Raw genomic sequence first — 113181 nt, forward strand, 5'->3', positions numbered from 1 at the left:
TGGTGGCCCTGGCCGAAGCAGCCCAGGAACGGTACGGCTTCAGCGACTTCAAGCTCAAGGGCGGCGTGCTCTCCGGCGACGCCGAGGTGGATGTGGTGACCGCCCTGGCCAAGCGCTTCCCGGAGGCCCGGATCACCCTTGATCCCAACGGCGCCTGGCTCCTTGACGAAGCCATCCGCCTGGGCAAACGCATGCAGGGCGTGGTGGCGTACGCCGAAGACCCCTGCGGCGCGGAAGGCCGCTTCTCCGGACGCGAGGTCATGGCTGAATTCCGCCGTGCCACCGGGCTGAAGACCGCCACGAACATGATCGCCACGGACTGGCGCGAAATGTCCCACGCCATCCGCAGCAACGCCGTCGACATTCCGTTGGCGGACCCGCATTTCTGGACCATGCACGGCTCCGTCCGGGTGGCGCAGATGTGCGCCGAATTCGGCCTGACCTGGGGATCGCACTCGAACAACCACTTCGACATCTCGCTCGCAATGTTCACCCACACCGGGGCAGCCGCCCCAGGCGAGATCACGGCGCTGGACACCCACTGGATCTGGCAGGACGGCCAGGGGCTCACCAAGGACCCGCTGCAGATCAAGGACGGTGCGATCAAGGTTCCTGACGCTCCCGGCCTCGGCATCGAGCTGGACCGCGACGCCCTGGACAAGGCACACCAGCTGTATCTGGAACACGGCCTCGACGCCCGCGACGACAGCATCGGCATGCAGTACTACATTGACGGCTGGTCCTTTGACCCCAAGCGGCCCTGCCTCGTTCGATAGGGATTGTTCGCTAGGGATAACCCCACCTCCGGCTCCCTTGGCGGCAGGCACATGACACGAAGGACCACACTTGGGCGGCGTTCTCACCGGCATACTGATTGTCGCCTCCGTCATCGCCGTCGGATATCTCGCGGCCCGGCTGCGGATCCTCGGACCGGAAGTCCAGGGCGCCCTGACCCGCACCGCCTACTACGTCACCAACCCGGCGCTGTTGTTCACGGTGGTGGCCGGAAGCGATATCCGCGCCGCGCTCGGAACTGATGCCCCGCTGGCGCTGCTCTCCGCGGCGGCAGTGGGGCTGCTCTATTCGCTGCTGAGTTTCCTGTTCTTCCGCCGGCCGGTGGCGGAGACAGCCGTCGGCGCGATGGCCAGCAGCTACGCGAACGCCAACAACATCGGGATTCCCGTCTCCCTCTACGCTGTGGGAACGGCCCAGCACGTGGCTCCCGTCCTGTTGGCGCAGATCCTCGTCCTCGCACCGGTCTATTTGACCGTACTGGGCCTCGCCTCGGGGTCGAAGATCTCCTGGCAGAGACTGCTGCTCCAGCCGTTCGCCAACCCCATGATCATCGCCTCCGGCCTGGGCGCAGTCATCGCAGTGACCGGCTGGACAGTTCCAGAACTGCTGCTGAAACCCGTCGACATGCTCGCCGGCGGCGCCGTCCCCATGGTGCTGCTGGCCTTCGGACTATCCCTGGCAGGCAGGGCCCCGCTGCAAAAGGGCGACGGGCGCACCGAATCGCTCGTCGCCACCTCCCTGAAGATCGCCGGCATGCCCGTGATCGTCTGGGCCCTGGGCCGCTTCGTCTTCGGCCTCGAGGGGCAGCATCTGCTGGCCATCGTGATCATGGGGGCGCTGCCCACAGCCCAGAATGTCTTCCTCTTCGCATCCCCGTACCGCCGCGGCGTGATCGTGGCCCGGGACGTCATCCTGTGCACGACTCTGCTCTGCGCAGGCTCCTTGCTGGTCATCGCCTGGCTGCTTGGCTGATTGCGGCGAACCACGGAAACCGACACTTGTTATACAAGTAAGTTACTTGTAACCTAAGTTGAGCGGGGCGGAGTTGCCTCGCAGGAACTTCAGGGAGAACCATGACCAGCGTTGATCTCATCCGCCACGTAAAGCTGTCCACGGCGAGGCTTCCGCTCGCCGTTCCGATCAGCGACGCGAAAGTGTTCACCGGACGCCAGAAGCCCATGACCGAGGTCGTGTTCCTATTCGCCGAAATCACCACTGAACAGGGACACAGCGGAATCGGCTTCAGCTACTCCAAGCGCGCAGGCGGCCCGGCCCAGTACGCGCACGCCAAGGAAGTCGCCGAAGGCATCATCGGTGAAGACCCCAACGACATCGGCAAGCTCTACACCAAGCTGCTGTGGGCCGGGGCCTCCGTCGGCCGCTCCGGCGTGGCCACCCAGGCGTTGGCCGCAATCGACATCGCGCTTTACGATCTCAAGGCCAAGCGCGCCGGCCTGCCGCTGGCCAAGTTCCTGGGCTCCTACCGGGACTCAGTCCAGACCTACAACACCTCGGGCGGCTTCCTGAACGCCACCCTGGACGAGGTCAAGGCCCGCGCCACCGTCCTCCTGGACGAAGGCATCGGCGGCATCAAGATCAAGGTCGGCCTGCCGGACACCGCCGAGGACCTGCGCCGCGTCGCCGGCATCCGCGAGCACATCGGCTGGGACGTTCCCCTTATGGTCGACGCCAACCAGCAGTGGGACCGCGCAACCGCCCTGCGGATGGGCCGCCGGCTGGAGGAATTCAACCTCGTCTGGATCGAGGAACCGCTCGACGCCTACGACTTCGAAGGCCACGCGGACCTCGCCCGCGCCCTGGACACCCCTATCGCCACGGGCGAAATGCTGGCCTCGGTCGCGGAGCACAAGGGACTGATCAACGCCAACGGCTGCGACATCATCCAGCCCGATGCGCCGCGCGTCGGAGGCATCACCCAGTTCCTGCGCCTCGCCGCCCTGGCCGACGAGCGCGGGCTCGGCCTCGCCCCGCACTTCGCCATGGAAATCCACCTCCACCTCGCCGCCGCCTACCCGCGCGAACCGTGGGTAGAGCACTTCGACTGGCTCGATCCGCTCTTCAACGAGCGCCTCGAAACCAAGAACGGCCGCATGCTGGTCCCGGACCGCCCCGGGCTCGGCATCTCCCTCAGCGAGCAGGCCCGCGCCTGGACCACAGAGTCAGTGGAATTCGGCAAGTAACCTTGAAGCCATGACCCGAAACCTGACCGCGGACCTCGCAAGCGATCTTCGCCGCCGCATCGTCGACGGCGATATTCAGCCGGGCGCGAAGCTGCCCAGCGAAAACACCCTGATCAGCGAATTCGGCGTCAGCCGGACCGTCGTCCGCTCTGCCCTGACCCGGCTGCAGGCTGAGGGACTAGTGGAAACCGAACGAGGGCGGGGCAGCTTCGCGCTGACCCCGCCACCGGACGGACAGCAGCAATCCGCCGGGAGCCGCCCCGTGGCCAGCCTGGAAGACCGCCTGTGGCAGATAGAGTTCCGCATCGCAGTGGAGTCCGAGGCCGCCGCCCTCGCCGCCCGAAACCACACAGACCGGCAGTTGAAGGCTGTGCAGAAGGCCTTTGCCGAGTTCACGGACAGCGCCGCGCACCCCGCACACGCCATGAAAGCTGACTACGAGTTCCACCGGGCCATTGCCGCAGCCTCAGGAAATCCCTTCTACTCCGACTGCCTCGCATCCCTGGGGCAGACCATGATCGCGATGCCCCGCGCCCGCCTAGTGGGCGGGGGCGAGCACGATGCGCGCGAGCACTTCGATCAGGTGGTGCAGGAGCACCAATCAATCGTCGCCGCCATCGCGGAGGGCGACGGCCCGTCGTCGTCGGCGGCAATGCGCAGCCATTTGGCAAACTCCCGACGCCGGCTGCGTGCAGCCGCTCCCGGCAGCGGCTGACCCTGGCCTCTGGCCCCAGCGGAGACATCCAGTCCCTCAAGGTATCCAGCGATGCAAATTATGTGTTGGACGGGCATTACCGCCGCCGAATAAGGTGAAGAATCGCTGTGGTGAGGGCCACATCAACTGCCCGCCCCGGCCGACCAGCTTCGCCAATTCAAAGGAAATCTCCATGCAGTCTGTAGACAACGCTGTCACGGACGTGGTCTTTGCCACGAAAAAGTTCTTCAAGCGGGTGCTGCCCATCATGCTCGTCATGTTGGTCTGCAACCAGCTCAACCGGTCCAACATCGGCTACGCCCAGGAGCACCTGCAGGCCGACGTCGGCATCGGCGCTGCCGCCTACGGTTTCGGGGCCGGGCTGTTCTTCATCGCGTACGCAATCTTCGAACTGCCCAGCAATGTGATGATGGAGAAGTACGGTGCCAAGGTCTGGCTGGCCCGGATCATGGTCAGCTGGGGCATCGTCTCCTTCCTGATGGTATTTGTGCAGAACGAGACCATGTTCTACGCCTTGCGGTTCCTGCTGGGCGCCGCGGAAGCCGGGTTCTTCCCCGCCGTCATCTTCTACTTCGCCCGCTGGGTGCCCGCCGGGCAGCGGGGCAAGGCAACGGCGATCTTCATCGCCGGCTCCTCGGTTGCCGCCGCGCTCTCCGGCCCGATCGCCGGAATGCTGCTCAGCCTCCACGACGTCCTGGGGCTCCGCGGCTGGCAGTGGCTCTTCGGCTTCGAAGGATTGATGTCCGTGGTTGTCGGCATCGCCGTGTTCTTCGTCCTTGACGCCAAAATCGAGGACGCCAAATGGCTGACGGCGGGCGAAAAGTTTGCTCTCACCGCGGCCATTTCGGAGGAGGACGCCCAGCACGCCACCGCCACGACCGGGAATATCAACCGCTGGAAGATGCTCTTGAACCCGCAGATTCTCCTTCTCTGCGGCATCTACTTCGCCGTGCAGCTCTCCATCTACGCCAACACGTTCTGGCTGCCCAGCATCGTCAAGCAGATCCCCGGGACCACGGACCTGAGCGTTGGATTCCTCTCCGCCATCCCCTGGGTCTGCGCCGTGATCGCCATGTATTTCGCCGCCAAGTGGCAGGACAAAGCCAAATCCAAGCGGCCCCTGCTCGTGGCTGCGCTCCTGGTCGCCGCCGTCGGCACCCTCGCGGCCGCCGTCGCCACCCCCGTACTGGCTCTGGTGTTCCTGGCCATCGCTGCCATGGGATTCAAGAGCGCGTCACCGCTGTTCTGGACCATCCCCCAGTCAGGCCTGCACCCCGTCATCCTGGCGCCGGCCATCGCCATCATCAACTCCCTGGGCAACCTCGGCGGCTTCGTGGCCCCGTTCGGATTCGGCATCATCAAGGAACAGACCGGCAGCGTCATCCCGGGGCTCTTCGCCCTCGCCGCGGCATCAACAATCGCCGCCGCGCTGGTCTACTTCCTCAAGGAGCGCAAGACCGAAACCGCAGCGGCGCCCGTGGCTGCGCCTGAGGAGGCGTCGCCGTACGTCGTGACCGCCAAATAGTTCCGGACGCTAAAAAGCAAGGCAGGCACCCTAAGGGGCGCCTGCCTTTCCGTCGCCCCATCCCGCCCTCAGTCTCTCTTGCGTGCTTCCTGCAGGTGCCGGTCGAGCTTTTCTTCCGCTTCGCGGCGGCGCTGACCGACAATGCGAAGCTGCTGAGTGATCGGATTTCCGTAGCCATCAACGTCGCGGTGGTGCGTGCCCTTCACACGCTCGGGGCCGGAGGGCAAGGTCACCCGCGATTCAGTATTTTCGCCCATACCGGGATGATCCCACAGTGCCCGCCGGCTGAAAAGGACTGGGGTTCCCCCGAGAAATATTCCGTGCAGACGACTTCGGAAACTGACACAGAAGGGAGTGTTCCCGTGCGCTGCAATCGGGCAGACAATACCCATAGGAGGAAGAATGCCAGGCAATATCGGAGACGACCAACGGGCCGCGGACCTCGTCATTGTCCCCGACGTTGTGGGGGCACCCTTCCTCCACGCGCGGGAAATAGCGCAAGCCGCCGGCTTGACTCTGGCGAATCCTGACCCGGATGGGCCACCCATCGGCGCGATCGCATGGCCCAAGAACCCAACCGTTCAGAGACAGTCTCCCCCGCCAGGTAGCGTCTTGTACCAGTTCGACTCCCTCCGAATATGGCTGCGCTCGGATCTCGAGCCGGACATGGCTCGGAAACTCGAGAATCCGCCACCTTCGATTGACTGGGATCACGCCACCCCGGAACGCCCGGCCCAATCCGTCGAGCTCAGCAGCGACAGCCCGCCGGAAGAAACGTCCCCTTGAAAGTTGGCGCTCAACTCACAGCCCGGTCAGTCTCCGTGTGGCCTTTACTCCAGGGTCGTGTCCCGATGAACGTCCGCGTCGAGAGCGTGGGCGCGGGCCAACGTGGCCAGCAGGCTCCCCAACTGCGCAGCCTGTTCACCGGTGAGCGGGGCCAGGAGCTCGGCTTCATGCCGTTCGGCTATCCCACGCAGTTGTCCCAGCACCTTCATGCCCTCGGCCGTCAGCCGAAGCTCGTAGTTCCGCCGGTCGGTAAGGCTGCGCACGCGAGCGACCAGGCCGCGCGCTTCCAGCGAGTCGATGAGTGGAACAACCCGGCTCGGCACCGCGCCCAGGCGGTCGGCCAGGGACCGCTGGCTCAGCCCGGGGGTGCGGCCCAGCAGGCGGAGGACGCCCGCATCGCTCGGTGTCAGCCCGAGCTCGCGGGTGCGCTCGGCGAAGCGTGCCGATGCCAGCGCTCCGAGCTGGGAGAGCAGGAAAGCTGTTCGCTTAGACCGCGACGGATCCGGTGAGTCCATGCCCCAATATTACGCTATTGACAGAATCATTCAATGCGTGAATCATTTTAGTTGTGACGTAATTATCGGAAAGAAGCGATCATGACTGACCTATCCCCCCACCACACCTTTCCAACGACACGTTCCGGCGGCCCCAACCCGGGCATCCTGGCGGCCGTGAGCCTGGGACTCACGGTCGGCGGCCTGCTCAGCAGCGCTGTCCTCACCGGCGGCCAGACCTTCGTCTCGCCGTTTGCTCCTGCCGGCCAGGTCGCCGCCTATTTCCACGGAAACCCCGATGCCGTCCGGCTCGCCAGCTTGTTCCAATTCGCTTCAGCGGTCCCGCTGGGCATCTTCGCGGCCACGGTTTACGCCCGGCAGCTCCGACTCGGCGTGCGCGTCCCCGGGCCCGCCATCGGTTTCTTTGGCGGCATCACCGCCTCGGTGGTCCTCATGCTCTCGGCCTCCGTAGGGTGGGTCCTGAGCCGCCCGGAAATCACCACCGACGTGACGCTGACCCACGCGCTGTCGTTTCTCGCGTTCATCACCGGCGGCGTCGCCTACGTGGTCGGCCTGGGGCTCCTCGTAGCCGGAATCGCCGTCCCGGCCCTCATCCTGCGCTTCGTGCCGCGCTGGCTGGCGTGGGCCGGCCTCGTCATCGCTGCCTTGGCCGAGCTGAGCTTCTTCTCCATGGTGATCGAACCGCTCCAGTTCCTGCTGCCCATCGGGCGGTTCGGCGGACTCCTCTGGCTTGTCGCGGTCGGATTCCTGTTGCCGCGCAGCCGTGCCGCAGCGAATCGACAGGAACCCTGAGCGTCCGCCTGATCCTCAGAAAAGCTTTATGCCCGTAAGTTCGGCGAGTTTCTCGGTGAGCCTGTCCTGAAAGTTCGTATCGGTGACCTCCGGTGCCGGCGTCCGCATCCTTCGGTGGTACCAGTAGTTGCCGGAGACCAGGGCGGTTGGATTATTGCTGACGGCGAGCCAGCTCTGGGTGTCATGGCCCATGGCCAGGTCGTCAGGGGCCCCGGCGCCGCCCATCTTGGTGGGTACCCATCCGGGATCAACGGCGTTGCTGAGCACGTGTGGCCAGTGACGGGCGATGGAGGCGGAGAGCGCGGTCACGTGGAGCTTGCTCTCGGAGTAGGCCTCGCTGGCATTCCAGCGCCGTTCGGTCCAATCGATGTCCTGGAGGTTGCCGCTGGCCCCGCGGTGCATGCCGCTGCTGACGTAGATCAGGCGGCCGGGCCGTTCGATCAGCGAGGTGAGCAGGTAGGGTGCGAGAACATTGACGGCCAGGGTGCGGGAGTGCCCCTCCGGAGTCGCGACGCGCCCCGGAGCGAGGTAGACGCCGGCGTTATGGATGATGGCGTCCATCCGCCCGTGCGCGTTGACCTGTTCGGCGAGGTCCCGGGTCTCGGAAGCGCTGCTGAGGTCACCAACGACGACGCCGGCCGCTTGCGGAGCGAAGTCATCCAGGGCCGCCGCGCGTGCCCTGGTGCGGGCGTGCAGCAGAACCTCGTGGCCCTCGTTCAACAGCGTCCGGGCGGTGGCCAGGCCAAGTCCGTCGGTCGAGCCAGTGATGAAAATGCGGGCCATGGTGATGGTCCCCTTCGTGGTTTTGGGCGCCTCCCGGCTACCTCACACCACGTGCCCAAATCGACACGCGGATTCCTGAAAGGTTTCGCTAATTTCCCTCCCCGGCGATGCCGCCGGGCCGTGCCTGATCCGCGCGGCCATAGTGCACTCTCTCAGTGGGGCGATGATGCAGGAGGGGTTGGCGGGCACCTGGGCGGCCCGCGGGAGCGCGCCCAGCACCTGGCTTCGAAGGCTGCGTGGGCGCTTCGACTCCCGCCGCTTCCTCTTGGACGAGTATCAGATCGGGTCGGCGGCCCCGGGCAGCTTCCTCCCGGAGAGCGATCAGGAGTTCCGCCAGCGCAACTTCCGGCCGGCCCGGGTTGGCCTGCAGCAAGCGACACAGCCGATCCCGGGCGCCGGCCTGTCCCGGCGAAGAATCGGACATTACGGCGGCGATGATCTCGGCGGCCTGCAGGCGTATCCCCCGTACCTTGCTGTCCTCCGGCGTGCCTCCGCACGGGTCCGCGGGCGGATCCTCCTGTGAGTGTTTCAGACGGGACGACAACTCAATAAACATTGGCCATTCCTTTGTTCCCGTTCCGGCAGGGCCCGGAACCGGCCACGATCCCTAAGCCCTGCATACAAATCCTGGAACAAATGGGGCGAAAGACCGTCCAGCCACTTTACGACGGGCAAGACCGGCCTGTCTCGGATCGAGCGCGAATCCTTCCCAAATCTTGCCCTTCCTAGTCGCGGCTCCTGATGACTTCCTTCAGCCATGTAATTGCGGCGGTCCTGGAGGTAAAGAACTCGTGCGGGTATTTGGTCTCCCGGCTCGTGGCGGAAGCAATGACCCTGTCGACCGTGCTGGACCCGAGGACCGCGATGGCCACCACGCCGGCACTTTGTGCGAACTGGTATCGGGCCGCCGCGCTGAACACGACGTCGGTCATTTCAGATAGCATCGGCATCGGCGACCCGCCGCTGATACGTTCCACAGCAAGCATGGCGTCCCGGGCGTCGTCGGCGTCCACAAATGAACCGGGCCGCCAGACGCTCTCCAGTATCCCGGCGTTGACGCTGAGAGCGTTCTTCCCGTCAGCGGCGTCGATTCGTCCCGGCATCATGCCGTTGATCCTAGGCCTGAACTGCGGTGGCGCCCTGCACCGCGCCCACGGCGTGACCCACCAACCCGCGCCGGCGTTCATCCAGCCCACGGCTGCGGAACAACCGCGGGGTGCTATACGTTGCACTGAGCCTAGTCAACCCTCGAGAAATGAGAACAAGCCACGTGGCAACCGACTACGACGAAGTCCGTTCCGACGTCAAGGAAACCCAGGACAAATCCCTGGAGGCGCTGCAGTCCGCGAACGCACCGGACGCCCGCAGCGTTGTCCAGGAACTCGACGAGGCCGACGGGCTGGACGGGGCCGGTGTCCCGGGCGGCGAGTTCATCGCCGAAGAGCTGACCGTTCAGGTCATCCCGCAGGCCGGTGACGAGTTCACCTGCTTCTCATGCTTCCTGGTCCGGCACCGCTCCCAGATCGCCCGGCAGAGTGGCGGCCATGCCTACTGCACGGACTGCGAAGGCTAAACCCGGAGGTTAAAAGCAGACGGACAGCAGAAGCACTCGCCAGTATCTTCCGCGCCCTGCGCAAGATCGACAACCTGACTTCCGCCACCTGAATCGCCTTCTGGTCTCGTCGACCTGAAAGCTTCTGAACGACTCGAGAAGCCGGCGGCGGACAAGAACCAGTTTGGGTGCCAAGGTTTTCCAAAGTTGCTGTGGGGATTATGGGCAGCATTCCACAACTGTGTTGGGGGCGTGGTCATGATTTCCCAGACCGAGGTCGTTTTTGTTCGGGCATCGAGTCGACGCCATTTCAGGCGAGCGAGACGGTCACCGCCCCATGGGCTCCGATCGCCGCGCCGGTCCCATGGGTGCGAACTCCACGGACCACCTTCCTATCAGCTGCCTGCTCCGACATGATTTCGGATATGGCGGTGGAGTACTCGTGTGAGCCGACGGGCCGGATTTCCCGGCCTGCCCTGTCACCCCCTTTCGGCCCGGGAGCATCGGCCATGGGCCTCTTGGGGGTTGACGCTCATGACCATGAAAGGCCCCATGATGATCGGATACCAAAATCTCGGCCAACGAAACGAGGATCGGCTTCGAACGGACGGCGGGAGGAAGCCAACGATTGGGCAGCAGTTTCACTGGGCACTGCGTCGTACAACGATTGCCGTCGTGCTGGTGCTGGTCGCCAGTGTCGGCGCAATCAGCGGGACGGCGCAGGCCGCCCCCGCCAACGACGGGCCCCGCTACTCAGCGGGCGCTCCCGGCAGCGGCGACGAGTACTTCCCGTTCGCCGGCAACGGCGGGTATGACGTACTGCACTACGACCTCGCCCTCCGCTACACGCCGCCGACCAATCCCGCGGTGCTCGCAGGCCGCCTCAGCGGCGTCGCGACCATCACCGTCCGTGCAAAGCAGAACCTGCAGTCGCTCAACTTCGACCTGCGCGGCCTCGGCGTCACGTCGGTCCAAGTAGACGGCAAGGACGCCAAATGGTCCCAGGTGCAAGACGACGCGAACCGCATCTGGGAACTCACGATCGGACTGCGGCCAAAGCTCAAGACGGGGCAGACGACGACGATCGTCGTCGAGTACGGCGGGATCACCGGCCAGCCGCTCGACACCACCGGGGCCCTCTACGGGTGGGTCACCACCGCTGACGGCGCGATGGTGGTCAACGAGCCCGAGGGTGCTGCGACCTGGTACCCGGTGAACGACGACCCCGAAGACAAGGCAACCTACACGTTCCGCATCACGGTGCCGGCCGGCAAGACGGCGGTGGCGAACGGGCTGCCCGTCGGCCGCCCGGCGACCAAGGCCGGGTGGACGACATGGAAGTGGAAGGCCTCTGACCCGATGGCCAGCTACCTGTCGACGGCGACCGTCGGCGACTTTGCCTTGTCCCACGACGTGGGTCCGCACGGGCTGCCGATCATCAACGCGATCGATTCGGGCGTGACGGGCGCGGCCCTGGCGCAGACGAAGGCATCACTAGCGCTGCAGCCGGAGATGATCACGTTCTTGGAGGGCCTGTTTCGGCGGTACCCCTTCGAGGCGTTCGGCGCGATTGTCGACGACGACTCGGTCGACTACGCACTGGAGACGCAGACGCGGCCGGTCTACTCGCAGGTCGCGGACGAATACACGGTGGTGCACGAACTCGGGCACCAGTGGTTCGGCGACGCGGTGAGCCCGTCCGATTGGAAGGACGTCTGGCTGAACGAGGGCTGGGCGACGTACATCGAGTGGCTGTGGGCTGAGCACCAAGGCGTGGCGACGATGCCGCAGCAATTCGCAGATGCCGTGGCGTACCTCGATGCGAACAACCGCTGGGCGCTCAACATCGCTGACCCGGGCCGCGACAACCTGTTCGTGGGCCAGGTCTATGTCCGTGGTGCGGCTGCACTCCACGCGCTGCGCGCAAAGATTGGCGACGCGGCGTTCTTCGCGGGCTCCCGGTTGTGGCTGACCCGATACAACGACTCGACGGCGACGACGGAAGACTTCGAGGCCGTCATGGAAAGAGCCTCGGGTCAGCAGCTCGACGCCTTCTTCGACGACTGGCTGCGCGAGGGCGACCGCCCGGCGATGCCGGAGCTCTCAGCAGCGAAAGATTCCGTGACTCAGGGAACGGCCCGGCCTTCGGTTTCCCAGGAGGCGGCGGGGAGGAGATAGCTCCGCGCCCTACCGCGGCGACGGCTTGAGGGCCATCGCGGATCCGCCGCCGCGTCTCACGGGCTCGGCGGCGGCGACCATGCCGCCGTCGGGCAGGAATTCGATGGCGGTCGCGGCGCCGATCTCCGCTGCCGAGGTGAAGGCATCCCCCGACGGCGTGAACTGATGGCCAAAGGGTGTCAACTGGCTGCCGTACGCGGCGATGAACTCCGGCTCGGCCGTGACCTTGGCCGTGTTGCGTTGCGAGGCACGCGGTGCAGCGATCGCCTCGGAGATGGTCATGCCCAGATCCACCCGGTTCAGGATCGTCTGCAGGACGGTGGTGATGATGGTCGATCCGCCGGGCGAGCCGAGAGCGAGGAACGGCTCGCCGTCCTTGAGGATGATGGTCGGCGACATGGACGAGCGCGGGCGCTTCCCCGGCTCGATCCTGTTCGGGTCGGTCTCGTTATATACGGTCGAGAAGTCGGTCAACTCGTTGTTCAGCAGGAACCCGCGGCCGGGGACCACCATGCCGGATCCGCCGGTCTGTTCGATCGTGAGCGTGTAGTCGACCACGTTTCCCCACTTGTCCGCGACCGTCAGGTTGGTCGTCGAGATGTTCTCGGTGTCCTTCTCGTCGGCGGGCGCCACTGCGGCAGCCGGGCACGCGCCGTCGTACGAGGACACGTTCCCCGGCGCAACGGGCTTCGCTGCCGCGTGCAGCGGGTCGATCTGGCAGGCGCGCTCCTTACCGAACAGCGGGTCAGTGAGCGCGGCGGTGGGGACGCCGACAAAAGCGGGGTCGCCCACGTACTTGCCACGGTCCGCGAAAGCCAGCGCGCTCGCCTCTAGGTAGTGATGCAGGGCGCCGGGTTTGGACATCCCGGACAGGTTGGACGGCTCCAGGATGTTCAGCGCCTCGCCGACCGTGGTGCCGCCGCTGCTGGACGGCGCCATGCCGTAGACGTCCAGGTCGCGGTAGTCCACGTGTGTGGGCGCCTGATCCAGGGCGCGGTAGGCGGCGAGATCCGCCGTCGTCAGGTGGCCTGCCGGAACAGGCAGCTTTGTGCGGGCAGTTTTGGGCGGAGCCTGCACGGTGGCCGCGATCTCGGCCGCGAGCGGACCGCTGTAGAAGCCGCCCGTGCCCTCCTTGGCGAGGAGCCGGTAAGTCTCGGCGAGGTCGTGGTTTTGGAAGACACTGCCGACGGCGGGGGCGTCACCGCCCGGGAGATAAAGGTTGCTCGTTGAGGTGAACGCCTCGAACCGGAGCTTGTTGTCCAGGGTCTGCTGGCGGAACGTCTTATCGACCACGAACCCACGGGTCGCCACGTTAATGGCGGGCTTGAGGGCATCGCCGAGGCTCAACGTGCCCCACCGGTCAAGGGCACGCTCCCAGGTGGCCGGGGTGCCGGGAACGCCGACGGAGACGCCGCTCGTGACGAGTTCGGGCGTGAAATTGTAGGGCTTGCCGGTCACCGGGTCGATGAACGCGTCGTGCGGCATCGCTGCCGGTGCCGTCTCGCGGCCATCGATCGTGCCCACCTTGCCGGTCTTGGCATCGTAGAACACGAAGTATCCCCCACCGCCAATCCCGGCGCTGTAGGGCTCGGTCACCCCGAGGGTTGCGGCTGCGGCGACGGCTGCGTCCGCTGCGTTGCCGCCCTTGCGGAGTACCTCGATCGCCGCAGCCGACGCTTCGGGATCCACGGTGCTCACCGCGCCGCCGTACCCGGTGGCGGTCGAGGTCTTTCCCGTCTCCCGCGGATCGGCGAACGCTGGGCCGGCGACGGCGCCACCCGTCACGTTCAATGCCAGAGCCGCAGTGACGGCCACCAGCCCACGTGTCATATATGCCATGATCGCTCCCGAGTCCGTGTGATGCGTGTTGACAGTGATTGTCACGCTACTACGCCGGCCTGTGACACTCAACACCTGCGCCAACGGTCGTGGATGCCATTTCGGCACCCCTCAGTAGAGGTTCTGCCAGGTGCTCGTGGACGTCGTCCAGATCGAAAGCCTTTGAGTCCAGCGCGTCGCCCGGCAGCATTCCCAGCCACTCCCGGTACTCCTTGTGGTCCTGTGGTTGGGGTCGTTGACGGCCTGAACGATGTTTGCCCAGCCCCACGTGCCGCCGCCCTCCTCCGCCGGTGCCGCCCCGCGCGGCCCGCGCTGCCGCGCGGGAGCTGCGCGCCGTCGTCGTCCGCCAGAATTTTCTCCACCCTGATGCCGTGGACCCAGTTGTCGTCGAAATCGTAGGTGTAGGCCATGGTGCTGCCCACGGCCGGGAGCAGTTCGCCGACCGTCGCAGTCGCTTCGTCGCGGGATGCATCGCCGTAGATTTCGTCTTCGCCGGCAGGGTTCATCGGCGTGTACGCTGGGCCACGGAATCCCCCCGGTCTGGAACTCGTGCAGATGGTAGTCCAGCCAGCCGAACAGCGCCTGGATCACCTTGTGAAACTGTGGGAGCGGCAAGACGGCAGGCACGAGAACCCGCCGCCAGATGGGCGGCTTTGAGCCGTTGAGCATGATTTTCAGCTGCAGGATCGGCGAATCAGCCAGCGGCGCCGTCAGCGCGGTCCCTGTAGCTGCCGATGTCGCGCCAGTGCCCGAAGGACAGAATCCCGATCCGCTTCATAAGAACTCGCACCTTCTCATGAGCAGTCTGGCTTGGCGCCAGCCGGGCCGCCCGGGCGTTAGTTGTAGACGCGGATCCAGTCGACCTGCATCTGGCTTGGCAGGGTCGCGGTTCCGTCCGGGAACCAGTCCAGCTGGATTGTTTGGTGCATCCCGACCGTGGGCTGGTGCGCCGGATCTGTGTCGGTGAACCACTGCACGCCGTCGATGTATCCGGTGATCCCAGACGGGGTCCACTGAACCGCGTAGTTGTGCCACTGGGTCGTATCGATCGGCTGTGCCGTCTGTGTCTGGAAGTTCGAGCCGCTGCACGCGTAGTGCAGGAAGAACTTGATCCTGGACGTATCGGAAGTGCCTTCGGCGTAGTCAATCTCCGCACAGTTGGGAGACGTGTTGTTGTTCGGCCAGAGAATCAGGACTGGGTGGTATTTCGGATCCCGGGCACTGGTTCTCATCCGGACTTCCCAGCGTCCGTATTTCTGCTGGGCAAACTTGGCTGACATGCCGCCGGTGGTGCCGGCCGAGTCACCGCTGACGGTCACAACGCTGCCGTCCACAGACCAGGCGTTCGGACTCCGGATCCCGTTGCCCGCATGCCCGGGACTGTTGTAGACGCCCCACTTCAACGGATTCGGCGCGCCCGTGTAGGAAAACTCGTCCCCGGTAACTATCGGACCCCAGCCGAAAACGACGGCGGCCTGGGTACCGTCAGGCGACTGGGCGGAGTTCACCGTGATCGTGATCGAGGGCGTGACCGCGTCGGGGCTGACCCCGTTGGTCGCGGCGACCGTGAAGGTCGCCGTCCCCACCGTCGTCGGGGCGCCGGAGAGGACGCCGGTGGTGGTGTTCAGGCTCAGCCCGGCAGGCAGGGCACCGGAAGACACCCCGAAGGTCGGCGCCGGATTGCCCGTCGCGGCAAAGGTGTAGCTGTAAGCGGTGCCGACCGTGGCCGTCGTCGGAGGCGAGGACGCCGTGAACGCCGGTGCTGCCTGGGCCGCCTGGGCGGGCCGAATCTCGATCAGAGACAAATTCCACTTGTCTGTAGTGGGAGCGGTGTCATAGATTCTCACGGAAGATGGCGCTGTCGCTGTGCCGGGCACAGTTTGGCGTTGCGTCCAGAACGTATCACCGCTGCTGGCAAGGTACTCATCCACCTTGGTTTGTCCGATTCCGACGGTGCGGGGGGTGGCCCTACTCCAGTCATTTCCCACACCCCAGACCCAGGAGCCTGTGCGGGTTGTTGTGAGCGAAGCGGTGGGCGCTCCCGTGGGCCCGTTGGCTCCCCCGACCGCTCCGTCGCTGGCCGTGTCCGCGCCCGTGAAGGTGGCGACCGTGATGGAAGCCCGGTATGAACCTTTGTGTGTCGCCGTCACCCTTGCGTTCGTGAGGATGCCGCTGGACACGGCCTGCCAGACTTCGGCCGTCCCGAACTGAACGTTGGTCCGCTTACGCAGGCGCCAGGTGAGCCCGCCACCGGTGACTGATGTGAATTGCTGGGACCCGGTGGCTGCCGGACCATCAGCGGTCACAAATGCTACTAACAGTTCGTTGGGTTGGCTGGTTGTGAAGGCTGGCGAAACGACAATCCGAGAAGACGAGGACTGGTGCGTACTAACCACCTTGTCTGTCGCCAATCCGCCAGCAGCTTTGGCGGGAAGGGGGACCAAACTGAGACCGACAACTGTGGCGATAAGGACTAAGCGTGGAAATATCGGTCGCCGCATGGATTCCTCGCAAAGTCTTCATTGAAGTGAAATATGCCGTGACGGCCAAAAGTGACTGACTCGCAATGACCCAGAGGAGATGACCGCGCGGAGTTGTCGGCTAAGGCTGTCACAACCATGGTCGGCAAGTATGGCCCAGATTCTCGTACCAGTTCTTGCGATTTGGTGTGTGCCAGACAGAATCGGTGAATGCCGTTTTCGGTGACGGCGCCTTGAACTGGACTCAGTTAGCGCTGGTAGCGCACTGCTGGAATCTGAGGGCGGCCATTCGTCTGAAGCATTCGGGACAAAAGCCCTGACTGCGGCGTGATTGAGTTGTGCCGCCAAATTCATCCGGCCGGAATCACCGGCCCGGGATGCCCCATCGTAACGAGTCCGAAGCCGCAACAACCTGAGTGGCGGCTACCTGTTAAAGTCCGGTTCATACTCGTTAGAGCCCTCGCCTTACTCGCCGCGCATGTACTGAGCCATTTATTGAGGTCAACCTGTGTCCGAGCCAAGCGAAAGCTTTCACACTGCCACTACTTTCCCATCAGTCCGTGCCAGGGCCTCTCCGCAAGACAGACAACTTCATCAAATACTGTCGGTGCCTCCTGCGATGATTTGGGCATGGACAGCAGAGCAGCGTGGAGCGGGGACAGGGGTGCGGACAGCCGGGAGGCCGTGGAGGCCGTCGCCGCGTCCGTTGCTGTGCTTGCTGCCCTCACCGGCACCGGCGCGGATTCTGCTGCTCCGCCTTCCGCCGATCCTTTGCCTGACGCTGATCCGCTGCGGCGACAGGCGGACGATGCCCTGGACGGCCTCGCCGAGGTGGCCCGGCTGGAGGCCCGGACCGCCGCGCTGAAGGTGAAGCTCGCCGCCGACTACATGCACGCAACCAGCGCCCTGGCCGCGCCGGCCGCGTCCCCGCGGGACCGCGCCGCCCAGGCGACGGCTTTGGTCGCCGAGGTCGCCTGCGTCCTGACCGTCAGCGAACGCACCGCCGGGGCCCTGCTGTCCGAATCCCTGGCCCTGACCACGGCGCTGCCGCTGACCCTGGCCGCCCTGCAGGAGGCCTGCCGCAGATCCGGGACACCATCCGGACCCGGCGCTCACGGGGCACCCCGGCCAGGACCCCGGACCCGAACTGCCCCCGGACCCCTTCCCGGACTGGCACCAATTCACGGCCGCAGACTCGGACGATCCCGGCTGGCTAGAGCCCCTCGACGCCCCTTGCCCGGAATGCCTCCTGCTCCAATGTGCCTGATCGACTCGTTGCGGATGGACCTGCCCCTCCCGGACCTGATCACCTGCGCGCCGCGATCTCCACTCAGACTTTGCCACGAGTGAAAACCGGTGTCGTCATCATGCTGGCTGTTGCATGGCACCGATGGCGGCTCCCCTGGCCCAGTGTGTGTCGTCGACCTGGATTACCTCCAGAGGAGCCGCGCCCACATGCTTTTCCCTGTCATGCCTGCGACCTGCCTCGACAGCTTCCCGGGCTACTTCCACCAGCCCTACACCTTCACCGCTGAGGATGATTTTCTCCGGCATGGCCAAGGCGGAGGCTATGGTCAATAGCCTCCCCAATGCGAACCCGGCTTCGTCAACCAAGGTCTTGGCCGTGCCACCCATGGACGCGAGTTCTAGAAGTTGTGAATAGGTCACATGTTGATCCAGCGAGACAAATGCTCGCTTCTCCAAGCTGTGGTTGCTCAGCATGACATTGGCGCAACCACGGTGACCGATGTCGCACAGAGGTCCGAAGGGGTCCAGTGGAATGTGGCCCACAGGACCGAGCCCCGCGTTGGCGTCACTGATGAGCTGGTGGTTGACGACCAACCCGTAGCCGACGCCGACCCCGATCGTGAGGATGATCAGATTCGCTATTCCTTGGCCTGCTCCGAGCCAGTGCTCCACCAAGGTAAGGGCGTTGAGGTCGTTGCTGACGGTGACCGGCAGATTGGTGCGTTCGGCGAGCAGATCGCCGAATGGCACGTTTTCCCACTCCAGGAACGGGGCCCAGCCGACGACGCCGCCAGCCAACGCCTGGCCACCCAAACACACTCCAACGGCTGCAACTGGCTTCGGGGCGGAGGCCTCCAGCTTGCGTACTAGCTCGGCCACGAGATCGGCGACAGCATGGGGCTCCCGGACGTCGATCGATGTCTCGACCGCTGCAATGATGTCGGCTCGAAGGTTGACCAGCACAGCGTATGCGTTAGTGCCGGTGAGCTTGACTCCCACGAAGAAATGCCGGTCTGGAACGATTTCCAGCGGTTGAGTGGGGCGTCCGGTTGGTCCCATATGCCGCCCGGGACTTTCGATCAGTTCGCCGCCAACGAGCATCGGCTTGGTAACTCGGGTCAGGCTACCCGCCGAGAGTCCGAGCTTTTCGGCAAGAGCACTCCTGGAAAGAGGTCCGTCAACTAGCAACTGGTAGAGCACATCCCTGGCCGAACCGGGTTCTCCCAGCCAACTGGGGTGTACGGGGGTGGGCTGCACGCGATCGTCACCTCCTCGGGTCGTCTAGGTGCCTACTCAAGAATCTTTGCACGTTTTAGAGATTCTACCCCGGAAGTCTGAAAGGCCAAGGCGTTGTCACAATCGTTACTTGGGCCACATTAGAGCGGGGTATTGACAACTCGAACTTCTGTGACGAAACTTTCAGTGTCTTTCGCGCCAGCGCCGGCCAGCTTCACAGAGCACCGGGGACTCGCGCCTCCGACTTCGTTTTCGCCCAGCGCCGAGTGACAGCGCGAGACCTTGAGGATTCCCTGCATGACCGTCGAACACATAGAGCTCGCTCCCGCAATCACTGTTCCGAAGGATTGGTTTGCGTCTCAAGTGGTTTACCAGGTGTATCCGCGAAGTTTCGCCGACTCCAACGGGGACGGTGTCGGGGACCTCCGCGGCATCCTCAGCAAGCTGGACTACCTCCAGCGGCTGGGGGTCGACGTCGTCTGGCTCTCCCCGATCTACACCTCACCGCAGGACGACAACGGCTATGACATCAGCGACTACCGCAACGTGGACCCGATCTTCGGCACGCTGGCGGACCTTCAGGAGCTCACGGACGGGCTGCACGCCCGCGGCATGAAACTCGTCATGGACCTCGTGGTCAACCACACTTCCGACGAACACCCCTGGTTCATCGAGTCCCGGTCCTCCAAGGACAACCCGAAGCGCGACTGGTACTGGTGGCGGCAGCCGCGGCGCGGCGCCGAGCCGAACAACTGGGGCTCGGCGTTCTCCGGGCCCGCGTGGGAGTTCGACCAGGCCACCGGCGAGTACTACCTCCACCTCTTCTCCAAGAAGCAGCCGGACCTGAACTGGGAAAACCCTGAGGTCCGCGCGGCGGTCTACGAGATGATGAACTGGTGGCTGGACCGGGGCGTGGACGGCTTCCGGATGGATGTCATCAACTTCATCTCCAAGGACACGTCCCTCCCGGACGGGCCGGTCGCGGACGGCAAGCTCTTTGGCGACGGCGGCCCGCACTTCCTGTCCGGGCCCAGGATCCACGAGTTCCTGCACGAAATGAATCTGGAGGTTTTCGCCGGCCGGGACAATCCGCTGCTGACCGTCGGTGAGATGCCCGGCGTGACGGTGGAGGACGCCGTGCTGTTCACCGACCCCGCCCGGGCCGAGGTGGACATGGTGTTCCAGTTCGAGCACGTGGCGCTGGACCAGGAGGACGGCGACAAATGGCGGCCCAAAAAGCTGCAGCTTACCGATCTGAAGAAGTCCCTGGGACGCTGGCAGGAAGGGCTGGCCGAGACCGGCTGGAACAGCCTGTACTGGGGCAACCACGACCAGGCCCGCGCCGTGTCCCGCTTCGGTGACGACAGCCCGCAGTACCGCGAGCTCTCCGCCAAGATGCTCGCCGGGGTCCTGCACCTGCACCGGGGCACGCCCTACGTCTACCAGGGTGAGGAACTGGGCATGACCAACATGAGCTTCGGGGCCATCAGCGATTACCGCGACATCGAGGTCCTCAACCACCACCGCGAAGCCACCACGCACCTCGGCCACACCGACGCAGAGGTCCTCGCCGCCCTCGCGCCGCTGAACCGGGACAACGCACGCACCCCCGTGCAGTGGGAGGCCAGTCTTCATGGAGGCTTCACCACCGGCTCCCCGTGGATCGCCGTCAACCCCAACAGCAGCCACATCAACGCCGCTGCCCAGATCGACGATCCGGACTCGGTGTTCAGCTTCTACCGCAAGGTGATCGCGCTGCGGCATGCGGAACCGGTGGTCTCGCACGGGAACTTCACCATGCTGCTGCCCGACGACGCGAACGTCTACGCCTTCACAAGGTCAATCCCCGGCTCAACTCTGCTCGTGCTCGGCAACTTTTCCGGCGCTCAGCAGCACGTGACGCTCGACGAAGACTGGACGGGGGCCGAGCTGATCTTGGGCAACTATCCAAGCGACCCTTCACTCCGGCTCCGGCCCTGGGAACTCAAAGTCTTCCGCGCCGTCGATTAGCCCCAAACCGCCCACAGTCCAGCAATACCGTCATCGGATCACTCGCTTAACCGGGCACTGCCGCCCGAACCATGAAAGGTAAACACCATGAAACGAACCTTTGCGCTGCCGGTCGTCGCCCTTGCCGCGATCACCGGCCTGGCCGCCTGCGATACCGGCGGCGGCGGGGCGCAGTCCGCCCCGGTCCAGAAACTTTCCACCGGTGCGGCGGTGTCGGGAGAGATTACGTTCTGGCACGCCTACAGCGCCGCGGGCAGCGAGATCAAGGCCTTGGAAAAGACAATCATCCCCAACTTTGAGAAGCTCCACCCGGGCGTCAAGATCAAGCCCGTTCAGGTCCCCGACGCCGATATGCACCAGAAGCTCGTGACGGCCTCCGCGGCCGGCAGCCTGCCGGACGTGATCCGCGTCGACATCGTGACCGTTCCGGAGCTGGCCAAGATCGGCGTCCTGACGCCGCTCGACGAGGCGATGCCGGACTTCCAGGACTGGGCAAAGAAGATGTACCCCGGGCCCCTGGCGACCAACAAGTACAAGGACAAGTACTGGGGGTTGCCCTTGGACACCAACACAAAGGTTGTCCTGTACAACCAGGATGCGCTGAAGTCGGCGGGAATCTCCTCTGTCCCGAAGACGCTCGAGGAGCTCAAGGCTAATGCGGGCAAGGCTGGCGGCGGCAAGTTCATCCTGGCCGAAGGCGGCTCCGCAGCCTGGCAGATGCTTCCGTACATCTGGTCCAACGGCGGCGACATGACTGACCCCGGCGTGACGAAAGCCTCCGGCTACCTCAACGGCCCCAAGTCCGTGGCGGCCCTGCAAATGCTGGTTGACATGTATGGCCAAAAGACCATCCCGGGTAACGTCCTCGGCGGCAGCGGTGGTACTCCGACAGCCGACGGACTGGCGAAGGGAACCTACGCGAGCATCGTCGATGGTCCTTGGACCTTCCCCAACCTGGCCACCTCGTACCCGAAGTTCCAGGCCCAGACCTCACCGATGTACTCCGGTGAGGGTGGCAGCGTCAGCGTGGTCGGAGGCGAGGACATCGTGATGACCCAGCAGTCCAAGAACAAGGAACTGGCCGCCGAATTCATCCGCTACATGCTCTCCCCGGACGCACAAAAGGCCATGGGGCACGCGGGCCAGCTTTCGGCCGAGGCCGACATGGCTTCGGAGATGTCCGCCGTCGAGCCCTACTACGCCGCGTACCTTGAGCAATTGAAGACCGCCAAGCCGCGCCCGGCGACGCCGCAGTGGGCGAAGATCGACGACATCTTCACCAAGCAGGCCCAGCTGGCGTTCCAGGGCAAGCAGACCGTGCAGCAGGCCATGGACGCGGCGGCCGCCCAGATCGACCCGCTGCTGGCTCAGGGCTAACACGTGGCCATAGATTCCGTATCCGCAACGCCGGCGGTTGCGGCGCCCGCCCCGTCCCGGCCCTGCAAGCCGGGACGGGGCGGTGCGAGCCGCCGCCCCTCGCATTGGTGGGTGCCGTGGGCCTTCGCCGCCCCGGGCCTTATCCTCTTCGCAATGACCACCGGCTACCCGCTGATCAGGTCCCTGCAGATCAGTTTCTATAAATGGAGCGTCCTGCCCACGCAGGCCAGTACTTTCATCGGCGCGGACAACTATTTGCGGGCACTCGGCGATGCCCAATTCTGGACCAGTCTCGCCAACGCCGGGGTCTACCTGCTCATGACGGTGCCCGCCACGGTGGCGATCGGCTTGTTCTTCGCAATCCTGCTGCATGCGAAAATACCCGGACGCACAACGTTCCGCGTCTTGTTCTACATTCCCGTCGTGACCAGCTGGGTGGTGGTCTCGCTCCTCTTCAAGTTCCTGTTCACCACCGACGACGGGGCGATCAACTGGTTCCTCACGGACTTCCTCCATGTCACGCAGCAGGGGGTTCCCTGGCTTGAGCAGCGTTGGACGGCGCTGATCGCTGTGTCAGTGCTGGGCGTCTGGAAGAACCTCGGCTGGTGCCTGGTGGTTTTCCTCGCCGCGCTCGGGGGCGTCGGGGAGGAGCTGTACGAGGCGGCGTCGCTGGACGGAGCCAACGCCTGGCACAAGTTCGTCAACGTGACCCTGCCGGGCATCCGGGGCACATTGCTGTTCGTCACTGTCCTGCAAGTGATCGGGGCATTCAACGTTTTCCCATCGGTCCTCCTGATGACAAACGGCGGCCCAGCGGGAAGCACGGAAGTACCGCTGACCTATATGTACAAGCAGGCGTTCTCGTTCCTGGACTTCGGCTACGGCTCGGCGATGTCCTTCATCCTGGCGATCTTCATCTTTGTCGTCTCGTACCTCCAGTTCAAATTCCTCGGTGAGAAAAAGGAGATGGTGAAATGACCCGCACTGAGCTCATGACCCGCCGGGCCGACGCGAGCCAGCTTCAGCCGAGGGACGCGCCGGCGAGGCGACTGAATGTCTGGGCAATCCTCCGACTGGCCGCCGTCGTGGGCGGCGCGTTGATGATGATTGCGCCGTTCCTGATTATGGTTTCCACGTCCTTGGAACCAAACACGGCCACGCTTCCCAATCCGCCACATTTCCTGCCGCAAGGCGTGACCACGTCAAACTACGAGGAAGCCTGGAACGGGAACGATTTCGCCGGCTACTTCTTCAACTCCACCTACGTGTCGGTGCTAACCACGGTGGCCGTGGTCGTAATCTCTTCGCTGACCGCCTTTGCGTTCGCCCGCTTCGACTTTCCCGGTAAGAACTTCGTTTTCGCCGTGCTGCTCGCCGGCCTGATGATCCCGGGGATTGTGGTGATCGTTCCCCAGTTCGTGCTGGCCAAGAGCCTGGGCATGTTGGATTCCCTGGACGGGCTTGTGTTTTTCTACACGGCGGGCCAGATCGCCTTCACTACGTTCCTCCTGCGGGCATTCTTTGAACGCGTGCCCCGCGAGTTGGACGAAGCGATGACGGTCGACGGCGCGGGCATCATGCGGAAGTTCCTGGTTCTCTACGTGCCCCTCGCCCGCCCGGCGCTGGCAACTGCCGCAGTCTTTTCCTTTCTGGGGTCGTGGGACGAATACGTGTGGGCCCTGACCGTCATCAGCGACGCCAGCAAGCGCACGCTGCCGCTCGGCATTGCCGCCTTCCAGGGCGAACACGGAACGGCGTGGGGCCTGGTGTTCGCAGCCTCCACCATGGCCGTCCTGCCAGTCATCGCAGTCTACGTCGCGGGCCAGAAGCACCTCATCTCTGGCATCACGGCGGGCGCGGTGAAGTAGACCGTGAGCCAACCGCCATCTCCCCTGCGCATCCTCCACACGGGACTCGGAGGATGGGGCCGCTCCTGGGCGGCCGAGCTAAAGAAGCGCCCGGATCTCCTGACCACAGTCGGGTACGTGGATGTGGTGCCCGACATGCTCGAGTTGCTGCGCGCCGACCTCGGAGTCCACCCTTCCCTCTGCTTCGCCTCGCTCGCCGAAGCCATAGCGGCCACCGATGCCGATGCCGTCCTAGTAACGACGGCGTTGCCCGGCCACGCGGCAGTCGCCATCGAGGCATTGAACGCGGGAAAGCACGTCCTGGTCGAGAAGCCCATCGCTGCCACTCTTAGCGACGCCCGGCAGATGGTGAAGGCCGCCGGGGACGCAGGGCGCGTGCTGATGGTCAGCCAGAACTATCGCTTCTATCCGGCGGCCCAAACTGTCTCCCGGATCATCGCCGGGAAGGCCCTCGGGGAAGTTGGGGCAGTGACCGTGAAGTTCCGGAAGTATGCCAACGAAGCTGCGGCCGGAACAAACCGTCACTACCTCCTCCCCGACCCGCTACTCCTGGACATGTCCATCCATCACTTCGACCTCATGCGGTACGTTCTCGGCCAGGAACCGCTGGAAGTGAATTGCCGCGCGTGGAATCCGGCCTGGAGCAAGTTCATGGACCCGGCAGCCGCCATCGCGACTGTGCTCTTCGACGGAGGAGCAGTCGTCAACTACCAGGGAAGCTGGGTCAGCACCCAGGAAGAGACGCTGTGGGCCGGAGAGTGGCTGATCGAATGCGCCCGAGGATCCATCGAATGGACCGGACGGGCGGATCAGCACACGGCCGCTGATTCCGTGACGATCCGTCCTCTTAGCGGTGTCGCTCAAGTCATCAACCTTCCACGAGATGACACCTACGACCGTGTCGGATCCTTTGCCGAGTTCCGCTCGGCAATCCACGAACGGCGAGCGCCGCTGACGAGCGGACAAGCCAACCTAGCCACACTCGCGCTCACCTTGGGCGCCATCGAATCGTCCAAAACTAATACGCCGCAAGACGTCCCGGCACTTCTGAGAATGAGCGGCTCCTTGGCCATGAAAGGTGGAAACTGATGCCACGCGTGACTGTATGGAATGAATACCGCCATGAGAAAACCGATCCCGCAGTAGCGGCGATCTACCCGGACGGCATCCACACCACCATCGCCTCAGCCTTGGGTGAGCATGGAATCGAGGCATCCACCGCCACCATGGATGAGCCGGAACACGGCCTAAGCCCAGATGTACTGGGCTCTACTGACGTTTTGATCTGGTGGGGCCACCTTGCCCACGACGAAGTCGGCGACGCCGTCGTCGACCGCGTCCAGCAGCGGGTCTTGGACGGCATGGGACTCATCGTGCTGCATTCGGGCCACGGATCGAAGATTTTTCGTCGCCTCATGGGCACCAGCTGCAACCTCAAATGGAGGGAAAGCACCGACAGTGAGGTGCTCTGGAACGTCGCCCCGGGCCACCCGATCACCGAAGGCGTGGAGGAGAACCTCATCCTGGACCAGGAAGAGATGTACGGCGAGTTCTTCGACATACCGACACCCGAGACCCTGGTGTTCATCAGCTGGTTCACCGGCGGTGAAGTCTTCCGCAGCGGAGCCGTTTATCAGCGCGGCGCAGGAAGGATCTTCTACTTCCGCCCCGGCCATGAGACGTACCCGACGTACCACAACAAGGAAATCCAGCGCGTCATTGCCAACGCCGCCCGCTGGGCATCGCGCAACCACGACGTGACCCAAAAATTCGGAAACCCGGCGCCGCTGATGCCACCTGGGTCCTGAGCACGCCCGCCAATAACAATGCCGCTCACGGAACAACAGAAGCGACACCCGAATCAAGCAGACAACGGCTCATTACACAGGAGTAACCATGGTCTTGTTAGCCGGCAGCAGACGCCGCCTGCAAAACTCCACACCCACACTGGTGATCGCGGCGGTCGCCGCGGCTGCCATGCTCGCCCCCGCGGTCCCGGCCATCGCTGGACCCCGGGCCGCTACCGACACACCGGGCTCCCCCGGCGGTGCCGCAACTTGGACCTCGGGTGACAAAGACGGGGTCGGCACGTCAGCCACTACAGCGTCCAAGGTTTGGTTCACGCTGACCGGCGGCACAATGAGCGAGGTGTATTACCCCAGCGGGGACACCCCCAACGTGCGCGAATTGCAGTTCGCCGTGACGGACGGAAGCAGCTTCACCCAACTCGAAACTGACTCCACAACCACCAGAACAGTGCAGATGAGCGATCCGACGTCGCTGACCTACACACAGACCACAGCGGACAAGGCCGACCGGTGGAAGCTAACCAAGACCTATGTCACCGACCCCGCCCGTTCCAGCGTGCTCGTCGACGCCACGTTCGAGTCCCTCAAGGGCGGTCCCTACCAGCTTTACACGCTCTACGACCCGTCCCTGGCAGGCGACTCAGGCAATGATTCCGGGCAATCCTCCGGCTCGTCCCTAGTAGCGAGCGATACACACAACACTTCCAGGCCCGTCTCCAGCGCACTCGTTGCATCCCCGGGATTCGCCAACACGTCAACCGGCTACGTGGGAAGCGCCAGCGATGGCAAAGCCGACCTGATTGCGCACCACAAGCTCACCTCCTCCTACCCGAACGCGGGAGCGGGCAACATCGCGCAGGTCGGTCAAATCCCCCTCAAGGACCAGAAGACAAAGTTCACCCTCGCGCTTGGGTTTGCCGCAAACACCGGCGATGCTCTGAGCACGGCGCACGACAGTCTCCGTGCGGATTTCGCCGCCACGAAAAACGAGTACCAACACGGCTGGCAGAATTACCTCAACGGTCTCAAGCCGGTCCCGGCAGGGCTGAGCGACCAGCTCGCAACCCAGTACAGGGCGTCGGTGATGACCGTCAAAGCGCATGAGGACAAGACCTACCCAGGTGCGTTCATCGCATCACTGACAATCCCCTGGGGCACAGCGGTCGACGCGAACGGTTCGACCGATGGCGGAAAGGGTTACCACTTCGTCTGGGCACGGGATGAATACCAGCAGGTCAGCTCTTTGTTGGCGGCAGGAGACACGCAGGCCGCGAAGGACGCCGTCAGCTGGCTCTTCACCCGCCAGCAACTGCCCGACGGCCACTTTCCCCAAACCTCGAATGTCGACGGCACACAGCAGCAGACCAACGTCCAACTCGACGAAACCGCGTTCCCGATCGTGCTCGCCTGGCAGACTGGACAGTTCGACAAGGCCTTTTACCAGCAGCACATCACCAAGGCCGCCGACTACTTGGTGGCCAACGGGCCGAAGACACAACAGGAACGGTGGGAGGAGACCGGTGGCTACTCCGTCTCCACCATCCCCGACCAAATCGCGGCCCTCACGGGAGCTGCGGATATCGCCAGAAGGACGGGCGACACCGCCGGCGCCGCCGTCTACCAATCCACCGCCGATGACTGGCAGCGCAACATTGAACGGTGGCTCTACACCACCACAGGAAGCCTTTCCGACGGCAAGTACTACGAGCGGATCAACAGCAGCGGAAACCCCGACGACGGCTCCAGCCGTGACTCCGCCAACGGTTCCGGCGTGCACAAAGAAAACAGCGTCGTCGACGCAGGGTTCCTCGAACTGACCCGCCTCGGGGTCAAGGCGCCCAACGATCCCTATGTGGCCCACTCCCTGCTGGCCGTCGACCAGTCCATAAAGGTCACCACACCCGCCGGGGACATGTGGAAGCGCTACACCTACGACGGCTACGGCGAGAAGGCCGACGGGTCCCCCTGGGACGGGACGGGGATTGGCCGTCCGTGGCCGCTGCTCTCCGGAGAACGCGGGGAATACGTCCTGGCCAACGGTGGGAACGCGCTGCCTTATCTGCAGACTATGGCCAACGCCGCCAACGACGGGCACATGATTCCCGAACAGGTGTGGGACCAGACCGACCCCACCAGTTACGGCCACGTTTTCGGCAAGGGAACCGGGTCCGCCGCACCGCTGGCCTGGGCAACCGCGCAATACGTGCGTCTGGCCCAAGGCATCGGTGCCGGGAAACCGGTTGAAACCCCCGCCGTCGTCGCGGACCGCTACGCAACAGGGAAGACTCTGACGGTACCGGACCTCAATGTGACCAGTCCAACCAACGCATCCACCTCGGAAAGCCGCGAGGTCCACGTCAGTGGCACCACCAACGCAGCAAGCCTCTACGTGTCCGTGGACGGTGCCAAACGGCAGGTCCCCCTCAACGGCGGCGCGTTCGACGTCGTAGTCACCCTGCCGTCGCTCAACAACCAGATCGTCGTGGCCGCAGTGGCGGCGGATGGCGGAACTCGACAGGTGGTACGCAACGTACAGGCCTTTGGCGACCGTCTCGGCGGGATCAGCGATCCGTCCGGGGACGACAACGGCCCGGGCAGCTATGTCTACCCCACCGACGGTGCTTTCAACCCCGGCTCGTTCGATCTCACCGGCTTCGGCGTCTACCGTGACGGCGACAATCTGAACCTCGTGACCGACGTCGCCGGGGCCATCAACAATCCCTGGGGTGGCAACGGGATGAGCACCCAGCGCGTTAACGTCTACGTTCACGACCCGGCGCAGACTTCGACGGCACCGACTCCACTGCTGCCTGGAACCAACACCAATGCCGCCGGTCCGTGGATGCGGGCCATCGTGGCGGACGGACGGTACCAGTCGAGTCGGTTCGGCGGAGGCGTCTACGGTCCAGACCTGGCCAGGGCCGGGGACGCCCGGTTGCAGGTCATTCCCGCGACCAGCCAGATTGTGGTCACGGTTCCGGCGTCGACCTTCGGCGCCGTCGACCCTGCAAAGGCGGGCTACCAAGTGTCCATGTACAGCGACGCCGAGGACGGCGAAGGTATCGGCAATGTACGGCCGGTGTATAGCAAAACCTGCTGGGACGGCGGGGACGGCTGCCCCTGGTTCGTCAAGCCGTACCGCTTCGGCGGCGGCGCCGGGACGTGGGACGGCGGTCTGGCGGCTCACGATACTGATGTCTCTGATTCCAACGCCATCGACATCATCAGTGGTAGCGCCGCGCAATCAACAGTTATGGATTGGACCAAGGGCTCGCCGGTAACAGTGCCCTACGTCCGGCTCACTCAATAGCGGAGCCAACCACCGGCCTGGTCCCAGCCAGGGCCGGTGGCGCCAAGGCCCAGTCCGGCCAACCGGGGCCAGCCAGCCCCCTGTCCGTCGCATCGCCGCAGGACTACGATTTTGCCTGTTGACCAGCACAGGCGGGGGCAGATGCAGAGTGAGGAAAACGTTGTGACCGGAGGAATCAGGCTGAGTGGCCCGCACTGGCGGCGAGTGATGGCAGCCCTCGCCAGCAACGACGCGCGGACCGCGTACGCGCAAATAGTGCTCGGCGCCAAGCTCCCTGACGTGGTTGCTGATCTGAATGACCAACGGCGAAACCGGGCCATCGCCGCGCTGCTTGAGTCAGGGCTCGTCGAACGGAATGCTGCCAAGGAACTGGAGGCGTATGAGGCGATCTTCCGCGACCTGCTCACGCAGCAGCCCCGGCGCCAGGCGCAGACCGGATTGGCTCGGTTCATGCGCCTGGGCAGGATCGAGAGGTATCCAGCCAACATGGCGGAACGGCGGGAGCTCCTGGCCTGGATTGTCAGCGAAGCCATCGAGCCGGGCGAACTCCTAACGGAAAGGCAGGTAAATGAACGGCTCCTCAGTTATACCGATGACGTCGTGATGCTGCGCCGCTACATGATCGACTTCGAACTATTGGAACGGACGCCCTCCGGCTCCTCCTACTCGCGGCCGGACGAAACATAGGCCTGGAACGTGGCGCCTGAGCTCCAACTCAGCGCTGGACGGAACGCAGTCATTTCTAGTGCCAGTGTGCGAGATAAAAGCAGGCGCACCACACTTGAAATCCCGATCCTAAGCATGCTTAGGATGGAGTTATGGCCGTAGCGAACGGCTGCCAACCAGAGGAGGAAACACCATGGGACTAGGCGACAAGATCGAGAACGCTGCCGAGAAGGCTGGCGGTAAGGGTAAGGAAGCGGCCGGGAAGGCCACGGGCGACAAAAGCCTGCAGGCTGAAGGCCAGGCTGACCAGACCAAAAGCGATTTGAAGCAGGCCGGCGAGAAGGTCAAGGACGCCTTCAAAAAGGATTGACCTGGATGCACGCGACGGGCGCAACTCAGACACAGGGGTGCGCCCGTCACCGTGTCCGGAGGATCACGTCCCCGCAACCTGTAGTTAACACAATTCCCCGGCTAGAAGACGGATGATGGTCTCCACGCCGGCGCTCTTGCTCTCCTCGGCCGCTGCGCGTATGAGAGAGGCATGGGTTCGCAACGAGACGTCCTCCGCGGACGCGTGGCGGTGGTGACTGGCTCGACACGCGGGCTGGGGTTCGCCATGGCCCGGCTGCTGGGGCATCAGGGCGCGACGGTGGTGCTGGCGGCCAGGTCGGACGGCGACGTTGCGGCCGCCGTCGAGCGGCTGCATGCGGAAGGGGTCGCGGCGGCCGGGCATCGCTGCGATACCGGTGAGCTGGCCGACGTCGAGGCCCTGCGCGACGAGGCCCTAAGCCGCGGGACGCTCGACATCTGGGTCAACAACGCCGGAGCCTCCGGTGTCTTCGGACCGACGGCGTCAATCCCGGTGGACGACTTCACGCGAGTGGTGCGCACGAACATCCTCGGCACCTTCCACGGGTCGAGGACTGCGTTGCCGGTGTTCCTCGGCCAAGGCCACGGCGACCTCGTCAACGTTTACGGTCACGGCGATCAGGGGCCGGTGGCGCTGCAGAACGCGTATGCGTCGAGCAAGCGCTGGGTCCGCCAGTTCACGGAGACGTTGCGGCTGGAGACCAAGGGCACCGGCGTGCGGGTGCACGGCATGAATCCGGGCCTGGTGATCACCGACATGCTGGGGCACGTCACGTCCCAGCCCGGGTACGAGCATCGACTGGGCGGCCTGCAGGTCGTAGTCGGACTGTGGGGTCAGACCCCTGACGCCGCCGCGCGTCCGCTCCTGGACCTTGTCACGTCGGACGCGGCCGAGTTCCGTGATCTGACCAAGACAACCATGGTGACCCGCGGGGCGCGCAACGCCCTGGCCGGACGCCTCCGTCGCGCCAATCGCATGCCCCTGGACGTCACCGTGCTGGACACGACCCGCAAGGGCTAACAAGGGCGGTACACGGCCCGCCGCCGCATGACCCCTCTGGGCTCATGCGCCCCTACACGTCCGCCTGAAGTTGCTGCTCGCTCACCCGGCGGGGACCACCGGATTCTCAGCGGTCAGCCGCGCCCTGGCCCTCGCGGGCCACCTCTTCCAGAACCCTGGCTGTCGGCGCTGCCGTCATCAGCTGCCCTATCACCTCGGGTTTGTCTGACATTGGTCAGCACAGTCGTAGGCTACTTTGGAGACCGGACACTAGTGGCCTGGCGTCAGGCCCGGAAGAAGGACTGAGTGGACAGTAATGCTGGTACGTGGTTTCTGAGTCGCGCTGAGCGGGGGAACCTGGCCACGGACGTGCACGCGGGCGGTGCCGGATCGCCGTCGTGGTCGGAGGGCAATCTGGTGCGGCCCCTGATTCATGGAGCGACCTACTTCGCCCGGCTGCATGAGGAGTTGACGGCTCTGAAGGCCGGAGACCGCGTGTGGTTCACCGACTGGCGTGGCGACGCCGACGAGCGGCTGCTGGCGGACGGACCGTCGATCGGCGACGTGCTCTCGGGGTTGGCCCGCGCGGGAGTGGAGGTGCGGGGCCTTGTCTGGAGATCCCACGGCGAACGCGTAGCGTCCCCCATCAGCGGCCGATCCAACGAGCTGCTAAGTCGTCAGGTCAACGACGCCGGCGGCGAAGTGCTGCTGGATCAGCGTGTACGCCTCTTCGGCTCCCATCACCAAAAACTCTTCGTCATCCGCCATCGCGACGACCCGTCGCGGGATGTCGCGTTCGTTGGCGGGATCGACCTTTCCCACAGCCGTCGAGACGATGCCGACCATGCCGGAGACCCGCAAGCGGTGGACATGGATTCCCGGTACGGGAAACGTCCCCCGTGGCACGATGCGAGCCTCGAACTGCGTGGGCCCGTGGTGGCAGATGTCCTGGCAGTGTTTGCTGAACGGTGGAACGACCCCCATCCCCTGGACCGGCGCACCCCCTATCGGATGTTGCTGCAACGCCTGGCCCGAATGCCCCGGCACCCCGAACCGCTCCCGGAGACTGCGCCGCCGCCACCACCGGCTGGCCCTCATGCCGTGCAACTGCTGCGCACCTACGGGTTGAGGCGTCCTCCGTTCCCTTTCGCACCCGAGGGGGAACGCAGCATTGCCCGCGGCTATGCGAAGGCCTTCGCCCGCGCCCGCTCGCTGATCTACATCGAGGACCAGTACCTGTGGTCGACAGAGGTCGCAACCGGAATTGCGGAGGCCCTGGAACGGAACCCCGAATTGAAAGTGATCGCCGTCGTGCCCCGCTACCCCGACTCCGACGGTCCTATCGCGGGGCCGGCTATCCGGATCGGGCAACTGCGTGCCATCCGGATGCTGCGCCGGGTCGCGCCGGACAGGGTCGGCGTGTTCGACCTGGAGAACAGCGCCGGAACTCCGATCTACGTCCACGCCAAGATCTGCATCATCGATGACACCTGGATGACCTGCGGTTCAGACAATTTCAACCGCCGATCGTGGTCCAACGACAGCGAGCTCACCTGCGCCGTACTCGACGCCGCTGCTGACAACAGGGAAACTCCCGGCACAGACTCGGGCCACGACGCTTCCCGGCCGTTGGCCCACGGGCTCCGGCTGCAACTCTGGGCGGAACACCTGGGTCTGGACCAGGACGATCCCCGGCTCCTGGACCCGGCGGCCGGGCTCAAGTTTTGGAACACCACCGCAGACGCTCTCGACCAATGGCACGAGACCGGGCACCGCTCGCCCCGCCCCACCGGCCACGTGCGCCACCACACCCCAGAGCCCGTGTCGTCCCTCCAACGTCTCTGGGCGGTTCCGATGAGCCGCCTCGTCGTGGACCCGGACGGCCGCCCCCGCCGGCTGCGTGGCACTACAGAGTTCTAGGCAAGCGTTCTTCCGCAAGGCTAGGACAGCCGGCTGGAGAATTCCTCGGCAGTCATCGGGGTGGAGAACATCGGGTAGTCGTACGCGATCGCGTTCTCGTGTTCCTCAACCGATGTTGCGGCGACACAGTCGCTCAGCGTCACCACCTCGTACCCGTTCTCGTAGCCACTGCGCATGGTTGATTCGACGCAACAGTTGGTCAGAAACCCTCCCAGGACGATGGTGGTGATGCCTTTGCTCCGAAGGATGAAATCAAGGTTTGTGCTGGCGAAGGTGTCCAGACCCCTCTTGCCTTCAATGACGATGTCGCCATCGACCGGCGCCAGTTCGTCGATGATGGCCGCACCCCAGGTGCCCTTCACGAACACGCCACTGTCCACGACCCCCTTGAGGATCCCGTACGGATGCCTGCCGAGCTCGTTGTAGCCCTCGGCAAACGTGATGGGCGCGTGCATTACCGTGACGCCGGCCGCGCGGGCTGCCTCTACAACGCGAGCCGTATTGGCGAGCATGTCTGTTTTTTCCATGACCGGTCGGACAGCGTCATGCAGCCCGCCGCCCTCGGACGTGAAGTCGTTCTGGTATTCGATGAGTACAACGGCGGTGGTGTTCGGATCAAACTTCAAGGCATCCTCCTGATTGGCGGTGAAGCGCCCGCGGCTATGCCGACGGTCGGGGTCAGACTAGCCGCGGCCCCCACACAGGACAAGGGGCCCGCGTTGACTCATGGAAAAGGTCCGTGTGGCCGGACACGTTGCCTCATTGCAAAAGGTCAGGGAGGGAGCGGCCGGACCTCCTTGAGGGACGGGACTGACGATGACCCAGCGCAAGGCGGTCACGGTGATCAGGGGCATTGCTGCGACCTCGGCCTCGATTTGCCCGCCAGCCGGCTGAGTTCATGACCCGAAGCGCCTCATGGGGCTTCTTTTTCGAAGAACAGCGCCATAACGTCGGCCGGCCAGTCCGTCGCGCGACTCGTTTCCTTGTCGATGTGGGCAACAGTCATGACGCAGCGCGACACGTTCGTTCCGCCGGAATCGACCATGGCGCACTCGATAAGCGCATCGGGCCCCCGGAACTCTCGCACGAACGACGTGATGGTGACCTCCTGATCGCCCCGAGCAGGCCGCAGAAAGTCGATCTCCATCCTCCGGACCCAGACCATGAACGGCAATGTGCCCAGCGTTTCCAGATCCCAACCGACATAGTCCCGCAGGCCCTCCATCCGGTGATCTGCGTAATAGGTCGCGTATTCCCCCGTGCTCACGTGGTTGTAGGGGTCGAGCTCGGAAAACTTGACCCGGTGCGTGCTCTTGTAAACAATCGGTACCTTCGCCATTCAGCGCCCCTTCGCTTGCCACAATACTGCTCGGCGAACCCGCAAGCAGCCGGTCCCCCCGCGGTTCAGGAGCCCGTATTCCCGTCTGAGGAGCCGCCCCTTCGGCCCCACGAGCCGAAAAGTGCGGGGCGGGCGGGACCGGCAGGCGACCGCACCCGACGGACGGCCACCACGGCACACGCCCCAATCAGCACGCCGATGAACACGAGGGAAAGACCGACGGTGAACCAACCGCCATGCCCAAAAACCATCATCACAACGCCCGCCAGGGACAGGCCCTTCGCCGCGACGTCCAGATACAATGGGCCCCTCAGGTTCTCCATGCAACTAGGGTAAACCCATCACACTCCACCAGCGCCGCCCGGCTATCGAGGCTCCGCGACGCCGCCAATTAGGCCCTCCTCGAACCGGACGGGAATGACCGTCAGTAACGGACGGCGGAATAGGACCGGCGCGCCACTGACCTGAGCGGTGAGCGCTTGCAGGATGAGCTTTGCCCATGAAGCGGCAATGTTGGGGTCGCGTCCCGCAAAAACGGCCCCGCATGCGTATGCGTGCGGGGCCGTTCCGGGTCATTCGACTCACCAGACGAGGACGAACGACTGTGAGACCCAAGGTCACCTGGCGAAAAGCGCCAGATGCGGACCACCGTGATTCTGCGGTTTTTTGGTGGACTACTGCCCAGGTCGGCTGACTGACCTAGTTGGCGAAATCCATGGGCAATGTGGAGTATCACCCTGTTAGTAGTTGCAAGGTACACATCTTTGTGGCCACCTCGAGGGCTTCGATGATGTGCGCGATGGCGTGGAAGATCGGCCGATCATGGACCGCTTCATCTGCTCGATCTGGGCCGGGGCAGGGTGCCCAAGCCGGAACTCCTCGACAGTGAAATGCTGGTGCTGACCGTAAGCGGGCAAATCACGGGTGGCGCGAGGCAGTCCCTTTCGTCCCTAAACGGACGGCCTCCATAAGACGCAAGCAAGGTCATGACCGCTTGTGTGCGGCTCGGGATGCCCGATCCCATGCAAGTTCGGGACGGGCGTTGCGGTCGAAGTCCTCATGAGGTCGGGGCTGGCCCCCCAACTCTGGCAGAGTGCTTGACACTGCCATGGACCAATGACTCACTGATACCATCACGAGCGCCTATAGCGAGCTCAGCGGCAATTACTCAACTCAACCCACGACAAGCAGAACGACACGCCAACAGATCGGAGTCTGGGAGACTCAGCCGTCCTTGGAGACCCGAAAACATCCCCATCGAAAAAAGCCACCAGCGGAGTCCTTGGGTCAGACCTCGTAGCCCCACCCTGCATGAGCCTAGTCAGGATCACACCATGAGTCCGCGCATCCATATCGCCGTATCTGCTGCAGTCCAAGAAGCCCTGGCAACGATCATCAGGAGGGATGAGCGGACAGTCGAAAGCTATTGGAGCCACCCGGACTGTCCCGTGTTGGTCTTCGCCGATCACAAACTTCCCGGCGCCTCCGTCAGTTTCCATGGAGGGCCCATCGGGACCGGGTTGCCCATCCAGCTCATCTATTGGGGCGGGTGGTGGAAGAGCGCTGCCGGCGCAGCCCGACGGGCGATGATTAACGACCGAACCCAGCGTCTGATCAACTCCGAGTATTTCAGTGAGCTCACCCAGTACGGCATCGACCGCCCCACGTGGCGAGATCCGGCCCTCATCTGTACCAAGCCCTACCCGCCGTCCAGTTTCACCAACAAAGAGGAGCCGCACGTCGTACGCGACCTCATCGACCATCTGATCGACGACGACGTCTTTCCCGACCCCGACGATGGACGGATCGCGTTCGTGGTGCTGATGCCCGAGGGGTTCAAGGAGACAATCGGCGATAACGGACAGCACACCTCTGATTTCGACCAGGACTTCCTAGATCGCGACTACTACTGGGTTGCGTGGATCCGGTACTTCGCTGACCCGCCCACAGACGATCCTGAGAACACGATCCGCACCCTGAGCCACGAACTCGTTGAGATGTTCACTGACCCCGAGGCCGACGCCTGGTACGTCGGTAGCCCCGAGGGCGGAGAGATCGGCGACGCGGCCCAGTCCCCCGGCGACTATCAAACTGCCTTGGTCAATGGCGCACGCGCCTCGGCGTACTGGTCGAATCGCCACGCAGCCACCGTGATCCCCATCGACCGGGACTACAAGGCACGAATTCGGGGAGCCATCAGCGTCACAGCACGTCGGACAGTGTCTCGAGTTTTCCGACCTGACCCCGCCGAGAACCGGCTGTGCAGCATCGTGCCCGAATGCTGCTTCGAAGACCGTGACTACGCCTACACGCTCGTGTCGCGTGACGAAAGCGTTTCTCTGCGTATGGAGACGCTGCGATACTACTCACCCGTCGCTGCCTGGACGATCAATGGGCGAGCAGTGTCCGGCAAGGGGTCCATCACTGTCCGGGTGATTGCGGAGACCTTTACGGGACGAGCCACCAGCTACACCCAGCGTGACGTCAGCCTCGGCTACGATGCGACCGACTCCACGATCACCCTGGCTGCCGTGAAGTTGGATGCAAACTTTGATGTCGAGGTAGGCTGCAGCGTCAACACAGCCCTGCTCCGCAACGGCTTCGGCACCCTCTCCCCAGTAGAGGCAACCATCGTCATCGCCGAACTCTTCACCATCGGATTCCTCATCCTCCGCCTCGCCGTCCACCTCTTCCGCTACGGGTCCATCCAATACTCAAGCAAACTCTCCATCGCCGGCACCTTCCGCAAACGCAGCACACCCGCCGGTAAATAGTTGGCGCTGGCCCCGCCTCACGACTTCAGCGGGAATCCGAATCACCGCGTGTTTCAGGAAGGGCGGTTTCCAACCATCGTCGTAACAGGTTTGATTTTGACGGTAACAGGATGCCTATTTAGCAATCGACGGGCGTTGCCGCGTTCCCCGAACGAACGAGCGGTTTGGCTCGAATTCTTCCGGAGTAAGGGCGCAGAGAACGAGTGTGGTGCTTAGGCAACGGTGGCGGCAGTACGGCGCGCCAGCGCCGCGTCTGCGGCTTCGATGTAGGTGGCGATCGAGTCCCGGTTGCGGGTGAGGAAGTCGATGCGTTGGGTCATCTTGTCGCGTTCGTCGCGGAGGATGGTGAGCAGTTCGGGTTGGATGTCGTCGGGAACGATGCCGCGCGGTTTGTCCAGGCACGGGAGGATCAGGGCGATGATCTTGGTCGGGACCCCGCTGTCGATGAGTCCGCGGATCTGGATCGCGCGGTCGATCAGGTACGGGTCGTATTCCCGGTATCCGTTCTCGAGGCGCCGTGGGACGATCAGTCCTTGCTCCTCGTAGTACCGCAGTGATCTGGTGGGGGTGTTTGAGAGTTTCGCGAGCTCGCCGATTCGCATGTCGTGGCCACCTTCGGACGGAGTCAGTCGGCATCCGGCTTGACCTTCACACTAGTGTCAACCATTTACCGTAAGGTTTATGACACTAGTACAACACGCCCCTGAAGAGACGCGCAGCCCCCGGCTCCTCCCACTTTGGAGCCTGCTCGCGCTAACCGCGAGCGGCTTCCTGACCATCATGCTGGAGACGATGCCTGCCGGCATCCTGCCCGAGATGAGCCAGGGGCTAGGGGTGAGCGAGTCCGCTGCCGGCCAGTTCGTGTCGGTGTATGCCATCGGTTCCATCGTGGGGGCGATCCCGATCATCAGCGCCACAATGGGGTGGTCCCGGCGCCGTCTTCTCGTCGCTGCGCTCACGGGATACGTCGTGACGAGCCTGGTAGTGGCCGTATCGCCGAGCTTCGCGCTCACCCTGGGTGCCCGTTTCGTCGCCGGAATCTTCGCGGGTGTTCTGTGGGGCATCATCGCCGGGATCGCGGGTCGTCTCGTGAGCGCAGACCAGCGGGGCCGCGGCTTGACGATTGCACTTGCGGGCACCCCGATCGCACTGGCAATTGGTACACCGGCCGGCACGTTGCTGGCGGGCCTGATCGGGTGGCGGTTCACTTTTGTCGCGATGGCCGTGTTCGCAGCGGCGCTCATCGGCTGGGTGCTGGTGGTCCTGCCCGCCTTGCCCGGTCAGGAGAAAAGTGAACGGACCCCGGTCCGCCGCGTGTTCGCCCTTCCCGGCATGGTCTCTGTGCTTCTCACCGCGGTTCTCTACGTCACTGCGCATAACCTGCTCTACACGTACATCGCGCCCTTCCTGGCACCGGTGGGCATGAGCGGTGCTGTCAGCGCGGTCCTGATGGTTTTCGGTGTCGCATCACTGGTCAGCCTGGCGGTCACCGGTGCTTTGATCGACCGGCACCTGCGGACCCTCATGATCATCAGCAGCGGCTTGTTCGCCATTGCGATGCTCGCCCTGGGATTCCTCGCCACATCCCCTATCGCCGTCTACGCCAGCGCTGCCGCGTGGGGTCTGGCGTTCGGTGGCGCTGCGAGCCTGCTACAGACGGCCATGATGAGCGTCGCCGGCGACGCTGTTGACGCTGCCCAAGGCGTTATGGTCACGGGCTGGAACATCGGCATCGCCGCGGGCGGCATCCTTGGAGGCACACTCCTCGGCTCGCTGGGTTCACCATCCCTGGGCTGGGCGACTCTGGCTCTACTCGTCATTGCCCTCATCCTTGTCAGCACTGGGCGCCGGTACGCGTTTCCGCCCTCTCGTGGCTGACCCGGAAACATCGACCGTCTGGGGAAAGAAATGGAAGGGAAGCTCCGGGGCCCGGCTGTCTAGGCGTGGTGGGCCGGTGAGTCCGACGTGTTGAGCCGTGTTTCTCTGCGGACGGTGGCGGCCCAGGTGGCGAGCAGGTTGAGTGCGTCGTGGCCCGGGGTGCCTGGTTCGGCGCTGTAGGCGATCAGGGTCAGGCCTTCATCGCCCGGGAGTTGCATGGCTTGGAAGGTGAGTTCGAAGTCGCCGACGACGGGGTGGTGGAAGGGTTTCGTCCCGGTGTGGTGGAGGCGGACGTTCTGGGCGACCCACATGGTCCGGAAGTCCTCGCTCTTGGTGGCGAGCTCTCCGATGAGGTCTGAGAGGTCGCGGTTATGGGGGTCGCGGGCGGCTTCCTGCCGGAGGATCGCCACGGCATCCTGGGCCATTGACTCCCACTCGGGCAACTGATCCCGGGAACCGGTATCAAGGAAGACGAAACGTGCGAAATTCTGCGGCCGCTCCGGCTCGTCGCCGTCCGGGTGGTAGAGCGCACGGGCGAGGTCGTTCATGCCGAGGACATCGAGCCGCCCGTCTTGAACAAAGGCCGGAATGCCGGTCATGCCGTCGAGAAGATGCTGGATGCTCGGGTTAAGTTTCTGCGGCACGCGCCGGCGTGTCGGGGCCGTTTGAGGTTTGGTTCGTGGTGGTTGAGGGGACTCCTCCGGGGCCCAATGGTGATGGACACCTAGGTGGTAATGGACCCACTCCCAGCCGGTGGCTCTGGGAGGCTCAAATCGTTGTTACGGCCGCCCGGTAGCGCTCGAGAACGTGCGGTGTGGGGCCCGCCTTTTTCAACCCTGTTGATCCGGTGTTCCACGTGGGGAATGCGCCGAGGAGCGCCCCGGCTGCCTGCCGCGCGGCGCCGTCCGCCACGTACTCTCCGGGTTCCGGCACGCGCACCGGGAGTCCGAAGACCGCTGCGATGATTTGTTGCACAGCCGCGGAGCGTGCGCCGCCGCCCACCAGAATGACGCTTCGAGCAGAGACGCCAATATCGGTGAGGGCCTTGAGCCCGTCGGCGAGTGAGCAGGCCAGCCCCTCCACGGCGGCTCGGGCGAGGTTCGCGGGCGTGAAGTTTGCCAGCGTCATGCCGTGCAGTGATCCGCTCGCATCCGGAAGGTTGGGGGTGCGTTCGCCCTCGAAGTAGGGAACCAGGACCAGCCCGGAGGCTCCGGCGGGCGCCGATAGGGCCAGACTGGAGAGCTCTGAATGATTTATTCCGAGGAGACGTGCGGTCGCGTCGAGAACGCGGGAGGCGTTCAGTGTGCAGACCAGCGGCAGGAAGTGACCCGTCGCGTCGGCGAAGCCGCTGACGAGCCCGGACGGGTCGGCGACGGGCTGGTCGGCCGCAGCGAACACGGTGCCGGACGTGCCGATGGAAACGACGACGTCGCCCAGGCCGGCGTTCACGCCGAGGGCGGCGGCGGCATTGTCGCCGGCACCTGCGCCGATCAGGGCGCCAGAGGGTGTTCTGTGTTTCGCGTCCAGCGGTCCCAGGACCGCAGGCAGCACCGGGATGTGTCCCAGTGTCCTTTCGAGAACGTCGGGCAGGTATTCGCCGGTTGCGGGTGACCAGTATCCGGTGCCGGAGGCGTCGGAACGGTCGGTACAGAGGGCTTCGATCCCCGGCGCGCCGCTGCCCGGACCGTATCCGGCCAGCCGCCAGCTGAGCCAGTCGTGGGGAAGGCAGACCGCGGCCGTTCGGCTGGCATTGTCCGGTTCATTTTCGGCCAGCCAGCGCAGCTTGGTCGCTGTGAGCGAGGCGACCGGGACGGTGCCCGTCGTGTCCGCCCAATGGCGTTCACCGTCTGGACCGGCGTCGCGGATCATGGCCTGCGCCGTGGCGGCGGACCGGGTGTCGTTCCACAGCAGCGCTGGCCGGACCACTCCCCCGGCCGCATCCAGGCAGACCATGCCGTGTTGTTGCGCTCCGACGGAAATCGCTGCCACGTCATCGATCCCGCCCGCCCGTTCGATAGCTTCCTGGAGGGCGGACCACCATGCCTCCGGATCCACCTCGGTTCCTTCCTGGTGGGGTGCCGACCCACGGCGGAGCAGGGCGCCGGTTTCGGCGTCGCGGATGACGATCTTGCAGGACTGGGTGGAGCTGTCCACGCCGGCTACCAGGGGCATCGTTGCCTTCTTTCAGGTCAAGGGGTTCGCGCTGCCTATGAACCGGATTTCAGGGATTCCAGGGCGGCCCGGGCTCCGCGGCTATGAAGGTCGTTCAGTATCTGGGTGTAGGCCGTAACGAAGGATTGATTGTCTATCAGGTCACCGAAGATCTCCCGGTTGGCGATAAACGCGAGCGGTTCCCCGCGCTGCCGGGCCGCGGCGGCCATCAGGGGCTCTTTCAGCCGGTCAACCACCTCGATGGGGTTCCCCTGTTCGTCAACGCCCTCGTCATAGCGGGCCCAGCTCGCCACGATGGCCGCGGAGCGGTGGATCTCCCCGCCCTGTTTCAGGTTGATGCGGATGACCGGCAGCAGCCACTTGGGGATCCGGTCGGAGCTTTCGGCGCACAGCCGGGCCAGGGTGTCCCGGATGTGTTCGTTGGAGAACCGTTCGATAAGGGTGTGCTTGTATTCGTGAAGGTCGATGCCGGGGACAGGCTGGAGGGTGGGTGTGGCTTCCTTGTCCATGTAGTCGAGCAGGAACTGGGTGAAGAGGGGGTCCTGGCAGACTTCGTTGGCGTATCGGTAGCCGGCGAGATAGCCGAAGTAGCACATGCCCTGGTGGCTGGCGTTCAGCAAACGCAGCTTCATCAGTTCGTAGGGTTCGACGTCGTCCACGAGCTGGACTCCGGCGTCTTCGAAGGGAGGGCGCCCGAGACTGAAATGGTCTTCAAGGACCCACTGCTCAAACGGTTCACACACCACCGGCCACGCGTCCTCGACCCCGAATTCCGCGGCGACGGCCTCACGGTCCGCGTCCGTGGTGACCGGGGTGATCCGGTCCACCATGCTGTTGGGGAACGGAACATGGTCCGCGACCCAGGCGCCCAGCTCCGTGTCCTTGAGCGTTGCGAAGGCGGTGAACATTTTGCGGGCGACGTCTCCGTTGCCTTGGATGTTGTCGCACGACATCACCGTGAACGGCTGCTGCCCGCGTTCCCGCCGCCGGGAGAGCGCTTCGGTGACGAGTCCGAAGGTGGTCCGCGGAGCCGCTCCCGGCTGCAGGTCGTGGAGCACGTCGGGATTCTCGGCGTTGAAGTCGCCTGTGACGTGGTGGAAGTTGTAGCCGCCCTCGGTGACGGTGAGCGAGACGATCCGAATGGCCTCGGATGCCATTTTCTCGATGACGGCCTCCGGATCGTCGGGTGCGAAAAGATACTCGATGATCGAGCCGATGACCCGTCCCTCGCGGGTTCCGTCGGGGTTTTTCACGACCAGGGTGTAGAGGCAGTCCTGGCGGTCCATCACCTCCTTCATGCGGGCGTCCCCGGGGAGGACCCCGACGCCGCAAATAGCCCAGTCGTGGGCTTGGCCGGTGTCCATCAGCCGGTCCAGGTACATGGCCTGGTGGGCGCGGTGGAAGCCGCCGACGCCGAAGTGGACGATGCCGGCGGTCAGCGCCGAGCGGTCGTAGCCCGGTGCGGCCAGGGATGCGGGAGTGGTGGCAACGCTGGTGTTGTTGAGGGTTTGCCTCATGTCATCGCTCCTGGGCCGGTGAGGGAACGGGCAGCGGACCGAGTTCCGCTGCCCGTGGTGGATTTGCGCCCTTCCGGGAACAGGTGATCGCTGCTGCGCGGTTGGCGTAGGCGCCGAGGGCGTGCAGCTGATCCAGGGTCAGGGCCTTCAGCCGGTGTCTTCCGTCCGCCCCCAGCGCCTCAAGCTGGGCAAGTCCGGAGAGAAGCCCGGCCATGAAGGCGTCCCCGGCGCCCACAGTGTCTGCCACGAGGATGGGTTCGGCCGCCATCTCCACGCGCCCCGCGGCGGACAGGATGACCGGGCCAGAGGCGCCGCGTGTCAGGGCCACGACCTCCGGCCCCAGTTCCAGCCAGGCCTGCAGGGTTTCCTCCGGTGTCCGGTCCGGGTAGAGCCAGCTCAGGTCTTCGTCGCTGGCTTTGACGATGTCGCTGGCCGCCACGAACACTTCCGCCTGCTGCCGCGCTGCGGCGGCATCGGGGCTGATTGCGGGCCGGCAGTTGGGGTCGTAGCTGATGGTGGCGTGCTCACGGGCCGCCTCCACGAGGGCAAGAGTGGCCAGGTTCCCGGGCGGGAGCACGGTCGCGATGGATCCGGTGTGGACATGGGTGGAAACGTCGACGGCGGCCAAGGCAGGCAAGGATGCGCCGTTGATTTCCCAGGTGATGGAGAAGGTGTATTCGGCGACGCCGCCGGGACCAAGTGTGGCGAAGGCAGTCGACGTCGGGGTGGCTCCGCCGTTGACGACGTGGACGGCGTTCGACTGAAGATGTTCTTCGATCACGAGTCCGTACCGGTCGGCGGCGTAGTGGGTCACCAGGTTGGTCTGAAGGCCAAGACGGGCAGCTCCCACGGCCACGTTGAGGGGGCTTCCGCCCGGGTGGGCCTGGCTAGCCGGGTGGTGAGGGTCGGTGATGATGTCGACGAGGGACTCGCCGACCACTGTCAGGACGGTGCCCGCGGCTGCGGGGCGGGGTTCGGACGCGGGGTAGTTTGCTGACATGGCTGCTTCCTTGCAGTAGTCGGTGATCGGTGGCGTGGGTCAGCGGCCCGGGTAGACGACAGCTTTGAGCTGTCCGGCCTGCTTGCCCGCTTTGAGTGCTTCTTCGGAGTCTGCCAGCGCGAACCTACCGGTGACGAGTATGTCCAGGTCCACCTTGCCGTCGGCGATGAGCTGGATGGCGAGCGGCCAGGTGTTGGTGTAGCGGAAGACGCCGGAGAGCCAGATTTCGCGGTTCTGGATGTAGGAGACGGGGAGTTCGACGTCCTCGGCCCCGAGCCCCACCAGGATGACCCGGCCGGCAGGTCCCACGGCTTTGATTCCGGAGCGGACGGCCTGCGGGGCGCCGGAGGCGTCGATGAACGCATCGACGTCGAGCCCTTCGACACTGTCCGTGCGGGCGTTCAGGGCGTGGGTGGCGCCGTGTTCGAGCGCGAACGCCAACCGGTCTTCGGCGATGTCGCTGATGTAGATTTCGGTCGCGCCGTAGGCGCGGGCGGCCTGGGCGGCGATGATGCCGATCGGGCCGGCTCCGGCGATCAGGACCCGGCTGCCGGGCTTGATCTGGGCGCGTTCGCAGGCCCAGAGGCCAACGGAGAGCGGTTCGATGAGGGCTGCCGCCTCGTCGCTGACGCTGTCCGGGATGTCGTACGCGAAGTCGCTCTGGATGGTGACGTATTCGGCGAAGGCCCCGTCGATCGGCGGGGTGGCGTAGAACTCGATGTCGGGGCAGAGGTTGTACCGGCCGGCCTTGCACTGCTTGCATTTGCGGCAGGGCCGCTGGGGTTCGACGGCGACCCGCTGGCCGATGCGGGCGGGGTCCACGGCGCTTCCGACGGCGGCGATCCGGCCGGAGAGCTCGTGGCCCAGGATCAGTGGGTGGTCCACCACGTAGTCGCCGATCCTGCCGTGTTCGTAGTAGTGGACATCGCTGCCGCAGACGCCGACGGCGGCAACCTGCACCAGGACCTGGTCCGGGTCCAACTGCGGGACCGGCAGGGTTTCCATGGCCATGTCGCCCTGGCGTTTGAGGACGGCGGCGCGCATAGTGGCCGGTACTTCGGGTTGTCCGGAGGTGCGGGACTGTGCGGTTGATGTTGTCATCGAAGGATTCCTTTTTTCCTAAACAGATCGAAGGGGGCCGGCTACTTTACGGCACCCAGGGAGAGGCCCTGGACGAGTTTGTCCTGGGCGGCGAAGCCGGCGAACAGTACCGGCAGGGAGACCACGACGGCGGCTGCGCAGACTTTGGCGATGAACAATCCCTGGCTGGAGACGAGGCCGGTGAGGAAGACCGGGGCGGTGCCGGCGACCACGCCGGTGAGCACCCGGGCCAGGAGGAGCTCGTTCCAGCTGAAGATGAAGCAGATCAGGGCGGTGGCGGCGATGCCCGGCATCGCGACGGGGGCGACGACTTTGCGGAGCGTCAGCAGCAGGCCTGCGCCGTCGATCTGGGAGGCCTCGAGCATTTCGACCGGCACTTCGTCGAGGAAGGAGCGCATCATCCATACGGCAATGGGCAGGTTCATCGAGGTGTACATCAGACCCAGGAACCAGATGTTATCCAGGGCCCCGGCGGTTTTGGCGAAGAGGTAGAGCGGCAGGACGGCCGCGACCACGGGCATCATCTTGGTGGAGAGGAAGAAGAACAGGACATCGGTCCACTTTTTCACGGGCCGGATGGACAGGGCGTAGGCCGCCGGGATGGCCAGCAGCAGAACCAGCACGGTGGAGAAGATCGAGGCGGTGGCGGAGTTGATCAGCGACGGCCACGGGCTGACACCGGACGTTGCCCCGAAGAACTCCTTGTAGGCGTCGAGGTTAAGGTCTGCGGCGATGGAGGGCGGGTTGGTTGCGGCATCCACTTCCGAGTGGAACGAAGTCAGGATCATCCACAGGACCGGTACCGCGAAGAGCAGGGCCAGCAGCCAGGCAGCGATCCCGGCGGCCGTGTTGTTGCGCGTGGGGTCCATGCGCGACTTGCCGCGGCGCCGTGAACCGTTGGTGCGGGCGTGCGGGGCGGGGACTGAAGACCTGGGTTCGGCCGGGGTGAGCGTGCTCATCGTGCTGCCTCCTTCTTGAAGAGCGAGAAAACGGTGCGGAGTGCGAAGGTCGCCACGATGATGGTGCCGATGACCACCACGACGCCGGCGGCGGAGGCCAGGCCGTATTCGTTGGCATAGTAGAACGTCTCGTAGATGGCGTAGGGCAGGTTGGCCGTGCCCAGGCCGCCGGAGGTGATGACGAAGGTAGCGTCGAAATTCTGCACGATGTAGATGGCGCCGAGCAGTCCGCCCAGTTCCAGGTACTGGCGCAGATGGGGCAGCGTGAGGTGCCGGAAAATAGCCCAGGGCGTGGCGCCGTCCATCTGGGCGGCTTCCACCGTGTCCATCGGACGGGACTGCAGACCGGCGAGCAGGATGAGCATCATGAACGGGGTCCACTGCCAGATAAGCGAGACAATGATGGCCATCAGGGGCGCCGAGGACAGCAGGTCCGGCTGGGGCGGGGTGTCGGAGCCGAAGAGCGCCCAGACCCAGGTGAGGGTGCCGTTGATCAGGCCGTAGACCGGGTTGAGAATGGCATGCTTCCAGATGAGCGCGGCAGCTACCGGAACGATGAGGAACGGTGCGATCAGCATGGTTCGGGCCAGTCCGCGGCCGATGAACTTCTTGTCCAGCAGCAGGGCCAGGCCAAGGCCGAGGACCAGGCTGACCAGGACGACGGAGACCGTCTCGACGATGGTGGTGACGATCGCCTGCAAGAAGTAGGGGTCGGTGAGGATCTGGACGTAGTTATCGAACCCGGCGAATCCGGTCTTGTCCGGGCTCAGGCTGTTCCAGTTCATGAACGAAATGATCAGGGTCACCACGAACGGGAGCTGGGTGACGATGATGAGGAAGATCAGTGCCGGCAGCAGCGGTGCACGCCGTGCCCAGGCCACGGCGCGTTCGCGCGCCCTGGCGTTCTTGGAAGGTTTGGCTGTGCTGCTCCCGTGCCGGGAGACGCGCGCCGTTGCGGTAGTCATGATGTTCTCCTGCGGTTGGGTGGTGATTACTTGTACTTGTCGCCGACTTTTTTGGCGGCTTCCTGGCCCTTGGCTACGGCGTCGGCCACGGAGCCCTGGCCGGCGATGGCTGAGCTCACACCCTGGGAAACCCTGGTGCCGAGGGCCGCGAATTCGGGAATACCGACAAACTGGATGCCGACAGCGGGCCGGGGCTGGACTCCGGGGTTTTTTGGATCGGCGTTCTCAATGGCAAAGCGTTCGGCCTTGAAGAATGGCGCGGCCTTCTGGAAGTCGGCGTTCTCGTAGGTGGAAATCCGCTTGCCGGACGGGACTTTGGACCAGCCGAGCTTGGATGCAACCAGTTCCTCATACTTCTTCGAGCTCGCCCAGGCGATGAACTTATCGGCAGCGTCCTGCTTTTTGGAGGCCGCCTGCACAGCCCAGGACCAGGTCCACAGCCAGCCCGAGGACGTGGTCTCCTTCACCGGGGCCTGGGCGTAGCCGATCTTGCCCTTCACCGGGGAGTCCTCGGCTTCCAGGGCGCCGGCGGCGGAAGTGGCGTCGTACCACATGGCGACCTTGCCCTGGCTCATGTTGGTCAGGCACTCGGTGAACCCGGCTTGGGCGGCCCCCGCTTCACCGTGGTCGCGCACCAGCTTGGTGTAGAAATCAACAGCGGCGGTGAATTCCGGAGCGTTGACCTTCGCGTTCCAGTCCTTGTCGAACCAGGTCCCGCCAAAAGTGTTCACCACGGTCGTCAGGGGGGCGAAGACCTGCCCCCAACCGGGTTGGCCGCGCAGGCAAATGCCCTTCATTCCGGGAGCTGCACCGTCAACCTTGGCAGCAAGATCGGCGACCTGGTCCCAGGTGGGCTTCTCCGGCATGGTCAGGCCCTTGGCGTCGAAGATGTCTTTCCGGTACATCAGGAAGGAGGATTCCCCGTAGAACGGTTCGCCGTAAAGCTTGCCGTCCTTGCCCGTCAGCGAGGCGGTGTAGGCCGGCAGGATGTCCGCCTGGTTGAACTCGGCATCCTTGGCCACCGCATCCAGCGGCGCCAGCCAGCCGTTGGCGGAATAGAACGGGATCTCGTAATTGGACAGTGACGCAACGTCGTACTGTCCGGCCTGGCTGGAGAACTCCTGGCTGATCTTGGCGCGGACATCGTTTTCCGGCAGGACCGTGTAGTTGACCCTGATGCCGGTTTCCTTGGTGAAGTTGTCCGCGGTAAGCCGCTGCAGGTCCTCCATCTGGGGGTTGTTGACCATCAGGACATTGATACTGTTCGGGTCGCCCGCGGAATTGCCGCCGCCGGCGCCTGCGCAGGCCGTGGCGCCGAGCGCCACGCACAGGGCGCCTGCGGCCAGTGCGGCGACGCGTATTTTTGCGCGCATTAAGGACTCCTTTGTTCTTCGGGGGTGCGATGCCGGCCCAATCCGACTGCTGCGTCGGAGTGCGGGGACCGAAAACGGGGTGAATGGCTCGAGGCCAGTTACCTTGCTGCTGTTCCTCAAGATTAGGCCTGTGGGATGGGACACAACTAGCGCCGTGGTTGCCAATTTCTGATACTAATTTTCCCCAGTCTCCCCCGGCCCAGCGCTACCCTAGGAGAAGGCAACCACCTGGCTGTCCACATTTCATGACCTGAACGCATGGAGAACCACAATGAGCATGGCGGGCCCCAGCGACAGCGCTGACCTCATTGACAGCCCTGATCCGATTGACAGCGCGGCGGCCAGGCTTGCCGAAAGGCTTCTGGGCATGCGGGCCAACCGCGAGGTCATCCCGGAAGACCCGAACCATTCAGTCCGGTGGCACGAGCACGATTACCCCAGCCCGGTGGCCCGCTGGAATTACCATCCCGAATACGAGCTGCACCTGATCCGGAAGGGCACGGGCAAGTTCATCGTTGGAGACCACATCGGCACGTTCGAGGCCGGGCACCTGGCTCTGGTGGGTTCAGGGCTGCCGCACGACTGGGTCAGCGACCTTGAGCCCGGGGAAGTCCTCCAGGGCAGGGACGCCCTCATCCAGTTCGACGGAAAATGGGTTGACCAGGCCGCTTCAATCGTGCCGGAAATGGCCGACGTCAAACCCCTGCTTGAACAGTCCTCGCGCGGGATCGAGTTCCTCGGACGGACAGCCCAGGCCGCCGCCGATTCCCTCGAGGCAATGGGGACGGCCACCGGATTGCAGCGGCTTCATCATCTCATTGAGGTCTTTGCGATCCTGACGCGAGCACCACAGGAGGAACGGCGCTATCTCGCCGACGAATGGTTCAGGCCACAACTGGACAGCCAGGCCGCTGCGGTAGTGGACATCGTCCTGGAGTACGTCTTCAGCAACCATGCCGGCAGCGTCAAGATGTCCGACGCTGCTGCCCTGGTCGGCATGTCAGAGCCGACGTTCTCGAAGTACTTCAAGCGCGCCACCGGCCAGAACTTCAGCGACCTGGTCCGCAAACTCCGCCTGGCCCACGCCCGGCGGCTGCTGGAGCACAGCGACAAAGCCATCTCCGACATCTGCTACGAAGTGGGATTCACCAACCTGTCCAACTTCAACCGGCACTTCCTCAAAGATATAGGCGCCACTCCTCGGGCCTATCGGACTGCTCGCCGCCATGAGCGGGGTAAAACCGCTGCGCGGCCGTAAGCGCCCATGGATTCTTAGCTGGCCAGATCCGGCAGCGGCGCTGGCTTGAGCAGTCGTCGGTCTGCTGAGCCCTACACGAACGGGCGAGGCTTTCGAGGGAAAGGTTCCCAGATGCCCTCAGGTGCAGGCGGCGGCCATCGGCGAGGTGGGACGGCTCGGGCTGGATCGAACACTGCGATCGTTCTTCGTGCCGCAGATGAGATGCCTATGGTCTGGTTACGGCGGTGGGGCCGAAGCACGTCATCGACGAGGGCGACGTAGAAGTTGAGCATGGCGGAAAATTCGGGCTGAAATTTGCCCGTCTTGGGCTCGATGACGACATAGCCTGTTGACCACCCCAACGGCCCAGTTCGCCGTTGATGCCCGGCACCGCTCCGCGTCAGGAACGGGGCGATTTGTGCGGACAGTGTCTGCCCGAATCAATGAGCTCAGCCGTTCCCCCGGACTTGCCGCTGCTGTGCCGGCGAGTAGTGCATCCGTAGACCCTGATTAGGAGATCTGAATTCGCGGTTTATCACGTGCGATGGGCAGCGAGGCTATGAGCGCCCCCTGCGGGATAGACATGCGGCGAATCGCCGGGCTGAAGGTTTTAGTGCGCGAAACCGCCTGCCGCCACAGTCCGCCAGTTCGCATTAGCTCCCGGGCCAGCCGGTTTAGGCCTCGGCGAGGTAGGCCATGCCGTGCCAGCTACGTCTGGGGGTGATACATATGGCTGAACGCAACAGTTATCACGTGGTACCAGGTGACGACGGATGGAAGGCAGAGCGGGAGGGTTCCTCTCGGGCTTCCTCTGTTCATGACACACCCAAGCTGCGGCAATTGATGCAGCCCGGGGTTACCTCGCCCGGTATGGCGGAGGGGAGTTGAATATCCATGGCAAGGACAACAAGGTCCAGGCTAAGGACACCATCGATCCGGGTAACGATCCTAGGAACATTCGGGGTTAGTCCTTGATGAGGCATGGGTGATCCCGCCGGTTCTCGCGGCACAGGAGGAGCGCCGGCGGGGTCTTTCAAGCCCTGCACTACCTTTGGTTTCCAACGGCGGCGATGTAAATGGTCGTGGGGACCATTCCCGGCGTGCCCCCGAATCGATCCCCGCCTTACTGCAGGTAACGGAACACCGACCACGTCACTGTCACAGCTGCGCAATCCTTTTGATGTTTAGCGGCAAAGGTAGGGGGCCTGTTGCCGGACGGCGACCGGAAGAACGCTGGACCGCCGCAGCCCAGACAGACCAAGCCGATCCTCCTTGCCTGGCGCAGCGCGGCATCAAGCCTGCTGAACTCGGATGCCTTCCAGTCGCGTCCGTCTACTTTGCTCCTTGCCCATTTCATGTCTTCCTCAGCTTCACTAGGCCCACGGTCACCTGGATAACTCGATGGGCCGCCAAATTTTCTAGCTGCCGGCTTGGCAGGGACGGTCTTTGAGCCGCATTGAGGGAAAGTCCTCAGTCTTCGGCGGGAAACTGGTGCCACCAGCCTTCCCAGGCCGACGAGGTGATTTGGCCTTGGGGAAAGTCTTCGGCGTTCGGTGGGCTGCCGCTTGCGTGCGTGCTGCCATTTGCATAGTTGGAGTTACCCAGCTTGGGTTCGCTGGGGACAGTGATCACGTTCTCTCCTTTAGATAACTGAGCTGGCGACCTGCACTGCGTTTCTCTTTGCGTTGCTGGCGGCGGCCCTTCCAACAGCCGGTCGCCTTTTCAGCGGCTTGGCTGGTGGACTCTCCGGAGCTGGAGTTGTTCGGCTGTGATCCAGAGGACGTAACCTGCGGATTTTTCGATCATGATCCGGCGGTCGAGCCCGTCCGCCGCTATCCATGCCGTGTCGCCGGACGGTGTGGCGTCCTCCACGAAGCCTGTCCTGACGAACACGCCTTCGCGCCTGACATCGACGACGGCGCCGACCAGCATGCTCCATTCCATGAAGGGATACGGGCGGTGGATTTCGGCTGCTTCCGGTTCGGGTTCGTTCACGGGCACGCGGGGATTCCCTTGCATCGGATCCGGCCCTTTCCGTCGGCTGGTGGCGACCTTGAGCTCGTCTTGTCCATTTCGTCGTTTTCCGGCTGTGGGCGGACGTTTGGCTGCCATGCCAGACGCCCGCCCCGATGGCCGGATCAGGCGCCGGCGGTGCTCGGCTCCGGGGTGAGTTGGGTTTCCTGCAGCTCTCCGTTTTGGCGTGCTGCTTCCTTTCGACCCCAGCCTCCGGGCAGGAGCGCTACGGAGATGACGGAGATGGCCGAGACGATCAGGAGGTAGATGACAATGGAGTCGCTGCTCTTGGTTGCGGCGAACAGCGCGGTGGCGATCGTGGGGGCGAACGCGGATCCGCAGATCTGGGAGATGGTGTATCCGACTGATGCTCCGGTGTAACGGACTTCGCGGGAGAAGACCATGGAGAACAGCGAGCCGGTGACGCCGGCGGCCGGTGCCATGGCCACGCCGAAGACCAGCACCACTGCCAAGATGAAGTTCGCTGCCACGCCGGTGTTGATCAGCATGAACGCCGGTCCGATGACCACTCCCATGGCCACGGCCCCGATGAGGTACATGGTTTTGCGGCCGTATTTGTCGGAGAGGGAGCCGAAGACCGGGTAGAGGACGACGGCGACGAGTCCGGCGAGGAAGACGCCGAGCAGGACGCTGGTGCGGTCGATCCCGGCCACGCTGGTGGAATAGTTCACCAGGTAGGACATGGTGATGTAGGCGAAGACGCCCTGGCTGAGGTAGGTGCCGGCGACGAGGAAGATTTCCTTGGGGTGGCGGCGGAAGGCTTCCTTGATGGGGAGCTTGACCAGCTCCTGCTTGTCGCGGGCTGCGGCGAAGGAGGGGCTTTCGGCGATGGTGAGGCGGATGACGAGGCCGACTATGACCAGGACGGCACTGACGAGGAAGGGCAGGCGCCAGCCCCAAGCGGTGAACTGGTCCGCGGGGAGCTGGGTGGCTCCGAGGAACGCGACGGTGGCGAGGCTGGTGCCGGCCGGGGCGCCCATCTGGGGGAACGCTCCGTAGAAGCCCTTCTTGCCCTTGGGTGCGTGTTCGACGGCCATGAGGGTGGCGCCGCCCCATTCGCCGCCGACACAGAAGCCCTGGAAAATGCGCAGCACGGTCAGCAGGATGGGGGCGGCGATGCCGATCTGGGCGTAGCCGGGCAGCAGGCCCATCATGAAGGTTGCGGCGCCCATGCCGACGAGAGAGATGATGAGCATTTGCTTGCGGCCGACCCGGTCGCCGAAGTGTCCGAAGACGATGCCTCCCAGGGGCCGGGCGAGGAAGCCGACACCGAAGGTGGCGAAAGAGAGCAGGGTGCCCATGAGGGGGCTGGCCTCGGGGAAGAACAGCTTCGGGAAGATCAGGGCGGCTGCTGTTCCGTAGATGAAGAAGTCGTAGTACTCGACGCTGGTGCCGATGAAGCTTGCCATCGCAACCTTCATCGGACTCGTGGGGCCTGCGGCGGCCGGGGATGTCTTCGTTGACATGTGGGTTCCTTGGAAGAGGTGGAGCTAGCGGACGGGGACGGGTTGGGGGTGCTTGTTCGCGGCGCGCTGCAGGTCCAGGGCGACGTCAGTGATCATGTCTTCCTGCCCGCCCACGAGCTGGCGGCGGCCGACCTCGACGAGGATGTCGCGGGTGTCCAGTCCGTAACGGGCTGAGGCGCGTTCTGCGTGGCGGAGGAAGCTGGAGTACACGCCGGCGTAGCCGAGGGTGAGGGTTTCCCGGTCCACCTGCACGGGACGGTCGTGCAGGGGACGGACGAGGTCTTCGGCTGCGTCCTGGAGGGCGAAGAGGTCGGCGTGGTGTTCCCACCCGTGCAGGGTTGCGACGGCGACGAAGGGTTCGACGGGTGTGTTTCCGGCTCCGGCGCCGTGTCCGGCGAGGGAGGCGTCCACCCGGTATGCGCCTTCTTCGACGGCGACGACGGAGTTGGCGACGGCAAGTGAGAGGTTTTGGTGGGCGTGGATCCCGATTTCGGTTTCCGGGTTTAGGACCTCGCGGTAGGCACGGACCCGCTGGCGTACCCCGTCCATGGTCAGTCCGCCGCCGGAGTCGGTGACGTAGACGCAGTTGGCGCCGTAGGATTCCATGAGTTTGGCCTGGGCGGCGAGCTTTTGGGGTTCGGACATGTGGGACATCATGAGGAATCCGGAGACGTCCATGCCCAGTTCGCGGGCGTAGGCGATGTGCTGGGCGGAGACGTCGGCTTCGGTGCAGTGGGTGGCGACCCGGACGGAGCGGACTCCCAGGGCGTAGGCCTGGCGGAGTTCCTTCAGGGTGCCGATGCCGGGCAGCAGCAGCGTGGTGAGCCGGGCGTTCCTGACGACCGAGGCGGCGGCTTCGATCCATTCCCAGTCGGTGTTGCTTCCGGGGCCGTAGGTGAGGCTGCTGCCGGCGAGGCCGTCGCCGTGGGCGACTTCGATGGCGTCGACGCCGGCGGCGTCCAGTGCTGCGGCGATGCTGGCGACGTTCTCGGGGCTGATGCGGTGGCGGACGGCGTGCATGCCGTCGCGCAGGGTGACGTCCTGGATGAAGACGCGGGTTGGTGTCTGGCTCATGATGCTACTTCCTGCTTGGTGGTGACCAGCCGTTCGGCGACGCGGAGCGCGGCGGAGGTCATGATGTCCAGGTTTCCGGCGTATTCCGGGAGGTAGTGGGCGGCGCCTTCGACTTCGAGGAATACGCTGACCCTCGTGTACTCCCCTGTTCCCCGGCCCTCAGGGATGAGTCCGCTGACCTCGGCTCCTTCGTCCTGGAACTGCACGGCCTGCTTGAGCCGGTAGCCAGGGACGTAGCTGGCGACTTCGGTGACGCGGTCCCGGATGGCGGCGGCGACCCGGTCCTGTTCGGCGTCGGTGAGCCGGTCCACCAGACACAGGACGGTGTCGCGCATGATCATCGGCGGTTCTGCCGGGTTCAGGACGATGATGGCCTTGCCTCTGGCGGCCCCGCCGACGGCGACGATTGCGTCAGAGGTGGTTTCGGTGAATTCGTCGATGTTGGCGCGTGTGCCGGGTCCGGCGGACTTGGAGGAGATGGAGGCGACGATTTCTCCGTAGTGGACCGGTGTCTGGCTGTTGATGGCGGCGATGATTGGGATGGTGGCCTGCCCGCCGCAGGTGACCATGTTGACGTTGCCCGCGTCCAGGTGCTGCTCGAGGTTGACTGAGGGCACGACGTAGGGCCCGATGGCGGCCGGGGTGAGGTCGACCAGCTTCTTCCCGTAGGGTGCCAGGGCGGCGGCGTTGTGCCGGTGGGCGCCGGCGGAGGTGGCGTCAAAGATGACCTCGATGTCCTCGAATTCGGGCATTCCGATGAGGCCTTCGACTCCTTCGGCGGTGGTGGCGATGCCGAGACGGGCGGCTCGGGCGAGGCCGTCGGAGGCGGGGTCGATGCCGACCATGACGCCCATGTCCAGTTTGTCGGTCAGGCGCATGATCTTGAACATGAGGTCGGTGCCGATGTTTCCTGAGCCGATGATGGCTGCTTTTGCGCTCATGAGTGTTCCTTAGTGACTGTTGCTGTGACGGTGCCCAGTCCGCCGATGCGGGCTTCGATGATGTCCCCGGCGTTGAGCGGGGCCATGGGGCCGAGGGCGCCGGAGAGGACGATCTCTCCGGCCCGGAGGGGCCGGCCGAGGGCCGTGGCTGTTTCGGCGATCCAGAGCAGGGCGTTGATGGGATCGCCGAGGCAGTCCGCCCCGGTCCCCATCGAGGCCTGGACTCCGTTGATGGTCATGACCATTTCGGCTCCCGCCGGGACGTAGCCGTTGAGCGTCGCCTTGCCTTGGCCGAGGATGAAGTAGGCGCTGGAGGCGTTGTCGGCGACTGTGTCGACGATGCCGATGTCCCATTCGGCGATGCGGCTGTCGACGATTTCCAGGGCGGGTGCGACGTAGTCCACGGCGGCCAGGACCGAGTCCCGGTCGGTGGCGTCGACGTCGCGGCCGAGAATAAACGCGATTTCCGCTTCGATGCGCGGGGCGATGAGCGCCTCGTGCGGGATTTGTTCGTCTTCGCCCAGCTGCATGTCGGAGAGCAGGACGCCGAAGTCGGGCTGGTCGACGCCGAGCTGGCGCTGGACGGCCGGGGCGGTCAGGCCGACCTTGCGTCCAATGCGACGGTTTCGAAGGCTGGTCCTGCTCTGGATGATCAGTTCCTGGACCTCGTAGGCCGAGTCCAGGTCCTCTTGCAGGACTTCACGCACGGGTCCGCAGGGGCGTGCTGTCTTCAGTGCGCCGAGAAGCGTGTTGGCGACGCTCCTGAGGTTCGTCGGCGACGTGCCCGTCGTGACCGCTCCGCCGTCGTTGGCGGTAGTGGGTTGGTGTGTCATGGGGGTGCTCTCTGTCGTGCAGTCCGAAGGCTGCGGCGAGAAGATGGATAACGTCGCAGGATGTAGCATGCTAGACGGCTAGATCCTGAGGGGGGCGGGTTTAGATGTCGAGGGTTGCCGTGGTTACGCCGAAGCCGGCGATGTATTCGCGGATCGGGCGGTAGTAGCTGTACTGGACGGTGTAGGGCCCGATGGCGCCGAGTGCTGCGTAGGCGGCGATCCAGGAGCGGACTTCGTGGGAGGAGTTCCCCGCAATCTCGGTCATTTCCTGGGGCGTCCAGGCGTCGATGGGTGACAGGTCGCCGGAGGCGAGTATCTTCATCAGTTGCTGGTCCCATTCCGGGGCGAGGTCTTGGATGTCCGCTTCGCCGCGGGCGAAGGCGTCGGCGGTGTCGTAGACGCGCTGTTGCCGGGCGGCACGCGCTTCGGCCGTTTGGTGGCCATCTGCGCCGATCAGCATCCTGCGTTGCGCTTCGGTGGCGGTTGCCAGCCGGGGTACCGGCGGGTCGTGGGAGAGGCCTCCGGAGGCGATCAGCAGGACTTTCGCGTCCAGTGTCTTCAGGTATTCGCCGATGGCTTCACCGAGGAGGCGGACGCGTTTGAGCGGGGTGAAGGGCGGTGCGACGGAGTTGATGAAGACCGGCACGATGGGCTTGGCGGTGATGTCCCCGTACATGAGTTCCATGGGCTGGACGGCGCCGTGGTCGACCTCCATTTTCAGGGAGATGGCGATGTCGATGCCGCGGTCGATCACAAACTGGGCGAGGCCTTCCGCGATGTCTTTCGGGACGTTCAGCGGTCCTGCCTGGCTTCCGTAGTCGCCGATGCTGACGGCGTCGTAGCCGATGCAGAATGGCGGCATGAGTTGGTAGAAGAAGCCGTTGTAGTGGTCGGGTCCGAGGTTGATGACCACGTCCGGGTCGTAGTCGTGGACGAAGCTGCGGGCGGCTTCGAAGGCGGCCTCGACTTCGGCTTTGATTTCGGGTCCGGGATCCCCGTGTTCCAGCAGCGGGCTGTGGGACATGGCTAGCAGTGCAACAGTCATGGCGGTCTCCTAGCCGTTCGCGTGTTCGGGGGTCAGTTCCGTGCCGGCGCCGGCGTCGAGGCCGAGCAGGAAGTCCAGGTGGATTTTGTTGAAGATTTCGGGTTGTTCGTACTGGGGCCAGTGGCCGGCGTTTTCGATGACGGCGAGGCGGCCGTTGGGGATGAGGCCCGCGATGCGGCGGCCTTCATCGACCGGGCCTGAGGGGTCCTTGGTGGTCCAGACGACGAGGGCGGGCGCCTGGATAGAGCGCAGGTCATCATCGGTGAGCATGTTCCTGCGGCGGGTTTCCGGGTCCTGCAGTGCCATGTTGGCTTCGCACGCGCGCAGCCAGTCGTGCTGCTGGAAGATGGCCTGGCGGGTGCGGATGAGGTCATCGGTCACCATGGCGGGGTCGGCCATGAGCCATTCGAGCCTCGTTTTCACGCGCTCCCAGGACGGGTCCTTCGCAGCTTCCATGGAGAGTGTGTAGAGCCGTTCCATCACAACGGGGTTGGCCATAGTGCCGCCCATGGTGTTCAGGACGATGCGTTCGACCCTTTCGGGGTGCTCGATGGCGAAGCGTGCCGTGACCCAACCGCCCAGCGATTCGCCGGTGAAGTAGGCCTTTTCGACGCCGATGGCGTCCAGGAAGTGGTTGACCTGGTCGATGTAGTGCCGGATTTCCAGCGGGTGCTCGGGTTTGCTGCTGTAGCCGTGGCCGATGAAGTCGATGGCGTAGACGTTGAAGTGCTCGGCGTGGGCTTTGAGGTTGCGGACGTAGGCTTCGGCGTGGCCGGTGATGCCGTGGAGCATCAGCAGGGTGGGCTTGGAGCTGTCGCCGGCGTGCAGGTAGCGGGTGCGGTAGGGGCCGGCCTGGAGGAAGCCCTGGCTGAATTCGACCTGGTTGAGGTCGGACCAGACGCTAGTGTACGGGCGTGAATTCACGGGATTCTCCTACGTTTTTGGGGGTGGTCTGTTGGGTGTGGCCGAGGATGGCGTCCAGTGCGGTCCGGAGTTCGGTGTGGGCTGTTTCGACGTCCCACACGGGGGCGCTTTGGCGCCAGGCGATGTAGCCGTCGGGGCGGACGAGCAGGGCGCCGGCCTCATGGATGTCGCGGACTTTGTGCCAGGCGCCGTAGGGGTCTTCTGCACCCTTTTCGCCGATGACGACTGTGCGCAGGAAGGGTTCGTTCAGCTCCGCGGCGGCGACTTGCCAGGCCCTGCCGGCGAGTCCGGTGACGAGGCTGAATTTGCCGCGGCCGGTGACGTCAAGGGTGGAGGTGCGGCTGCCGTTGCGGTCCACAAGCCAGGCGTGCGGGATTTTCGCTCCCGGCCGGGTGGTCGGCTGGACGTATAGCTGCGGGTCTTTGGCCCACTGTTCCTCCCCCGCTGTCGGGTCGGGGATGACGGCGGCGGATACGTAGCGCTGGTTGAGTTCCACACCGTGGGCGTTGAATTCGTAGTTCTTCAGTTCCAGGGCTTCCTGCAGTTTCTGGCGCAGTTCCACGCCTTCCGGGGTCGGAGCGTGCAACCGTGCCAGCCCGGCCTCGATGCTGTGTTCCTGGCCCGGGACGCGGAAGGTCTCGTTCAGGGGGCCGTAGTCCTTCCGGGACTGGTTGGCGCGGGCGACGATCTGCCGGCCGACGGGCGCGCGTTCCAGGGAGTACGAGTCCAGCAGGCTCTCCCCGGCGTAGCCCTTGATGACGTAGGCAAGTTTCCAGGCGAGGTTGAAAGCGTCCTGCATGCAGGTGTTGGAGCCCAGGCCACTGCTTGGCGGATGGCGGTGCACGGCGTCTCCTCCGCAGAAGACCCGCCCGACGGAGAAGTGGTTCGCGTGCTGCTGGTTCACGAACCAGGTGGACTTTGTCTGGACATCAACTTCAAGGTCAGGGTCGCCCACGAGGGTGCGGATTTTCGCCAGCACGGTCTCCTGGGAGAGGTCGGGCTCGCCGTCGGCCATGTTGAATCCCCAGCCGGCGATCCATTCGTCCCACGGGCGCACGGCCCGGAGCAGACCCATGCCGATTTCGCCGAAGCCAGCGACCGGGTTCATGATCCAGTGCAGGATGCTGGGGCGGTGGGCGACATACTTGCTCAGGTCCGCCTTAAAAAGGACATACGCGGTGCCGGCGCGGGCCAGCTGACCTTCGAAGGGCAGGCCGATGTCTTCGGCGATCTGGGAGCGGGCACCGTCGGCGCCGATCAGGTACCGGGCCCGCAGTGTGTAGTCCCTGCCGGTCACGTGGTTCCGGAACGTCACGGTCACGCCGTCGCTGTCCTGGACGTGGGAGAGGTACTCGGTGTTGAAGGTGACCTGCGCCCCGCGTTCGCCGGCGTTCTTGAGCAGGATCGGTTCCATCAGCGGCTGTGGAACGTCGAGCATCGTGCACGGGCTGGCCTTCAGGTAATCCCCGTACCGCTCGTCCCCTGTCCCCCAAGTGCGGAGCCGGGCGATTTCCTGGCCCGCAAGGCTGGTGGTGAACAAGGTATCGCCCATGTCACCCCAGGGAACGGCGTACTTGGCGGCTTCTTCTTCCACACCCAGGTCCCGCAGTACCTCCGCGGCCCGCTGGTTCGTGATGTGTGCGCGGGGAGTATTGGCGAGCCAGTTCCACCGCGAAAGCATGTGGACGCGCACCCCTTGGGTGGCCAGTGCCAGAGCCGCCGTGGCTCCGGTCGGGCCGGTGCCGACAATGAGCACATCCGTGTCGAATTCCAACTGAGTTTTCATCACACCTTCTAAGTCCAGGTTCCGGGACGGCATCATCCCGTCCGTGCACGGGCGGAGGTCATTCTCCGGCCGGGCCGAGTGCGTCGCCTCTACGCTTCCGCGGTGAAACGTGAGGCCGATCACTTGGAGCAAGCGTACTAGCATGCTAGTTGCCTTGTAAAGGGTCGACGATGATTTAAAAAGTTGACTGGCATGCTTGCAGGCTTGCAGTCTTGAATGTAATGTGGCTCACGTACTTGTGACGCAGATCATGCAGTGGTTGAGACCGATGAGGGCCATCCAGACGCATCCTGACGGCGCTTTCTCCGATTCCCGAATGCAAGGAGCACAACGATGAGCTTGATGCAGGCCGCTCGGCTTCATGAAGTAGGCAAGCCTTTCCAGATCGACCGGGTTGAAGTACCCGAACCCGGGCCGCGGGATGTGATTGTGGAGGTCAAGGCGTGCAACGTCATACCCAACCTTCGGAACGTCATCACGTCCTACCCCGAGTGGTTCCCATACCTCCCCCTGCCTGCGCTGCCCGCGATCTACGGGTTGGATGCGGCCGGTATTGTGAGCAAGGTCGGATCCCAGGTCCGCAACGTCAAGCCCGGAGACCGCGTCTACGTCAACCCGGGCCGCGATTCCGGCGACTCACACGCCTCGCTGCGCGGGGAACGGATCAATGACCCGGCCTACACCTTCCAGGGCTACTTCGGCTTCGGTGCCGGGTCACAGGAAATCTTCGAGGACTACCCCCACGGCGGCTTCTGTGAATACATGAAAGCGCCCGCCGACGGGCTCGTTGTCCTGCCCGAATCGATCTCCTTCGAAGCGGCCTGCCGTTTCGGTTACCTCGGGACCTCCTACTCCGGCCTCCGCAAGGCTGGCGCCGGCGCGGGAACCTCCGTGCTGGTCAACGGCGGCACGGGAACCCTTGGGCTCGGCGCGGTACTGAACGCCCTGGCCATGGGTGCGACCAAGGTTTTCGCCATGGCCCGGGACCGTGAGCTTCTTGAACGGGTCCGCCTCCTCGATCCCAAGCGGGTCCACGTCCTCTCCCACGGCGACCAGCCGGTGGGCGAATGGGTCAGGGAAAACACAGGCGGCCTTGGAGTCGACATCTTCATCGACGCCGTGGGCCCTGGCGCTCCGCACGAAATCACCATCGCCGGCATCGAAGCCCTGCGCCGCGGCGGCCGCATGGTCGACATCGGGGGCATGTCAGAACCGCTCCCGCTGGAAATGTTCAAACTCATGTGCTTCCAGATCAGCGTCATCGGATCCCTCTGGTTCAGCGTCGCCGAAGGCCAGGACATGGCCGAAATGGCGGACGCCGGAACCTTGGACCTCTCCGTCTTTGAACACGAGGTCTACCCGCTCTCCGAAGTCAATGAAGCCCTCGACGCAGTGGACAAACGACGCGGCGGATTCACCAACGTCGTAGTCGTCCCCGGCTCCTAGAACAAGCCGCCCGTGGCCGCGGACCATACCGTCCGCGGCCACACGCCTCCCCACCAGACAGAAACGGAAGACCTGAAAATGGAACTCAACCCAGAACGCACGGCCGTCATAGCCGTCCACTGCCAGGGAGACATCGTCTCGGGCGACGGAGCCTTCGCCCCGTTCTTCCACGACCAGGTCGTGAGCAGGAACGTCATCAGCAAGATCGGCAGCCTGCTTGGCTCCGCCCGGGAATCCGGGATGACCGTGATCTATACCCGCGTCGCATTCAAGCCCGACTTCAGCGACCTCAACGCGAACTCGCCGCTGCTGAAGGTCGTCGAACAGGCAGGTTGCCTGAAGGATGGCACCGCCCTGGCCGACATCGTCCCGGAACTGGCCCCGACCGCCACAGATACCGTTATCACTCACCAGCGCGTCGGCGGCTTCGTACCAGAACTCACCGCTGTCCTGGAGGACCGGGGCATCGACACACTCGTGTTCGCAGGCGTCGCAACCAACGCCTCGGTGGAAAGCACAGCCCGCGTCGCCACAGACGCCGGCTACCGTGTCATCATCGCCGAGGACGCCTGCTCCGCCGCCACACCGGAAGCCCACCAGGCCAGCATCGAATCCCTCGGCCTGCTCGCGGAGATTTCCAGCACCGCCGACCTCACGGGCGCTTCAGCTCCCCAGACCGTGTGAAAGACAGCGCCCGGCAGCAGGTGGCAGCGATGCCTGCTGCCGGGCGCTGGTGAGGAACGAAAGACTAAATGCTAGCGTGCCAGATCCGCGGGAAAGGAATACTATGCGCGATACTAATTACATGGCACCTGTATCCGCTCCCCCGAATCAACGCTCAACAGGCACCGGCGGGCGCCTGCTCGGACGCATCTACGAAGCCATCCAGAACCGACTTCTCGAAGGCGAATACCCTGCCGGGACCAAGCTGTCCGTGGAAGCGATCCGGGCGGAATTCGGTGTGAGCAAACAACCCGTCATGGAGGCCCTCCGCTTACTCTCCGCCGACGGGCTCGTCGAAATCTTCCCCCAAATAGGCTGCGTCGTAACCACCTACGCCCTCGAAGAGGTGGAGGACTTCTTCCGGATGTTCGCAGGATTCGAATCGGTGATCGCCGCCGCGGCCGCCCAACGGCGCACAGATGAACAGCTGGACGAGCTCTACCTCGCAGCCCGCAGAATGGACAGGCTGATCAGCGAACCCGACGCCGCAGTCCGTGCCAGCCAATACCGCATTCAGAACCGGAACTTCCACGAGGTCATCCACCGGATGGCGTCCTCACGCGTCATGACCAACATGAGCCGCCGCATGTGGGACCTCAGCGACTTCCTGATCAACACCACAGGGGCTCCCCAGCCGTTCGGATCAGCCGTTGCCGAGCGCAACGAAGACCACGCCCGCATCATCAGCGCGCTCGACGCCGGCGACGCAGAGACGGCCAAGGCCGAGATGGAAAAACACATCCTCGCCACCGCGACAATCATCCAACAAGCCAGAACGGCAGCGGTCTCCTAGGTCCCAGGACCACTGAGTCAATCTCCGCACGGGACGCCTGCTCGGCTCACCTGCGACAGCCGAGGTCTGACCAACTATAAAGTTTCAAGTCTTCGCGTGCCGTTCACTTTCCGGACTGATTCTGTCTCGTTGCGTCTCCCAACATCCCGCCGGGTGTTTTTCATATCTCTCGCTGACGGCCCTAAATGTAGGCGTCCGGGCCGGCCCGGGCCACCTCGATGGTCTCGGGCACCGGGGCGTTAAGTGGTCACTGTCCGGCTCGTGCCGCTTCCAGGCCGTTCAGGATCAAGTCGAGTCCGTACTCGAATTCCTCTCGGTAGTCGTAGCCGGGCTTCATGACGTGGTCCGCGACGAACTCTGCCAGGTTCGGGTAGTCGTTCACGGGAAACGGCTCGAACATGTCCTGGGCCATCGCGGTCATTTCCTCGGTGGTGTCGAAGGGGAGGGTCATCCGCGTCAGGGCGAAGCCGTAGATGTACCCATCAAGCACTGAGTAGGCATGGGCTACCGCCTCCAGGTCGAAACCGGCCGAGCGCAGCTTGCCGATAACCGCGTCATGATGGCGCAGGTTGGCCGGCCCTGGACGTCTGCGGGACTCCATCAGGCCGATAGCCCATTGGTGGCGCGCGAGGACATCGCGAAGCGACAGTGCCCGGTCCCGCATGGCTGTCCTCCAGTGCGCACTGCCCAGGGGAAGAGCGATCTCGCTGAACAGAACGTCGATCATTGCGTCAACAAGGTCGTCCCTGTTTGAGACGTGGCGGTACAGGGACATGGGTGAGACCTGCAGAATCCCGGCCAGGTTCCGCATGGTGAGCCCGTCCAGCCCTGCCGAATCTGCATGCTGAATCGCCGCACGTACTACGCGCTGCCGGCTAAGGGCCGGACGCGGATCCTCATCCTTCGTTGCCGTTGTGGACATCGGCAAACCCCCATTCTCGTGAGAAGTCAAAAATATCGTTGACCTGTCCGTGTACTGCGTACGCATATAAGGATACGCTGTACGCAATGCGGGACAACCAGGTCCACGCTCGATACTCGAAAAGGAAAACAATGAAATCTACAAACGGCGTGTTTTCTGAGCGGGCCCTAGAGGTTGCTCCGGCCTCGCCTAAGCGCCTGGCAAGGATCGCGGGCATCTTCTACCTCGTCGTGGGTATAGCAGGAGGATTTTCCGAGGGCTTTGTCGATCCCTTCCTCTATGTCGCCGGCGACGCCGCCGCCACGTCAACAAACGCATCGGCCCACGAGTTGCTCATGCGCGTGGGCGTCATCACCCACCTCACGGATGCTGTGTTTTTCCCGCTCACCGCCGTGACGCTCTACCTGCTACTCAAGCATGTTGGCAAGCACGCGGCCCGCCTCATGGTGGTGCCTGTTGTCATCGCCGCCGGCATCGTCTCCATCAGCGCCGTCTTCACGTTCGCGGCGATGCTGGTCGCGACGGACAGCTCCTACGAGACAGCGTTCGGGCCCGGGGGGTCCAGCGCGCTCGTGCTGCTCCTGCTTGAAATCCAGCACTTCACCGTCCTTGCCGCCCAGGTCTTCTTCGGCCTCTGGCTTGCCCCGCTGGGGTATCTCGCCTACAAGTCGGGCCTGTTCCCTAAGGCCTTGGGCGCCATGCTGATTCTGGCCGCAGCCAGCTACCTGGCCGACGTCGTAGTGGCGTTCCTGCTCCCCGGGCTCGCCGCCCAGATCCACGGCTATTTGGGTATTGTGCCGGCCATCGCGGAGATCTGGATGGTGCTGTACCTGCTCACGGTAGGCGTACGATCTGCACGCCCCGCACACCAGACGCCTGCCGTGGAATCAGCGCCGTCCCCGTCTCAAGGCGCCATGACCGGGCCGAAATAGACAAGTTCCGCCACCCTTCAGGTGAGCAGGAACTCGCACCAGAGCGGATAGTGGTCCGAGATCCGCCACGACACCTCGCTGCGGGTCAGTCCCGGGAAGACGTGCGGAATGAAGTCAAAGGTTCCGGCCCGCTGCCCGTAGGCCAGGCCCTTCAGCAGGGAGGTGCCGTCCGGTTTGGAGAACCAGGCCAGCTGGTCGTAGAAGTGCTTGGTCTTGTCGTCGTCGAAGATGGTCCGCGGGACAGCGTTGAGCTCGGTCGGCGGCCAGAGGCCCGTGGACACGAACGCCTCGTAGAGCGGGTCGCCAATCCGGTCCAGGTTGAAGTCTCCCAAGACCATGAGGTTGGAGTTCCAGTCGTTGGGCCGGACCACCCAGTCGTGCATCCATTCGGCGAACGCGGTGATCTCGGGCAGCCGCTCCGCCGGGTTTTTGCCCCAGAGGATATGTACCGAGGCGAGGGTGAACTCCACCCTGCTCTGGTGAAGCTGGCGGTGTACGGGGTGCGGGCGAACACCCGCTGCGGGCCGGCGCCAATTGGCGGCAACACGATCTCCCCGACCAGGCCGGCGGGCTGGACCGGGCGCCGTCGTACAGGAAGGCGAGGCGTTCGCCGTCGCCGGCGCCGCACTCGGTGACGTCGGAGATGATGACCCGCCAGTGCTCCCCCAGGGGCACGCAATTGGTTACGCAGGTATCTACCTGCATAATGGTTCCATGACTGAGGTGTTCCGGGCTCTGGGTGATCCGACCCGCCGCGCGCTGCTTGACCGCCTCCACGAGCGAAACGGACAGACCCTGTCCGAGCTGTGCCGCGGGCTGGGCATGGCGCGGCAGTCCGTCACCCAGCACCTGGGGATTCTCGAGGCCGCGAACCTTGTCGCCGTCGTGCACCGCGGCCGGGAACGGCTTCACTATCTCAACCCGGTGCCGCTCCAGGAGATCCAGGAACGCTGGATCAGCAAGTTCGACCGGCCGCGGCTCGACGCGGTCAGCACCATCAAGAAACGAGCAGAGGAAAACGCCATGACAAAACGCCCTGATTACGTCTACGTCACCTACATCCGCGCATCGGCCGAGACCGTCTGGGACGCCCTGACTAGCGCGGAACTGACGGCACAGTTTTGGGGCCACAGCAACGTCTCCACCTGGGAGCCGGGTCAGCCCTGGAAGCACGTCCGCACCGACGGCTCCGGCATCGCCGACGTCACCGGCCGCGTCGTGGAAAGCGAACGCCCCACCCGCCTCGCGATCACCTTCGAGGACCCGGCCGGCGGGACCGAACCTCCTTCGCTGGTCACCTTCACCATCGAGGAATACAAGGAGATCGTGAAGCTCTCAATCGTGCACGAAAACATTCCCACACCCGAAGACGCAGAAGCCGCAGCGCTCGGCTGGGCCGCTGTCGGCTCCAACCTCAAATCGCTGCTCGAGACCGGCGCAGTTCTGCCACAGGCGCCTTGGGACATGCACGCCGAAATTCGTGATGCCCAGATGCGCGCCAGGGACTGATCTCTGACGACGCGCACCACGCGACATTCCGTAACGGTCTTTTTTGACCGTTGCCCTGTCTACGGCACCACTGTCCGTCCCCACGGTTACGGTGTTCCTGAACAACAACCGAAGGGCCATGATGCACCCCGATGCCGAGCACCAGCCACCCACTCAACTTGACGGCCAGACGTCCGTGAATGACTACCTCGCCGCAACCACGGCAATAATTCCGGTCGAACTCCGAGAACCAACTGACGCTGAGCTGGCGATCTTCTTGGAAGCAGAAACCGGATAGCGCCCTCCTCGTACACCAGCTGCGGCGGTGAAGGCTAAGGCGCTAGGTAGGGTGAGCGCATGAAGGCGAATATACTCATCGGCGGTGTCATGTCTGCCGGCAGATTGGCGTGGAACCGTACAGCCGGAACACATAGCTTTCCCTGCGAAAGCCTAGCCGGTACGGAAAATGTCGTGTCGAGTGTTGGCCCACTGGACGTCGTCCAAGACGCCTCGGCCAGCCTAAATTAGCAATTGTTAAGGTATTAAAAATCTACAAACGGAATTGTTAATTTAGGGACGTGCTGGACAGTCCGACAGTGGTGATGAAGTAGACCAGCGGGACCATCAGCCACAAGGACAGAAAGGTGAATTCCACCACCGCACTCCCCTGCTCGGAGCCGTCGTCAGGGCCGGATGGCGGCATGCCCCTTCACCTCCAGGCTCTCGCGCTGCCCGATCAGCCCGATCGCCGGCGACGGCGCGGGCACTGTCACCTCCCGCGTGGCGACGCTCTGATATAGGTCTCCGTCGTGCTCACCTCGCTGGCGAAGCCGGGGCTAAGCGCCACACTGAGTAGCTGGGCCGTCCGGGCGCGCGCATCAGCGGCGCTGCGGTCCGCGAGTGTGACCAACCGACTAGGACTTCTTGCCGCATGCGTCTGGCCCACGACCAGAAGGCTCAGACCCCGTTCGGTGTCCAAGGACCACGATTCTTCCGTCAAGCACTCTGAATTTGGCAGGAACAGTGCGTCCCTAAAATCAGCGGAGCTGCCTACAAAGGCGGTAAGGGCAGGTGCCGTCGAGGCCAGAATCGTGGCGGAGACTTTTTGAATTTTCTCCTGGCCATTCGCTAGATGATCACAACAGGCTCACGCGACCGAGCCACGCAGATCCCGTTCTTAATCACGTAGCATTCGACGTAGTGGCTACCGGCATAGAGGGTGCTCTCCTTTTTCCGCCGCTGACCCGCGTCCCGTGTAATCTCGCCGCGCAAAGATTGCTGCTTTTCAGCCTCAAAGCCCGAGTTGCGAACCTTCCAATACACGTCAAAGCGCCCTTCCACAGTCGTTTCTTCTACCGCGAAATGAAGATCACGTTGTTTGGGGACAATTCCCGCTCCTGCGCGTAGTGCACGACGTTGAACGCGATTGAGTTCGCGAGGCGGGGATACATCACACCTGACGCTGACCGAGTCAGTTAGTTGGACAGGGAACATTTCCTCAATGAACCGTTCTTTAGGCGCACGGCGGCCAGTTGAGCTCGTGACCGCCGCGCTGGCCGAGACAGGGACTGCGGTCACGACTGATTCAGGAAACGCTGGTCCGAACACCCTCCGCCAGGCGGCAATACTATCGCCGAGTGTTGAGGCCTCGAACGCTTCGCGGATCTTCGGGGCCAACTTATGAATGCTGTCGCGGAAAGCAGCGAATTGGCTGTCAGTCCAGCGGTGATTAAAGGACGTCGCCGGGCAGCTCGGGTCGGCGAGATGTGGTTTTGTCCACTGTGCCTGTAACCACAGGTCCAAGTCTTCAACCAGATGAAGGAGGGTGGTAGGCACATCTTTGTAGTAGTCGCCGTCAAGGTCGCGCCAGCTGTCCACGATGTTTCCAACCATGGTTGTCAGTAGGACTGACTTCAGCTTGAACGCATCCTGATGATCTCTGAGGTACTTAAGGAGACGGATGGCCTTGCGAAGGTTCCGGTTGGTCAGCCGGTCTTTTTCCTGAATCCATTCGGAGAAGCCGACAGGATTCGTATCCTCAAACTGGTTAGTATTCCGATTGACGATGACCTGCCGGCCATTCGCCATCACAACGTAGGTGATGATGTCGATGTGGCAGTCGTTGGCGTATGTCACCCGGACGCAGCGGTCCTTCTTGGAACTCATGCCTCCATAGATCGTGTGATCAGACAGCGCGGTGTAGACAGCATTTGCGTAGCTGCGCGGGTTCTCATTCCAGGCTTCATCCTCGCTGAGTTGAACGAGGAAGTCTGCATCGAATTCAAAGCCAGCAGCTGGACGGATGATCGTTTCGTGGGCCCACGAGCCCTGCGGGACCGTGTCGAGGACGCGACCGTCCAAGGAACCCGCCGCCTTCAACGCCTCTGTGACGCGGACGACCCTTGTGTCGAGGTCGCCCAGCCGGCTTGCGTTCAGGTTCACCGTATCGATCAACATCTTGCCGAAATACTGGGTCAGTTTCATTATTTCCCAACTTGCATGGCGGGGACGTAGTCGCCGCTCGGCGTGCGGTCATAGAGCTGAATTGATGGATATACATCACGTGACAGAACCCGCCCGAACTCCACAGCGGAGGACAAAGGCACAGCCGCAAACACATGTAGGAGACGGACGTGCTTATGACCCCGACCCTCCATCTCGGCGAGCATCCGTCTGCAAGCGTCACTGAAGGCGTCTAGTGACCCCGGTCCCCCCAGAACGTCTGGGTGGGCAAGCTTACCGACGGCGAGCTCAATCACTGGAAGGTCGCGAACGCCGGGCGGCAACTCATCCTGACGAATAGTGCCGCTGACATTGATCACGAGAGTTGCCTCGCAACTGGCAGGCTCCGGGTCTGGCACGCTGAAGGCAAACGTGGCTGTCGCATCGGGTTCAGGCCATTTCCAGTCGCCGGTGCTCCGGTGCTTCTGATAGACATCGACCGGGGCCTGGTCGCCCAATTGAGCCCCAAGATAGACCAGGAGCGGCAGGCGAGCGAAAGCGAAGACACTCAAATGGATGATGTCGTCGCTGGCGACTGCTTCCGCGACCTTGGTCTTGACAGCCCTGTCGATCAGCTGGCACGCCGCGGCATAATACTCCGGCGACGGCCCATCTTCGCCGGGTAAACCGCGCAGGTCTATCTCCAGCATGTTCCGCGTGGACAAGTCGAAACGGGGCATTCGTCCCGCGCTGGCCATTACCGCAGTCGCCACCGCATCACGGCCAACCTCGGCTGGGCTTCCACGAAGCCAACCCACCATCCGAATCGGAGTTGTCCGGTTGTACTCACCGAAGCTCGTCGCTAAGAAAACCCTGTCCTCATGCTTACGTTTCAATTCACGAAGGAATGGAACCGTAAAGGCATCCCTTGAACCCCACTTGTCGATCTCACTGTGCTCATCATCACAAATAAGCATCAGATTATCGGCATCGTCGCGCTCTTCATCGGTTAACAATTCGTCCAGGCCCCTCGGCGACTTCGCAGTCGCCTTCTGACCAACTATGTGGGCTGCTTGACCGAACGTCAGCTCCCTGTAGCCCAACTGGCCCTCAAGCAAACTGCGGCGGCAGATCTGGCAGCGGCCGCCAGACCTAACCCATAGCTTCAGCCGCTCTGCGTCAGGAATCTTGCGCTCCGCCATCAACTTCCTTCCGATTCTTGTGACGACTCGACTGGACCCAAGTTGGGCCCTCAAAACACCAAGATTGTCCGACCGACGTCCACCGTTGCAGACAGGAGCCTGACCAAACACGCCCAGGCTTGACCGGACGCTTCTAAAGCTGCTGCAGCACAGACTCCCCAAGCCTCGGGCTTCGAAGTTGCTCAGGATAAAACCTCCCAGGCTGGGCTCTCCTGGGTCAGTAGGAATGGGACAGGTTCAAGCAGCCCGGCCGGGATCTGGCCAACTTGAAGGAAACAAAGGTCAACTAGCCTCGAATCTGGACCGAAAGCGTTCAACTAGCTCCGAATCTCGGACCTAGTTGGAAGTCTTCCAACTAGGCGATGCGTTTCTTCCAAATAGCATGCGATTCTTCCAATTAGGTCGACATCTCACAGCGGCGCCGAAGTCGGAGTTGTCGTCGTTGGTTGTGGCAGCGTCGACCATCGCGTAGCTCATTCCCGAGCCTGAGAAGAAGTCGCGATTTGCTCGCCGACTGATCGCCCCCGATCTGGATGCCACCGGTGGGCTCTGTGACAGCTAAAGGACCAAAGGACCAAATTTGCTGTCACAGGACCATCTAGTTTGGCAAAAGGACCAAGTTGCTTGGCAATCTACAGAGACCTAGAAGTCCCAGTCGTCATCCTCAGTATTGACAGCCTTGCCAATGACGTAAGACGAACCCGACCCCGAGAAGAAGTCGTGGTTCTCATCAGCATTAGGCGACAGGGCCGACAGGATCGCCGGGTTCACGTCGGTGACGGAAGCCGGGAACATGGCCTCGTAGCCCAGGTTCATCAGCGCCTTGTTGGCGTTGTAGTGCAGGAACTTCTTGACGTCCTCGGCCAGGCCGACGGAGTCGTAGAGGTCGTGCGTGTACTGCACTTCGTTTTCGTACAGCTCGAAGAGCAGCTCGAACGTGTAGTCCTTGATCTCCTGCTTGCGCTCCTCGGACAGGCCCTCCAGGCCCTTCTGGAACTTGTAGCCGATGTAGTAACCGTGCACGGCCTCATCGCGGATGATCAGGCGGATCAGGTCGGCCGTGTTCGTCAGCTTGGCCCGCGAGGACCAGTACATCGGCAGGTAGAAGCCCGAGTAGAACAGGAAGCTCTCCAGCAGCGTGGAGGCCACCTTGCGCTTCAGGGGGTCGTCGCCCTGGTAGTAGTCCATGACGATCTGGGCCTTCTTCTGCAGGTTCACGTTCTCGGTGGACCAGCGGAACGCCTCGTCGATCTCCTTGGTGGAGGCCAGCGTGGAGAAGATCGAGGAGTAGCTCTTGGCGTGCACGGACTCCATGAAGGCGATGTTCGTGTAGACGGCCTCTTCGTGCGGGGTGATCGCGTCCGGAATCAGCGAGACGGCCCCGACGGTGCCCTGAATGGTGTCCAGCAGGGTCAGGCCCGTGAACACGCGCATGGTGAGCTGCTGCTCGTCCGGGGTCAGCGTCGCCCACGACTGCACGTCGTTGGACAGCGGGATCTTCTCCGGCAGCCAGAAGTTGTTGACCAGGCGGTTCCAGACATCCACGTCCTTGTCGTCCTGGATACGGTTCCAGTTGATCGCCTCGACGTGGCTAAGCAGCTTGACCTTCTCGGTCATGTCATCCCCTAAAAGTTGGGTTCTTCGTTAAGTTAAGCGTACGACGGCGGGCGGGCGCCCGCCGTCGTACTCAAGCGATGCTGGCTACAGCATGCAGCTGACGCAGCCATCCACCTCGGTCCCTTCCAGCGCGAGCTGGCGGAGACGGATGTAGTAGATGGTCTTGATGCCCTTCTTCCAGGCGTAGATCTGGGCCTTGTTGATGTCGCGCGTGGTGGCGGTGTCCTTGAAGAACAGCGTCAGGGACAGGCCCTGGTCCACGTGCTGCGTGGCAGCGGCGTAGGTGTCGATGACCTTCTCGTAGCCGATCTCGTACGCGTCCTGGTAGTACTCCAGGTTGTCGTTCGTCAGGTACGGCGCCGGGTAGTACACGCGGCCCAGCTTGCCTTCCTTGCGGATCTCGATCTTGGACGCCACCGGGTGGATCGAGGAGGTGGAGTTGTTGATGTAGGAGATCGAGCCCGTGGGCGGGACAGCCTGCAGGTTCTGGTTGTAGATGCCGTGCTCCATGACGGACGCCTTCAGCTCGCGCCAGTCATCCTGCGTGGGGATGTGGATGTTCTTGAACAGCTCGGCGACCTTCTCGGTCTGCGGGACCCATTCCTGCTCGGTGTACTTGTCGAAGAACTCGCCGGAGGCATACTTGGACTTCTCGAAGCCGCCGAACGTCTGGCCGGTCTGGATGGCCAGCCGGTTGGAGGCGCGGACCGCGTGGAACACCACCGAGTAGAAGTAGATGTTGGTGAAGTCCAGGCCCTCTTCGGAGCCGTAGTGGACCCGCTCGCGGGCCAGGTAGCCGTGCAGGTTCATCTGGCCGAGGCCGATCGCGTGGCTCTGGTCGTTGCCGCGGGCGATCGAGGGCACCGAGGTGATGTTGGACATGTCCGAGACGGCCGAGAGGGACCGGATGGCCGTCTCGATGGTCAGGCCGAAGTCCGGCGAGTCCATGGTCTTGGCAATGTTCAGCGAACCCAGGTTGCAGGAGATGTCCTTGCCGGTCTGGTCGTAGGACAGGTCATCGTGGTACGTCGTGGGCTGGGAGACCTGGAGGATCTCGGAGCACAGGTTGGACATGATGATCTTGCCGTCGATCGGGTTTTCCCGGTTCACGGTGTCCTCGAACATGATGTACGGGTAGCCGGATTCGAACTGGATCTCGGCGAGGGTCTGGAAGAACTCGCGCGCCTTGATCTTGGTCTTCTTGATCCGGGAATCGTCCACCATCTCGTAGTACTTCTCGGTGACCGAGACGTCGGAGAACGGCATGCCGTAGACCTTTTCGACGTCGTACGGGGAGAACAGGTACATGTCCTCGTCCCGCTTGGCCAGCTCGAAGGTGATGTCCGGGATGACGACGCCGAGCGAGAGGGTCTTGATGCGGATCTTCTCGTCCGCGTTCTCGCGCTTGGTGTCCAGGAAGCGGTAGATGTCCGGGTGGTGCGCGTGCAGGTACACCGCACCGGCACCCTGGCGGGCACCGAGCTGGTTGGCGTAGGAGAAGCTGTCCTCGAGGAGCTTCATCACGGGGATGACGCCGGAGGACTGGTTCTCGATCTGCTTGATCGGCGCGCCGACCTCGCGGATGTTGGTCAGCGCGAAGGCCACGCCGCCGCCGCGCTTGGAGAGCTGCAGCGCGGAGTTGATGGACCGGCCGATCGACTCCATGTTGTCTTCGATGCGGAGCAGGAAGCAGGAGACCAGCTCGCCGCGCTGCTTCTTGCCGGCGTTCAGGAACGTCGGGGTGGCCGGCTGGAAGCGGCCCTCGATGATCTCGTCCACCATCTGGGTGGCGAGCTTCTCGTCGCCGCGGGCCAGGTGCAGGGCCACCATGCAGACGCGGTCCTCGTAGCGCTCCAGGAAGCGCTTTCCGTCGAACGTCTTCAGCGTGTAGGAGGTGTAGAACTTGAACGCGCCGAGGAAGGTCTCGAAGCGGAACTTCTTCTTGTACGCGCGGTTGTAGAGCTCGCGGATGAAGTTCATCGTGTACTGGTCGAGGGTCTCGCGCTCGTAGTACTCGTTCTTGACGAGGTAGTCGAGCTTTTCCTCGAGGTCGTGGAAGAACACGGTGTTGTTGTTCACGTGCTGCAGGAAGTACTGGTGCGCGGCCTCGCGGTCGGCCTCGAACTGGATCTCTCCGTTGGGGCCGTAGAGGTTCAGCATGGCGTTGAGCTCGTGGTAGCCCAGGCCCTGGTAGGCGGCCGGCATGGCCGGCTTCTCGCCGGGGACGGTGTGCTTCTCGACGGCGGTGGCCGCGTGCGTGCCTGCGCCCTCAGTTACTGCTGTGTCTGCGACAGTCGTGTCCAAAACTCTTCCAATCCTTGTTGTACGCGGTCGACGTCTTCCGGCGTCCCCATGAGTTCGAAGCGATATAGGTGCGGGACCTTGCACTTGGCGGCGATGATGTCGCCGGCCATGCAGTAGTTGTCCCCGAAGTTGGTGTTCCCTGCGCCGATCACTCCGCGGATCAGCTTCCGGTTGCCCGGGTCGTTCAAAAACCTGATGACCTGCTTTGGAACAGATCCCTCTCCCCCGGTGCCGCCGTAGGTCGGCACCACCAGCACGTAGGGCTCCCGGGCCACCAGCGGAGCGTCCCTCGGATAGAGGGGGATCCTGGCGGCGTCGACGCCCAGCTTCGCAACGAAGCGTGCGGTGTTTTCGGAGGTGGAGGAAAAGTAGATGAGGCGGCAGTGCGTTAGTTCGGGAGCTGCTGTGCTGACCGCTTCCCCGCTGTCAGCCGTGGCAGCCACCCGATAATCAGTTGTTACAACCACGGTGGTCACCTCATCTACCGTGAATTCTTGCCTGGTAGCGGCGTCCCGGAGCGTTTCTGGCTACTGGGCGTTTCAGGCTACAGCGACGGCGGCGGCCTGCGCCAGTTCTTCGATCTTGTCCGGGCGGAAACCGGACCAGTGATCCTGGTCCGTGACGACAACGGGGGCCTGCATGTAGCCCAGGGACTTCAGGCGCTCAAGGGCCTCCGCATCCTGGGAGATGTCGACGCTCTGGTAAGCGATGCCCTTCTTGTCCAGCGCGCGGTAGGTCGCGTTGCACTGCACGCAGGCCGGCTTCGTGTAAACCGTAACGGTCATGGTCCTGTCCCCTTTGTTGAAGTCTTCTGTGGAGCACTATCCAGGCTCCGGCTGTCCCGCGCTGATGCTCTGCTGGAACTGTATGTCGATACTACATGTAGTGCAAGAGCCTCACGCGGACCCCAAGATGATGTATTACAAGTATGTCATTTAACCCACCGTTAATCCACAGGAGGGGGCCCTCCAAATGTCCGGATTTCCGCCATTTTGGTGGACGTAATCCACACCCTGTGGAGTAGTTAGCCACATTAATCACCCCCGCGTGTCGTAGCGCAGACGGCGTGTCGCGCCCCTCCGCGGGGACGCGGCACGGTGGCGCCGGCCACTACATCTGGTGTCCGGTCACACGAATGAGGCGGGCACCGTGGTGCCCGCCTCATCGGATCGTGATTGTTCTAACACCCCGCGTTCAAATAGCGCCCTTGGTGGCGGCACTGTTCGTATAAGCGGAGTCGAGCACGATCTGCTGCACGTCGAGGTAGCCCGTTTCAAACCCGGCCCGGGAGTAGCACAGGTAGAACAGCCACATCCGCTGGAAGACGGCGTCGAAGCCCATGGCCCGCACCTCGTCTTCGCGGGCCATGAACCGCTCCTCCCAGAGCCGCAGGGTCTGGGCATAGTGCTCGCCCATGGCGAGGCGTTCGCGCACGCGCAGACCCGTCTGCTTCGAAGTGATGTCCTCGATGGCGCGGACGGACGGAATGACCCCGCCGGGGAAGATGTACTTGTGCACCCAGGTGTAGCTGGTGCGGGTGGCCATGAGCCGGTCGTGGGCGATCGTGATGGCCTGGATGGCCACCTTGCCGCCGGGGGCCAGGACCCGTTCGATGGTCTGGAAGTACGTGGCCCAGTATTCGAAGCCGACGGCCTCGATCATTTCGACCGAGACGACGGCGTCGTACTCGCCCTCGACGGCGCGGTAGTCCTTGAGTTCGATCGTGACGGCGTCGGCGTAGCCGGCCTCGGCCACGCGCTGGCGGGCCAGTTCCTGCTGTTCGCTGGAGAGGGTGACGGAGTAGACGGTGGCGCCGCGGGCGGCGGCGCGCAGGGCGAGCTCGCCCCAGCCGGTGCCGATTTCCAGGACGCGGGTGCCTTCCTTCACGCCGGCCTTGTCCAGAAGGCGGTCAATCTTGGCCTGCTGGGCGGCGGCCAGCCCGTCCCACGGCACGCTCCGCAGAGCGTCGCCGCTTTCCGGGAAAAGGGCGCTGGAGTACGTCATGGTGCTGTCCAGGAACGAGGCGAAGAGCTCGTTGGAGAGGTCGTAGTGCCGCGAGATGTTGGAGCGGGTGTTCTTCTCGGTGTTCCGTTCCCTGCGCGGCTGGCGCGGGAGGTAGAGGCCTCGCAGCTTCTGCAGCGGCTCGGGCACGAGCGTGCCGACGCGGGAGGCAAACACCTCCATGACGGCGGTGAGGTCATCGGCGTCCCAGTCGCCGGCCATGAAGGACTCGCCCAGGCCGATCAGGCCGCCGTCGCCGAGCCGGGTGGCGAAGGCTTCCGGCCGGTTGATGGTCATGACGGGGTACGCGGTCCCGGCGGACGCCGGGTCCGAGGGTGCCTCCCCCAACGCTGCTTTGCCCAACACCGTGCCGTCCGGGTACCGGACTTCCAGCGGCAGCCTGCGCACGGCCGCCTTGAAGATGGCGTCCGCAGCGCGTCCGGCCACACGGGCCTTGAGGCTCGAGGGCACGGCCGCGATGCTGGGCCAGATGGCTGCGTCGATGGTGACGGGCGGCTGGGGAACGGTGTAGGGCACCCTGCTCTTTAAGGCGCTGCTGTTTACGGCGCTGCTGCGCGTGGTGCCCTGGGCCCGTCCAGTGCCGGATCCGGTCGCTTCGGTCATTGTCACTGAACTGCCTCCTGTGAAGGGTGGTGTGGTTTCTTGATGATGGGAAGGCGGCGCGCCCACAGCCTGATGCCCTGCCAGCGGATCTGTGCCGCGACACGCAGCGGGGCCGCGGGTACCGCGAGCGCCGCGGACACGATGTTTCGCAGAGTCGCTTCGCGGCGGACGCCGTCCATTGTGGCGATGAAGGGCTGCTGGCCCTCCCGTTCCAGGACGATCGATACGGCGAGCCGTTCGCCGGGTTCGGGGAGCTTCATGCGGTACTCGCCGTCGACGTCGTTGAACGGCGAGACGTAAAACGCTTTCGGAACGCTCGCCCGGCCGGTGGAGTCGGTTTCGAGGAGGTAGCAGTGCCGCTCCCCGTACGTGTTGTGGACCTCGGCGACGACGCAGCGCAGCTCACCGGAGGCGTCGTGGCACCAGTACACGCTCAGCGGGTTGAACACGTGCCCGAACACCCGGGCGCTGGCGAGCATGGTGATGCGTCCGCCGTCGAGCGTGATCCCCTGGGTAGCGAGGTAGCGCTCCATGTTGCCCCGCAGGGTGCCGTCCGGGTCCCCGAGGTGGTCCTCCACCCGGAAGCCGGCTAGCGGCCGGAGCAGGCGCGGCAGCTGCGGGAGGTGGTCGACGTCGACATACCAGCTGTAGCTGCGGTAGGTGAAGGCGTTGCGCAGCGGGGTGCGCCGCACGTGGGAGATGCTGGTGCGGTAGATGGCGGCCTGGTCAATGGCAGCACGGTGGATGACTGCTTGGTCAACGGCAGTGCGCTGGCTGGAGTTCTGGGCGCTCATGGCACCTCCGCAGCGGCCGGCTGGAGGTCCGGGTCCCCGCTCACAGTGCCGATATTGGCCGGGAGCTGGTCCCAGTCGCGGCCCAGCCAGGCGGCGGCTTTGAGGCCGGACAAGGCGCCGTCCTCGTGGAATCCCCAGCCGTGGTAGGCGCCAGCGAAGGCCAGGCGCTCGTCGCCGAGCCCGAGGATCCGCTGCTGCGCCTTCAGCGACTCCGGGGTGTACTGCGGGTGCTCATAGACCATCCGGTCCAGGACCGCGGCGTCATCAATCAGCTCGGACTCGCCCAGGCTGACGATGTACCGGCCGCCGTCCACGGGCTCCAGCCGCTGCAGCCGGGTCATGTCGTAGCTGACCAGGACCTTGTCCGGCCGGGCGTCGCAGGACGGCAGCCGGTAGTTCCAGGAGGCCTGGGCGTTGGGGCTGGCCGGCAGCACGGCTTCGTCGCGGTGGAAGAGCGTCTGGTTCACCGAGTACGGCATGCCGCCTAGGGCGTCCCGCTCGGCGGCCGAGGCATCGGTGAGCATGCGCAGGGCCTGTGCCGGGTGGGTGGCGATCACGACGGCGTCAAAGGTCTCGCGCACCGTCCCGGCACCCAGCGCGGAGGTGACATCCACGCCGTCGGCGTGCCGGTGCACCGTGGTGACGGGGCTGGCGAGCCGGATGTCCGGCAGGGTCTCGGCCACCTTGTCGACGTAGCTGCGCGAGCCGCCGGTGACCGTCCGCCATTGCGGCGAGCCCTTGACGCCGAGCAGGCCGTGGTGGCCCAGGAAGGTGAACAGGTAGCGGGCCGGGTAGGCCAGCGCGGTGGTGGGGTCGCAGGACCAGACGGCGCTGACCACCGGGGTCATGAAGTGCGAGATGAAGTACCGGCTGAACTTCTCCCGTGCCAGGAACTCGCCCAACGTAAGTTCTTCTCCGGCGCCTGTCCCGGGTCCTGTGTCTGTGTTTGGGGAGGGTTCGGCCAGCAGGGCCCGGGCCCGGCGGTGGAACCGGGTGACTTCCAGCAGCATCCGCAGGTAGCGGCCGCGCAGCAGGGTGGACGGCCGGGGAATGATGCCGCTCCCGTTGGGCCGTGCGCCCGCGTATTCCAGGCCGCAGCCGTCGCACCGGACGGACATGCTCATTTCGGAGTCCTGGGTTTCGACCCCGAGCTCGGCGAACAGGCGCAGGAGTGTGGGGTAGGTCCGCTCGTTGTGGACGATGAAGCCGGTGTCAACGCCCAGGGTGGGCCCGTTCCGCTGCGGCACATCGTGGGTGTGGGCGTGGCCGCCGAGCCGCGAGTCAGCCTCGAAGAGGGTTACCCGGTCCTGCCCGTTCAGCACGTACGCGGCGGTCAGCCCCGCCACTCCGCTGCCGATGACCGCGATCCGCCGGCCTGCCGGAATCCCTGCTGCTTGCGACACTGGTCTGCTCCTGTTCTCTAGCCCGAAGTCTCTTGTGGGCAATTCGTTGCCCTCGGGTGTCCGGATGAGTATGAATTCCGCCTTTTTCAGTTCGGCTCTCAGTTCGACGCCAGTGACGCCGCATGCGTCGCCCGGGTGGGGGCGTCCGGGGAAGGCCGGATATGCCACAATGAAGCGGGAATTCCGGTCCCGTCTCCGTGGACCCGCTACCAGGCGAAGGGCAGCCCTTGATCAACCCCGTCCATCTGCGGACCCTAGTGGAAGTGATCCGGCTCGGATCGTTTGCGGCCGCCGCTGCCCGTCTCGGCTACACGGCCTCGGCCGTCTCCCAGCAAATGTCGGCACTGGAACGCGACACCGGCGTCACGCTGTTCCAGCGGGCGGCCCGCAGCATCCAGCCGACGGAAGCCGCCGTCGTCATGACCCGGCACGCTGCCAAGGTGCTCACGGACATCGAGACGCTCATGGCCGCCGCGTCCCGGGCGCAAGAGAGCCCCAGCCAGGAGCTGCGGCTGGGCATCTTCCCGAGCCTCGCCACCTATGTGCTGCCGCCGATCCTGCAGAACCCGGCTTGGAAGAAGCTCGGCATCGACCTGCGGGTCTCGGTCGCGGAACCGGCCCAGACCATCCAGGGGTTGCGGACCGGCGGCGAACTCGACGTTGCCCTGGTGTATCAGGTGGGACAGTCCGGCCTCGCCTGGCCGCACACCGTGGACCGGCAGTGGATCGGCGACGACGACTTCCGGGTGGTGCTGCCGGCGGCCTGGGGCATCGGCACGGATTCCAAGGTGGCCGCACCGCATCTCTCGGACATGCCCTGGATCATGCACCACCCCGGCACGTCCGACGCCACGGTGATCGAGCGTCTCTTCGCGAGCTGCAACCTGCACCCCCGCGTCGTGGCCTTCAGCGATGACTTCCACGCCAGCCTGGAGATGGCGGCCGCCGGGCTCGGCGCCGCACTGGTCCCCGAGCTCGCCCTGCGGCACCGGCCGGCCGGCGTGGTGGTCCTCGATGTTCCGGAGATCCGGCTGGCCCGGAATGTTTTCGCATTGCTGATCAACGAGAAGCGGACCGCCCAGGTCCAGCTGTTCGTGGAGCTGCTGGCCGAGACGATGCACAGGCTCGGGACCGCACGAAACGACTGAGCTGAAGGTCCTGGGCTGAAAGGCCTGGGCTGAAGGGCTGGTTGAGGGGTTTCCCTGCGGAGCCCGATCGAGAAGGATGGGGTCCATGAACAAAAGCTATTCAGCCGCCCGTCCCGTCTCCTCCGACAAGCCCGAAGTAATCGCCGCGGCCGTCCGGGCCGCTACCGAGGAACTCCGGGACACCCTGCAGCGCCATGGCATCGAGGCGAGCTTCGACGACATCGCCCTGCTGGGCCATTCGGAGTCCTGGGACGACGAGGGGCAGCGCTGGGTCCAGGTTGAATGGGACGGCGTGGAAGCCGGTTAGGACCTGACCCGCTTTCCGACCGGCGCCACCAGCGCGTCGATGAGCCGGTGCTTGGTCCGGGTGTACGGCGGGTAGATGAGTTCCAGCGTGTCCGGCCACAGCGGCTTGTCCAGGGTGGAGCGCTCATGCGAGAACGTCCGCACCGAATGTTCCCCGTGGTAGGCCCCCATGCCGCTGCCGCCGACCCCGCCGAAGGGAAGCCCGGGGACGGACAGGTGGGCCGCCGGAATGTCGAAGCACAGCGCCCCGGATGAGGTCCGCTCGGAGAAGGCACGGCGCGTCCCCGGATCCTTGCTGAAGACATAGAGAGCCAGCGGTTTGGCCCGGCCGTTGATCTCCTCGATGGCCGCGTCGAGTCCGCGCACTGGCACCAGCGGCAGCAGCGGCCCGAAGATTTCTTCGGCCATGACGGTGTCGCCGGGCGCCGGGCGCAGCAGGGTCGGTGCAAAGTAGCGGCTGGCGGCGTCGCGCTGTCCGCCGTGGACTACCGTGCTGGCGTCGGCCAGGGCGGCGAGCCGCGCGAAGTGGCGGTCATCGACAATCCGGCCGTACGACGGGCTCGCCGCGGGGTCCGTTCCGAAGAGCGTCGCGACGGCCCTGATCAGCTCGGCTTGCAGCGGCTCCAGGACCTCCTCGCGGGCCAGGACGTAGTCCGGGGCGACGCACGTCTGTCCGGCGTTCATGAACCGGCCCCAGGCGATCCGTTTGGCCGCCGTGGCAAGGTCCGTGGACGCATCGACATAGGCCGGGGATTTGCCGCCAAGCTCCAGCGTCACGGGGGTCAGGTGCTCGGCCGCCGCCCGCATCACCACCTTGGCCGCGGTCTCTCCCCCGGTGAAGAAGATGTGGTCGAAGCGTTCGGCCAGGAGCGCTGTGGTTTCCGGGATGCCTCCCTCAACCACCTCGACGGCGCCGGCCAGGTACACGGGAATCCACCGGGCCAGCACGGCCGAGGTGGCCGGGGCGTGTTCGCTCGGCTTGAGCACCACGGTGTTCCCCGCGGCCAAGGCTCCGGCCAGCGGGGCGAGCAGCAGTTGCAGTGGGTAATTCCACGGCCCGATCACCAGCACCACGCCCACCGGGGTGAGTTCGGTCCAGGCGCGGGCCGGCTGCACTGTGAGCGGCACCGGCACGCGGCGGGGTCGCAGCCAGCCTTCGAGGTGCCGCTCCAGGTGTGCCGCCTCGGCGTCGACGAACCCGATCTCCGCCAGCTGGGCCTCAGTGTGGTGCTTGCCCACATCGTTGGCGAGGGCCCGTGCGAAGTCCGCCTGCCGTTCGGCCAGCATGCGCCGCAGCCCGCGCAGTTGATCCAGCCGCCAGGTGAGCGGACGGGTGGTTCCGGCGTCGAACACGGCGCGGGCGCGGAGGACGGGCGAGGTTACATGCTGCATCCGATCAATGTACAGTCACGCTGCTGTCCGCCGGTCCGGTAGCGGATAAAACCCTGCCAACGCTGGAATGGTCCGGTTATCAGGACTATGTTGAAGATATGAACAAGGTAGCGAGCAAGCACTTCGGCGAGGTCGAGCTCAACCACGGAAGGGACCATAATCTCACCGCCACGCATGAACTGGCGGGCCAGACCGTGGAGCTTGACCTGAATGTCAATGCGCATGACCATTTCGATGAAGCGGCCATGCATAAAGTTGACTACCGCTTGCGCTTCCTACCCGAACTCGTGGATCAGGTCCGGGAAATGATCGCCGAGGAACTGGACCAGGAAGGCACCAGCCCGCAGGAGTACCGCCACTTCCATTGCAACGCGATCAAGGACGAACACCTCAAACAAGTCTTCGGGGTCAACGACAAGAGCCAGCTGACCGACGAGGTTTTCCTCAAGGCGCTCAAGCTCGGCCATGTGGGCATCTACCCCGGCCAGCCAGAACGCTACTTCGTCCTCGACTTCACGCTGGGCCAGCACTTCACCGACGAGGTCCTCGTCGCCTCCGCGGATGAGGACGGCGTCGTCGACGACGAAATTCTCTGGGAATCCTGAATCGGTTGCTCCGCAGGTGCCCTTATGAGCCCTCAAAAGGGCACCTACGGAGCAATCGATGACTAGGAACGTACGACGCCGGCCGGCCACCTTGCAAGGTGACCGGCCGGCGTCGTTTTGGGAGCGGGTTATTTAGCGGCTTCTTACTTGGCTGCTTCCAGCAGTTCGGCGCGGACCGTCTTGGTGGCCGTGACCAGGTTGCGCAGGGACTCTTCGGTCTCGGCGTAGCCGCGGGTCTTCAGGCCGCAGTCCGGGTTGACCCAGAGCTGGCGGGACGGGACGTGCTTGACCGCGGTGCTCAGCAGCTCGGTGACTTCCTGCTCGCCCGGGACGCGGGGCGAGTGGATGTCGTAGACGCCCGGGCCCACGCCGCGGCCGAAGCCGTGGGCCTCGAGGTCGTGCACAACCTCCATGCGGGAGCGGGCCGCCTCGATCGAAGTGACGTCGGCGTCGAGGCCGTCGATCGCGTCGATGATGGCGCCGAACTCGGAGTAGCACAGGTGGGTGTGGACCTGGGTGGCGTCTGCGGCGCCGGCGGTGGAGAGGCGGAAGGACTTCACCGACCAGTCCAGGTACGCGGCCTGATCGGCCTTGCGCAGGGGCAGGAGTTCGCGCAGGGCGGGCTCGTCGACCTGGATGACCTTGATGCCGGCCGCCTCGAGGTCGGCGATCTCGTCGCGGAGCGCCAGGGCGACCTGGTTGGCGGTCTCGCCGAGCGGCTGGTCGTCGCGGACGAAGGACCAGGCGAGGATGGTGACCGGGCCGGTGAGCATGCCCTTCATCGGCTTGTTGGTCAGGGACTGCGCGTACCTGGCCCATTCCACCGTGATCGGGGCGCTGCGGGTGACATCGCCCCACAGGATGGACGGGCGGGTGCAGCGCGAGCCGTAGGACTGGACCCAGCCGTGCACGGTGACGTCGAAGCCTTCGAGGTTTTCGGCGAAGTACTGGACCATGTCGTTGCGCTCGGGCTCGCCGTGGACCAGGACGTCGAAGCCGAGCTCTTCCTGCAGCTCCACGACGCGCTTGATCTCTTCCTTCATGAGCTGTTCGTACTGCTCCGTGGTGAGGTCGCCGCGGTTGGCGCGGGCCCGGGCGGTGCGGATTTCCGAGGTCTGCGGGAAGGAACCGATGGTGGTGGTGGGCAGCGGCGGCAGGTGCAGCGCCTTCTCCTGGGCTGCTTCGCGGACGGCGTAGGCGGAGCGGTTGAAGTCGGCGTCGGTCAGGGCGGCGGTGCGGGCCCGGACGTCGCCGCGGCGGACGCCTTCGGCCTCGGCGCGGGAGGCGATGACGCGGGTGGCCTCGTCGATGGCGGGCTGGACAGCTGCCTCGTCGGTCAGCAGACCGGCGAGGGTGACGACTTCGACGGCCTTCTGGTCGGCGAAGGCCAGCCAGCTGCGCAGCTGCTCGGACAGCTGCACTTCCTCGTCGACGTCGTGCGGGACGTGCTGGGTGGATGTGGACGTACTGATGGCCAGCTTGGCCACCGACTTCTTCAGTTCGGCGATCTTCTTTGCGGAGGCGGCGAGATCGTTGCGCCAGATGTTGTGGCCGTCCACGACCCCGGCGACGAGGGTCTTGTTGCCCAGCGCGGCGAGGGCCGCTGCGGACGGGACCTCGCCCTTGAAGACGTCCAGGTGCAGGGCGTCGATGCCGGTGGCGGCGAGCGTGCCGAGCTGGCCGTTGAGCGCGCCGTACGGGGTGGAGACGAACAGCTGCGGGCGCTGGGCCGTGGCGGCGAGGGCCTCGTAGGAGCGGGCGACGGCCGCCTGGATTTCCACGGCCGGGGTGTCCTGGTCCACCACGAGGGCGGGCTCGTCGAGCTGGACCCAGCTGGCGCCGGCGGCGGCGAGCTTCTGAAGCAGTGCGGTGTAGACGGGCAGGATGTCCTCGAGGCGGGACAGCGGGCTGAAGCCGGCCGGGGCTTCGTCGGAGGCCTTGCTCAGCAGGAGGAACGTGACCGGGCCGACGATGTACGGGCGGGTTTCCACGCCGTTGGCGAGGGCGTACTCGAATTCCTCGACGATCCGGCTGGAGGTCAGCGCGAAGTTGGTCTCCGGACCGATTTCCGGCACGAGGTAGTGGTAGTTGGTGTCGAACCACTTGGTCATTTCCAGCGGCTGCTGTTCCTTGTTGCCGCGGGCCAGGGTGAAGTAGCCGTCTATGTCGAGCTGCCCCTCCGCGTTGAGGAGGTTCCCGAAGCGGGCCGGCACGGCGCCGAGGTGGGCGGCGGCGTCGAGCACCTGGTCGTAGTAGGAGAAGGTGCCGGGGACGGCGGCGGCTTCGGTCAGGCCCAGGCCCTGGAGGCGCTTGGCGGTGCCGAGCTGGATTTCCTTGGCGGCGGCGTCCAGGGCTGCGGCGTCGATCTTGCCGGCCCAGTAGGCCTCGACGGCTTTCTTGAGTTCGCGGCGGCGACCGATGCGCGGGTAGCCGAGGATCGAGGCGGACGGGAAGGCGCTGCTGCTGGGGGAAATGCGCTGTTCAGTCATGGGAAGTCCTTGGAGTTGTCGTTGACAGATGACGAAGGTGGGGTGCTCAGCTGGCGAGCTGGCCGCTGGCGGCACGCCGGGAGGCGTCGATGCGGCCGACGCCGTGCCGGTTCCCGCGGTGCGGGCGGGGCAGGGCGAGTTTGTCCAGAACGTCCAGGGCGGCGGCGTGCTCATTGAACGTGTAGAGGTGGATGCCGGGGGCCCCGGCGTCCAGGGCTGCGTTGGCGAGATCAACCGTGGCACTGACGCCGACCCGGATCCGTTCGGCATCGGTACCGGCGGCCGAGAGGCGTTCGATCAGTTCCGGGGCCGGTTCCACGCCGGTCAGTTCGCCGAGGCGGGCGAGCCGCCGGAGGCTGGTCAGCGGCATGACCCCGGGAATGATCGGGATGGTCACCCCGGCCCGGCGCGCCCGGGTCAGAAGATCGGCGTACTGCTCGGTGTGGAAGAAGACCTGGGTGATGGCGAAATCGGCGCCGGAGCGCTGCTTTGCCAGCAGGACCTCGACGTCGTGCGCCTCACTCGGGGATTCCGGATGCCGGGTCGGGTAGGCGGCGACGCCGACCGCCACCTTGCCGGCGCACAGCAGCGCCGAGCGGCGCTGCTCCACCCGGCGGATGAGTTCGATCAGGTCCTGGGCGTACCGGAGCGATCCCGGCGGCGGGGTGGCGCCGTCCTTGGGCTGGTCTCCGCGCAGGGCGAGGATACCGCGGACGCCGACGTCGAGCAGGTCGCCGATGATCTCCGCCAGCTCCTGCGGGGAGTTACCGACGCAGGTCAGGTGCGCCAGGGGCCGAAGCGTCGTTTCCTGCACCAGCCGATTGATCAGGTCAACGGCGGTGCTGCGGTTGGAGCCGTTGGACCCGTAGGTCACGGACACATAGTCCGGGTCCGTGGCTTCCAGTTCGCCTATGGTGGTCCAGAGGGATTCAGCGGCCGCGGGCGACCGCGGCGGGAACAGCTCGTAAGACAGCGCAACAGGGGCCGCGCCGGCAAGATTGGGATGGGTATCGATAAGACTTGGTGGTGACATTTGCGTCCTTGGCTGTGAACACTGCCGTCAGGAGACCGGAAACCCGGATGACCGGAAACGGAAACACTGCTGTCAGTGAATTGAGTTTGGGGAACACGGAGGGAACTTCAGCAGGGCGCAGCCGCGACTGTTACGCCTGATACGAAGTTGTCCGTGAGCAAATGTCAGGCCCACATGGGGGCACCCACACCCTCCTGGGCGGCCTTGGGGGCAGCCTTCAACGGAGGATCGCTGACACGTTACTGAGGTAACTTGTATAGAACTCTAGGCCCCGGCCACGGGCCCTTCAAGTCGGTTCCCGAATTAAGACGCACCTTTACGACCGTTTGCGGTGCCCGGCAGAATAATGTTCGCCCGGCGAGGCCATTTTCGACCGGTACCAGCCGCTCTCCCCATCGCACCCGGTCAGGACTATCCTGTTGCCATGATTCAGCTTCCAGCCAGCTACCAGGAATACCTCGCCGGCAAGAGCGAGAGCTTCGTCAACACCGTCCGGCCCGTCCTCATGCAGTCGGCCGCAGAAAAGTCGCACGGGGTGCGGATTCTCGTGCTTCCGCATGGCCACCAGGCGCATTTGGACGCGACCATCCCGTATGGGACGGTCGTGGAGGACATCGACTGACGCCCGGCTAGCCCTCCAGCCTGTCTAACCTTCCAGGAGGAGCCGCTGGGAGCGCGGGGCCAGCATGTGTTCCAGCACCAGGCAGGCCGCACCGACGGCGCCGACGTCCTCGCCCACTCCTGTGCCCACCACTTCGATGCCGTGGATCTTCCGGGTGGCGTTGTTCGCGTCCACCAGGCCAGGGATCAGCTCGAGGTAAGCCGCTGACAGGCACGTCCAGAACGGGCCCCCGAACACCACGCGGTCCACGTCCAGGGCATTGGTGATGACCGAGACCGCGCGGGCCACGAGCACAGCGGATCGTCGAATGATTTCCTTGGCCTCTTCGTTGCCGGCGTCGGCGATCGCGCACAACTCCGCAAAACGCTCCTGGACCGCCTGCGCGCTCCTGTCCTGCAGCGAACCATCCAGCACCCCGGCCGCCTCGGCCTGCGCCACGAGGACCTGCGGAATGGCGGAGGACTTCACGCAGCCGTGCTGTCCGCAGTCGCACAGGGCCCCGCCCGGGTCCACGATGATGTGTCCGATTTCCCCGGCGTTGCCCGAGGTCCCGCGGACCACTTCGTCGTTGAGGACGATCCCGCAGCCGATCCCGGTCCCCATGTACATGAAGACAAAGCTGCCCTCACCGCTGGGGCCGCCGGCCCAGGTTTCGGCCACGGCTGCGGCGGTTACGTCCTTGTCCATGAGCGTGGACAGGCCTGTAGCTTCGGCCAGGGCATCCCGTAGCCCAACGTGGTCCCAGCCCGGCAGCAGCGGCGGGTCCACGACGGCGCCATCGTTGAGGTCGATGGGGCCCGGAGAGGCAACACCGAGCCCGGCGATCCGTTTCGGGTCCACTCCGGAGTCCATGATGAGCCGCTTGATTTCGTCCGAGATGGTGTCAATGACGGCGCGGGGGTCGGTGCCGGGCGGGGTGGTGATCCGTGAGTGCCTGACGACGGCGCCGAGCAGGTCCAGCACGACGAACGTGAGTACGGCCGGGTCCAAGTGAACGCCCACCGCATACATTCCTGCGGGATTCAGCCGGAGCATGGTCCTTGGCTTGCCCGGTCCGGTGCCTTCCTTGCCTGCCTCCACGATTAGGCGCTGGTCCAGCAGGCGGCGGGAAATATTGGAGATGGTCTGCGGCGACAGTCCGACGATCTGGGCAAGCTCCACCCGGCTCAAGCCGCCCGGCGCGCGGCGGATGGCGTCCAGGATGACCGTGAGGTTGAAGTCACCCATCTTCGGTAGGTTGGTCCCTCGCCTCGGAGAGGGTTGCCGGAACTCGGTCACTGATACCTCTAAACGTCTTTGGCCACGCACAGCAGTTGTCAGAATCGTACGTTACGTGCAGGCGTGCGCCCACACTTGCACTTTTCAGACACGGTGTTTCTCCCGCTGCGGCCGCCGGGTGCTGGCCGTCACGGTGAACTTCGGATTCCGGCCGACCTCGCGAGTGGGCCCGATAAGGCGTTCGAGTGCCGGCCGGTAGTGCAGGTGGCTGTTGAACACGGTCCAGAGTTCCCCGCCCGGGGCGAGCACCCTGCCGGCCGCTTCGATCAGCTTGATCCCTGCGCCGGAGTGGACGGCCGCTTCCAGATGGAAGGGCGGGTTGAGCAGGACCAGGTCCGCGCTGGCGTCCGGCAGGGAGCTCATGGCGTCGTCCTGAAGCACGTCGAGCCGGCCGGCCAGGCCGTTCGCGCGGGAGGTGGCGAGGGCTGAGTCGACGGCGGCCGCGGACCGGTCGGTGGCGGTGACGCGGACGCCGGGGTTGGCGCGGGCGTACATCGCGGCGAGGATTCCGGTGCCGCAGCCCAGGTCGACGGCATGGGTGGCGTGCGGCATCCGGGGCAGGAAGTCCAGCAGGAACCTGGTCCCGATATCCAGGCCGGTGCCGGCAAAGACGGCGCCGCGTGCACAGACCGTGAGGCCCAGTTCGTCGTTGACCTCAGTGACCGGGAAGGGCAGCGCGGCCGGGACCGGCTTGGGACGCCGGGCGAGCAGGAGCCGTGATTTCTGCCGGGCAAGTTGGGGCTGGACGTCGTCGAAGTAGCGCGCCAGCACGGCGTTCATGCCCAGGCTCATGTGTTTGACGCGGCCGCCGGCCAGCAGCACGACGTCGGGCGCCGCGTAGCGGGCCACGGCGTCGGCGATTTCCTCAAGTTCCGCCAGGGACCGGGGCAATTGGAGCAATACGAGGGAGGCACCCTCCAGCAAGCCGGCGCCCAACGGGAGGTGTTCGAAGCCGGCGTCGATCGCCAGGGCCTCGGCGTTCGCCTGCAGCGCCCGTTCACCGGTAATGAGGTCCTGGTGGACCCGGACGCCGTGCGCCCCGAGCGTCAGGGCCCCGAGCGTCAGAGCCCCGTACCGGTCCCCCACCACCGCGAGCCGCCCGCCGGGCTGCAGCAGGCCGGCCGCGTGCATCTCAAGGGCAGAGTCCAGCAGGAGTCTGTCAGTGGCGTCCCAGGCCTGCAGGTTGGCGGCCTCGACGTCCGGGAATCTTCTCAGCCGGGGAAAGAGGGATTCGATGCTGTTGTCCGCCACGCGCGTTATGCCGCCGTTTCTTCTCGGGCTTGGGTAATTTGGCTGGTGTTGGGTCAGAGTGTCTGCAGTCCCCTGGTCCTGTAGTACAGGGATTTACTTCTTACGTTTTACGTTATACCGGTCCGGGCCAGCAGCGTGACGATTCCCGCGACGGCGGCCCGGCCGGCACGGTTGGCGCCGATGGTGGACGAGGACGGCCCGTAGCCGACGAGGTGGACCCGTGGCTCGGCCGCGACCTGGGTGCCGTCCATCGCGATGCCGCCGCCGGGTCCGCGCAGGTGCAGCGGGGCGAGGTGTTCCAGCTCGGCCCGGAATCCCGTGGCCCACAGGATTACCCCGGCGGCCAGGAAGCTGCCGTCAGCCATCCGGACGCCGTCGGGCTCGATCGCGGTGAACATCGGGTGCCGGTCAAGGACGCCGCGCGCCGCGGCGGCGCGCAGGGCCGGGGTCCAGATCAAGCCGGTCACCGAGACGACGCTCTGCGGCGGAAGGCCCTGGCGCACCCGCTCCTCAACGAGGGCGACGGCGTCGTGGCCCGCCTGCCGGTCGAAGGCCGCCTCGCGCCAGACCGGTACCCGGCGCGTGAACCAGGTGGTGCTGGTGACCTTGGAGATTTCATCCAGCAGGCCGACGGCCGAGATCCCGCCGCCGACCACAATGACGTGCTGGCCGCGGAATTCGTTGGCGGAAACGTAGTCGGCGACGTGCAATTGCCGGCCGCGGAAGCTGGCTTTGCCCGGATAAATGGGCCAGAACGGACGTGTCCAGGTGCCGGTCGCGTTGATGACAGCGCGGGCGGAGAACCTGCCGCGGGAGGTGGTGATGGTCAACCGTCCGGCGGGATCATCGTCCTCCCGGGTCACCGACTGCACTTTGACGGGCCGCTCGATCGCGAGGCCGAGGTCGTGTTCGTACCCGCCGAAATAGCGGCTGAGGAAGCTGGAGCTGGCCTCGGCGGGATCCACGTCCGGCTGCGGGATTCCCGGGAGATCGCTGATGCCGTTCACCGTGGCCATGAGCAGGCTCTTCCAGCGGTGCCGCCACGCCCCGCCTGGCCCATCCTCGGCGTCGAGCACGATGTACGTCCCCGCAGGCGGGACCTCCGCTGCCGGTCCTTCCGCTGCGGACTGTCCGGTGCCGGCCGCGGCAGAGCCGGCCCGCACGAAGCCGCGGCGCTGAAGGTGGTAGGCCGCCGACAGCCCCGCCTGCCCGGCGCCGACCACGACGACGTCGGCCCGGCGCGCCGCATCCGCGGTCATGGTCCGGCGACCGGTCAGATCTTTTTGACGACGCTGGACTTGAGCTGCATCGGGCCCACGCCGTCCACCTTGCAGTCGATGTCGTGGTCGCCCACACCGTTGACCAGGCGGATGCCGCGGACCTTGGTGCCGACCTTGATAACCGTGGAGCTGCCCTTGATTTTCAGGTCCTTGACCACCGTGACCGTGTCACCGTCGGCGAGGACGTTGCCCACGGCATCCTTGATGGCGGCTGTGGGAGCGTCGGCATCTGTGTCACTCTCCGCGGACGCGGCCCATTCGTGCGCGCACTCCGGGCAGACCAGAAGCGCCCCCATTTCATAGGTGTATTCGCTGGAGCATTCGGGGCACGGGGGCAGGGAGTCGTTCACGCGTCCAAGTTTAGTCGCGCTTTTTGTGGCCCGTATTCCTTGCCCGGGGCGGACTGCCTTAGAACGGGTTCAGCAGGCGGTCCACGAACTGCCTTGTGCGTTCCTCCCGCGGGTCCCGCAGCACGGTGTCGGGGTGGCCACGTTCGACCACCACGCCGCCGTCCATGAAGATGACTTCGTCGGCCACCTGACGGGCGAACGCGAGCTCGTGGGTGACCACCACCATGGTCCAGCCTTCGTCCGCGAGCTCCTTGATGACGGCCAGGACCTCGCCCACGAGTTCGGGGTCCAGCGCGGAGGTCGGCTCGTCGAAGAGCAGCAGTTGGGGGCGCAGGGCAAGGGCGCGCACAATGCCGACACGCTGCTGCTGGCCACCGGAGAGCTCGAAGGGATAGCTGTTTTCCTTGCCAGCCAGGCCGACGCGGGCCAGCAGTTCCCGGGCCTCCTGGGTCGCCTCGGCCTTGGGCCGCTTCTGCACTTGAACGGGGCCCTCGATCACGTTCTCCAGGACAGTCTTGTGCGGGAAGAGATTGTAGTGCTGAAACACCATGGCGCTGCGGTCCCGCAAGGCGAGCACCTGCTTCTTCGCCACCGGCGTGGAAAAGTCGACGGTCAGTTGCCCCGCGAATTCAGCGACGCCGGCGTCGGGCACTTCGAGGCCGTTCAGGCACCGCAGGACCGTCGTCTTGCCCGATCCGGACGGCCCGATCAAGGTGACAACTTCGCCGCGGCGGACCTCAAGGTCGATGGATTTCAGCACTTCATGCTGGCCGAACGCCTTGCGCAGGCCCCGAACGGTCAGCAGGGCGTCCTCCGGGACCGGAACTTCAGGCGACGCAGGTTCAGTGGGTGGGAGTTCAGTGGGCGACATAGCGGTCCAATCTCTTCTCCAAGGCGGACTGTCCGCTGGCGAGGACGAGGCAGATGATCCAGTAGATCACGGCCGCCTCCAGATACAGCAGCATGAATTCCTGGCTGAAGGCGGCCACCTGCTGCGCCACGCGGAACAGTTCGGTGACAAGGATCAGCGACGCCAGCGAGGTGTCTTTGACCAGGCTGATGAAGGTGTTGGACAGCGGCGGAACCGAGACCCGCGCGGCCTGCGGCAGGATGATTCGCACCAAGGTCTGATGGCGTGACATTCCGATGGTGTGGCCGGCCTCCCACTGGCCCTTGGGAACGGACAAGATGGCCGCGCGGATAACCTCCGCGGCATAGCCGCCGACGTTCAGGGAGAACGCGATGATAGCGCTGGGCCAGGGGCTGATGGTGATTCCGATGGACGGCAGTCCGTAGAAGATGACGAACAGCTGGACCAGGAGCGGGGTTCCGCGGATGACGGAGATGTAGATCCGCGCCACCGCGGAAACCACGCGATTGCGGCTCAGCCGCATGAGGGCAACTACCAAGGCCAGCAGCAGACCCAGGCTGAACGAGGCCAGCGCCAAGGGAATGGTGCCGGTGATCGCTCCCGTCAGCAGGGGGCCCAGGGATGACCACACGAGTTCCCAGTTGATGTTCATGCCCGGACGCGGCGTTTCTCGGCGGCTGTCACAGGGCTACTTCGAAACGTCGGCGTCGAAGTACTTCTTGGAGATCTTCGTCAGGGTGCCGTCGGCCGCCAGCTCGCCGAGGGCCTTGTTGATGGCGTCGGTCAGGCTGGTCGATCCCTTGCGCAGGGCAAAGGCGCTCAGTGACTTGTCAGTGGTCTCGGCGGCAATCTTGATGCCGGCGTCGTGGTCGGTCTTCTGGGAGTCCAGGTAGGTCAGCTTGTCATTGATGGTTGCATCGACACGGCCCTGCTTGAGCAGCGTGATCGCCTGCGCCCACCCCTCCACAGCCTCGACGTTCGCGCCGCTCTGCTGCGCCAGTTTGTACCAGTTGCTCGTCAGGGACTGCGCGGTGGTCTTGCCCTTCAGGTCCTCGAAGGAATTGATGCTGTTGTTGTCCGACTTGGTGACGATCACGCCGGTGCTCACCGTGTAGGGGGTGGAAAAATCGTACTTCGCCTTGCGTTCGTCCGTGATGGACACCTGGTTGGCGACGACATCGAACCGTTTGGCGTCGAGGCCGGCGAAGATGGCGTCGAACTGCGTCTCCTGGAAGGCCGGCTTGACGCCCAGCTTCGCGGCGACGGCGTTGAGGATCTCCACGTCGTAGCCCGTCAATTCACCGCTGCCGTTGGCGTGGAACGTGAACGGCTTGTAGGTGCCTTCAGTGCCGACCTTGAGCACACCCGCGCTCTTGACGTCGCTCAGGGACGTGTCCGCACCGGCTGCCGGCGCCGAGCTGGCCGGAGCGGTGGACGCGGAGCCGCAGCCTGCCAGGGCGAGTCCGGCTGCTGCAATGAGGCCGATAACGGAAAGTCGTGTGCGCTTCATGATGGTCCTTAGTCGTCGAGCCGGAAATGGCCTTCCAGCTGAGCCGCATCGCGGCCTTTCTCCTAGCGACGATAGCAAGGTCCTGCTCACGGCGAAGACCCTAAATGACAGATTGTTACGTCCGACCATGAGACAGTCTTGACGGATGCGTCTTCGGCCGTGCTGCATGCCTGCGGTGGGTACGAAAAAGGGAACCACCGCCTGACGGTGATTCCCTTTCTGGTGGAGCTGAGGGGACTCGAACCCCTGACCCCCTGCATGCCATGCAGGTGCGCTACCAGCTGCGCCACAGCCCCGAATTTCCTGGGAACGAATCAACGTCCCGCAAGCAACCTGATTAGCTTAAACCACAAATCACGTTCGCGCTAATCGGCACGCCGACCGGTGAATTTGCTCGCCCCACACGCCCCTGGACAGTCCCGCACAGTGGATCCGGGCAGAAAAAAATCCGCCGGAATCTTTCGATTCCGGCGGATTATCCGGTGGAGCTGAGGGGACTCGAACCCCTGACCCCCTGCATGCCATGCAGGTGCGCTACCAGCTGCGCCACAGCCCCGAATTTTCGCTGCTCCGAGCATGTCGACTGACGCGCTAAGTTCCGGTTCTTTGTCCGGATCTCTCCGAAGCAACTCAAATATCTTAGACCAGCCCTTCGGAAAATTCCAAATCGGGCATATTCGCCTCTGTTTAGCGCCGCCGGCGCCTGGCAGGTGCGCGGGTTGCTACTCCGTGTCGGTGCTGGCGGCGGCCTTCGCGGAGGCGTCGTCGCCGAGCTGCAGGTCGACGACGGGGCAGTCCTTCCACAGGCGCTCGAGGGCGTAGAAGATGCGGTCTTCCTCGTGCTGGACGTGGATGACGACATTGGAGTAGTCCAGCAGGACCCAGCGACCGCCGGAGCGGCCCTCGCGGCGGACGGGCTTCTGGTCAAACTTGGCGAGCTCGTCCTCGATGCCGTCCACGATTGCATTGACCTGGCGTTCGCTCGGAGCCGAGGCGATGAGGAAGACGTCAGCCAGGGCCAGCCGTTCGCTGACGTCCAGGGCCACGATGTCCTCGGCAAGCTTCTCCGAGGCAGCGCGGGCTGCGTGGCGGGCGGTAGTGATGGATGAATCGGTTGCAGTCACGGGACTCCTTGTAGTGATGAAAATCTGTGGTGATGAAAATGTGGGCGCCGGTGGCGGCCTAGGCCTAGCGGGCCAGCCCGGTGACGATCAGGGCGATGCCGGCGACGAGGGCGACGATCCCCAGGGCCAGGACGCCGAGCTGGAGCAAGCGCAGGCGCCGTGCCCGGCCCAGCCCGGCGGTAGCGGCATCCAGGGGCTCCAGTCCGTAGGCCGAATTCGCGGCCACGGGTTCCCCGCCCACCAAATGCTCGTCGGTCTCCCCCGCGGAAATCGCCGCGGCCGGCCGAGCCGTTCCGGCCTTGGCGGCTACTTCTGCCCGGGCCAGGACGCCTGCCCTGCCAGCGGCAGAACCCGTAGCCGGACCTGCGGCCCGCTGGCGGGACAATCCTGGACGCCGCAGGCCGGGTTTCCGTGGCGCGTCCACCCGGGGACCCGGGTTGGTGGCCACCGGAACGTACGACGTGGCAGGGCGCTTCATGACGGGCCGCTCCACGCCGGGAACCTTCTCAAATTCCAAGGGGGTGACCATGGCCAGGTTGTTGGCCGTGGTCGGATCGTTGCGGGGCACTGCCGGCTGGCTGTTTTGTTCTGCGAGCTTCTGTTTGGCGGCGGCGCGGCGGTTCAGCACCGCAGCGCGCTCAGCCAGGGCGATCTGCTCGGCCAGGACGGCCGGATCGACGGCGTCGGGATCCGTGGCGGCGATGTGCTCCATCTTGGCCACTTGGTTCTTTGCCTGCTCCGCGAGGAGCTCGCGCGCGGCCAGCGCCTGCTCCACGGTCATGCCCTCGGGCGTCTTCCCGCCGGGTCCGGCGCCGTCCGCCACGGGGGCCTTGGGCGCCGGCGCGGCTGACTGAGCCGGCGCAGCATCCGTTGGGGCAGTGTCCTTCTGAGCAGTATCCTTCTGGGCAGCGTCCGTCCCGGCCGGGGAAACCACGGGGGTGGCCCGGGTCCGCGGCGACACCGGGACAATGGTGTTGGCCTGGGTGGCGGGCGCGGTTTCGGTCGCCAGCTCCAGAAGCCGCAGCTGCCGGCGGGTGGGCGGCCCGCCCTGCGCCAGCTGGCCTTCCTTCTCGGCCAGCTCCTTGATGGTGCGCAGCGCGGCACGATCCCGTGCCCGGACCTGGGAGGAGCGCTCCGTGCCGGCGGGCACAGAATCAGCACGCACAGAGTCCACGGGGGCGTCGGCGACGCGACGGCGGCCGGTGATTTCGGCCTCGGTCGGCTCGCCCGGTCCCGGAGTGTCCAGACGTTCATCTCTGGCCTGTCGCATTTCGCGGCGGCTGCGGATGGGAGGCTGTTCCTGACTCATGGCAAACTCATTCAGTGCTGGCTGGTTGGGTTATCTCGAAGGTGGGATCGTGCTGTGCGGGGTCAGCCCCTGCCGCGCCGTTTCCGGTGGTGGCCTCAGCGTGGTCGGTATCGAGCCTAACCGAGTCGGTGCTGGCTTGGTACAGGCCATACTTGGCGATGTACTGGACCACCCCGTCCGGAACGAGATACCAGACCGGGTTGCCTTCGGCCACCCTCGTGCGGCAGTCCGTGGAGGAGATGGCCATGGCCGGGACCTCCAGGAGGCTGACGTCTTTGCGGCCCATGCCGTCCAGCACGTGCCCTGGCCGGGTTACGCCCACAAAGTGCGCCAGGGACCAGAGTTCATCAATGTCTTTCCAGGACAAAATCTGGGCCAGGGCGTCCGCGCCGGTGATGAAGAACAGATCGGCGTCCGGTCGCTGGGTGTGCAGGTCACGCAGGGTGTCGATCGTGTACGTCGGTCCCGGACGGTCTACGTCCACCCTGCTCACAGTGAAGCGGGGGTTCGAGGCCGTGGCGATGACGGTCATGAGATACCGGTGCTCGGCTTCGCTGACCTTCTTGGCCATCTTCTGCCAGGGCTGGCCGGTGGGCACAAACACGACTTCGTCGAGGTCGAACTTGGCCGCGACCTCACTGGCCGCGACAAGGTGTCCGTGATGGATGGGATCGAACGTGCCGCCCATCACACCAAGACGCAGGCGGCGCTGGGCGCCTCGCTGCTCCATGGTGGCGGAAATATTAGTGACCTTGGCTGTGATCGTGCTTGTTCGGGTGCTGGCGGTGCGGATCCGAGTGCTCGTCGACAGCCACGTGGCGCCTGCCCAGGTTGGAGTAGGACAGCGTGATCAACAGCAGGACGACCAGAATCGCGAACATGGCACCGCCAATGACAAACGGCGGCGCAATGAGCGGTGCGAGTTCCTCGTGGCCCGATTCGCCGACGGCGGCGACGAAAGTGGCGATCTGCTGCGACAGCATGTTCTCCCCTAATGAGTTCAAAATTTGACGACGGCGGAGGTGTCCGCCGTTCCGGTCTTCCGTTCCATGTTACAGCGTTGCTAGCCCCGGATCTGGCCCTCGCCCTGCACGATCCACTTCGTGGTGGTCAGCTCCGTCAGTCCCATGGGGCCGCGGGCATGCAGTTTTTGGGTGGAAATCCCGACCTCGGCGCCGAGGCCGAGCTCGCCGCCGTCGGTGAAGCGGGTGGAGGCGTTCACGATCACGGCGGCCGAATCGACCTCGGCGATGAAGCGCTCGGCGTTGGCGAGGTCGTTGGTCAGGATCGCTTCGGTGTGGCCGGTGGTCCACTTCCGGATATGGCTGACGGCCTCGTCCAGGCTGTCCACCATGGCCACCGCCAGGTCCAGGTTCATGTATTCGGTGGCCCAGTCTTCCTCCGTGGCCGGCACAGTCTGGATCGAGGCCGGCAGTGCGGCGCGGATGCGCTGGTCCACATGCAGGGTGACCCCGGCTGCCCGCAGTGCCGCGGCGACAGCGGGAAGGACGGTGGATTTGGAGTGCACCAGGAGCGTTTCGACGGTGTTGCAGACGCTGGGCCGTTGCGTCTTGGCGTTGAGGAGGATGTCGACGGCCATTTCCTCGCCGGCGGAAGCGTCCAGGTAGATGTGGACGTTACCCTCACCGGTCTCGATGACCGGTACGGAGGAGTTCGTCAAAACGGCCTGGATCAGCTCGCGCCCGCCGCGGGGAATGAGCACGTCCACCCGGCCGCGCGCCCGCATGAGGGCGTTGGCGCCGTCGCGGCCGTACTGGTCCACGGTCTGGACGGCGTCAGCGGGCAGGCCCACCGATTCCAGGGCATCCCGGAGGATGGTGATCAGGGCGGCATTGGTGGCAGCGGCGGCGGATCCGCCGCGCAGGATTACGGCGTTGCCGCTCTTGAGGGCCAGACCGGCAATGTCGACGGTGACATTCGGGCGGGCCTCATAGATCGCGGCCACCACACCCATGGGGACGTTGATCTGGCGCAGGCGCAGCCCGTTGGGGAGGGTCTGGCCCCGCACCACGTTTCCTACGGGGTCGGGCAGGGTGGCGAGGTTTTCCAGTGCCGCGGCGAGGGCCGTGATGCGTGACTCGGTCAGCGTCAGGCGGTCCAGCAGTGCGGCGCTGGTGCCGGCGGCCCGGCCGGCTGCGACATCCTTGGCGTTGGCGGCCAGGATCTGGTGCTTGTGTTCCACCAGCGCCTTGCCGATGGCACGCAGGCCCCGGTCCTTCCAGGCCCGGTTGGCGCGCGCCATCCTGTGGGCGGCGTGGCGCGAGCGGTCAGCGATCGCGTGGACGGCAGCTTGGATGTCCGTTGCCGTGGCCCCTGCCGGATCCGGCGCCGCGCCGAAACCCTGGGCAGGCACGGCATCGCCAGCCGGGACGTTGCCGACAGGCAAGTCAGACACGGCAACGGGCACGGCAGGGGAAGTCAGGGCCTCAGTCATGCTTCCAGTTTAGGCGTCCAGGGGACCTAGACCAGCACCAGGTCGTCAACATGAACAACTTCGCGGTCATATCCGCGGCCCAGCGCCTTGCCCAGCTCCTGCGTGGAGCGGCCCAGCATTTGGGGCAGCTCGGCGGCGGAATAATTGACCAACCCGCGTGCAATCACGGTGTTGTCGATCGACACCATCTCCACGGCGTCGCCGGCCTCGAAGTCGCCCTTCACCGCGGCGATCCCGGCAGGCAGCAGCGAGGTGCGACGGTCGCGGACGGCCTTGACCGCGCCGTCGTCGAGCACCAGGGTGCCCTGCACGGACGCCAGGTGGGCCAGCCACAGGAGCCGGATCGGCTTGCGCGCGCCATTGACGGAGAACCACGTGCCCACGTCCTCGCCGGCCAGTGCGGCAGCCGCATTGGGCGTGGATGTTACGAGCGCGTGGATGCCGGAACCGGCGGCCATGCTGGCGGCTTCGACCTTGGTAGCCATGCCGCCGGTGCCCACGCCGGCCTTGCCGGTGCTGCCGATCGAGACGCCGTCGAGGTCGTGCGGGCCGGAGACGTGCGCAATCCGTTTGGCGCCGTGCGAGGGCGGGCCGTCGTACAGGGAGTCGACGTCGGACAGCAGCAGGAGTGCGTCGGCGCGGACCAGGTGGGCCACCAGGGCCGCGAGCCGGTCGTTGTCGCCAAAGCGGATCTCATGGGTGGCCACGGTGTCGTTTTCGTTGACCACCGGGATGACGCCGAGGTTCAGCAGCCGGTTCAACGCGCGGAACGCGTTGGTGTGCTGGCTGCGGCGCATGAGGTCATCTGCGGTCAGCAGTACCTGGCTGACGGTGACCCCGTGCGCCCCGAACGCGTGTGTGTACCGGGCCATCAGCAGGCCCTGGCCGACGCTGGCGGCGGCCTGCTGGGTGGCGAGGTCGCGGGGGCGCTTCTCGAGTCCCAGCGGGGCGAGGCCAGCGGCGATCGCGCCGGAGGACACCAGGATGATCTCGGTGCCGGCGTTACGCTTGTGCGCCAGAGCGTCGGCGAGGCCGGTCAGGGCCTCCTCGGAGATCCCGCCCCGGATGGAGGTCAGCGAGGACGAGCCCACCTTGACGACGATCCGGCGCGCCCCGGACAGCGCGGTGCGGTCCGGGGCGTTGAGGGTGTTGGCTCTGATGTTTTGAGCACTGAGGGGCTGCGACCGGTGCTCGACGACGGTCTTACTCGTCATCTGCTTCGCCCAGTCCACTCTCCTTGAGTGGCTGCCGCGCCCGGCGTCCGCTGACGGACTCGGTCCAGATGCCGGCCTTGCGTTCGGCCTCGAGCTCGGCGCGGGCGGCGGCCTTGGCGTCGCGGCGCTCCTGCTGCTCGTCGCGCTTCTGGCCACGCGTCGGGCGGTCGCCGATGTCGGCGAAGCGTACGTCGGTGCCGCGGGGCGAGGCGAGGAGCTCGGCGCCGGCCATCATGGTCGGCTCCCAGTCGAAGACGACGCCGTCGTCCTCGCCGATGACCACAGTGTCGCCCGGTGTGGCGCCCTGCTTGAAGAGTTCGTTTTCCACGCCGAGCTTGGCCAGGCGGTCGGCGAGGTAGCCGATCGCTTCCTCGTTGGTGAAGTCGGTTTGCTTGACCCAGCGCACGGGCTTGTCGCCGAGGACGCGGAAGAGCGGCTCGAGGTTCTTCTCTTCGCGGCGGATCGTGAAGCCGGTCTCGTTGACGGCGCGGGGGCGCAGCACGGGGGCCTGCACCTTCGGCGGGGTTGCGGCGACGGCGTCGCGGGCGGCCTGGACGATTTCGGCCATGGCGAAGCCGAGCTGGCGGAGGCCCTCGTGGCTCGTCGCGGAGATTTCGAAGACCTTGTAGCCGCGGGATTCCAGCTCGGGGCGGACGAACTCGGCCATGTCCTTGCCGTCGGGCAGGTCGACCTTGTTCAGGGCGACCAGACGCGGGCGGTGGTTCAGCGGAACCACTTCGCCGTCGGATCCGCTGTAGCTCATATCCACGGCGTACTTCTCCAGCTCGGCCTCGATGATGGCGAGGTCGGAGAGCGGATCGCGGTCCGATTCGAGCGTGCCGCAGTCCAGCACGTGCACGAGGGCGGCGCAGCGCTCGACGTGGCGCAGGAAGTGGTGGCCGAGGCCCTTGCCCTCGCTGGCGCCCTCGATCAGGCCGGGGACGTCGGCAATGGTGAAGCGGACCTCACCGGCCTGGACGACGCCCAGGTTCGGGATGAGGGTGGTGAAGGGATAGTCGGCGATCTTGGGCCGGGCGGCCGACATGGCGGCGATCAGGCTGGATTTGCCGGCAGAGGGGAAGCCGACCAGGGCGATGTCGGCGATGGACTTCAGCTCCAGGACGACGTCGCTGGATTCGCCCTCGATGCCGAGCAGCGCGAAGCCGGGCGCGCGGCGTTTCTGGGAGGACAGCGACGCGTTGCCGAGGCCCCCGATGCCGCCGGCGGCGGCGATGTATTCGTCGCCTTCGGCCACGAGGTCGGCGATGACGTCGCCGGACTTGGACTTCACCACGGTACCCACGGGCACCGGAAGGATCAGGGTTTCGCCGTTCTTGCCCCCGCGCCAGTCGCCCATGCCGGGGCCGCCGTTGGTGGCGTGCCGGTGGGGTGCGTGGTGGTAGTCGAGCAAAGTGGTGGTCTGCGGGTCGACGCGCAGGATGACGTCGCCGCCGTTGCCGCCGTTGCCGCCGTCAGGACCGCCGAGGGGCTTGAACTTCTCGCGGTGAACGGAGACACAGCCGTGGCCGCCGGTACCGCCGGATACGTGCAGTACTACCCGGTCTACAAAGCTCGCCACGTGGATCTCCTCAGTGCTGTTCCCCGGACCTACAAAGGGGCCCAAGATGATTGTAATGCGGTTAAAACACCGGTGGAGCGGACCTAATGGCCCGCCCCACCGATTTAGAACTTGTTGTTACTCTGCAGCTGCAGCAGCCACGATGTTCACAACGCGGCGACCACGGCGGGTGCCGAACTCGACAGCACCGGGGGTCAGGGCGAACAGGGTGTCGTCCCCGCCGCGGCCGACGCCGGCGCCCGGGTGGAAGTGGGTGCCGCGCTGGCGGACGATGATCTCGCCTGCGGAAACTACCTGGCCACCGAAGCGCTTGACGCCGAGGTACTGGGCGTTGGAGTCACGACCGTTGCGAGTGGAACTCGCGCCTTTTTTATGTGCCATTTGGAATGCCTGCCTTCAAAAATTCTGGGGAATCTGCTGGAACCTGAACAGTAACGAAGAGTTACTTGATACCGGTGATCTTGACCTTGGTCAGTTCCTGACGGTGGCCCTGACGCTTCTTGTAACCGGTCTTGTTCTTGAACTTCTGGATGACGATCTTCGGACCACGAAGGTCTTCGAGGATCTCAGCCGTAACCGTTACCTTGGCCAGGTCCGCAGCAGCAGACGTGACTTTGTCACCGTCCACCAGGAGCAGTGCGGGCAACTCAAAGGTGCTGCCGGCTCCACCGGGGACGCGGTTCAGGGTAACGAAGTCTCCAACGGAAACCTTCTCTTGGCGGCCGCCTGCGCGGACAATCGCGTACACCACTGGGGAACTCACTTCTCTCGACGTTTATTACTAGATTTGCGTGCGGAACCTGGAACCAAATTGTTTGGACCGGCTCACGCTGTGCCTCAACGCCGGTGGATTCCCCGGGGGAACCCATGAGCTACCCCCGGAACAAATCCACTTGGAATTCCAAGCAGGCTGTTCACAGGGTCATAACCCAAGTGTTGGCGTAAGCACCGAAAATCTAGAATACGCTAATTTTGCCTTCGGCCGCAAATGAGGCTGGTTCCGGCGGGTAGTCCGTGATAGGCGTCACAACGTCTCGAAGCAGAGATCGTGTCAATGTTCCTGACCGTGATCTCGACCGCCTTGATGCTGTGTTGCCGCAACGACTTCCGGAACCGTGCCCCACTATCGTACCGGCTGCGCGGGGCAGGTCGTGTCAGGCGTACAACCGCGGCGCGTCGAAGAAGGCCACTTCGTAGCCCGAGGACTGCCGGAAAGCCAGCGCCATGGCCTCCCGCTCGCTGTCGGATGCCCGCCGGGCCGCAGAGTCTGTGCACGCGATGGCCTGCCGGGTCGCGGCGGCGAAGTCCTCATCGGCGTAGGTCCGCAGCCACTCGGCATACGGGTGTGCCACGGGGGCGCCGCCGGCAAGGAACTCCCGGTGCAGGGTGGAACCGACCTCGGCGTAGAGCCAGAAGCACGGCAGCGCTGCCGCCACGAGGACCCCGTAGCTGCCGGACACCGAGGCGGCCAGCAGGTGGTCCACGTACGACTTCGTCACCGGTCCCAGGGTGGCTGCAGTGGGGCGGGTGCTGAGCCAGGAACGGTGCAGCTCTGACTCGACCTCCAGGCATGTCTGCGCCGAACGGGCCCAGAACAGCTGCTCGGCCTCGGTGGGGGCGATCGCGGCGGCACGGGCCAGGACCCGGGAGTAGCCGTTGAGGTAGATGGCGTCCTGAGCGAGGTAGTACGCGAACTCGTGCTCGGGCAAGGTCCCGTCGGCCAGTCCGCGAACGAAGTCCAGGGCGTAGATGGCGTCAAGATCGCCCGCGGCCCCTGCGCGCAGGGCTGCGGCGAACTCGCCCTCCGCCGGTCTGTGGCCAGCGCAGTTGTCCTGGAGGTCGTGGAGCTGCTGCACATCGCCACGTTGCTGCATGTGGTGGAAGTGGTGGACCGGGCCGTTTCCGGCGCCGACATCCAGGACCGAGGCTTCGCGGAGCGCGCCCAGCAGCCACGGTTTGACCTCCCGCAACGCCGCTTCCCAGTCCCCCACCCGGGCCTGCACGGTGGCCATGGCCGAGGACAGGGAGCAGCCGGTGCCATGGCTGTTGCGCGTAGCGATCCGCTCCCCCGGCACCACCACCGTTTCCCGGCCGAGCAGTCCCCCGGTATTGACCAGCGCATCCGGGCAGCCGGCGTCGCTTCCGCCCTGGAGGTGTCCGCCCTTGACCAGCACCGTGGTGCCGGCCAGGGCGGCCAGCCGTTTGCCCTGCGCCAGGGCCTCAGCCCAGTCGGCCGCGGCGGGCTCTTTGAGCAGGATGGCGAGTTCGGCGAGGTTCGGCGTGATGAGGTCCGCCAGGGGCAGGAGGGCGTGCAGGGCGGCCTCGGCCGATTCCTGCAGGAGCCGGTCGCCGCTGGTGGCGACCATCACCGGGTCCAGGACGACGACGGCGGGGCGCACCTTTTCCAGCCAGCTGCGGACGGCGTCTATCACGGCGGCGTCGCCGAGCATGCCGATCTTGACGGCGTCGATGCCGATGTCCTCGCTAATGGCGTCCAGTTGCGCCGTGAGGAACGCTGCCGGGGGCACGTGGACGGCGCGCACGCCCTGGGTATTTTGGGCTGTCAGGGCCGTGATGGCGGCCATGCCGTAGCCGCCGTTCGCGGCGATGCTCTTCAGATCGGCCTGGATCCCGGCCCCGCCGGACGGGTCTGAGCCGGCGATGGCCAGCACGCGGGGAATGCGCGGCGGTGCGGACGGGGGCGGCTGAAAATCGCTGGGCGGAAACTCGGACGGATTCGATCTCGCGGACAAGTCAGACATCCCTTCGCCGGTGCTAACCGGACAGGTTCAACGGGTCTGGATCTCAGCCGGCCCGATGGCGGCACCCCGTGTCAGTGTCCCAGCCTAGCCGTTGCCACCCGGCTGCCCCGTTAACGCAGGAGCGGGCCCGGGCCGGAGCGGACGTATTGTTACGCCCGCTCGGGCCCGGACCCGCAGCCCAACCAGTCGAGGAGACCGGTTGGGGAAGCGATCAGTCGCGGAGGACTACAGCTCCGACGCCGGTACGCCGACGCCGAGGATGATCGGCTCGTTGCCGGCCGGGATGGACGCCGGCCTGGCCGCGGCCGGTGCCTTGGCCTCGTGAACCGATCCGGCCGCGGCCGGCCGCGTCGCCTCGCGATGCTCCACGGAGGTCTCGTTCGCTGCGCCCTGGGCGCGGCTGGCGCTCCGGTTGCGGCGCCCGCGGCGGCCACGAGTGGTGTCAGCTGTCCGTGAAGCCGGTGCCTCGGCAGCGCGCACGGCTGCGGGTGCCTGAGTGCCTGTGGACGCCGCCGCCTGGGTGGCGTCCATCCCGGCCGGCTTGCCGGCCTCGGCGTCGCCCAGGTTGGCGAAGGCCTCGGTCAGCAGGTCCAGGGTCAGGGCCGGTTCCGGGGTGTCCTCGGCGTGCTCGACGAAGGGCAGGGCCACCTGCTCACCGCCAAACGTCAGCACGGTCGCGGGGCGTCCCGCTGCCTCTTCCGCGGCAGCGAGCTGCGTGACGGCGTCAACGGCGGCCTGGCGGGCCCCGGCGTCGCTGGCAGCGGCCGCCTCACCGTCGTGCAGGTGCGCGGCGTGCGCCGCGGCGGCGATGTTCGCCAGCGCGGCACGGGTGGCTTCAGCCTTGGCGTGGCGTTCGGCCTCGGTGGGCTCGGCGTGGACGGCTGCGGGTGCGGCCGGCGCGGCCTCCGGGCCCTGGCCTCCCCTGCCGCGGCGACGGCTCTTGCGCTCCGTACGGGCAGCAGGCTGGGCCTCGGCGCGCGGCACATAGTGCTCCGCGGCCACCGTGTTGGCGCGGCGGTGCTCCACCGGCTCGTCGTGGGTGACGATGCCGCGGCCGGCGCAGGTTTCACACTGCTCGCCGAAGACTTCCAGCAGCCCGGTGCCCATCCGCTTGCGGGTCATCTGCACGAGCCCCAGCGAGGTCACCTCGGCCACCTGGTGCTTGGTCCGGTCCCGGCCCAGGCACTCCACCATGCGGCGCAGCACGAGGTCGCGGTTGGATTCGAGCACCATGTCGATGAAGTCGATCACGATGATGCCGCCAATGTCGCGCAGGCGCAGCTGCCGGACGACTTCCTCGGCCGCTTCCAGGTTGTTCTTGGTGACGGTTTCCTCGAGGTTGCCGCCGGAGCCGGTGAACTTGCCGGTGTTGACGTCCACCACGGTCATGGCTTCGGTGCGGTCGATCACGAGGGAACCGCCGGAGGGCAGGAAGACCTTCCGGTCCAGGGCCTTGTGGATCTGCTCGTCGATGCGCCAGGCAGCGAAGATGTCCGTGTCCTTGGTCCACTTCTCGAGCCGGCCCACGAGGTCCGGTGCCACGTAGGTGACGTAGGCCTCGATGGTGTCCCAGGCCTCCTCGCCGGAGACGATCAGCTTGGAGAAGTCCTCGTTGAAGACATCGCGGACCACCTTGATGGTCAGGTCAGGTTCGCCGTAGAGCAGCTCGGGGGCGAGGATCTTGGTGGACGTCGACTGGCCCTCGATGCCCTCCCACTGCGCGCGGAGGCGGTTGATGTCGTGCGTCAGCTCTTCCTCGGAGGCACCCTCGGCCGCGGTGCGGACAATGACGCCCGCGTCCTCGGGCAGGCGGTCCTTGAGGATCCGCTTGAGGCGGTTGCGTTCGACGTCGGGCAGCTTGCGGGAGATGCCGGTCATGGAACCGCCGGGCACGTACACGAGGTAGCGGCCGGGCAGCGAGATCTGGCTGGTGAGACGGGCACCCTTGTGGCCGACCGGGTCCTTGGTGACCTGGACCAGCACGGAGTCGCCGGACTTCAGCGCGTTCTCGATCCGGCGCTGCTTGCCTTCGAGGTTGACGGACTCCCAGTTCACTTCGCCGGCGTAGAGCACGGCGTTGCGGCCGCGGCCGATGTCCACGAAGGCGGCTTCCATGGAGGGCAGCACGTTCTGGACCTTGCCCAGGTAAACGTTGCCGATCAGGGAATCCTGCTGGGTCTTGGACACGAAGTGCTCGGCCAGGACGCCGTCCTCGAGGACGCCGATCTGGATTCTGTCGTCGCGCTGGCGGACGATCATCTGGCGGTCCACGGATTCGCGGCGGGCCAGGAACTCGGCCTCGGTGATGACGGTGCGGCGGCGGCCGGTGTCGCGGGATTCGCGGCGGCGCTGCTTCTTGGCTTCCAGGCGGGTGGAGCCCTTGACGGACGTGACGCGGTTGTTGACCGGCGCCTCGGTCATGGCCCGCGGCGCACGGACGCGGGTCACCGTGTTGGGCGGATCATCGCCTTCCCCGCCGGTCAGTTCCAGGTCCTGGTCTCCGCGGCGACGGCGGCGGCGGCGGCGCGAAGTCACACCGTCGTCGAGGGTTCCCTCGGAGCCTTCGTCGCCCTCGTCCTCGGTGCCTTCGGACTCGGTGTCGGACTCGGCGGACGTGCGGCTGCGACCGCGCCGGCCACGGCTGCGGCGTCGACGGCGGCTGCCGGCGTCCTCATCTTCGTCGCCTTCTTCGTCTTCGGGCTCCGCTTCGGCCGCGCCAACGGGGACCGGACGCACCACGGTGCTGAGGTCGGGCGCCTGGAAGATCACGGAAGTGTGGGCACCCGGTTCCATGAACAGCGACGCGGCCGGGCTTTCCTCGGGCCGGGCTTCCGACTCTTCGGGCTGGGCTTCCGGAGCGGGCGCTTGCGCAGGCTGGGCCGCCGTGGCGGCTTCGGTCGGTTCGGCTTCTTCGGCCGGGACCGCTACTGCGGGTACGTCTTCGGCTTTCGGAGCGGCCTTGGCGCGGCTGGCACGGCGCCGGACCGGCTTGTCTGTGACTTTCTCTGCGACCTTCTCTGAGGCCTTCTCCGTGACTGCGGCTTCGTCGGAACCAGCGGCCGCCGCGGGAGCAACTGCTGCGGCAGGCGCGTTGGCTTCGGTCTCGCCGGCGAAGGCAGGCAGCGGTTCAGGGGCGGCAACAGGCTTACGGGCACGGGTGCGCCGTGCGGGCGCCTTTGCCGGAGTTTCGGGGGCAGCAGCTTCGGGCACAGCAGCTTCGGGGGCAGCAGCTTCGGGCACAGCAGCTTCGGGGGCAGCTTCGACGTCGGCTGCCTTGCGGCGGCGGGTGACGGGCTCATCCGAGCCGGCCGCATCGGCCAGGACCGCGGCTTCAGCCACAGCCTCCGCGGCCGCGGCGGCGTTGACCTTTGCGACGGGCGCCTTCCGGCGGGTCCGGACGGCCCTCTTCGGCGCGACCGGAGCCTCTGCTTCCGCAGTTCCTGCTTCCCCGGCGACTAGTTCTTCGTTACCGGCTACAACCTGGTCATTATCCATATGTGGCGACACTCCTGCCCCTGATGCGCCGCCACATTCGGCGCCCGTTGGGGCAAATATGCGTCAACACCCGCAGGCATTGACAGAAGTCAATTGGATACCCTCAGGTTCGCACCGGCAGTGGGGTGCGGCAGCCCTGGAGGGCCGGCGAGATTGTTTTTGGAACCCGTTGACCTACACGCCACAACCAGGTGCCGTCCAATGGCATTGCGGGACAGCTGGAATCAGAGGATCCGCAGCTCCCTGCTCATCATTGGCGGTCTTGAAACAAAATCGCCGGACCGGAATCCGGATGTGGATCGGGTTCCAGCCACGATCATTGTCTCACAGGAGCCGCCAAAGCTGGCGTAGGCGGGCCCGGAAGTGCAACAGGCGCGGCAGGGCAGGCGCGGCAGAGCCGGGGGCAGAGCTGTTCTGCGGCGCTGCACAGCCTGCGGCGTTACAATCGGGGCCAGAAGCAGACGATCAAAAGGACTCATATTTCATGCCCAGCATCTCCAGCACTGCCGGCGACGCGACCGTGCACCAACCGGGTTCAGGCCCGGCTCCCGCGGACCGGTCCCTTCCCACGATGACCCGCGACCGCCCGTTCGCCTGGCTCCTGCTGATCACCGGCGTCATTGGCTGGCTCGCTTCCGGGGCCCTGGTGCTGGAGAAGCTGGAGGTCCTGAAGGACCCGAACCACGTCACGGTCTGCGACGTGAACCCGTGGATCTCCTGCGGCCAGGTCATGCAGACGCCGCAGAGTTCCGTGTTCGGCTTCCCGAACATGTTCATCGGGATCATCGCCTTCGCCGTGATCATCACCACGGCCATGGGCATCCTGGCCGGCGCCAGATTCGCCCGGTGGTACTGGCTGGGGCTTCAGACCGGCGTAACGCTGGGCTTCGCGTTCGTCGTCTGGCTCTGGTCCCAGGCCCTGTACGCCATCCACATCCTCTGCCCGTTCTGCATGATCGTCTGGGCCGTGATGATCCCGTTGTTCGTCTGGGTGAGCGTCCGCAACATCTCCCACGGCGTGATCCCGCTGCCCGCTGGTCCCACCAAGGTCATCGGCGACTCGGGCTGGATCATCACCGCGCTGCTGTACGTCGCCGTCATCGCGACCATCTTCTTCGCCTTCATCCAGGTCTTCATCGGAACCTCCGGCTACTAGGCGCCCCTAAACGCCGCGGTGACAGATAAGGCCAATGTTCGCGAACGAACATTGGCCTTATCTGTCGCCGCAGTGTCTCTCACCACGGGAGGCTCCCGTCAGGCAAGCCTCTAGAACCAGATCTTGATCTCGCGTTCGGCGGATTCCACCGAATCCGAGCCGTGGACCAAGTTCTGCTGTACCTTCAGGCCCCAGTCGCGGCCGAAGTCGCCGCGGATGGTGCCGGGCGCCGCCGTCGTCGGGTCCGTGGTGCCGGCGAGGATACGGAAGCCCTCAATCACGCGGTGTCCCTCAAAGATCGCGGCGACCACCGGGCCGCTGAGCATGAACTCAACCAGCGGCTCGTAGAACGGCTTGCCGACGTGCTCCTCGTAGTGCTGCTCCAGCAGCTCGCGGTTCGCATCGACCTTCTTGAGCTCGGCCAGGGTGTAGCCCTTGGCTTCGATCCGGCTCAGGATGGCGCCGGACAGGTTGCGGGCGACGCCGTCGGGCTTGATCAGGACGAGGGTGCGCTCAATGCTCACAGCTGCTCCAATGTGTTGGGGTGGGGTTCGGGTCAAGTCTACGGGGTGCGGACCTACGGCCCGGGCCTAGGTTCAGGCGCTGTTTCCGGCGCTGTTTCCGGGCGGGGGGCCCTGGGGGTGGGACGCATCCCAGTCTGCCTGCTCGCGCTCCCGCTGCGCGGCTTCCCGGTCAATCCGGATGCCGGTCCGGATCCCGTACCACCACGCCACGGCGAAGAGCGCCCCAACGAGGTACATGGCAGGCTCCACGAGGCCGGCCAGGATCAGGACGAGCTGCAGGATCCAGCCCAGGGCCACTCCCCACGGCTTCGAGAGGACCGCGCAGGTGAACACGAAGACCAGGCACAGGCCGATTCCAACCGAGAAAACCAGACCCGCAGAATACTCGTTCCGGTGCAGGCCAAAGACGGCCAGTGTCCCGAAGAGCACCACGAAGGCTTCCAGCAACAGGACTGTGGAGGCGAACATGACCTTGGTGGAACGCCGCTTCTTGGGCATGCCCGGGCGCCATTCGCGCTGGGCTTTGGTGAGTTTCGCCATCGCTTACGCGTCCGCCTTTCCGAGCAGGATCCGGGCGTCCGCGACGAGCGTGATGGAGCCGGTCACGAGGACCCCGCCGGCGAGCTCGTCATCGGCTTCGGCGCGTTCCACGGCCCATTCCAGGGCGTCGTCGAGCTTCGCGGCGACATGGATGTTCTCCTCGCCGAAGCCCAGGTCAATGGCGATCTCGGCCAGGTCCTCTGCCGGAACGGCCCGGGGCGAGTTGGACTCGGTGAAGCAGTATTCGGTGGCGAGGCCGCCCAGGGATTCCTTGAGCTGGCGCAGGATCTCCTCGGCGTCCTTTTCCCGCAGGACGCCCACCACCACCACGAGCTTGGTGAAGTTGAAGGCCTCATGGATCGCCTCGGCGGAGACCCGGATGCCCTCCGGGTTGTGGGCCGCGTCCACGATGATGGTCGGCGCGGTGCGGACCACCTCGAGCCGCCCCGGGGAGGTGACCGAGGCGAAGGCCTCCTGCAGGATCTCGGCGTCGATCGCCTTTTCCCCGCCGAAGAACGCTTCCAGCGCGGCAATCGCGACGGCGGCGTTCTCTGCCTGGTGCGCGCCGTGCAGCGGCACCAGCAGGTCCTCGTAGCGGCCGGCGATGCCCTGGATGGTGACCATCTGGCCGCCCACCGCGACGGTGCGGGCTTCGACGCCGAACTCCACGCCCTCGAAGCGGAACGGTACGTTGACCTCCTTGGCCTTCTCCAGCAGGACCTGGGCCGCGTCGACGGGCTGCGCCGCGCTGATGAGGAAGCCGCCGGGCTTGATGATGCCGGCTTTCTCGTAGGCGATGTCCCCGGTGGTGTCGCCCAGCAAATCGGTGTGGTCCAGGGAGATCGGGGTGACCACGGCCACCTGGCCGTCGCCGACGTTGGTGGCGTCGGTGATGCCGCCCAGGCCCACTTCGATCACCGCGACATTGACCGGCTGGTCGGCGAAGACCGCGAAACCCAAGATGGTCAGGCACTCGAAGTAGGTCAGCCGGGGCTGGCCCGCCGCCTCGAGTTCGCTGTCCACGATCTGCAGGTAGGGCCGGATCTCGTCCCAGATCCGGACGAAGGTCTCATCCGGCACAGGGGCGCCGTCGATGCTGATCCGTTCGGTGACCTTGGACAGGTGCGGGCTCGTGTACCGGCCGGTGCTCAGGCCGTGGGCGCGCAGCCCGGCCTCGATCATCCGGGCAGTGGACGTCTTGCCGTTGGTGCCGGTGATGTGGATGATCGGGAAAGCCTTGTTCGGCTCCCCCAGGATTTCCATGGCCCGGTGCAGCGGGGCGAGCCGCGGCTCCATCTTGTTTTCCGGCGCCCGCCCCAGGAGCTCGGCGTAGACGCTTTCTACGGAGAATTCGTCGGTCATGGCTTAGGCCTTTACTTTCTTAGCAACACTGACCTGCGGTTCCTTGACGTCGGCCGCCAGGGTTTCCAGCTCGATGGTCAGGGTTTCGGTCTTGACGAGCTCCGCGTTGGCCAGTAGGGCTTCGACGACGTCCTGCTTGGCCGTGACGGAGGTGCTGATCCGGTCGCTGACATTGAGTCCGGCGTCCTTGCGGGCCTGCTGGATGGCGCGGACCATGTCACGGGCCAGGCCCTCCGCCTCCAGTTCCGGGGTGACCTCGATGTTGAGGACCACGAAGCCGCCGCCGGGAAGCAATGCGGCCGCCCTCGTGGCAGGACCGGCTCCGGCGCCCTCTGCGGCTTCAGCCACGACGGTTTCCAGGGTGTATTCCTGCGGTTCGAGTTCGAGGCCGCCGGCGGTGACCACCCCGGCGTCGTTGACCGACCAGTCGCCGGACTTGGAGCCCTTGATGGCCTGCTGGACGTTCTTGCCAAGGCGCGGGCCGGCGGCCCGGGCGTTGACCACGAGCTTCTGCTCGATGCCGAACTCCTCCGGGGATGCGCTTTCGGCGTCGAGCAGGCGGACCGAGCGCAGGTTCAGTTCATCGGCGACGACGGCGGCAAAGCCTCCCAGCGCGTCCGCGCCGGGTGCCACGACGGTGAGTTCCTGCAGCGGCAGGCGCACGCGCAGGTTCGCGGCCTTGCGCAGCGAGGAGCCGGTGGAGCAGATCTGCTGCACGCGGTCCATGGCCTCGACCAGTTCCGGGTTGGCCGGGAACAGTCCGGCGTCCGGCCAGTCGGCCAGGTGCACGGAGCGGCCCCCGGTGAGGCCGCGCCAGATCTCCTCGGAGACCAGCGGCAGCAGCGAGGCGGCCACGCGGGAGACGGTTTCCAGCGCGGTGTAGAGCGCGTCGAAGGCGTCAACACTCTCATCGAAGAAGCGCTGGCGGCTGCGGCGGACGTACCAGTTGGTGAGCATGTCCAGGTAGCCGCGGAGTTCGTCGCAGGCGCCGGAGATGTCATAGCTGTCCAGCTGGGCGGTCATGTTCCGGACGAGTTCCCCGGTGTTGGCCATCAGGTACTGGTCCAGGGTGTCGGCGTAGCCGTCGTAGCGGAGCTTCGCGTCGTACCCGGAGCCGCCGTCGGCTGCGTTCGTGTACAGCGTGAAGAAGCTGTACACGTTCCACAGCGGCAGGATGACTTGGCGGACGCCGTCGCGGATTCCCTGCTCGGTGACCACGAGGTTGCCGCCGCGCAGGATCGGGCTGGACATCAGGAACCAGCGCATGGCGTCGGAGCCGTCACGGTCCAGGACCTCGGAGACGTCCGGGTAGTTCTGCAGGCTCTTGGACATCTTCTGCCCGTCCGAGCCCAGCACGATGCCGTGGCTGATGACGTTGCGGAAGGCCGGGCGGTCGAACAGTGCCGTGGAGAGGATGTGGAGCATGTAGAACCAGCCGCGGGTCTGGCCGATGTACTCGACGATGAAGTCCGCCGGGTTGTGGGTGTCGAACCATTCCTCGTTCTGGAACGGGTAGTGCACCTGGCCGTAGGGCATGGAACCGGAGTCGAACCAGACGTCCAGGACGTCCTCGACCCGGCGCATGACGGACTGGCCCTCTTCCGGGGTGCGGGGGTCATCCGGGTTCGGGCGCGTGAGCTCGTCGATGAACGGCCGGTGCAGGTCCACCTGGCCCTCGTTGTTCAGCGGCAGGCGGCCGAAGTCGGCCTCGATCTCGGCCAGGGAGCCGTAGACGTCGGTGCGAGGGTAGTCGGGGTCCGTGGACTGCCAGACCGGGATGGGGCTGCCCCAGTAGCGGTTCCGGCTGATGGACCAGTCGCGGGCGTTGGCGAGCCACTTGCCGAACTGGCCGTCCTTGACGTTGCCCGGGATCCAGTTGATGTCCTGGTTGAGCTCGGACATGCGGTCCTTGAACTTGGTGACCTCGACGTACCAGGAGGACACGGCGCGGTAGATCAGCGGGTTGCGGCAGCGCCAGCAGTGCGGGTAGCTGTGCTCGTAGCTGGCCTGGCGGACCAGGCGGCCCTGGGCGCGGAGCACCTGGGTGATGGGCTTGTTGGCATCGAACACCTGCAGTCCGGCGATCTCGGCGAGGTCGCCGTGGCCGAAGAGCGGGAGGAACTTTGCGCCTTCGTCGACCGAGAGGACCACCGGGATGCCGGCCTCTTCACAGATTTTCTGGTCGTCTTCGCCGTAGGCGGGGGCCTGGTGGACGATGCCGGTGCCGTCGGTGGTGGTGACGTAGTCGGCTTCGAGGAAGCGCCAGGCGTTCTCGGTGCCGTACTTTTCGGCGTCGTGGAAGTAGTCCCAGAGCGGCTCGTAGCTCAGGCCGTCGAGCTCGGCGCCGGTGTGGCGGGAGGTGATGGCGGCTTCCGCGGCGGCGGCGCCCTCGGCCCCGTCGCCGTAGCCGAGGTCCTTGGCGTAGGCGCCCAGGAGGTCAGCGGCGAGCAGGAAGCTGCCCGTGACGGGCGCTTCGGCGGACGCGGCCTTGATCCCGTGCGGGCCGGCCGGCAGGACCACGTAGGTGATGGCGGGCCCGACGGCGAGCGCCAGGTTGGTGGGCAGCGTCCAGGGCGTGGTGGTCCAGGCGAGCGCCTGCACCCCGGCGAGCTGCCTGGACAGCTCCGACTCCCCCGCCGTGATGGGGAAGGTGACCGTGACGGTCTGGTCCTGGCGGTTCTTGTAGACGTCGTCGTCCATGCGCAGCTCATGGTTGGACAGCGGAGTCTCGTCCTTCCAGCAGTACGGCAGGACGCGGTAGCCGTTGTAGGTCAGGCCCTTTTCGTGCAGCTGCTTGAAGGCCCACAGCACGGACTCCATGTACTCGACGTTGAGCGTCTTGTAGTCGTTCTCGAAGTCCACCCAGCGCGCCTGGCGGGTGACGTAGCTCTTCCACTCGTCGGCGTACTTCATGACGGAGGCGCGGCAGGCATCGTTGAACTTGTCGATGCCCATGGCCTCGATCTGGGTCTTGTCCGTCATGCCCAGCTGCTTCATGGCTTCCAGCTCGGCCGGGAGGCCGTGGGTGTCCCAGCCGAAGCGGCGCTCCACCCGACGCCCGCGCTGGGTCTGGTAGCGACCCACGAGGTCCTTGGCGTAGCCGGTCAGGAGGTGGCCGTAGTGCGGCAGGCCGTTGGCGAAGGGCGGACCGTCGTAGAAGACGAAATCGTTGGACCCGTCTTGACCGGCGTCACGCTGGTCGATGCTGGCCTGGAAAGTGCCGTCCTGGTCCCAGTACTTGAGGATGCGCTCTTCGATCTCCGGGAACTTCACGGAGGCGGACACACCGGAGGTGTTGGAACCGGTGGTGGTGGAACCGGCGCCTGCGGGTGCGGCGGAGGCCTTGGGGTAGTAAGTCATCTCGACATCCTGGGTTGAGCGGCGAACACATGTATTCATTCAGGATGCGAGGACGGCCCCTGCACTGTCTTTCGACAACACCGG

The 113181-nt window shown here is 65.1% G+C and carries 103 protein-coding genes, 2 tRNA genes, 1 pseudogene and 1 riboswitch (1 of these 107 only partly in view); of the genes and pseudogenes, 37 read left to right on the top strand and 69 right to left on the bottom strand.

Annotation, left to right across the window (positions count from 1 at the left end; genetic code table 11):
- The 5 genes from BLS42_RS06465 to BLS42_RS06485 form a co-directional block, all read left to right on the top strand.
- A protein-coding gene (locus BLS42_RS06465; RefSeq protein WP_090578283.1) for an enolase C-terminal domain-like protein crosses the window boundary here: on the top strand, positions 1-776 show its 3' portion. 553 nt of this gene lie to the left of the window's left edge; 776 of the gene's 1329 nt are visible here — the last part of the coding sequence; its start codon lies beyond the left edge, outside the window; its stop codon occupies positions 774-776.
- Positions 777-846: 70 nt separating this feature from the next.
- Entirely contained in the window at positions 847-1767 is a 921-nt protein-coding gene (locus BLS42_RS06470; RefSeq protein ID WP_090578285.1) for an AEC family transporter, read from the top strand.
- A 101-nt stretch (positions 1768-1868) separates the two neighbouring features.
- The gene (locus tag BLS42_RS06475) at positions 1869-2996 is read left to right on the top strand and encodes an L-talarate/galactarate dehydratase (RefSeq protein WP_090578288.1); all 1128 of its coding nucleotides are present in this window, start codon (positions 1869-1871) and stop codon (positions 2994-2996) included.
- Between the two features lie 10 nt (positions 2997-3006).
- The gene (locus BLS42_RS06480) at positions 3007-3711 is read left to right on the top strand and encodes a FadR/GntR family transcriptional regulator (RefSeq protein ID WP_090578291.1); all 705 of its coding nucleotides are present in this window, start codon (positions 3007-3009) and stop codon (positions 3709-3711) included.
- A gap of 172 nt (positions 3712-3883) precedes the next feature.
- Positions 3884-5236 carry an MFS transporter gene (locus BLS42_RS06485; protein ID WP_256336302.1) on the top strand — a complete coding sequence of 451 codons (1353 nt, stop codon included), beginning with the start codon at positions 3884-3886 and terminating at the stop codon, positions 5234-5236.
- Between the two features lie 68 nt (positions 5237-5304).
- Here the strand turns inward: BLS42_RS06485 and BLS42_RS19930 are convergent, their stop codons facing one another.
- Both BLS42_RS19930 and BLS42_RS06495 read right to left on the bottom strand, forming a co-directional pair.
- Complete coding sequence (locus BLS42_RS19930; RefSeq protein ID WP_143019155.1) at positions 5305-5493, bottom strand: hypothetical protein; 189 nt, start codon at positions 5491-5493, stop codon at positions 5305-5307.
- 573 nt (positions 5494-6066) lie between these two features.
- Entirely contained in the window at positions 6067-6537 is a 471-nt protein-coding gene (locus tag BLS42_RS06495; protein ID WP_090578294.1) for a MarR family winged helix-turn-helix transcriptional regulator, read from the bottom strand.
- Between the two features lie 81 nt (positions 6538-6618).
- Here BLS42_RS06495 and BLS42_RS06500 point away from each other — a divergent pair, with 81 nt between their 5' ends.
- The gene (locus BLS42_RS06500) at positions 6619-7329 is read left to right on the top strand and encodes a hypothetical protein (protein WP_090578297.1); all 711 of its coding nucleotides are present in this window, start codon (positions 6619-6621) and stop codon (positions 7327-7329) included.
- A 15-nt stretch (positions 7330-7344) separates the two neighbouring features.
- On the opposite strand, the gene BLS42_RS06505 is transcribed toward BLS42_RS06500, so the two are convergent.
- Entirely contained in the window at positions 7345-8112 is a 768-nt protein-coding gene (locus BLS42_RS06505) for an SDR family NAD(P)-dependent oxidoreductase (RefSeq protein ID WP_090578300.1), read from the bottom strand.
- 163 nt (positions 8113-8275) lie between these two features.
- Here BLS42_RS06505 and BLS42_RS06510 point away from each other — a divergent pair, with 163 nt between their 5' ends.
- Positions 8276-8635, top strand: coding sequence for a hypothetical protein (locus tag BLS42_RS06510; protein ID WP_090578304.1), 360 nt, complete (start codon positions 8276-8278; stop codon positions 8633-8635).
- Positions 8636-8837: 202 nt separating this feature from the next.
- Here BLS42_RS06510 and BLS42_RS06515 read toward each other — a convergent pair whose 3' ends face one another.
- A complete protein-coding gene (locus tag BLS42_RS06515; RefSeq protein ID WP_090578307.1) occupies positions 8838-9218 on the bottom strand; it encodes a DUF7793 family protein in 381 nt (126 codons plus the stop codon).
- A 164-nt stretch (positions 9219-9382) separates the two neighbouring features.
- Between BLS42_RS06515 and BLS42_RS06520 the strand changes: the two genes are divergently transcribed.
- Both BLS42_RS06520 and BLS42_RS06525 read left to right on the top strand, forming a co-directional pair.
- Positions 9383-9685: a DUF4193 domain-containing protein gene (locus BLS42_RS06520; protein ID WP_090578310.1), complete on the top strand. Its 303-nt coding sequence runs from the start codon at positions 9383-9385 to the stop codon at positions 9683-9685.
- Between the two features lie 513 nt (positions 9686-10198).
- On the top strand, positions 10199-11842 hold the full coding sequence (locus BLS42_RS06525) for a M1 family metallopeptidase (RefSeq protein ID WP_256336304.1): 1644 nt from the start codon (positions 10199-10201) through the stop codon (positions 11840-11842).
- A 9-nt stretch (positions 11843-11851) separates the two neighbouring features.
- On the opposite strand, the gene ggt is transcribed toward BLS42_RS06525, so the two are convergent.
- From ggt to BLS42_RS06545, 4 genes and pseudogenes are all read right to left on the bottom strand, one after another.
- Positions 11852-13672 carry a gamma-glutamyltransferase gene (ggt, locus tag BLS42_RS06530; protein ID WP_371129526.1) on the bottom strand — a complete coding sequence of 607 codons (1821 nt, stop codon included), beginning with the start codon at positions 13670-13672 and terminating at the stop codon, positions 11852-11854.
- A gap of 77 nt (positions 13673-13749) precedes the next feature.
- A complete protein-coding gene (locus BLS42_RS20770; protein WP_090578316.1) occupies positions 13750-14187 on the bottom strand; it encodes an IS1096 element passenger TnpR family protein in 438 nt (145 codons plus the stop codon).
- A gap of 34 nt (positions 14188-14221) precedes the next feature.
- A pseudogene (locus BLS42_RS20775) lies at positions 14222-14395 on the bottom strand (plasmid pRiA4b ORF-3 family protein); the annotation flags it as partial.
- 122 nt (positions 14396-14517) lie between these two features.
- Positions 14518-15987, bottom strand: a complete 1470-nt coding sequence (locus tag BLS42_RS06545; protein ID WP_256336306.1) for a putative Ig domain-containing protein — start codon at positions 15985-15987, stop codon at positions 14518-14520.
- 804 nt (positions 15988-16791) lie between these two features.
- Between BLS42_RS06545 and BLS42_RS20160 the strand changes: the two genes are divergently transcribed.
- The gene (locus BLS42_RS20160) at positions 16792-17511 is read left to right on the top strand and encodes a hypothetical protein (protein ID WP_176803230.1); all 720 of its coding nucleotides are present in this window, start codon (positions 16792-16794) and stop codon (positions 17509-17511) included.
- A gap of 15 nt (positions 17512-17526) precedes the next feature.
- On the opposite strand, the gene BLS42_RS06555 is transcribed toward BLS42_RS20160, so the two are convergent.
- A complete protein-coding gene (locus tag BLS42_RS06555; RefSeq protein WP_090578322.1) occupies positions 17527-18666 on the bottom strand; it encodes an ROK family protein in 1140 nt (379 codons plus the stop codon).
- A gap of 276 nt (positions 18667-18942) precedes the next feature.
- Between BLS42_RS06555 and BLS42_RS06560 the strand changes: the two genes are divergently transcribed.
- The 11 genes from BLS42_RS06560 to BLS42_RS06610 all read left to right on the top strand — a co-directional run bounded on the left by BLS42_RS06560 (position 18943) and on the right by BLS42_RS06610 (position 32973).
- Positions 18943-20655 carry a glycoside hydrolase family 13 protein gene (locus BLS42_RS06560; RefSeq protein ID WP_090578324.1) on the top strand — a complete coding sequence of 571 codons (1713 nt, stop codon included), beginning with the start codon at positions 18943-18945 and terminating at the stop codon, positions 20653-20655.
- 87 nt (positions 20656-20742) lie between these two features.
- Positions 20743-22032 carry an extracellular solute-binding protein gene (locus BLS42_RS06565; protein WP_090578327.1) on the top strand — a complete coding sequence of 430 codons (1290 nt, stop codon included), beginning with the start codon at positions 20743-20745 and terminating at the stop codon, positions 22030-22032.
- Between the two features lie 153 nt (positions 22033-22185).
- Positions 22186-23010, top strand: a complete 825-nt coding sequence (locus BLS42_RS06570; protein ID WP_143019156.1) for a carbohydrate ABC transporter permease — start codon at positions 22186-22188, stop codon at positions 23008-23010.
- Entirely contained in the window at positions 23007-23900 is an 894-nt protein-coding gene (locus BLS42_RS06575) for a carbohydrate ABC transporter permease (protein WP_090578331.1), read from the top strand. The genes BLS42_RS06570 and BLS42_RS06575 overlap by 4 nt, the downstream gene beginning before the upstream one ends.
- A 3-nt stretch (positions 23901-23903) precedes the next feature.
- Complete coding sequence (locus BLS42_RS06580) at positions 23904-24989, top strand: Gfo/Idh/MocA family protein (protein WP_090578334.1); 1086 nt, start codon at positions 23904-23906, stop codon at positions 24987-24989.
- Complete coding sequence (locus tag BLS42_RS06585; protein ID WP_090578337.1) at positions 24989-25708, top strand: ThuA domain-containing protein; 720 nt, start codon at positions 24989-24991, stop codon at positions 25706-25708. The genes BLS42_RS06580 and BLS42_RS06585 overlap by 1 nt, the downstream gene beginning before the upstream one ends.
- A gap of 88 nt (positions 25709-25796) precedes the next feature.
- Positions 25797-29018: a glucan 1,4-alpha-glucosidase gene (locus BLS42_RS06590; RefSeq protein ID WP_090578340.1), complete on the top strand. Its 3222-nt coding sequence runs from the start codon at positions 25797-25799 to the stop codon at positions 29016-29018.
- Between the two features lie 162 nt (positions 29019-29180).
- The gene (locus tag BLS42_RS06595; protein WP_090578759.1) at positions 29181-29705 is read left to right on the top strand and encodes a DUF2087 domain-containing protein; all 525 of its coding nucleotides are present in this window, start codon (positions 29181-29183) and stop codon (positions 29703-29705) included.
- 172 nt (positions 29706-29877) lie between these two features.
- Positions 29878-30054, top strand: coding sequence for a CsbD family protein (locus BLS42_RS06600; protein WP_090578343.1), 177 nt, complete (start codon positions 29878-29880; stop codon positions 30052-30054).
- A gap of 171 nt (positions 30055-30225) precedes the next feature.
- The gene (locus tag BLS42_RS06605; protein WP_090578346.1) at positions 30226-31074 is read left to right on the top strand and encodes an SDR family oxidoreductase; all 849 of its coding nucleotides are present in this window, start codon (positions 30226-30228) and stop codon (positions 31072-31074) included.
- A gap of 285 nt (positions 31075-31359) precedes the next feature.
- On the top strand, positions 31360-32973 hold the full coding sequence (locus tag BLS42_RS06610; RefSeq protein ID WP_090578350.1) for a phospholipase D family protein: 1614 nt from the start codon (positions 31360-31362) through the stop codon (positions 32971-32973).
- Between the two features lie 20 nt (positions 32974-32993).
- On the opposite strand, the gene BLS42_RS06615 is transcribed toward BLS42_RS06610, so the two are convergent.
- The 3 genes from BLS42_RS06615 to BLS42_RS06625 all read right to left on the bottom strand — a co-directional run bounded on the left by BLS42_RS06615 (position 32994) and on the right by BLS42_RS06625 (position 34635).
- Positions 32994-33599, bottom strand: a complete 606-nt coding sequence (locus tag BLS42_RS06615) for a cysteine hydrolase family protein (RefSeq protein ID WP_090578353.1) — start codon at positions 33597-33599, stop codon at positions 32994-32996.
- Between the two features lie 287 nt (positions 33600-33886).
- Positions 33887-34312, bottom strand: a complete 426-nt coding sequence (locus BLS42_RS06620) for an acyl-CoA thioesterase (RefSeq protein WP_090578355.1) — start codon at positions 34310-34312, stop codon at positions 33887-33889.
- A 65-nt stretch (positions 34313-34377) separates the two neighbouring features.
- Positions 34378-34635 (bottom strand): hypothetical protein, encoded by a 258-nt coding sequence (locus tag BLS42_RS06625; protein WP_090578357.1) that lies wholly within the window; start codon positions 34633-34635, stop codon positions 34378-34380.
- 1011 nt (positions 34636-35646) lie between these two features.
- Here BLS42_RS06625 and BLS42_RS20530 point away from each other — a divergent pair.
- A complete protein-coding gene (locus BLS42_RS20530; protein ID WP_256336311.1) occupies positions 35647-37086 on the top strand; it encodes a hypothetical protein in 1440 nt (479 codons plus the stop codon).
- 212 nt (positions 37087-37298) lie between these two features.
- Here the strand turns inward: BLS42_RS20530 and BLS42_RS06635 are convergent, their stop codons facing one another.
- Positions 37299-37688: a MerR family transcriptional regulator gene (locus BLS42_RS06635; RefSeq protein WP_090578359.1), complete on the bottom strand. Its 390-nt coding sequence runs from the start codon at positions 37686-37688 to the stop codon at positions 37299-37301.
- Positions 37689-37767: 79 nt separating this feature from the next.
- Between BLS42_RS06635 and BLS42_RS06640 the strand changes: the two genes are divergently transcribed.
- On the top strand, positions 37768-38964 hold the full coding sequence (locus BLS42_RS06640) for an MFS transporter (RefSeq protein WP_090578361.1): 1197 nt from the start codon (positions 37768-37770) through the stop codon (positions 38962-38964).
- Positions 38965-39023: 59 nt separating this feature from the next.
- Here the strand turns inward: BLS42_RS06640 and BLS42_RS06645 are convergent, their stop codons facing one another.
- The 8 genes from BLS42_RS06645 to BLS42_RS06680 all read right to left on the bottom strand — a co-directional run bounded on the left by BLS42_RS06645 (position 39024) and on the right by BLS42_RS06680 (position 48051).
- A complete protein-coding gene (locus BLS42_RS06645) occupies positions 39024-39608 on the bottom strand; it encodes an MmyB family transcriptional regulator (protein ID WP_143019157.1) in 585 nt (194 codons plus the stop codon).
- 124 nt (positions 39609-39732) lie between these two features.
- A complete protein-coding gene (gene xylB / locus BLS42_RS06650) occupies positions 39733-41136 on the bottom strand; it encodes a xylulokinase (protein ID WP_090578367.1) in 1404 nt (467 codons plus the stop codon).
- Between the two features lie 35 nt (positions 41137-41171).
- Positions 41172-42653 carry a mannitol dehydrogenase family protein gene (locus BLS42_RS06655; RefSeq protein ID WP_090578370.1) on the bottom strand — a complete coding sequence of 494 codons (1482 nt, stop codon included), beginning with the start codon at positions 42651-42653 and terminating at the stop codon, positions 41172-41174.
- A 1-nt stretch (position 42654) separates the two neighbouring features.
- Positions 42655-43653, bottom strand: a complete 999-nt coding sequence (locus tag BLS42_RS06660; RefSeq protein ID WP_090578372.1) for a carbohydrate kinase family protein — start codon at positions 43651-43653, stop codon at positions 42655-42657.
- A 39-nt stretch (positions 43654-43692) separates the two neighbouring features.
- Positions 43693-44754: an NAD(P)-dependent alcohol dehydrogenase gene (locus BLS42_RS06665; protein ID WP_090578375.1), complete on the bottom strand. Its 1062-nt coding sequence runs from the start codon at positions 44752-44754 to the stop codon at positions 43693-43695.
- Between the two features lie 41 nt (positions 44755-44795).
- Entirely contained in the window at positions 44796-45713 is a 918-nt protein-coding gene (locus BLS42_RS06670; RefSeq protein WP_090578378.1) for a carbohydrate ABC transporter permease, read from the bottom strand.
- Complete coding sequence (locus tag BLS42_RS06675; RefSeq protein WP_090578381.1) at positions 45710-46678, bottom strand: carbohydrate ABC transporter permease; 969 nt, start codon at positions 46676-46678, stop codon at positions 45710-45712. The genes BLS42_RS06670 and BLS42_RS06675 overlap by 4 nt, the downstream gene beginning before the upstream one ends.
- Positions 46679-46704: 26 nt before the next feature.
- Positions 46705-48051 carry an ABC transporter substrate-binding protein gene (locus tag BLS42_RS06680; RefSeq protein ID WP_090578384.1) on the bottom strand — a complete coding sequence of 449 codons (1347 nt, stop codon included), beginning with the start codon at positions 48049-48051 and terminating at the stop codon, positions 46705-46707.
- A gap of 271 nt (positions 48052-48322) precedes the next feature.
- Between BLS42_RS06680 and BLS42_RS06685 the strand changes: the two genes are divergently transcribed.
- The 3 genes from BLS42_RS06685 (at position 48323) to BLS42_RS20785 (ending at position 50256) form a co-directional block, all read left to right on the top strand.
- Positions 48323-49309 carry an AraC family transcriptional regulator gene (locus BLS42_RS06685; RefSeq protein WP_090578387.1) on the top strand — a complete coding sequence of 329 codons (987 nt, stop codon included), beginning with the start codon at positions 48323-48325 and terminating at the stop codon, positions 49307-49309.
- A gap of 708 nt (positions 49310-50017) precedes the next feature.
- Entirely contained in the window at positions 50018-50176 is a 159-nt protein-coding gene (locus BLS42_RS20780; RefSeq protein ID WP_371129521.1) for a DUF2188 domain-containing protein, read from the top strand.
- Entirely contained in the window at positions 50128-50256 is a 129-nt protein-coding gene (locus BLS42_RS20785) for a DUF2188 domain-containing protein (RefSeq protein WP_371129527.1), read from the top strand. The genes BLS42_RS20780 and BLS42_RS20785 overlap by 49 nt, the downstream gene beginning before the upstream one ends.
- 502 nt (positions 50257-50758) lie before the next feature.
- Here the strand turns inward: BLS42_RS20785 and BLS42_RS20165 are convergent.
- The 9 genes from BLS42_RS20165 to BLS42_RS06735 all read right to left on the bottom strand — a co-directional run bounded on the left by BLS42_RS20165 (position 50759) and on the right by BLS42_RS06735 (position 59391).
- The gene (locus BLS42_RS20165; RefSeq protein WP_176803232.1) at positions 50759-50920 is read right to left on the bottom strand and encodes a hypothetical protein; all 162 of its coding nucleotides are present in this window, start codon (positions 50918-50920) and stop codon (positions 50759-50761) included.
- 90 nt (positions 50921-51010) lie between these two features.
- Complete coding sequence (locus BLS42_RS06700) at positions 51011-51289, bottom strand: hypothetical protein (protein WP_143019158.1); 279 nt, start codon at positions 51287-51289, stop codon at positions 51011-51013.
- Between the two features lie 137 nt (positions 51290-51426).
- Entirely contained in the window at positions 51427-52788 is a 1362-nt protein-coding gene (locus BLS42_RS06705) for an MFS transporter (protein WP_090578392.1), read from the bottom strand.
- 24 nt (positions 52789-52812) lie between these two features.
- On the bottom strand, positions 52813-53862 hold the full coding sequence (gene dmpG / locus BLS42_RS06710) for a 4-hydroxy-2-oxovalerate aldolase (RefSeq protein ID WP_090578395.1): 1050 nt from the start codon (positions 53860-53862) through the stop codon (positions 52813-52815).
- Entirely contained in the window at positions 53859-54803 is a 945-nt protein-coding gene (locus tag BLS42_RS06715; RefSeq protein WP_090578398.1) for an acetaldehyde dehydrogenase (acetylating), read from the bottom strand. The genes dmpG and BLS42_RS06715 overlap by 4 nt, the downstream gene beginning before the upstream one ends.
- Entirely contained in the window at positions 54800-55636 is an 837-nt protein-coding gene (locus BLS42_RS06720) for a 2-keto-4-pentenoate hydratase (protein ID WP_090578401.1), read from the bottom strand. The genes BLS42_RS06715 and BLS42_RS06720 overlap by 4 nt, the downstream gene beginning before the upstream one ends.
- A gap of 100 nt (positions 55637-55736) precedes the next feature.
- Entirely contained in the window at positions 55737-56681 is a 945-nt protein-coding gene (locus BLS42_RS06725) for a 3-carboxyethylcatechol 2,3-dioxygenase (RefSeq protein WP_090578405.1), read from the bottom strand.
- 9 nt (positions 56682-56690) lie between these two features.
- Complete coding sequence (locus BLS42_RS06730; RefSeq protein ID WP_090578409.1) at positions 56691-57605, bottom strand: alpha/beta fold hydrolase; 915 nt, start codon at positions 57603-57605, stop codon at positions 56691-56693.
- Positions 57583-59391 carry an FAD-dependent oxidoreductase gene (locus BLS42_RS06735; protein WP_090578762.1) on the bottom strand — a complete coding sequence of 603 codons (1809 nt, stop codon included), beginning with the start codon at positions 59389-59391 and terminating at the stop codon, positions 57583-57585. The genes BLS42_RS06730 and BLS42_RS06735 overlap by 23 nt, the downstream gene beginning before the upstream one ends.
- A 333-nt stretch (positions 59392-59724) precedes the next feature.
- Between BLS42_RS06735 and BLS42_RS06740 the strand changes: the two genes are divergently transcribed.
- From BLS42_RS06740 to BLS42_RS06750, 3 genes are all read left to right on the top strand, one after another.
- The gene (locus BLS42_RS06740; RefSeq protein ID WP_176803234.1) at positions 59725-60837 is read left to right on the top strand and encodes an alcohol dehydrogenase catalytic domain-containing protein; all 1113 of its coding nucleotides are present in this window, start codon (positions 59725-59727) and stop codon (positions 60835-60837) included.
- A 78-nt stretch (positions 60838-60915) separates the two neighbouring features.
- Positions 60916-61521: a cysteine hydrolase family protein gene (locus BLS42_RS06745; protein ID WP_090578767.1), complete on the top strand. Its 606-nt coding sequence runs from the start codon at positions 60916-60918 to the stop codon at positions 61519-61521.
- 121 nt (positions 61522-61642) lie between these two features.
- Positions 61643-62353, top strand: a complete 711-nt coding sequence (locus BLS42_RS06750; RefSeq protein WP_090578412.1) for a GntR family transcriptional regulator — start codon at positions 61643-61645, stop codon at positions 62351-62353.
- Positions 62354-62600: 247 nt separating this feature from the next.
- Here BLS42_RS06750 and BLS42_RS06755 read toward each other — a convergent pair whose 3' ends face one another.
- Entirely contained in the window at positions 62601-63275 is a 675-nt protein-coding gene (locus BLS42_RS06755; RefSeq protein ID WP_090578414.1) for a TetR/AcrR family transcriptional regulator, read from the bottom strand.
- Positions 63276-63406: 131 nt separating this feature from the next.
- Between BLS42_RS06755 and BLS42_RS06760 the strand changes: the two genes are divergently transcribed.
- Entirely contained in the window at positions 63407-64207 is an 801-nt protein-coding gene (locus tag BLS42_RS06760) for a DUF4386 domain-containing protein (RefSeq protein ID WP_176803236.1), read from the top strand.
- 17 nt (positions 64208-64224) lie between these two features.
- Here BLS42_RS06760 and BLS42_RS06765 read toward each other — a convergent pair whose 3' ends face one another.
- Entirely contained in the window at positions 64225-64677 is a 453-nt protein-coding gene (locus BLS42_RS06765; RefSeq protein ID WP_176803238.1) for an exonuclease/endonuclease/phosphatase family protein, read from the bottom strand.
- 244 nt (positions 64678-64921) lie between these two features.
- Between BLS42_RS06765 and BLS42_RS06770 the strand changes: the two genes are divergently transcribed.
- Both BLS42_RS06770 and BLS42_RS19935 read left to right on the top strand, forming a co-directional pair.
- The gene (locus BLS42_RS06770) at positions 64922-65716 is read left to right on the top strand and encodes an ArsR/SmtB family transcription factor (protein ID WP_090578420.1); all 795 of its coding nucleotides are present in this window, start codon (positions 64922-64924) and stop codon (positions 65714-65716) included.
- Between the two features lie 43 nt (positions 65717-65759).
- The gene (locus tag BLS42_RS19935) at positions 65760-65993 is read left to right on the top strand and encodes a hypothetical protein (RefSeq protein ID WP_143019159.1); all 234 of its coding nucleotides are present in this window, start codon (positions 65760-65762) and stop codon (positions 65991-65993) included.
- A 267-nt stretch (positions 65994-66260) separates the two neighbouring features.
- On the opposite strand, the gene BLS42_RS20170 is transcribed toward BLS42_RS19935, so the two are convergent.
- The 10 genes from BLS42_RS20170 to BLS42_RS06815 form a co-directional block, all read right to left on the bottom strand.
- Complete coding sequence (locus BLS42_RS20170; protein WP_176803224.1) at positions 66261-66398, bottom strand: hypothetical protein; 138 nt, start codon at positions 66396-66398, stop codon at positions 66261-66263.
- A 425-nt stretch (positions 66399-66823) separates the two neighbouring features.
- Positions 66824-68179, bottom strand: a complete 1356-nt coding sequence (locus BLS42_RS06775) for a nucleotide-binding domain-containing protein (RefSeq protein WP_090578423.1) — start codon at positions 68177-68179, stop codon at positions 66824-66826.
- Positions 68179-69339 carry an SAVED domain-containing protein gene (locus BLS42_RS06780; protein WP_090578426.1) on the bottom strand — a complete coding sequence of 387 codons (1161 nt, stop codon included), beginning with the start codon at positions 69337-69339 and terminating at the stop codon, positions 68179-68181. The genes BLS42_RS06775 and BLS42_RS06780 overlap by 1 nt, the downstream gene beginning before the upstream one ends.
- Positions 69340-69981: 642 nt before the next feature.
- On the bottom strand, positions 69982-70956 hold the full coding sequence (nrdF, locus tag BLS42_RS06785; protein ID WP_024368367.1) for a class 1b ribonucleoside-diphosphate reductase subunit beta: 975 nt from the start codon (positions 70954-70956) through the stop codon (positions 69982-69984).
- An 84-nt stretch (positions 70957-71040) separates the two neighbouring features.
- A complete protein-coding gene (gene nrdE, locus BLS42_RS06790) occupies positions 71041-73161 on the bottom strand; it encodes a class 1b ribonucleoside-diphosphate reductase subunit alpha (RefSeq protein ID WP_090578770.1) in 2121 nt (706 codons plus the stop codon).
- A gap of 68 nt (positions 73162-73229) precedes the next feature.
- Positions 73230-73703: a class Ib ribonucleoside-diphosphate reductase assembly flavoprotein NrdI gene (gene nrdI / locus BLS42_RS06795; RefSeq protein ID WP_090578774.1), complete on the bottom strand. Its 474-nt coding sequence runs from the start codon at positions 73701-73703 to the stop codon at positions 73230-73232.
- A gap of 96 nt (positions 73704-73799) precedes the next feature.
- Complete coding sequence (nrdH, locus tag BLS42_RS06800) at positions 73800-74045, bottom strand: glutaredoxin-like protein NrdH (RefSeq protein ID WP_018773329.1); 246 nt, start codon at positions 74043-74045, stop codon at positions 73800-73802.
- 409 nt (positions 74046-74454) lie between these two features.
- On the bottom strand, positions 74455-75885 hold the full coding sequence (locus tag BLS42_RS06805; protein WP_218122079.1) for a class I SAM-dependent methyltransferase: 1431 nt from the start codon (positions 75883-75885) through the stop codon (positions 74455-74457).
- Between the two features lie 2 nt (positions 75886-75887).
- Entirely contained in the window at positions 75888-76679 is a 792-nt protein-coding gene (locus tag BLS42_RS06810) for a DUF1365 domain-containing protein (protein ID WP_256336313.1), read from the bottom strand.
- Complete coding sequence (locus BLS42_RS06815; protein WP_090578429.1) at positions 76676-78082, bottom strand: NAD(P)/FAD-dependent oxidoreductase; 1407 nt, start codon at positions 78080-78082, stop codon at positions 76676-76678. Before BLS42_RS06815 ends, BLS42_RS06810 begins: the two co-directional genes overlap by 4 nt.
- Positions 78083-78309: 227 nt before the next feature.
- Between BLS42_RS06815 and BLS42_RS06820 the strand changes: the two genes are divergently transcribed.
- Positions 78310-79230: a LysR family transcriptional regulator gene (locus BLS42_RS06820; RefSeq protein WP_090578432.1), complete on the top strand. Its 921-nt coding sequence runs from the start codon at positions 78310-78312 to the stop codon at positions 79228-79230.
- 85 nt (positions 79231-79315) lie between these two features.
- Complete coding sequence (locus BLS42_RS06825; RefSeq protein WP_090578435.1) at positions 79316-79537, top strand: hypothetical protein; 222 nt, start codon at positions 79316-79318, stop codon at positions 79535-79537.
- Here BLS42_RS06825 and BLS42_RS06830 read toward each other — a convergent pair.
- On the bottom strand, positions 79534-80928 hold the full coding sequence (locus BLS42_RS06830; RefSeq protein WP_090578437.1) for an aldehyde dehydrogenase family protein: 1395 nt from the start codon (positions 80926-80928) through the stop codon (positions 79534-79536). The two genes, BLS42_RS06825 and BLS42_RS06830, sit on opposite strands and share 4 nt — an antisense overlap.
- A 98-nt stretch (positions 80929-81026) precedes the next feature.
- Between BLS42_RS06830 and BLS42_RS06835 the strand changes: the two genes are divergently transcribed.
- Positions 81027-81533: a DUF2004 domain-containing protein gene (locus BLS42_RS06835; protein WP_090578440.1), complete on the top strand. Its 507-nt coding sequence runs from the start codon at positions 81027-81029 to the stop codon at positions 81531-81533.
- Positions 81534-81676: 143 nt separating this feature from the next.
- Here the strand turns inward: BLS42_RS06835 and metE are convergent, their stop codons facing one another.
- Entirely contained in the window at positions 81677-84022 is a 2346-nt protein-coding gene (metE, locus tag BLS42_RS06840) for a 5-methyltetrahydropteroyltriglutamate--homocysteine S-methyltransferase (RefSeq protein WP_090578444.1), read from the bottom strand.
- A 46-nt stretch (positions 84023-84068) separates the two neighbouring features.
- Entirely contained in the window at positions 84069-85055 is a 987-nt protein-coding gene (locus BLS42_RS06845) for a methylenetetrahydrofolate reductase (protein WP_090578447.1), read from the bottom strand.
- A 424-nt stretch (positions 85056-85479) separates the two neighbouring features.
- On the opposite strand from BLS42_RS06845, the gene BLS42_RS06850 reads away from it, so the two are divergent.
- Positions 85480-85677, top strand: a complete 198-nt coding sequence (locus tag BLS42_RS06850; RefSeq protein ID WP_090578449.1) for a hypothetical protein — start codon at positions 85480-85482, stop codon at positions 85675-85677.
- Between the two features lie 24 nt (positions 85678-85701).
- Here the strand turns inward: BLS42_RS06850 and BLS42_RS06855 are convergent, their stop codons facing one another.
- The 20 genes from BLS42_RS06855 to BLS42_RS06950 form a co-directional block, all read right to left on the bottom strand.
- The gene (locus BLS42_RS06855) at positions 85702-86904 is read right to left on the bottom strand and encodes an ROK family transcriptional regulator (protein ID WP_090578452.1); all 1203 of its coding nucleotides are present in this window, start codon (positions 86902-86904) and stop codon (positions 85702-85704) included.
- A gap of 135 nt (positions 86905-87039) precedes the next feature.
- Positions 87040-88206 carry a class I SAM-dependent methyltransferase gene (locus tag BLS42_RS06860; protein WP_090578455.1) on the bottom strand — a complete coding sequence of 389 codons (1167 nt, stop codon included), beginning with the start codon at positions 88204-88206 and terminating at the stop codon, positions 87040-87042.
- Between the two features lie 107 nt (positions 88207-88313).
- Positions 88314-89465, bottom strand: coding sequence for an NAD(P)-binding domain-containing protein (locus BLS42_RS06865; RefSeq protein ID WP_090578457.1), 1152 nt, complete (start codon positions 89463-89465; stop codon positions 88314-88316).
- A gap of 14 nt (positions 89466-89479) precedes the next feature.
- A complete protein-coding gene (locus tag BLS42_RS06870; protein ID WP_090578460.1) occupies positions 89480-89836 on the bottom strand; it encodes a zinc ribbon domain-containing protein YjdM in 357 nt (118 codons plus the stop codon).
- Positions 89837-89894: 58 nt separating this feature from the next.
- Positions 89895-90707 (bottom strand): amino acid ABC transporter ATP-binding protein, encoded by an 813-nt coding sequence (locus tag BLS42_RS06875; protein WP_090578463.1) that lies wholly within the window; start codon positions 90705-90707, stop codon positions 89895-89897.
- On the bottom strand, positions 90694-91359 hold the full coding sequence (locus BLS42_RS06880; protein ID WP_176803240.1) for an amino acid ABC transporter permease: 666 nt from the start codon (positions 91357-91359) through the stop codon (positions 90694-90696). Before BLS42_RS06880 ends, BLS42_RS06875 begins: the two co-directional genes overlap by 14 nt.
- Before the next feature lie 36 nt (positions 91360-91395).
- The gene (locus tag BLS42_RS06885; protein WP_176803242.1) at positions 91396-92217 is read right to left on the bottom strand and encodes an amino acid ABC transporter substrate-binding protein; all 822 of its coding nucleotides are present in this window, start codon (positions 92215-92217) and stop codon (positions 91396-91398) included.
- Positions 92218-92437: 220 nt separating this feature from the next.
- Positions 92438-92513 (bottom strand) — tRNA-Ala (locus BLS42_RS06890).
- A 187-nt stretch (positions 92514-92700) separates the two neighbouring features.
- Positions 92701-92773: transfer RNA gene (locus BLS42_RS06895), tRNA-Ala, on the bottom strand.
- Positions 92774-92939: 166 nt separating this feature from the next.
- The gene (rsfS, locus tag BLS42_RS06900; protein WP_090578471.1) at positions 92940-93341 is read right to left on the bottom strand and encodes a ribosome silencing factor; all 402 of its coding nucleotides are present in this window, start codon (positions 93339-93341) and stop codon (positions 92940-92942) included.
- A 64-nt stretch (positions 93342-93405) separates the two neighbouring features.
- A complete protein-coding gene (locus BLS42_RS06905) occupies positions 93406-94650 on the bottom strand; it encodes a hypothetical protein (RefSeq protein ID WP_090578474.1) in 1245 nt (414 codons plus the stop codon).
- A 7-nt stretch (positions 94651-94657) separates the two neighbouring features.
- Positions 94658-95338, bottom strand: a complete 681-nt coding sequence (gene nadD, locus BLS42_RS06910) for a nicotinate-nucleotide adenylyltransferase (RefSeq protein ID WP_371129528.1) — start codon at positions 95336-95338, stop codon at positions 94658-94660.
- Between the two features lie 55 nt (positions 95339-95393).
- On the bottom strand, positions 95394-95633 hold the full coding sequence (locus tag BLS42_RS06915) for a hypothetical protein (protein WP_090578481.1): 240 nt from the start codon (positions 95631-95633) through the stop codon (positions 95394-95396).
- A gap of 80 nt (positions 95634-95713) precedes the next feature.
- Positions 95714-97105 carry a glutamate-5-semialdehyde dehydrogenase gene (locus tag BLS42_RS06920; protein ID WP_090578484.1) on the bottom strand — a complete coding sequence of 464 codons (1392 nt, stop codon included), beginning with the start codon at positions 97103-97105 and terminating at the stop codon, positions 95714-95716.
- A 26-nt stretch (positions 97106-97131) separates the two neighbouring features.
- Positions 97132-98319, bottom strand: coding sequence for a glutamate 5-kinase (gene proB / locus BLS42_RS06925; protein WP_256336314.1), 1188 nt, complete (start codon positions 98317-98319; stop codon positions 97132-97134).
- Positions 98309-99898 carry a GTPase ObgE gene (gene obgE / locus BLS42_RS06930; RefSeq protein WP_090578487.1) on the bottom strand — a complete coding sequence of 530 codons (1590 nt, stop codon included), beginning with the start codon at positions 99896-99898 and terminating at the stop codon, positions 98309-98311. Before obgE ends, proB begins: the two co-directional genes overlap by 11 nt.
- 117 nt (positions 99899-100015) lie before the next feature.
- On the bottom strand, positions 100016-100279 hold the full coding sequence (gene rpmA, locus BLS42_RS06935) for a 50S ribosomal protein L27 (RefSeq protein ID WP_009372867.1): 264 nt from the start codon (positions 100277-100279) through the stop codon (positions 100016-100018).
- A gap of 61 nt (positions 100280-100340) precedes the next feature.
- On the bottom strand, positions 100341-100649 hold the full coding sequence (rplU, locus tag BLS42_RS06940; RefSeq protein WP_018773353.1) for a 50S ribosomal protein L21: 309 nt from the start codon (positions 100647-100649) through the stop codon (positions 100341-100343).
- 403 nt (positions 100650-101052) lie between these two features.
- Positions 101053-102660, bottom strand: a complete 1608-nt coding sequence (locus BLS42_RS06945; RefSeq protein ID WP_256336315.1) for a bifunctional hydroxymethylpyrimidine kinase/phosphomethylpyrimidine kinase — start codon at positions 102658-102660, stop codon at positions 101053-101055.
- Positions 102643-102739, bottom strand: a riboswitch (TPP riboswitch). It overlaps the preceding gene by 18 nt.
- Positions 102740-102885: 146 nt before the next feature.
- Entirely contained in the window at positions 102886-106155 is a 3270-nt protein-coding gene (locus BLS42_RS06950) for an Rne/Rng family ribonuclease (protein WP_090578490.1), read from the bottom strand.
- 484 nt (positions 106156-106639) lie between these two features.
- Here BLS42_RS06950 and BLS42_RS06955 point away from each other — a divergent pair, with 484 nt between their 5' ends.
- The gene (locus BLS42_RS06955; RefSeq protein ID WP_090578493.1) at positions 106640-107311 is read left to right on the top strand and encodes a vitamin K epoxide reductase family protein; all 672 of its coding nucleotides are present in this window, start codon (positions 106640-106642) and stop codon (positions 107309-107311) included.
- 110 nt (positions 107312-107421) lie between these two features.
- On the opposite strand, the gene ndk is transcribed toward BLS42_RS06955, so the two are convergent.
- The 4 genes from ndk to ileS form a co-directional block, all read right to left on the bottom strand.
- On the bottom strand, positions 107422-107835 hold the full coding sequence (ndk, locus tag BLS42_RS06960) for a nucleoside-diphosphate kinase (protein ID WP_090578496.1): 414 nt from the start codon (positions 107833-107835) through the stop codon (positions 107422-107424).
- A 72-nt stretch (positions 107836-107907) separates the two neighbouring features.
- A complete protein-coding gene (locus tag BLS42_RS06965; protein ID WP_090578499.1) occupies positions 107908-108375 on the bottom strand; it encodes a DUF4233 domain-containing protein in 468 nt (155 codons plus the stop codon).
- Between the two features lie 3 nt (positions 108376-108378).
- Positions 108379-109737: a bifunctional folylpolyglutamate synthase/dihydrofolate synthase gene (locus tag BLS42_RS06970; protein ID WP_090578502.1), complete on the bottom strand. Its 1359-nt coding sequence runs from the start codon at positions 109735-109737 to the stop codon at positions 108379-108381.
- 3 nt (positions 109738-109740) lie between these two features.
- Positions 109741-113097: an isoleucine--tRNA ligase gene (gene ileS / locus BLS42_RS06975; protein ID WP_090578505.1), complete on the bottom strand. Its 3357-nt coding sequence runs from the start codon at positions 113095-113097 to the stop codon at positions 109741-109743.
- Positions 113098-113181: the final 84 nt, after the last annotated feature.

The sequence above is a fragment of the Arthrobacter sp. ov407 genome, from assembly GCF_900102895.1.
Taxonomy (GTDB): Bacteria; Actinomycetota; Actinomycetes; order Actinomycetales; family Micrococcaceae; genus Arthrobacter.

Excerpts from the sequence above, each read along its gene's own strand:
- BLS42_RS06475 (WP_090578288.1), top strand. The coding sequence starts at position 1,869 with ATGACCAGCGTTGATCTCATCCGCCACGTAAAGCTGTCCACGGCGAGG.
- BLS42_RS06480 (WP_090578291.1), top strand. The coding sequence starts at position 3,007 with ATGACCCGAAACCTGACCGCGGACCTCGCAAGCGATCTTCGCCGCCGC.
- BLS42_RS06485 (WP_256336302.1), top strand. The coding sequence starts at position 3,884 with ATGCAGTCTGTAGACAACGCTGTCACGGACGTGGTCTTTGCCACGAAA.
- BLS42_RS19930 (WP_143019155.1), bottom strand. The coding sequence starts at position 5,493 with ATGGGCGAAAATACTGAATCGCGGGTGACCTTGCCCTCCGGCCCCGAG.
- BLS42_RS06495 (WP_090578294.1), bottom strand. The coding sequence starts at position 6,537 with ATGGACTCACCGGATCCGTCGCGGTCTAAGCGAACAGCTTTCCTGCTC.
- BLS42_RS06500 (WP_090578297.1), top strand. The coding sequence starts at position 6,619 with ATGACTGACCTATCCCCCCACCACACCTTTCCAACGACACGTTCCGGC.
- BLS42_RS06505 (WP_090578300.1), bottom strand. The coding sequence starts at position 8,112 with ATGGCCCGCATTTTCATCACTGGCTCGACCGACGGACTTGGCCTGGCC.
- BLS42_RS06510 (WP_090578304.1), top strand. The coding sequence starts at position 8,276 with ATGATGCAGGAGGGGTTGGCGGGCACCTGGGCGGCCCGCGGGAGCGCG.
- BLS42_RS06515 (WP_090578307.1), bottom strand. The coding sequence starts at position 9,218 with ATGATGCCGGGACGAATCGACGCCGCTGACGGGAAGAACGCTCTCAGC.
- BLS42_RS06525 (WP_256336304.1), top strand. The coding sequence starts at position 10,199 with ATGACCATGAAAGGCCCCATGATGATCGGATACCAAAATCTCGGCCAA.
- ggt (WP_371129526.1), bottom strand. The coding sequence starts at position 13,672 with ATGACACGTGGGCTGGTGGCCGTCACTGCGGCTCTGGCATTGAACGTG.
- BLS42_RS20770 (WP_090578316.1), bottom strand. The coding sequence starts at position 14,187 with ATGAACCCTGCCGGCGAAGACGAAATCTACGGCGATGCATCCCGCGAC.
- BLS42_RS20160 (WP_176803230.1), top strand. The coding sequence starts at position 16,792 with ATGGACAGCAGAGCAGCGTGGAGCGGGGACAGGGGTGCGGACAGCCGG.
- BLS42_RS06560 (WP_090578324.1), top strand. The coding sequence starts at position 18,943 with ATGACCGTCGAACACATAGAGCTCGCTCCCGCAATCACTGTTCCGAAG.
- BLS42_RS06565 (WP_090578327.1), top strand. The coding sequence starts at position 20,743 with ATGAAACGAACCTTTGCGCTGCCGGTCGTCGCCCTTGCCGCGATCACC.
- BLS42_RS06570 (WP_143019156.1), top strand. The coding sequence starts at position 22,186 with ATGACCACCGGCTACCCGCTGATCAGGTCCCTGCAGATCAGTTTCTAT.
- BLS42_RS06575 (WP_090578331.1), top strand. The coding sequence starts at position 23,007 with ATGACCCGCACTGAGCTCATGACCCGCCGGGCCGACGCGAGCCAGCTT.
- BLS42_RS06585 (WP_090578337.1), top strand. The coding sequence starts at position 24,989 with ATGCCACGCGTGACTGTATGGAATGAATACCGCCATGAGAAAACCGAT.
- BLS42_RS06590 (WP_090578340.1), top strand. The coding sequence starts at position 25,797 with ATGGTCTTGTTAGCCGGCAGCAGACGCCGCCTGCAAAACTCCACACCC.
- BLS42_RS06600 (WP_090578343.1), top strand. The coding sequence starts at position 29,878 with ATGGGACTAGGCGACAAGATCGAGAACGCTGCCGAGAAGGCTGGCGGT.
- BLS42_RS06605 (WP_090578346.1), top strand. The coding sequence starts at position 30,226 with ATGGGTTCGCAACGAGACGTCCTCCGCGGACGCGTGGCGGTGGTGACT.
- BLS42_RS06620 (WP_090578355.1), bottom strand. The coding sequence starts at position 34,312 with ATGGCGAAGGTACCGATTGTTTACAAGAGCACGCACCGGGTCAAGTTT.
- BLS42_RS06625 (WP_090578357.1), bottom strand. The coding sequence starts at position 34,635 with ATGGAGAACCTGAGGGGCCCATTGTATCTGGACGTCGCGGCGAAGGGC.
- BLS42_RS20530 (WP_256336311.1), top strand. The coding sequence starts at position 35,647 with ATGAGTCCGCGCATCCATATCGCCGTATCTGCTGCAGTCCAAGAAGCC.
- BLS42_RS06635 (WP_090578359.1), bottom strand. The coding sequence starts at position 37,688 with ATGCGAATCGGCGAGCTCGCGAAACTCTCAAACACCCCCACCAGATCA.
- BLS42_RS06640 (WP_090578361.1), top strand. The coding sequence starts at position 37,768 with ATGACACTAGTACAACACGCCCCTGAAGAGACGCGCAGCCCCCGGCTC.
- xylB (WP_090578367.1), bottom strand. The coding sequence starts at position 41,136 with ATGCCCCTGGTAGCCGGCGTGGACAGCTCCACCCAGTCCTGCAAGATC.
- BLS42_RS06655 (WP_090578370.1), bottom strand. The coding sequence starts at position 42,653 with ATGAGGCAAACCCTCAACAACACCAGCGTTGCCACCACTCCCGCATCC.
- BLS42_RS06660 (WP_090578372.1), bottom strand. The coding sequence starts at position 43,653 with ATGTCAGCAAACTACCCCGCGTCCGAACCCCGCCCCGCAGCCGCGGGC.
- BLS42_RS06665 (WP_090578375.1), bottom strand. The coding sequence starts at position 44,754 with ATGACAACATCAACCGCACAGTCCCGCACCTCCGGACAACCCGAAGTA.
- BLS42_RS06670 (WP_090578378.1), bottom strand. The coding sequence starts at position 45,713 with ATGAGCACGCTCACCCCGGCCGAACCCAGGTCTTCAGTCCCCGCCCCG.
- BLS42_RS06675 (WP_090578381.1), bottom strand. The coding sequence starts at position 46,678 with ATGACTACCGCAACGGCGCGCGTCTCCCGGCACGGGAGCAGCACAGCC.
- BLS42_RS06680 (WP_090578384.1), bottom strand. The coding sequence starts at position 48,051 with ATGCGCGCAAAAATACGCGTCGCCGCACTGGCCGCAGGCGCCCTGTGC.
- BLS42_RS06685 (WP_090578387.1), top strand. The coding sequence starts at position 48,323 with ATGAGCATGGCGGGCCCCAGCGACAGCGCTGACCTCATTGACAGCCCT.
- BLS42_RS20780 (WP_371129521.1), top strand. The coding sequence starts at position 50,018 with ATGGCTGAACGCAACAGTTATCACGTGGTACCAGGTGACGACGGATGG.
- BLS42_RS06705 (WP_090578392.1), bottom strand. The coding sequence starts at position 52,788 with ATGTCAACGAAGACATCCCCGGCCGCCGCAGGCCCCACGAGTCCGATG.
- dmpG (WP_090578395.1), bottom strand. The coding sequence starts at position 53,862 with ATGAGCCAGACACCAACCCGCGTCTTCATCCAGGACGTCACCCTGCGC.
- BLS42_RS06715 (WP_090578398.1), bottom strand. The coding sequence starts at position 54,803 with ATGAGCGCAAAAGCAGCCATCATCGGCTCAGGAAACATCGGCACCGAC.
- BLS42_RS06720 (WP_090578401.1), bottom strand. The coding sequence starts at position 55,636 with ATGACACACCAACCCACTACCGCCAACGACGGCGGAGCGGTCACGACG.
- BLS42_RS06725 (WP_090578405.1), bottom strand. The coding sequence starts at position 56,681 with ATGACTGTTGCACTGCTAGCCATGTCCCACAGCCCGCTGCTGGAACAC.
- BLS42_RS06735 (WP_090578762.1), bottom strand. The coding sequence starts at position 59,391 with ATGAAAACTCAGTTGGAATTCGACACGGATGTGCTCATTGTCGGCACC.
- BLS42_RS06740 (WP_176803234.1), top strand. The coding sequence starts at position 59,725 with ATGAGCTTGATGCAGGCCGCTCGGCTTCATGAAGTAGGCAAGCCTTTC.
- BLS42_RS06745 (WP_090578767.1), top strand. The coding sequence starts at position 60,916 with ATGGAACTCAACCCAGAACGCACGGCCGTCATAGCCGTCCACTGCCAG.
- BLS42_RS06750 (WP_090578412.1), top strand. The coding sequence starts at position 61,643 with ATGGCACCTGTATCCGCTCCCCCGAATCAACGCTCAACAGGCACCGGC.
- BLS42_RS06755 (WP_090578414.1), bottom strand. The coding sequence starts at position 63,275 with ATGTCCACAACGGCAACGAAGGATGAGGATCCGCGTCCGGCCCTTAGC.
- BLS42_RS06760 (WP_176803236.1), top strand. The coding sequence starts at position 63,407 with ATGAAATCTACAAACGGCGTGTTTTCTGAGCGGGCCCTAGAGGTTGCT.
- BLS42_RS06770 (WP_090578420.1), top strand. The coding sequence starts at position 64,922 with ATGACTGAGGTGTTCCGGGCTCTGGGTGATCCGACCCGCCGCGCGCTG.
- BLS42_RS20170 (WP_176803224.1), bottom strand. The coding sequence starts at position 66,398 with ATGCCGCCATCCGGCCCTGACGACGGCTCCGAGCAGGGGAGTGCGGTG.
- BLS42_RS06775 (WP_090578423.1), bottom strand. The coding sequence starts at position 68,179 with ATGAAACTGACCCAGTATTTCGGCAAGATGTTGATCGATACGGTGAAC.
- BLS42_RS06780 (WP_090578426.1), bottom strand. The coding sequence starts at position 69,339 with ATGGCGGAGCGCAAGATTCCTGACGCAGAGCGGCTGAAGCTATGGGTT.
- nrdF (WP_024368367.1), bottom strand. The coding sequence starts at position 70,956 with ATGACCGAGAAGGTCAAGCTGCTTAGCCACGTCGAGGCGATCAACTGG.
- nrdE (WP_090578770.1), bottom strand. The coding sequence starts at position 73,161 with ATGCCGGCCGCCTACCAGGGCCTGGGCTACCACGAGCTCAACGCCATG.
- nrdH (WP_018773329.1), bottom strand. The coding sequence starts at position 74,045 with ATGACCGTTACGGTTTACACGAAGCCGGCCTGCGTGCAGTGCAACGCG.
- BLS42_RS06805 (WP_218122079.1), bottom strand. The coding sequence starts at position 75,885 with ATGACCGAAGCGACCGGATCCGGCACTGGACGGGCCCAGGGCACCACG.
- BLS42_RS06810 (WP_256336313.1), bottom strand. The coding sequence starts at position 76,679 with ATGAGCGCCCAGAACTCCAGCCAGCGCACTGCCGTTGACCAAGCAGTC.
- BLS42_RS06825 (WP_090578435.1), top strand. The coding sequence starts at position 79,316 with ATGAACAAAAGCTATTCAGCCGCCCGTCCCGTCTCCTCCGACAAGCCC.
- BLS42_RS06830 (WP_090578437.1), bottom strand. The coding sequence starts at position 80,928 with ATGCAGCATGTAACCTCGCCCGTCCTCCGCGCCCGCGCCGTGTTCGAC.
- BLS42_RS06835 (WP_090578440.1), top strand. The coding sequence starts at position 81,027 with ATGAACAAGGTAGCGAGCAAGCACTTCGGCGAGGTCGAGCTCAACCAC.
- metE (WP_090578444.1), bottom strand. The coding sequence starts at position 84,022 with ATGACTGAACAGCGCATTTCCCCCAGCAGCAGCGCCTTCCCGTCCGCC.
- BLS42_RS06845 (WP_090578447.1), bottom strand. The coding sequence starts at position 85,055 with ATGTCACCACCAAGTCTTATCGATACCCATCCCAATCTTGCCGGCGCG.
- BLS42_RS06850 (WP_090578449.1), top strand. The coding sequence starts at position 85,480 with ATGATTCAGCTTCCAGCCAGCTACCAGGAATACCTCGCCGGCAAGAGC.
- BLS42_RS06855 (WP_090578452.1), bottom strand. The coding sequence starts at position 86,904 with ATGGGTGACTTCAACCTCACGGTCATCCTGGACGCCATCCGCCGCGCG.
- BLS42_RS06865 (WP_090578457.1), bottom strand. The coding sequence starts at position 89,465 with ATGACCGCGGATGCGGCGCGCCGGGCCGACGTCGTCGTGGTCGGCGCC.
- BLS42_RS06875 (WP_090578463.1), bottom strand. The coding sequence starts at position 90,707 with ATGTCGCCCACTGAACTCCCACCCACTGAACCTGCGTCGCCTGAAGTT.
- BLS42_RS06880 (WP_176803240.1), bottom strand. The coding sequence starts at position 91,359 with ATGAACATCAACTGGGAACTCGTGTGGTCATCCCTGGGCCCCCTGCTG.
- BLS42_RS06885 (WP_176803242.1), bottom strand. The coding sequence starts at position 92,217 with ATGAAGCGCACACGACTTTCCGTTATCGGCCTCATTGCAGCAGCCGGA.
- BLS42_RS06905 (WP_090578474.1), bottom strand. The coding sequence starts at position 94,650 with ATGAGTCAGGAACAGCCTCCCATCCGCAGCCGCCGCGAAATGCGACAG.
- nadD (WP_371129528.1), bottom strand. The coding sequence starts at position 95,338 with ATGGGCGGCACGTTCGATCCCATCCATCACGGACACCTTGTCGCGGCC.
- BLS42_RS06915 (WP_090578481.1), bottom strand. The coding sequence starts at position 95,633 with ATGCTGTCGCAGCAGATCGCCACTTTCGTCGCCGCCGTCGGCGAATCG.
- BLS42_RS06920 (WP_090578484.1), bottom strand. The coding sequence starts at position 97,105 with ATGACTGAGGCCCTGACTTCCCCTGCCGTGCCCGTTGCCGTGTCTGAC.
- proB (WP_256336314.1), bottom strand. The coding sequence starts at position 98,319 with ATGACGAGTAAGACCGTCGTCGAGCACCGGTCGCAGCCCCTCAGTGCT.
- rpmA (WP_009372867.1), bottom strand. The coding sequence starts at position 100,279 with ATGGCACATAAAAAAGGCGCGAGTTCCACTCGCAACGGTCGTGACTCC.
- BLS42_RS06945 (WP_256336315.1), bottom strand. The coding sequence starts at position 102,660 with ATGTCTGACTTGTCCGCGAGATCGAATCCGTCCGAGTTTCCGCCCAGC.
- BLS42_RS06950 (WP_090578490.1), bottom strand. The coding sequence starts at position 106,155 with ATGGATAATGACCAGGTTGTAGCCGGTAACGAAGAACTAGTCGCCGGG.
- BLS42_RS06955 (WP_090578493.1), top strand. The coding sequence starts at position 106,640 with ATGCCCAGCATCTCCAGCACTGCCGGCGACGCGACCGTGCACCAACCG.
- BLS42_RS06965 (WP_090578499.1), bottom strand. The coding sequence starts at position 108,375 with ATGGCGAAACTCACCAAAGCCCAGCGCGAATGGCGCCCGGGCATGCCC.
- BLS42_RS06970 (WP_090578502.1), bottom strand. The coding sequence starts at position 109,737 with ATGACCGACGAATTCTCCGTAGAAAGCGTCTACGCCGAGCTCCTGGGG.
- ileS (WP_090578505.1), bottom strand. The coding sequence starts at position 113,097 with ATGACTTACTACCCCAAGGCCTCCGCCGCACCCGCAGGCGCCGGTTCC.